Origin of the sequence: Pseudomonas sp. JV414, from assembly GCF_032424305.1 — a bacterium.
GTDB lineage: Bacteria > Pseudomonadota > Gammaproteobacteria > Pseudomonadales > Pseudomonadaceae > Aquipseudomonas > Aquipseudomonas lini.
In genome coordinates this window covers 227462-309229 of the sequence record NZ_VYKC01000013.1, presented here as the reverse complement: position 1 = coordinate 309229, position 81768 = coordinate 227462, and the positions used below count along the sequence as shown (strand labels likewise).

Sequence of the window (81768 nt, the reverse complement as noted above, 5' to 3'; positions counted from 1 at the left end):
CGGCTGGCCTTGGCCAGTTCCAGCATTGAGCCCGGGGGTTGGCCGGTGACCAGTGCCTGGCCGAAGTTGCGCACCGACGCGCCGAGTGGGGTTTCGCTGCGCTCGAAGACTTTGACCTTGAGGCCGCGTTTGGCAGCGGCATAGGCGTGGGACAGGCCGAGAATGCCGGCGCCTACGATCAGCATGTCGTTGTGGTGAGTCATGGAGATTTGTTCCTGAATTCGAGACCGCCATCGCGGGCAAGCCCGCTCCCACAAGGTCCGTGGCGCTCACAAAATCTGTGTCCGCCATAAATCCCTGTGGGAGCGGGCTTGCCCGCGATGGGGCCCTGTCAGCCAATAAAGAACTTACTTGGCAGCCACTTTCTCGGACTTGCCGTCATAACGCTTACGCCATTCGGTAAGGATCTGGTCGCGATTCTTAGAGGCCCAGGCAAAGTCGTTCTTGATCAAACGCTGCTCATAATCCGCCGGCAATTCAGTCTGCGGCTTGGCGATACCCGGTTGCGCGAGCACGGCGAAGTTCTCCTTATAAAGCTCCATCGCCGCCGGGCTTGCAGAGAAGTCAGCCAGCTTCTTCGCCGCGTCTTCGTGCGGTGTGCCTTTGATCACGGCCGTCGCTTCGATCTCCCAGCCCAGGCCTTCTTTCGGCAGGATGATGTCAAGCGGCGCGCCCTGGCGTTTCAGCTGAACGGCCGGGTATTCGAAGGAAATACCGATCGGGAACTCCCCGGCGGCGGCGAGTTTGCACGGTTTGGAACCAGAGTGAACGTACTGGCCGATGTTCTGGTGCAGGTCGTCCATGTACTGCCAGCCCTGCTTCTCGCCGAAGGTTTGCAGCCAGGCGCTGACGTCGAGGAAACCGGTGCCGGACGAGGCCGGGTTGGGCATGACGATCTTGCCTTTGTATTCAGGCTTGGTCAGGTCCTGCCAGCTCACGGGTTTACTCAGACCCTGCTTTTCAGCCTCGACTGTGTTGAAGCAAATGGTCGCCGCCCAGACGTCCATGCCGACCCAGGCTGGCGGGTTAGCGGCGTCGCGATAGTTACCGCCGATCTTGCCCAGATCCTTCGGTGCGTAGCTTTGCAGCATCCCTTGCTGATCGAGGATCGCCAGGCTCGAGGCTGCCAGGCCCCAGACCGCGTCAGCTTGTGGACGAGCTTTTTCGGCCAGGAGTTTGGCGGTGATGATGCCGGTGGAATCGCGCACCCACTTGATCTCGACGTCCGGGTTGGCCTTTTCAAAGGCCTCTTTGTAGGTCTTCAGTTGTTCGGCTTCGAGGGCGGTGTACACCGTCAACTCGGTTTTCGCCGCAAAGGCATTCAGGCTGAAAGCGGTGAGGACAGCAGCGGCCAGGGCCAAAGGCTTGAACATGATCTTTTCCTGTTTGAGTTGAGGTGTGGGGGCAAATCAATGACTGGGCGCGGTCTGCCGCCAGGCTTGGGAGCGACGCAACAAACCGCGCGAGGCCCAAGCCAGCAGCAGGGACACGCCCGCCGAGGTGAACAGAATCAGGGTCGACATCGCCGCCGCGCCGCCGACGTTGCCAGCGTCGTCCATGTTCAGCACCGCCACCGCCGCGAGGATGGTGTCGGGGCTGTAGAGGAAGATCGCCGCCGAGACGGTGGTCATGGCCGAGACGAACAGGTAGCGCACGATGTCCAGCAGCGCCGGCAGGCAGATCGGCACGGTCACCCGAAGGTAATGCCGATACAGCGGCGCCTTGAGCGACAGCGCGGCGGCTTCGAACTCGGCATCGAGTTGGCGCAGCGCGGTGGTGGCGGTCATTTGTGCAGTGGTCAAATAGTGAGCAATGGTGCAGACCACCAGCAGCGTCATGGTCCCGTAGAGCACATGCAGCGGGTTGCCGGTGAGGTTGAAGAAGAAGACGTAACCCAGGCCCAGCACCAGACCCGGCACCGCCATCGGTACGAAACTGAGCATGCGCAGTGTCAGATTCAGTCCGCGCTGACCCTTGGTTTTTTCCATCAGGTAAGCACCGGTGAAGATCAGCACACTGCCGATCAACGCCGTACACAAAGCCATTTTCACGCTGTTGCCGTAGGCCAGCCAGCCGCCGCCCGCCGTGTCGTTGAACTGGTAATGGTTGAGCGATAGCGACAGGTTGTACGGCCAGAATTTCACCAGCGACGAGTACACCGCCATGCCGAAGACCAGCAGCAACACCGCGCAGATCAACAGCACGATGGCCAGATAACAACCGTCGCGCAGCTTCGATGGTGCCGGTTGAAAAACTTGCGCCCGACCGCTCATGGAATCGCCATGGCGCCGACGCAGCCACGCATCGACGCCGAAGCTGAACAGCGCCGGCAGCAGCAACACCATGCCGATCAGCGCGCCGCGACCGAACTGTTGCTGACCGACCACGGCTTTGTAGGCTTCCAGCGCCAGCACTTGATAGTCGCCACCGACCACCACGGGCACGCCGAAGTCGGTGATGGTCAGGGTGAAGACGAGGCAGAACGCCGCGAACACCGCCTGACGGGTCGCCGGCCAGGTGATGCTGCGAAAGGCTTTCGCCGAGCTAGCGCCCATGCTGGAAGCAGCATCGAACAGTCGCGCATCCGCCAGTGACAGCGCCGACAGCAAAATCATCAGCGCGTGTGGGAAGGTGTAGATGACCTCGCCCAGAACAATGCCCCAGAAGCCGTAGATATTGTCCGAGAGCAAACCGCGCAGCATGCCCTGATTGCCGAACAGATAAACCAAAGCGATCCCCGGCAGCATCGACGGCGCCATCAGCGGCAACAACGACATGCCGCGCCAGATGCCTTTACCGGGAATCAATGTGCGTTGCAGGGCGTAGGCAAACAGGTAAGCCAGCGGTACGACAATCGCTGCGACGCTGAGGGAAACTTTCAAACTGTTGCCCAGCAACCAGTGGAAATTCGCACTGGTCAGCAGTTCACGGGCAGCCACCAGACCACCGCCCTGCCCGGCTTCAGAGCTGAAACCACGCCAGAAGATCGCCAGCAACGGCATCAACACCGCAACGCCGAGCAACACCAGCAGCAGGACCTTGCCGCCAACCACGAACATCCGGTCGCCGATTTCGGCACGGGAGGTCTGCCGGACCTGCTTGTGCGGTATCGGCAGCGCGACGTTCGCGCTCATCAGGCAAACACCTGCAGGCTGCGCGGCGGCAAGGCGACCATGATCTGCTGCGCGCCGAGACGCGGCATGGCTTCCGGCGCCAGTTCCGCCAGTAGCGCATGGCCCGGCAGTTGATCGAGTTCGAAGCTCATGCGGCAGCGGTTGCCGAGAAAAGTGATCTCGCGAACCTTGGCCGGGAACAGGTTTTCTTCATGCACCGGCGGGTTGACGTTGATGGCTTCGGGACGGCAGAACAAACGGCCCGAGGCAGTTTTAGCGCTGCCTTCAGCCAGACGCATGTTCATCCCGCCGACCTGGGCATGACTGTCGCTGCTACGGCGGAACGGCAGCCAGTTGCCCTGACCGACGAACTCGGCCACAAACGGTGTGGCCGGACGGTCGTAGATTTCCTGTGGCGTGGCGTACTGCTCGACCTTGCCGTTGTTCATCACGGCGATGCGGTCGGCCATCAGCATGGCTTCGTCCTGATTGTGGGTGACCATCAGGGTGGTGACACCGAGGTTGCGCTGCAATTGGCGCAGTTCGGTGCACAGATGCTCGCGGACCCGGGCGTCGAGCGCCGACATCGGTTCGTCCAGCAGCAGCAACGAAGGCGCCGGCGCCAGAGCCCGAGCCAGTGCGACGCGTTGCTGTTGGCCGCCGGACAATTGGCCGGGGTATTTTTTCTCACTGCCGATCAGGCCGACCAGTTCCAGCATCTGACCGACGCGCTGGCGCACTTCATCGCGACTGCTACCGGCGAGGCCGTAGGCGATGTTCGCCTCGACGGTGAGATTGGGAAACAGTGCGTAGGACTGAAAGAGAATGCCGTAGTCCCGTGCCTGAGGTGCCAGGTGGGAAACGTCGCGATCGCCGAGGTACAACTCGCCGCTGTCTTGTTTCTCAAGACCGGCGATGCAGCGCAGCAAGGTGGTTTTGCCACAGCCCGACGGCCCCAAGAGGCACACCAGCTCACCGGCCGCCACGTCGAGGGAGACGTTATCCAGCGCAGTGAACGCGCCGAAGCGTTTCTGCACGCCGCGCACTTTCATCGGCGCGCCGGGGTTGGTCAGGGTAGTTGCAGTCGAGTGGTTCATGGACAGACCTCATCAAGCAGATGAGGGCCATCCTAGGTTTGCAATGCGTCCGTCATGTGGCAACGAGGCAAAAACGGCCGATAGTGGTATTCGGGGATTTGGGTTGGATGCGGCGGCGTACCGACGGACGCCTTCGCGGGCAAGCCTCGCTCCTACAGGGGAATGCGATCAACCTGTAGGAGCGAGGCTTGCCCGCGAAGAGGCCATAAGCATCGCCACAAGTCTCAGGCTGGGGCCATTTCCTGCGCCAACCCCAGAAACGCCGCCGGCAGCCGCGCACCTTTTCGCTCCTTGAGGCAGTACAGGTACTCGGGAATCTGCGGCGCATTTTCGATAGTCAGCACCCGCAATTGCGGATCGTGCGGCACTTCCTGCCGAGCAATGATGCTGATGCCGATGTTGCGCAATACCGCCTCACGAATCGACTCCCGGCTGCCAATCTCCAGCAACGGTCCAAAACTCACCCCCGCGTTGGCCAGCAATTCTTCGGTCAAGCGCCGAGTGGTCGAGCCCGACTCCCGCATCAACAAGGTATGGCCTGCCAGCGCACTGAGCGGTACATGATCATGCACCGCCAGCGGATGATTGCGGTGCACCGCCAGCACCAGTGGATCGCTGCCGAGCACCCGGCGAATCAGCCGCGCATCGTCCAGCAACTGCGAGGACGCAGCGACATCGACCCGGTAATCCTCCAGCGCCTCCAATACCTGTTGGGAGTTGCCGATTTCCACCGACACCTCCACCTGCGGCAAGCGCTCGCGAAAGGTCTTCACCAGGTCGAGGATGTAATACGGCGCCGTGGCAGCAATGCGCAACGTGCCCTGGACCTGACCGCTGTTACGCAGGAAAAACTCGATGTCAGCTTCCTGTTGCAACAGCGCCTTGACCATCGGCAACAACCGCGCGCCTTCGTCACTGACGCTGAGGCGGCGGCCGCCACGATAGAACAGCTCAACCGAGTACTGGCTTTCCAGATGCCGAATCTGGGTCGTCACCGTCGGTTGGCTCAGGCCGAGCTTTTTCGCTGCCAGGGTAATGCTGCCCAATCGGGCAACCATGTAAAACGCCTTCAGCTCGGCACTCAGCACGCCCTTCCCTCATCGTCTATTTGCGCAACAGGCGCAAACCGTTGAACACTACCAACAGGCTCACGCCCATGTCGGCGAACACCGCCATCCACATGGTGGCGATCCCGGCGAAGGTTACCCCAAGAAAGATCGCTTTGATGACCAATGCGAGAGCAATGTTCTGTTTGAGGATATTCGAGGTCTGCCGCGACAGGCGAATGAAAGCAGGGATTTTGCGCAGATCGTCGTCCATCAGGGCGACATCAGCGGTTTCAATGGCGGTGTCGGTGCCGGCGGCTGCCATGGCGAAACCGATCTCGGCCCGCGCCAGTGCCGGAGCGTCGTTGATGCCGTCGCCGACCATCCCGACCCGATGGCCTTGGGCATACAGCGTTTCGATAGCTTGCAGCTTATCGGTCGGCAACAGATCGCCCTGCGCCTGATCGATGCCCACATGGGCGGCGATGGCCTGGGCGGTGTGAACGTTGTCGCCGGTCAGCATCAGGGTTTTGATGCCCAACTCATGCAGCTGCTGGATCGCTTCGCGACTGGACGCTTTCACTGTGTCCGCGACGGCAAACAGCGCCAAGGGACCCGACTTGTCGAGCAACAGCACCACGGATTTGCCCTGTTTCTCCAGAGCAAACAGTTTCTCTTCCAGCGCTGGCGAACACAGGCCCAAATCTTCCACCAGGCGATGGTTGCCCAAGTGGTAGAGCTCACCGTTGATCTCGCCGCGCACGCCACGACCGGCCAGGGCTTCGAAGTTATCCACAATCAGCGGCTTGAGTTGTTTATCAACAGCCGCATTGGCGATGGCCAGTGACACCGGGTGATCCGAACGACCGGCCAGTGCCGCCGCAATGGCCGGGGCTATTTCATCTGCGATTGGGTCGAGGGACAAATAGTCGGTCTGCACCGGTTTGCCGTGAGTGAGGGTGCCGGTCTTGTCGAGGGCCAGGTAATCGAGTTTGTGGCCGTGCTCAAGATAAACGCCGCCCTTGATCAGAATCCCTTTGCGCGCCGCTGCCGCGAGGCCACTGACGATGGTCACCGGGGTGGAAATCACCAATGCACATGGGCAGGCGACCACCAGCAACACCAACGCCCGGTAGATCCAGTCGAACCACAGCGCGTCCATGAACAGCGGCGGGATCACCGCCACGGCCAGGGCCAGGATGAACACCGCCGGGGTGTAGATTTTCGAGAAGGCGTCGACGAAACGCTGGGTCGGAGCGCGTGCACCCTGAGCCTGTTCCACGGCGTGGATAATCCGCGCCAGGGTCGAATTGTTCGCTGCGGCAGTCACGGTATATTCCAGCGAACCGGACTGGTTGATGGTGCCGGCGAACACCTTGTCGCCGATGGTTTTCTCCACCGGGAGGCTTTCACCGGTGATCGGCGCCTGATCGATGGTCGAGTTGCCGGACAGCACTTCACCGTCCAGACCGATCCGTTCGCCGGGACGCACCCGCACCCGCGCACCCAGTTCGATGTCTTTAACCGGTTGGGCGACCCAACTGCCGTCGGCCTGCTGCACCGTGGCCTGCTCGGGGGCCATCTGCATCAGCCCGCCGATGGCGTTGCGCGCCCGGTCCAGAGACCTGGCTTCGATCAACTCGGCCACGGTGAACAGGAACATCACCATCGCCGCTTCCGGCCATTGGCCGATCAGGATCGCACCGGTCACTGCGATGCTCATCAGCGCGTTGATGTTCAGGTTGAGGTTTTTCAGGGCGATCCAGCCCTTTTTGTAAGTGCTGAGGCCACCGCTGAGGATCGAGATCAGCGCGATAACTGCCACCACCCAGTTTGGCGCCGCATTGGTGAAGTGGATAAGCTCGGCGGCCAGCGCCCCGACGCCGGACAGGGCAAGCGGCCACCAGGGCTTTTTCGCAGGTTTAGGGCTCGACGCCGGCGCTTCAGCGCCCTGCTCCATCGGCTCGGCGTGCATGCCGAGGGACTTGATCGCGTCGATGATCGGCGCGGTACTTGGCAGGTCATGGGTCACGCCCAACACCCGGTTGATCAGGTTGAATTCCAGTTGCTGCACACCCGAAAGCTTGCCGAGTTTGTTCTGGATCAGCGTCTGCTCGGTCGGGCAGTCCATCGCCTCGATGCGGAAACTGCTCAGCCGCGCACTGGCGGTCGGCGTCTCGCTCAACACAATCCGCGAAGGTGCCGCCGCTTTGGAGGAACAGCAGGAATCCCCGTGGCCACCATGGTTGTGCTGCTGCACAGGCTGCAGCTTGTGACTGTGATCGTGCCCGGCCTTGGGTTTGTGGGTGTGAAGAGAATCGCTCATTGGTCGCGTCCATGAAGGTGCCTGTTGCCAAGTAAAGACCCTGTAGCCACTATAGGGTCAAGCATCCTTTTGGAGATTGTCGCGATGAAAATCGGAGAACTGGCGAAACTCACCGACTGCGCCGTGGAAACCATCCGCTACTACGAGCGCGAAAACCTGCTGCCGGAGCCGGCCCGCAGCGACGGCAATTACCGCGTCTACACCCAGGCCCACGCCGAGCGCCTGACTTTCATCCGCAACTGCCGCACCCTGGACATGACCCTCGAGGAAATCCGCAGCCTGCTGGCCCTGCGCGACAGCCCGCAAGATCAATGTGAAAACGTCAACGCGTTGATCGACGAACACATCCACCATGTGAAGGCACGAATCGACGGTTTGCTGGCCTTGCAGACACAACTGCTCGACCTGCGCCAACGCTGCAGCGAAGGGCCGGATATCGATCAGTGCGGGATTTTGCAGCGGTTGGAAGTGAGCGGCGGGGTGGTGGCGACGGAGGTTGAGCATTCCCATGTCGGGCGCAGTCACGGGCATTAGCAGCCCGTGATCGTTCCCACGCTCTGCGTGGGAATGCAGCCATGGACGCTCCGCGTCCACTGTGACGCAGAGCGTCACGGGATTCGTTCCCACGCAGAGCGTGGGAACGATCAGGAGAGACTAGACCGCCATTGGCGCGGTCATCGGCGCGTGGTGTTCATAGCCTTCCAACGAGAAATCACTCGGTTCGATCAACTCCAGCCATTCCGGCTGATAAACACCGGTCTTGGCAAACTCCGGCACGCGGTCGGAAATCACCAGTTTCGGCATCGGGAACGGCTCGCGCTTGAGCTGTTCGTTGAGCATGTCCAGGTGGTTTTCGTAGACGTGGGCGTCGCCGATGAAATAGGTGAACCAGCGCGGGGTGTAACCGGTCAAGCGACCGATCAGGCTCAGCAGCGCGGCGCCTTCGGTGAGGTTGAACGGCGTGCCCAGGCCCAGATCGTTCGAACGGATGTAGAGGGTCAAAGAAATCTCTTTGGTCTCGACGTTCGGGTGGAACTGGTACAGCAAGTGGCACGGTGGCAAAGCCATTTCATCAAGTTGCGCGACGTTCCAGCCGTGGAACAGGATGCGGCGGCTGCCCGGGTCCTTGATAATGGTGTCGACGCACTGGCGGATCTGGTCGATCGCCTTGTACAGCACCACGTAGGCCTGACCGTCTTCTTCGCCTTCGGCAATCTGACGATAACCCTGGCTCAACGTCTGCTCGATGGCGGCCTGGTTGCTGACCGGAATCTGCTTGTACGCCGGCCATTTGCGCCATTGCACGCCGTAGATCTCACCGAGGTCGTCTTCACCCTGACGGAACGGGTTGGCCAGCCACTGCGCATTTTCGTTGGCGTTCTGGTCCCAGACCTTGCAGCCCAGCGCACGGAATTCGGCGGCGTTGTTCACCCCACGCAGAAAACCGCACATCTCGCCGATGGCGGATTTGAAGGCCATCTTGCGGGTGGTGATCGCCGGGAAACCCTCCTGCAGATCGAAGCGCAGCATCGCGCCCGGAAAGCTGATGGTGTTCACGCCGGTGCGGTTGGCCTGTTTGGTCCCGTTCTTGATGACGTGGGCGACCAGTTCGAGATATTGCTTCATGAATTACCTGTGTCCTTGAACCCGGGGCCAAAGCCCGCGGGGTTCGAATTTATAGCGCCTGCTTCTTATACAGCAGCAGCGGGGGCCGCCGGGGCGCGTCGATAAGCCAGCCAGATCAGGAACAGCCCGCCGACGATCATCGGTACGCACAGCACCTGGCCCATGGTCAGCCAGTTCCAGGCCAGATAACCCAGTTGCGCGTCCGGCACGCGAACGAATTCGACGATGAAACGGAAGATGCCATAGAACAGCGCGAACATCCCGGACACCGCCATGGTCGGCCGCGGCTTGCGCGAGAACAGCCAGAGAATGGCGAACAGCGCCACGCCTTCGAGGGCGAACTGATACAGCTGCGACGGGTGACGCGCCAGTTGCGCCGGATCGGTCGGGAAGACCATCGCCCACGGCACATCGGTGGCCTTGCCCCACAACTCAGCATTGATGAAGTTGCCGATACGTCCGGCGCCCAGACCGATCGGCACCATCGGTGCGACGAAGTCCATCAGCTGGAAGAACGACTTGCCGTTCTTTTTACCGAACCACAACGCGGCCAACATCACACCGATGAACCCGCCGTGGAACGACATGCCGCCCTTCCACACTTCGAAAATCAGCAGCGGGTTGGCGATGTAGGCGCTCAGGTCGTAGAACAGCACATAACCTAAACGGCCGCCGACAATGACGCCCATCGACATCCAAAACACCATGTCGGAGAGTTTCTCTTTGCTCCAGGTCGGGTCGAAGCGGTTCAGCCGACGGGACGCCAGCAGCCACGCGCCGCCGATGCCGATCAGGTACATCAGGCCGTACCAGTGGATTTTCAGCGGGCCGATGGCCAGGGCCACCGGGTCGATCTGCGGGTAAGGCAGCATTGCGACTCCTCGTTAGAGTTGAAACCTTCAAATTCCCGGATGACGCTGTCACGCCAGGATTAAGCCAGGATTGCGCTGCGCGTCAGAGCAAGAAGCTCAAGCCGACGCAAAACAGCAAAGCGGCAAACAGTCTTTTCAGCAAGCGCGGCGACAGCGTGTGGGCCAGTCGCGCACCGAGGCGGGCGAAAACCATGCTGGTCAGGGCGATCCCCAGCAGCGCCGGCAAATAAACAAAACCGAGACTATGGGCCGGCAGCAGTGGATCGTGCCACCCCAGAATCATGAAACTTAATGCACTGGCCAAGGCGATAGGCAGGCCACAGGCCGACGAAGTGGCCACCGCCTGCTGCATCGGCACGCTGCGCCAGGTCAGGAACGGCACGGTCAACGAGCCGCCGCCGATCCCGAAAATCGCCGAGGCCCAGCCAATAATGCTGCCAGCCACGGTCAGACCGACTTTACCGGGGACCGTTCGGCTGGCCTTGGGCTTGAAGTCCAAAGCGAGTTGAACGGCGATGATCAGCGCAAATACACCTATGATCTTCTGCAAATTCGGCCCGGAAATCGCTTCGGCAGTCAGCGCACCGAAACCGGCACCGATCAGAATGCCCAGCGTCATCCAGGCAAAAATCGGCCAACGCACGGCCCCGCGGCGATGGTGCTCGCGAATCGCATTGACCGACGTAAAGATGATCGTCGCCAGCGAGGTGCCGACTGCCAGATGCGTCAGGATCGACGCATCAAATCCCTGCAAGGTGAAACTAAACACCAGCACCGGGACAATGATGATCCCGCCGCCTACTCCAAACAGCCCGGCCAGCACGCCCGCACAGGCGCCCAGCGCCAGATAGAGCAGAAATTCCATGTCCGCATCCCCAAGCATCCCGAATCAGGAGCGGCATGGTAACGGATGCATGGCCTCGGGCTCCACTGTGGATGGCGATGGATCGATGAGCGATGTCTGCGTAGAGTGAGCAAAAAACACACAAGGACCACCTTATGTGCCTGATTGTTTGTGCTTGGCGGCCGGGTCATGCCCAGCCGCTGATCGTGGCGGCGAACCGCGACGAATTCTACGCCCGGCCCAGCCTGCCCCTGGCGCAATGGCCGCAAGCTCCGCACGTGTATGCCGGTCGTGACCTTGAGGCTGGCGGTACGTGGCTCGGTGTCGGCGCCAACGGGCGCTTCGCCGCGCTGACCAACATCCGTGATCCCCTTCAACCACCAGCGCGCAAGTCGCGAGGCGAACTGGTGGCGCAGTTTCTCAGCGGGGACATGTCGATTGACGACTACTTAAGCGACGTTGTTGCACGTACGCTGGAATATGCCGGGTTTAACCTGCTGATCGGCAATGCCAATGAGCTATGGCACTTCAATGCCCGTGAGACAGAGGCAGTCATGCTCAAACCTGGGGTTTATGGCCTATCGAACGCGGGGCTGGATACGCCGTGGCCGAAAGTGCTCAAGGCCAAGGCAGCATTGAGCGAAGTGTTGGGCGATCCGCAGCCGCAGGCACTATTGGCCTTGCTGAGCGACCCGCAGACGGCGCCGCTTGCCGAATTGCCGGACACTGGCGTGGGGCAGGCTACCGAGACGTTGTTGTCGAGCGTGTTTATCAAGAGCCCGACTTACGGGACACGGGCGAGCACGGCGTTGATCGTTCAGGCGGATGGGGGGCGGCATATGGTCGAAAGGAGTTTCGGGCCGTATGGGGGGCATCTTGGAGAAGTGGAGATCAAAATCTAAAAGATCGCAGCCTTCGGCAGCTCCTACAGGGTTTTGCGTACACCTGTAGGAGCTGCCGAAGGCTGCGATCTTTTCGAGTCCACTCAGTCAGAGGGTCTTGACCGAAGCCGGATTAATCATCCGCGCCAACCCAAGGTTCTTCAGCGCCAACTGCAGCGAGCTGTGGATAACTTGCGGGTTGTCGATGGTCATCAGTTCCGCCAGCAATTCCTTGGCCTTGCTCAGGTTAATCTGACGCAGCATCCACTTCACTTTCGGCAAGTTGGTGGCGTTCATCGACAGGCTGTCGAAACCCATCGCCATCAACAACACCGCCGCCGCCGGGTCACCGGCCATTTCGCCGCAGATACTCACAGGCTTGCCTTCGGCATGAGCGTCACGCACCACGCTCTGAAGGGCTTGCAGCACCGCTGGGTGCAGGTAGTCGTAGAGATCGGCCACCCGCGGGTTGTTGCGGTCCACGGCCAGCAGATACTGGGTCAGGTCGTTGGAACCGACCGACAGGAAGTCCACTTGCCGGGCCAGTTCCTTGGTCTGATACACCGCCGCCGGAATCTCGATCATCACGCCAATCGGCGGCATAGGCACGTCGCAGCCTTCGTCGCGGACTTCGCCCCAGGCACGGTGGATCAGGTGCAGGGCTTCTTCCAGTTCATGGGTGCCGGAAATCATCGGCAGCAAAATGCGCAGGTTGTTCAGGCCTTCGCTGGCCTTGAGCATGGCGCGGGTCTGCACCAGGAAGATTTCCGGGTGGTCGAGCGTCACGCGAATGCCGCGCCAGCCAAGGAACGGGTTGTCTTCCTTGATCGGGAAGTACGACAGCGCCTTGTCGCCGCCGATGTCCAGGCTGCGCATGGTCACCGGTTGCGGATGGAACGCGGCGAGCTGCTCGCGATAGATCGCCAGCTGCTCTTTTTCGCTTGGGAAGCGCTGGTTGATCATGAACGGCACTTCAGTGCGGTACAGACCCACGCCCTCGGCACCGCGCTTCTGCGCCCGCGCCACGTCCGCCAGCAGGCCAGTGTTGACCCACAGCGGCATGCGGTGACCGTCGACCGTTATGCACGGCAGGTCCCGCAGCGCATCCAGACCGAGGGCCAGTTGCTTCTCTTCCTCGACCACCTCGGCGAACTGCTTGCGCAGCACGTCACTCGGGTTGGTATAGACCTCGCCGTGGTAGCCGTCGACGATCATCTGGATGCCGTCGACCTTGGAGTACGGCAAGTCGACCAGGCCCATCACCGTCGGAATACCCATGGCGCGCGCCAGGATCGCCACGTGGGAGTTGCCGGAACCGAGTACCGACACCAGTCCCACCAGCTTGCCTTCCGGCACTTCGCCGAGCATCGCCGGCGTCAGTTCTTCGCTGACCAGAATAGTGTTGTCGGGGTAGACCAGGGTCTGCTGCCGCTCTTCCTGCAGATAAGCCAGCAAGCGCCGACCGAGGTCTTTGACGTCCGAGGCGCGCTCACGCAGGTAGGCGTCGTCCATCAATTCGAAACGGTTGACGTGTTCGGTGACCACTTGACGCAACGCGCCCTGAGCCCACTGACCGGTCTTGATCACCGTGGTGATTTCGCTGCCGAGCGAGGCATCGTCGAGCATCATCAGGTAAACGTCGAACAGCGCCCGTTCTTCAGGCCGCAGCTGGGTCGCCAGCTTGGCGGACAAGGCACGCATGTCGGCGCGTACGCCCTCGATGGCGGTCTTGAACAGGCCAAGTTCCGCGTTGATGTCGGTGATGGTCTTGTCCGGCACCACGTCCAGATCGGCCGGCGGCAGCATGACGACCGCGGTTCCGACCGCCGCGCCCGGCGAACCCGGTACACCGACGAACTTTGCTTCCTGGATACCTTTGCCCTGACGGCCCAGGCCACGGATCGAACCGGTGGCCTCGGCGTGGGCGATAACGCCGGCGAGTTGCGCGCTCATGGTCACGAGGAAGGCTTCTTCACCTTCATCGAACTGGCGGCGTTCTTTTTGCTGAATGACCAACACACCGACAACGCGACGGTGGTGAATGATCGGCGCCCCGAGGAATGAGGCGTAGCGCTCTTCACCGGTCTCGGCGAAGTAACGGTAGCGCGGGTGATCCGCGGCGTTTTCGAGGTTCAGGGGTTCTTCACGCGTGCCGACCAGGCCGACCAGACCTTCGTTGGGTGCCATGCTGACTTTGCCGATCGAGCGCTTGTTCAAGCCCTCGGTGGCCATCAGCACGAAGCGGTTGGTCTCTGGGTCAAGCAGGTAGACCGAGCAGACCTGGCTGCCCATGGCCTCTTTGACGCGCAACACAATAATCCCCAACGCCGCCTTGAGATCCTTGGCGGAGTTAACTTCCTGGACGATCTTGCGCAGCGTATTGAGCATGGCTCGGGGTCGAACTCCGTCGTCAGTCGCGCGCTAAAAGGCGCGGGGCAAGCTCTTTGAGAGCGCGGCGATAAACCTCGCGCTTGAATGTCACCACCTGGCCCAACGGATACCAATAACTGACCCAGCGCCAGCCATCGAATTCCGGTTTACCGGTCAAATCCATCCGCACCCGCTGCTCGTTGGAGATCAGGCGCAGGAGAAACCATTTCTGCTTCTGGCCGATGCACAGCGGTTGGCTGTGCGTCCTGACCAGACGTTGCGGCAAACGATAGCGCAACCAGCCCCGGGTGCAGGCGAGTATTTCAACATCTTCGCGCTCCAGGCCCACTTCTTCGTTCAACTCGCGGTACAAGGCGTCTTCCGGCGTCTCCTGGGGGTTGATCCCTCCCTGTGGAAACTGCCAGGCATCTTGATTGATACGGCGAGCCCATAGCACCTGGCCGGCATCATTCGTCAGAATGATCCCGACATTGGGGCGGAAACCATCGGGGTCGATCACGGCAACAACCTCGCAAACGCATATCGGGGCATTGTTCCACAAAGGTTGTGAAAGCAGCAACGAGCCGACCTACCTTATGTGCACTCTTGTGAAAAGTCCGTATTCTGGACACCTTTCTACAGACTTTTCAGCGAGTAACTGCAATGCGGCTGGCTTTATTCGACTTGGACAACACGCTTCTGGGCGGTGACAGTGACCACGCCTGGGGCGATTATCTGTGCGAACGCGGTTTCCTCGACGCCGTTGCCTACAAGGCACGCAACGACGAGTTCTATCAGGATTACCTGGCCGGCAAGCTGGATAACGACGCGTACCTGAACTTCTGCCTGGAAGTTCTCGGCCGCACCGAGATGGCCACACTGGAGCAATGGCATCTGGACTACATGCGCGACTGCATCGAACCGATCGTGCTGCCCAAGGGCATCGAACTGCTGGCCAAACACCGTGAAGCCGGCGACAAGCTGGTGATCATCACCGCCACCAACCGCTTTGTGACCGGGCCGATTGCAGCACGTTTAGGCGTCGAAACCCTGATCGCCACCGAATGCGAAATGATCGACGGTCGTTACAGCGGGCGCAGCACCGATATCCCGTGCTTTCGTGAAGGCAAGGTGACCCGATTGATTCGTTGGCTGGAAGAGACTGGCCACACTCTGGAAGACAGCTATTTCTACAGCGATTCGATGAATGACTTGCCGTTGCTGGAGCAGGTGGCGAATCCGATTGCTGTTGATCCGGACGTGAATCTGCGGGCCGAGGCTGAAAAGCGTGGTTGGCCGGTAATTTCGTTGCGCGATTGAACATCAAAAGATCGCAGCCTTCGGCAGCTCCTACAGGTGTACGCCAAACTCTGTAGGAGCTGCCGAAGGCTGCGATCTTTTCGGGGCATCTCTGGTTTCAAGCCTTAAACCGGCTTGGCCCCCATCAATCCCGCAATGGCGACAAAGCAGACAAAGCTGAACAACGCCAACGCAAACGTAAACTTCCCATTTCCCCCCGCGGGCGCCTTACGCAGCCGATTCAGTCGCACCACCAACCAGAACCACCCCAACGCCGCCAAGGTATACAGCACACTGGAAGCCAACAGCCAGGTCTGCCCCAACGGCCAGCCCACCAGATGCACCATCCACCAACCAGTGAACGGCATGCTCAGCAGCGCCAGGCCCATCAACAGCCAGATGAACACCTGCGGTCGTTGCAAGGTACGAGTGTGAGCCGTCGCGTCGCCGTTACGGCGTGTGCGCCAGACCCAGATCGCCAGTCCCAGCGCGCTGATCAACAGCAACACCGTCGCTACGCCATGAGCGATTTTGAGGGCGGTTAACGTTTCCATTGTTCGATTTCCTTATGACTTGCTCGTCAGCGTAGCCGCTCAGCCGAGAAACAGCTGATAGGCCGGGTTGTCGCTTTCGTCCCAGTACGGGTAACCGATTTCTTCCAGCGCGGCCGGTACCAGATGACGCTCGTCGTGCGGCACTTGCAGGCCTGCGACCACACGACCATCGGCCGCGCCGTGGTTGCGGTAGTGGAACATCGAAATGTTCCAGCGCCCGCCGAGTTTGTTAAGGAAGTTGAACAAAGCACCCGGACGCTCCGGGAACTCGAAACGCAGCACCACTTCATCGACAACCTGGGCGGCACGCCCGCCAACCATATGACGAATGTGCAACTTGGCCAGTTCGTTGTCGGTCAGGTCAAGCACCGGGAAACCCTGCTCGGTGAGACTGGCGAGCAGCGCACTGCGAGGGTCGTTGTCTGGATGCGTCTGCACGCCGACAAAAATGTGCGCTTCGCTGCCGGTGTTGTAGCGGTAATTGAATTCGGTGATCTGGCGCTTGCCGATGGCTTCGCAGAACGCCTTGAAGCTGCCCGGTTTCTCGGGGATGGTCACGGCAATGATGGCTTCGCGGCCCTCGCCCAGTTCAGCGCGCTCAGCCACATGGCGCAAGCGGTCGAAGTTGACGTTGGCACCGGAGTCGATGGCCACGAAGGTGTGACCCGTGATGCCGCGTTGCTCGACATACTTCTTGATCCCGGCCACGCCCAAGGCGCCGGCAGGTTCAGTGATCGACCGGGTATCGTCGTAGATATCCTTGATTGCTGCGCAGATCTCGTCGGTGCTGACGGTGATAACTTCGTCTACGTAATCTTTGCAGATATCGAAAGTGTGCTGGCCGATCTGCGCCACCGCGACGCCATCGGCGAAGAGACCCACAGTTGGCAAAACCACGCGCTCGCCGGCCGCCATGGCGGCTTGCAGGCAGTTGGAGTCATCGGGTTCGACGCCGATGATTTTGATGTCCGGGCGCAGGTATTTCACGTACGCCGCGATCCCGGCGATCAGCCCGCCGCCGCCCACCGGAACGAAGATCGCATCCAGACGCCCCGGGTGCTGGCGCAGAATCTCCATGGCCACCGTGCCCTGCCCGGCAATGGTGTGGGGATCATCGTAAGGGTGAATGTAGACGTAGCCTTTCTCATCGACCAGTTTCAGCGAGTAGGCCAGGGCTTCCGGGAACGAATCCCCGTGCAACACCACTTTGCCGCCGCGCGAACGCACGCCTTCGACCTTGATCTCCGGGGTGGTCTTGGGCATCACAATGGTCGCTTTCACGCCCAGTACCTTGGCCGCCAGGGCCAGGCCTTGCGCATGGTTGCCCGCCGACGCGGTGACCACGCCGCGAGCACGCTCTTCATCGCTCAGTTGCGTCAGCTTGTTATAGGCGCCGCGAATCTTGAACGAGAACACCGGCTGCAAGTCTTCACGCTTGAGCCAGATATCGTTGCCCAGCCGCTCGGAGAGCTGGCGGGCAGTCTGCAATGGGGTTTCTACGGCAACGTCATAAACGCGCGAGGTGAGGATCTTTTTGACGTACTGTTCGAGCATCGGAAAGCATCACTGAGCGGGTTGGGCAGGGCCAAGGAGTCTAACCCGGCTTTTGGGCGGGCGACCACACGAATCATGAGGTTTCAGGCTTCGCAGACACCGCGGATCCATTGTGGCGAGGGGGCTTGCCCCCGTTCGGCTGCGAAGCAGTCGTAAAATCTGTTTATGCGGTATGTCTGAAAGAATGCCAGGGGAGCGCTGCGCACTCCAACGGGGGCAAGCCCCCTCGCCACAGGAGTGTTTCCCCCTGCACTATCGCGAGGCCTATAATGCCGGCCTTTCGTTCCCCTTTCGGCACTTCGGAGCCCGCATGACCCAGGATCAACTCAAACAGGCCGTAGCCCAGGCCGCCGTCGACTTCATCCTTCCAAAACTCGACGACAAGAGCATCGTCGGGGTCGGCACCGGCTCCACCGCCAACTGCTTCATCGATGCCCTGGCCAAGCACAAAGGCGCGTTCGATGGCGCGGTCGCCAGTTCCGAAGCCACCGCCGCACGCCTCAAGGGCCACGGCATTCCGGTGTATGAGCTCAATACCGTCAGCGACCTGGAGTTCTACGTCGACGGCGCCGATGAAAGCGACGAGCACCTGAACCTGATCAAGGGCGGCGGCGCGGCCCTGACCCGCGAGAAGATTGTCGCGGCCGTGGCCAAGACCTTCATCTGCATCGCCGACGCCAGCAAACTGGTGCCAGTCCTCGGTGCGTTCCCGCTGCCGGTGGAAGTGATCCCGATGGCCCGCAGCCACGTGGCCCGCCAACTGGTGAAGCTCGGCGGCGACCCGGTTTACCGTGAAGGCGTGCTGACCGACAACGGCAACATCATCCTCGATGTGTTCAACATGCAGATCACCAACCCGGTGGAGCTGGAAACACAGATCAATGCGATCGTCGGCGTGGTCACCAACGGCTTGTTCGCAGCCCGCCCGGCTGATTTGCTGCTGCTGGGGACGAGTGAAGGCGTGAAAACCCTGCGCGCCCAATAAGGCAAACACCCAACAGTGTGGGAGCGGGCTTGCTCGCGAAGAGGGAGTGTCAGTCGACATCAATGTTGCTGACACACCGCTTTCGCGAGCAAGCCCGCTCCCACATTTGTTTTGGGGTGTTTATCAGTTTTGCGGTGGTTTTTTGAATACGTAGAAAAGATTCGGCTCGCTGACGAGGTACAAGGTGCCGTCGTCGTCCATGGCGATGCCTTCCGCTTGCGGCACAGTTTTCTGTAATCCCTGACGCCCCTTGCTCAGTGAAAGGGTGGTCAGCGGTCGCCCATCGACATCCAGTTCCAGAATCAGTCGCGACTCATCCGACAGCGCCAGCAAATGGCCGCTGCGCTCGTCGTATTGCAGGCTCGACAGATCCCGTACGAACATCCCGGCATCACGCTTGGGGTTGTTTACCACATGCACCGCGTAGGACTTCTCCGGGTTGTAGTGCGGAAAGCCCTGCACTTCGTAAATCAGCATCGGATCGCGCTCTTTGGCGACAAACAAGCGCTTGCCCACCGAGTCATAGGCCAACCCTTCGAAACCCTTGTTGCCACTCATATGCACGCCGAGGGTTATCTGCTCGGCGTCCGCGGCATCGAGGAACGTCGTGTCCTTCTCCAGATGAATCTTGATTAGCCGCTGCTGGCGCTCGTCGGTGATCACGTAAGTGTCAGCGCTGATGAATTCCACCGCCTCCGGGTCGCCAAACCCGACCAACGCCACACGCCGCAGGATTTTGCCCTCCAGGGACATCTCAATCAGCTCGGCATTTTTGTTGGTGACGGTGAACAGGCTTTTGCGCACGGGATCGAAGGTGAGGGCTGAAACATCGTCGTCCAGACCGTCAATGACTCGCGCCTCGATCACTACCTGATACTGATCCAGGCCAATCGACTGAGCATTCATCGGTTGCCATAGCGTCTGCACATTGAACCAGGTGCGCTCGAACAGACGCAGGTACTGGCCGACGGCAATCAGCACGATCAGCGCAATGACCGACAAGATCAGCATCAGGGGTTTGGGACGGGCAAGTCGGCGCATTCAGGCGAGCTCGGAAACAAGACGGGTGGATGAAATACCACGGCAGTATGAATTCAAGCTTAATGGCCACTGGCCTTCGACCACAATTACCGAAATTCGGCAGCCCCTACCGTTGTTTTTCGAAGCGATAGAACAGGTTCGGCTCACTCACCATGTACAGCGTGCCCGCTTCGTCCATGGTCACGCCTTCGGCACGGGGAATGGTTTTTTTCAGACCATTGAAACCACCCAGCAAAGTCATGAAGCTGACCTGCTCGCCTTTCTCGTCCAATTCCAGCAACAAGTGAGAGTCGGCGGACAGCACCAGGGTATGGCCAGTGCGCGAATCGATGGCCAGGGCTGACAGATTGCGAATATCCAGTTCATCGCTGGACAGCTTTTGCTTGTCGCCCTGGAGGATTGGGCTGCCGTCGCTTTTCCAGCTGAACAACACCGGTGGACGCTCTTCACCCAGCAACAGTTGCTGGTTGCGTGCATCCCAAACGATCGCTTCGAAGGCTTTATTCTGGTTTTTCGACGGACCCAGGTCATATTTCGGGAAACTGGCGATATTCAGTTCGCGAGTATCGGCATCGACCTTGACGATGGAGAGCAGGTGCGAGCGCTCATCGGTGATCGCCAACAAACCATTGCCCATGACCGCCACCCCTTCCGGATTGCTCCAACCCACCAGCGGCATTTTGCGCAATACATCGCCCTGCAACGTCAGCTCGACCAGGAACGGGTTCTTGCCCATCACCGCAAACAGGGTTTTGGTCTGCGGGTCATAAGACACGTCTGACGCTTCATCCTTCTCCATGCCCGGCAGCTGCTGGGCGTCGATCACCGCCCGGTAATCCGGCAACCAGATACTCTCTTTTTTCTCAGCCGGGCTTTCGAAGCGCTCCATCACCCAGAGCAAGCCGCGATCATCCCAATGCATCGCAAACACGAGGCCATAGACGGCAGCCGCCACCAGCAAAAGCCAGGAATACCAACGCATGACAAAGCGCGAGCGGCGGGCAGTTTTCAGCTTGGGCAGCGGTTGGGTGGCCATGCAGGGATGCGTTCCAGAAATTCAGGCTATGGGTAATAGCACATTGGGACAGGCTCAGACGCCAGAAGCCCCGGAATTATCCAGACAAGATGTGAAAAAAACAGGAAATGGCGGGATTGCCCTGTGTGGACAGAAATTTGCGACCACTAGAAACCATTGTGGGAGCGGGCTTGCCCGCGATGAGGCCATAACATTCAACATTGATGTTGAATGTCAGACCGCCATCGCGGGCAAGCCCGCTCCCACAGGGTTTTGTGTTGGGTCAGCGGACGCTGCTGGTGAAGCGGCTGGCACCCGGCAGTTCGAGCACCAGTTCGTCACCGACATTCAGCGGGCCAACACCCACCGGCGTACCGGTAAGGATCACGTCACCGGCCTGCAGCGAGAAGCAGCCGGCCATGTACTGGATCATCGGCACGATCGGATTCAGCATGTCCTTGCTGTTGCCATCCTGGCGCACTTCGCCATTGATGGTCAGGCGGATGCCAATGTCGGTCAGGTCGGCGAAGGTACTGCTCGCCACGAACGGCGCAATTACCGCCGCGCCATCGAAGGATTTGGCGATTTCCCACGGCAGGCCCTTGGCTTTCAGTTCGGCCTGTTTGTCGCGCAGGGTCAGGTCAAGGGCCGGGGCGATGCCGGAGATGGCATCCAGCACTTCTTCACGACTCGGTTTGGTCGACAACGGCTTGCCGATCAACACAGCGATTTCCGCTTCGTAATGCACCGAGCCACGCTCGGTCGGAATGCTGAAACCGCCTTCCAGCGGCACCACGCAACTGCCCGGCTTGATGAACAGCAGTGGTTCAGTAGGCACCGGATTATCCAGTTCCTTGGCGTGTTCGGCGTAGTTACGGCCGATGCATACCACTTTCCCCAACGGGAAATGAATACGCGTACCGTCGACATACTGGTGCTGATAGCTCATTGACCGACTCCTGCTTCGTGCTCTTAAAGTTCGAAGAATCAAACAGCGAAAATCTTGCCCGGGTTCATGATGCCGTTCGGGTCGAACACCGCTTTGACGGCTTTCATGTACTCGATCTCAACCGGCGAGCGACTGTAGGTCAAGTAGTCACGCTTGGTCATGCCCACGCCGTGTTCGGCGGAAATCGAACCGTTGTACTTTTCGACGGTTTCGAACACCCACTTGTTGACGCTCGCGCACTTGGCGAAGAACTCGTCCTTGCTCAGGTTATCCGGCTTGAGGATGTTCAAGTGCAGGTTGCCGTCGCCGATGTGGCCGAACCAGACGATTTCGAAATCCGGGTAGTGTTCGCCGACGATCGCATCGATTTCCTTCAGAAACCCCGGGACTTTCGACACAGTGACCGAAATGTCGTTCTTGTAGGGCGTCCAGTGGGAAATGGTTTCGGAGATGTACTCGCGCAGCTTCCAGAGGTTCTGCAACTGGGTTTCGCTCTGGCTCATCACGCCGTCCAGCACCCAGCCCTGCTCGACGCAGTGCTCGAAGGTTTCCAGGGCGTGGTTGGCCACTTCTTCAGTGGTGGCTTCGAATTCCAGCAGCGCGTAGAACGGGCAATCGGATTCGAACGGAGCCGGCACATCACCGCGCGCCATGACCTTGGCCAGGGCTTTGTCGGAGAAGAATTCGAAGGCGGTCAGGTCAAGTTTGTTCTGGAACGCGTGCAATACCGGCATGATCGAATCGAAATCGGCGGTGCCGAGGACCATCGCGGTGAGGTTTTTCGGCGCACGGTCCAGACGCATGGTGGCCTCGACCACAAAACCCAGCGTGCCTTCGGCGCCGATAAACAGCTGACGCAGGTCGTAGCCAGTGGCGTTCTTGATCAGGTCCTTGTTCAGCTCCAGCAGATCGCCCTTGCCGGTGACGACTTTCATGCCGGCTACCCAATTGCGGGTCATGCCGTAGCGAATCACCTTGATCCCGCCGGCATTGGTGCCGATATTGCCGCCAATCTGACTGGAACCGGCCGACGCGAAGTCCACCGGGTAGTACAGACCGTGCTCTTCGGCCTTGTTCTGCAATTGCTCGGTAACCACGCCCGGCTGACAAACGGCCGTGCGGTCGGTCAGGTTCACGTCGAGGATCTGGTTCATGTAGTCGAAGGACACGACCACTTCGCCATTGGCCGCCACCGCCGCAGCCGAAAGCCCGGTACGACCGCCGGACGGCACCAACGCAACCTTGTGCTCATTGGCCCAACGGACAATGGCCTGGACCTGCTCGGTAGTCTTGGGGAACACAATGGCCGTCGGGGCCGGGGCGAAATGTTTGGTCCAATCCTTACCGTAAGCATTCAGGGAGTCGGCGTCGGTCAGCACCTTGCCAGGCTCAACCAGGGTCTTCAGCTCATCAATCAGCGCAGGATTGGTCATCGACAGAACTCTCGAACAATTCATGGTCATCCTGAAGACGCTTCACGTCGCAGGAATGAGTGTTTAGCGGGGTGCATATGCTAGCATACCGACCCCGCAGGATAGTGCCCAAAGGCTGTTCTGCGGCGACGGCTGTCATGCCGCTCGGGTCAGCGTCTGCTGGCTACTTCCCTGCCAATTTTCTCCGGGATACAGGTTTACGCAGATGAGCAAGACTTCTCTCGATAAGAGCAAGATCAAGTTCCTTCTTCTCGAAGGCGTCCACCAATCGGCTGTCGACGTCCTCAAGGCGGCGGGCTACACCAGCATCGAGTACCTCACAGGTTCTCTGCCGGAAGCCCAGCTGAAGGAAAAGATCGCTGATGCTCACTTCATCGGCATTCGCTCCCGCACTCAACTGACCGAAGAGATCTTCGATCATGCGAAGAAACTGGTAGCTGTCGGCTGTTTCTGCATCGGCACCAACCAGGTCGACCTCAACGCGGCTCGCGAACGCGGCATTGCGGTATTCAACGCGCCGTACTCCAACACTCGCTCCGTAGCCGAACTGGTATTGGCCGAAGCGATCCTGTTGCTGCGCGGCATTCCTGAGAAGAACGCTTCCTGCCACCGTGGCGGCTGGATCAAGAGCGCAGCCAACTCCTTCGAAATCCGTGGCAAGAAGCTGGGTATCGTCGGTTACGGCTCGATCGGTACACAATTGTCGGTCCTGGCTGAAGGCCTGGGCATGCAGGTGTACTTCTACGACACCGTGACCAAGCTGCCACTGGGTAACGCCACCCAGGTCGGTAACCTGCACGAGCTGCTGGGCATGTCCGACATCGTCACCCTGCACGTTCCGGAAACCGCAGCCACCCAGTGGATGATCGGCGAGAAAGAAATCCGCGCCATCAAGAAGGGCGGCATTCTGATTAACGCTGCTCGCGGCACCGTGGTTGAGTTGGACGCCTTGGCGGACGCGATCAAGGACAAGCACCTGATCGGCGCGGCCATCGACGTATTCCCGGTGGAGCCGCGCTCCAACGAAGAAGAGTTCGAAAGCCCGCTGCGCGGCCTGGACAACGTGATCCTGACCCCGCACATCGGTGGTTCCACCGCGGAAGCGCAGGCCAACATCGGTCTGGAAGTGGCGGAAAAACTGGTCAAGTACAGCGACAACGGTACGTCGGTATCGTCCGTGAACTTCCCGGAAGTGGCTCTGCCGGCTCACCCTGGCAAGCACCGTCTGCTGCACATCCACGAGAACATTCCGGGTGTGATGAGCGAGATCAACAAGGTCTTCGCCGAAAACGGCATCAACATTTCCGGTCAGTTCCTGCAGACCAACGAGAAAGTCGGCTATGTCGTAATCGACGTCGATGCCGAATACTCGGAAATGGCGCAAGAGAAGCTGCAGCACATCAACGGCACCATTCGTTGCCGCGTGTTGTTCTGATCGCTGCTTGAGCGACAAAAAAGGGAGACCATCTGGTCTCCCTTTTTCATGCCTGTGGAAAAGTTACTTCACAGTCACGGTGATTTTCTTCGAAACGATCGGCGGATCGAACGGCATGTGACCGCTGTCGCCCAGTTCGAGCTGCAAGGTGTGCTTGCCCGGTGCCAGTTTGATGGTGGCCTCGGTTTGCGCCTTGCCGAAGTGCATGTGGTTGGCATCTGTCGGAATCGGTGCGCCTTCGGCAGGTAGCTTGTCGACATCGATCAGCAAGTGATGGTGACCCGTGTTTTTGGTGACATCACCGGCCGGGGCAAGTGAGATGTCCTTCACGCCAAACTTGACCTTGAACTCCTGCCCCACCGTCGCACCGTCTTCCGGGGAAACGATGAACGCTTGAGCACCTTTGGGAGCAGGTGTGGCAGCCGTTGCCAGCATCGATGCACCCAGCAACAGGCCAGCCAACGCTGCACGTGACATAAAGCTTTTCATTCTCTTCTCCAGTTTTTCCGTAAAATTCGCTCGACCGTGACAACTTCACGGCCATTCGTTGTCGAAGGCACACGACAACCATAGCAAAGCGAGCCTGAACAGCGCGTCGCGATAAATGAATTCAAGGAGTGACCATGCGCTTTTTGCCTGGCCTGATCTGCCTGCTACCCCTTTTGAGCCCTTTGGCTCATGCCGAACTGATTGACGATGTAAACGACCGCGGCGAATTGCGCATTGCCCTTGAGGCTAATACCCCGCCCTTCAATTTCAAGGATGAGGACAAACTGACCGGGTTTGAGGTCGAGCTGGGGCAGTTGCTGGCCAACGAACTGGATGTCCGCGCCGACTTTGTCGTTACCGATTCCAACGATCTGCTGACCGGTGTCGAAAGCGGCAAGTACGACATCGCCATCAACCACATCACAGAGACCCCGGCGCTCACGGAACGTTTCGACTTCAGCCAACCTTACATTCAAACCAATGCGCAATTGATCGCGCAGAAAGAAGAGCCGCGCTCAATATTGCTGGTGCAGTCGCTGACGGAGGAAAAGCCGAAAGCCGACCAGACCGTGAGCCTGGCGATTCCGTTTCAGAAGGGTAACCCGGCATTTCATGCCAGCCTGGAAAACGCGCTGCAGCGGATCAAGGCGGATGGTCGGCTGGAAGCGCTGTCACAGAAGTGGTTGGGTGCTGATACGAGTGTGGCGCCGAAACCCTGATTCGAGGTTGACGAATAACCCTGTGGGAGCGGGCTTGCCCGCGATGGCGGTTTAACATTCAACATCGATGTTGAATGTTATGGCCTCATCGCGGGCAAGCCCGCTCCCACAGGATTTTGGGCAGGTCGTTAGTCGAGGGCTGCCAGAGACTGCGCCGCTTCGACCAACTCCAGCTCGCTGAAGACTTGAACGCCATTACGCTTGAGCAATGCCGCGGTGACACCCTCACCAATGACCTTCACGCCACTGAACGTCCCGTCATAGGTCAACAGATTCCCGCAAGACGGGCTGTTGGCCTTGAGCACGGCAATGCGGATGCCATGCTTTTCCACGAGCGCCAGCGCCTGATAAGCCCCCGAAAGAAACGCGGCACTGACGTTCTCGCCCTCGGTGGTGATGACCGATGCAAGGCCATCAAGCACTTCACCGCCCTGCCCGCCCGGAATCTCTGCCGCGGCTCTTGGCGTCGGCAAACCGCCGGCGACTTCCGGGCACAACGGCACCACCCGGCCTTCGGCAATCCACTGTTCCAACAGATTGAATGGCCCACTGGCGCCACCGTCGTAACGGACGCGGTGACCGAGCAAACAGCGGCTTACCAGAATCTTTTGCATGATCAGAACGGCTCGTTGCCACGACGGCGGAACCAGCCCGTCAACGACAGGCGATCTCGGGTCGCGGGCAGGACTTCGTGGGGGACTTCGCCCGACAGGAACACCACCAGGCATCCGCCAGTGGGGACCACATCATGTTCGACACCTTCGTCCAGGTACATGCGCAACTGACCGCCATGCTCGGGCAGCCAGGCGTCATTGAGGTAGATCACCGCCGAGACCATGCGTCGGTCGTCGTCGCGGAACCGGTCGACATGCTTGAGGTAGAAAGCGCCAGGCGGGTACAGGGCGAAATGGCTCTCGAAATCTTCCAGGCCCAGAAACAAACTGCGATTCATCGCCTCACGCAGGCTGTCCATCAACCCCAGATAGCTGTCGCAGGCCTCGACCTGACCGGGTTCGAGCCATTGGATATGGTCACCGCGAATGCCCTCGCGGATCTCCGAAAACGGCCCGCGCCCCACAGCAGCAGGGGAGAGTTCGCCCTCGGCGGCACGTTTGCGGCACTCGGCCGCCAGTGCCCGGGTCAGATCCAGAGGCAGGAAAATATTCTGCTGCGACCAGCCACGCTCAGCCAGGTCGTCGACGATACGTAACAGCAGCGGATGATCAGAGGATATTTGCATGGCGCGCATAGTATTCCTGTGCCCGCAAATCCGACAGAGCCGCGCAGCGGAGGATTGGTCGGATAAGGCACGCAACCTGATACGAATTCTCGACAAGTACGAATGCCGCACGGAGAATAGTCGCCTGCTGACAGGAGTCCCTATGCGCCGTTTGCTTTTTTCACTGCTGATGTTCTGTGTTTTGCCCGCCTGGGCAGACGGCCACGACCAGTTGTACAAGGTCGCCGGTTGGCCAGAACAACGCGCGCATTTCAATGATGCTCTCTCGGCCGCCCAGCAGCGTTACCAGAACAGCCTGCCGCCGGCGGTGTTTCAGGCCCTGGTCAACAACAGCAATCAACGCTTTGCGCCCAAAGCCATGGATCAGCGTGCCGAAGCGCAACTGCGCAAGAAGCTTGCCGATCCGAAACCTGCGCTGACTTTCTTTCAATCGCCCCTGGGCAAGAAAATTGTCGCCGCCGAACTGCTGGCCACCCGTCGCGATCAATTGGCGAAAAACGCCAAGGGCTTGCCGAAAATGCAGGCCAGCGATACCCGCCAGCTGATCATCGGCCACCTCGCCCAGGCCCTGCCCGCTCGCGAGGCCGGTGCTGAAGTCAGCCTGGCGATTGCGGGTGTGGCGGCCGACAGCCTGAGCTCGATGATCCCCGGCCTGCTCGGTGGCGGTCAGGCTCAAGGCATGTTGAATGGTCAGCGCCAGCGCCTGATGGAGCAGATCGGCGCTGATCTGAACAACACGCTGCTGTATGTCTATCGCGACCTGTCGGATGAAGAGCTGGAAGAGTTCGCGACCTTTGCCGAATCCATTGAAGGCAAGGCTTACTACCAAGCGGCATTGGCGGCGATTCGGGCGGGGTTGGCGGTGGGGCAGAGTACGTCGAGCCTCAGTCAATAATATTCAGCGTCTGGAAGATCGCTTTCGCGAGCAAGCCCGCTCCCACACTTGATCTGTGGCGTACATAAATTCTGTATCCGCTGGAGATCTAATGTGGGAGCGGGCTTGCCCGCGATGAGGCCCTGACTACCACTAAAGATTCCGCCCCTTCATCCGCCGGGTCAAAAACCCGAAATACTCCTCCCGCAACCCCGGCGTCTCATTTGCCAGATGATGCCGCGCCTCAGGCAACATCAGCACCTGAGGCCGATCGAACTTGCCGCGCAATACATCAAGGTTGTGCTTCCAGTCCACGGTCATGTCCGCCTGCCCCTGCACGATCAGCGGCTGCCGCGGGCTCTTCGGTGCCGCTTCGATGCGCTTGATCCACCGTCCCAGCGCACCGACCCAAGCCGTGGGCAGACGCAGCGGTTGCAGCGGATCGGCTTGCAGGAACGTCAGGAAGTCAGGGTCGTTGGAGTTCTCGCTAAAACGCCGGGCGATGCCTTTGACGAACGGCTTGAGCAGGTAATAACTGAGCTGCGACCAGCCCCAGGCTCGCGGCCGCACCAGTGGCGACAGCAGAATCACTTGCCCCTGGGCCGGACTGTTCGCGCCCTGATTGAGCACATGATCGATCACGATCGCCCCGCCGGTGCTTTGCCCGCACAAGTGCCAGGGCTGCGGAAGGTCCAGCGATTGCCCCTCGGCCAACAGCCCTTGCAGGGTGCTCTGATACTCGGCGAAATCCTTGATGCTCGCCCGTTCGCCACTGGACAAGCCATGCCCCGGCAGGTCACAGGCGATCACCACAAAACCCTGGTCCAGCGCCCACTCGATCACATGCCGATAGAGCCCGGTGTGATCGTAGAAGCCGTGAAACAAAAACAGCGTCGCCTTCGCCCGTTCGGGCCACCAGAGCTGGCTGACCACTTCATAGCCATCGACCTCGAAACGCCCCAGGCCACTGCGCAGGTTGCGTTGCGGAAAATCCAGCCCATAAAAATGCTGATAAGCCATGGCCTCCGTCGACAGCGGCTGCCACTCGGCCAATGGCCGCAGGCTGGCACGCAAATGATCGGGGTCGAAAGTGGCAGGCATGGGCTATTCCAGAGCGCGAAATGGACTTTATGGGCCTGCGATATTCATCTGTCGCGGCAAGCATGGCAAGCTAGCCGACCTTCGAGGATTGAAACCCATGCGTCCGGCCTACCGCACCACACTGCTTGCCAGCCTGCTCGCCCTAGTGTGTGCCGGCGTGCTGTGGGCCGCCTATGACTGGTTTCAGGGGCGCTACTTGCGCGCCTTCAGTTCGCACACTGCGGTGTTCTCCGGCGACCCGTTGCGCCTGCCGGACGAACTTGCCGGCCCCGGCGCCATTCGCCTGGTGCACTTCTGGGACCCAGCCTGCCCGTGCAATGTCGGCAACCAACAACACCTGACCGAACTGGTTGAGCAGTATGTACCGCAGGGCGTCGAGTTCTATGCGGTCCAAAAGCCCGGCAGCCATGGTCAATTGCCCAGCACGTTGAGTCGCCTCAAAACCATCTCTGTCCTGCCAGGTTCTGAACAGATCCCTGCCAGCCCGGCGGTGGCGATCTGGGACCGCAGTGGCAGGCTGGCGTATTTCGGTCCGTACAGCGAAGGCCTGACCTGCAATTCGAGCAACAGCTTTATCGAGCCCATTCTGCAAGCGCTGAATGAAGGCCGGGCGGTGAACGCCACCCACACGCTGGCGGTAGGTTGCTACTGCCCGTGGCCTGCTGAGGTGGTGAAGTAAGGCATTCCTGACTTTTCCAGGACCGCGATGCCCGGCACAGGAGGTCTGTGCTACACGTTTGCAGCCCACACGGGCGGCAATCCCGAAAGAACAAGGAGTCACCATGAAACGCGTCCTGACCGTACTTGCCTTGCTGATCGTCGTACTCGTCGCCGGGGGCGGCTGGTATGTGTACAGCAAGCAACCGACGCGCCAGGGCCAGGTGGAGTTGCAGCACCTGCAAGGTTCGGTGACCGTGCGCTACGACGTGCGCGGCGTGCCGCATATCCGTGCCGAAAACGAAACCGACCTCTACCGCGCCCTCGGCTACGTGCATGCCCAGGACCGACTGTTCCAGATGGAAGCCATGCGGCGCCTGGCCCGTGGAGAGCTGGCCGAAGTCCTCGGCCCGAAGCTGATCGACACCGACAAACTGTTTCGCAGCCTGCGTATCCGCGAACGGGCTGAAAGCTACGTGGCCGCGCTGGATCGTCAGTCTCCGGCGTGGAAAGCGCTGCAAGCCTATCTGGACGGCATCAATCAATATCAGGACAGCCACGCTGCGCCGGTAGAGTTCGATGTACTGGGGATCCCCAAGCGCCCTTTCACCGCCGAAGACAGCATCAGCATCGCTGGCTACATGGCCTATAGCTTTGCCGCGGCGTTTCGCACCGAACCGTTGCTGACTTACGTGCGTGACCAACTGGGCGCCGAGTACCTGAACATCTTCGATCTCGACTGGCAGCCCAAGGGCGTGCTGGCCAAAAGGCGCACCAACCCTGCACCGGCCCTCACTGCCAATGACTGGACGGATCTGAACGCCCTCGCCCGTTTGAGTGAGCAGGCGCTGGCCGACAATGGCCTGCCGCAATTCGAAGGCAGCAATGCCTGGGTGATTTCCGGCAACCGCAGCAAAAGCGGTAAACCACTGCTGGCCGGTGACCCGCACATTCGCTTCTCGGTGCCGTCGGTGTGGTACGAAGCGCATCTGTCGGCGCCGGGTTTCGAGCTGTATGGCTACCATCAAGCACTGGTGCCGTTTGCGTTTCTCGGCCATAACCTGGACTTCGGCTGGAGCCTGACAATGTTCCAGAACGACGATCTGGACCTGATCGCAGAGAAGGTCAACCCGGACAACCCGAACCAGGTCTGGTATCGCGGCCAGTGGGTCGACATGGTCAACACCGAACAACAGATCGCGGTCAAAGGCCAGTCACCGGTCACGCTGACCCTGCGCCAGTCGCCCCACGGCCCGATCATCAACGATGCACTCGGCACCGCCGCCGGCAAGACGCCGGTCGCCATGTGGTGGGCCTTCCTCGAGACGCCGAATCCGATCCTCGATGGCTTCTACCAGCTCAACCGCGCCGACACCCTGGCCAAGGCCCGTGCCGCGTCGGCCAAGGTTCAGGCTCCGGGGCTGAACATCGTCTACGCCAACGCCAAGGGCGACATCGGTTGGTGGGCCTCGGCGTTGCTGCCCAAGCGCCCGACCGGGGTGAAGCCCGGTTTCATCCTCGACGGCAGCACCCCTCAGGCGGACAAGGAAGGTTTCTACCCGTTCAGCGCCAACCCACAGGAAGAGAACCCGGCGCGGGGCTATATCGTCTCGGCCAACTTCCAGCCGGTGTCGCCGACCGGCATGGAAATTCCCGGTTACTACAACCTCGCCGATCGCGGTCAGCAGCTCAATCGTCAGCTCAGCGACAAGAACGTGAAGTGGGACAACGACTCCAACCAGAAGCTGCAACTGGGCACCACCACCGACTACGGTCCGCGTTTGCTGGCGCCGTTGCTACCGGTACTGCGTGAAGTGGTGAGCGATCCCGCCGAGCTAAAACTGGTCGAGCAACTGGCACAGTGGAGCGGCGATTACCCGCTGGACTCCATCAGCGCCACGCTGTTCAACCAGTTTTTGTTCAACCTTACCGACGCGGCGATGCGCGATGAACTGGGCAATGACTTCTTCGAAACGCTGCTCCCGACCCGAGTGATCGATGCCGCACTGCCGCGTCTGGCAGCCTCCGCCGACTCACCGTGGTGGGACAACCGCAACACCCCCGGCAAGGAAACCCGCGCCGATACGGTCAAGGTCGCCTGGCAAGCGAGCATGGCTCACCTCAAGACCACCCTGGGCGCCGATTCCACACAATGGCAGTGGGGCAAGGCGCACACCTTGACTCACGGCCATCCGCTGGGGACGCAGAAACCGCTGGAGCGGATCTTCAACGTCGGGCCGTTCGCGGCGCCCGGCACCCACGAAGTGCCGAACAACCTCTCGGCCAAGATCGGCCCGGCGCCGTGGCCTGTGACTTACGGCCCGTCGACGCGACGGCTGATCGACTTCGCCGACCCGGCCCACAGCCTGACCATCAACCCGGTCGGCCAGAGCGGCGTGCCGTTCGACAGCCACTATGCCGACCAGGCCGAAGCGTATATCGAAGGGGTTTATTACCAGGCGCATTTCAATGAGGAAGAAGTGACGGCCAATACCCGTAGTACGTTGAAGCTGTTGCCAGCGCGTTCGGGGCAATAGATTTTTTGTTGGCCCGGCTGACGCCTTCGCGAGCAAGCCCGCTCCCACATTAGACCGTGCCTGTCTGAACAACTCGGTCAACTGTGGGAGCGGGCTTGCTCGCGAAGGGGCCATGACAAGCAACACAATATGCCGCTAAACCATCACCGCAAAATTCAACCTGAACTGCTGCGGTGTCACTCCCAGCCTGCGGTTGAACACACTGCGCATGTGCTGGGCATCGCGAAACCCGCACTGGTACGCCACGGTTTTCAGCGGCGCATGGGTGCTTTCGAGCATCACCCGTGCCGCGTCCACCCTCGCCCGTTCGACAAATTCCGCCGGGGTGATTTTCGCCTCCTTGGCAAACACCCGGGAAAAGTTGCGCGTGCTCATGTTGGCGGCGTTGGCCAGATCAGCAATGGTCAGGTCGCCATTGAGGTTGGCCAACACATAGAGCTGGACCAACGCCACCGCCGAAGTCGGTTCGGCATGGGGCGTGAGGAACGGGCTGAACTGCGATTGCCCGCCCGAGCGCTGAGTGAACACCACCAGCCGCTTGGCCACGCTGAGTGCCACGTCCGGCCCGTGATCCCGGGCCAGCAGATACAGCGACAAATCGATCCCCGCCGTAACCCCGGCCGAGGTGTAAAGCTCGCCGTCCTGCACGTACAAACGATCAGCCTCGACCTGAGTCGACGGGCACAACTGCGCCAGCGCCGCGGCATCACCCCAATGGGTGGTGACTGTTCGCCCATCGAGCAGTCCGGCCCGGGCGAGCATGAAGGCGCCGTTGCAGATCGAGCCAAAACGTTGCGCCCGCGCGCAGGCATCGCGCAACCAGGTATCGAACGCCGCGCCAAAATTCATGAACGGCAACTGCGGCCCGCCCGCCACCAACAGCAAGTCATAAGCCTCCAGCGCTTCACTGAAATGCCGGTGGGCGTTGAGCGACAAACCGTTGGAGCACGCCATCACGCCATGCTCGACACCGATCACCTCCAGCCGATAGTGATCCTCCGGGGCCAGGAAACGATTGGCTTCGGAAAACACATCCATGGGACCGGTGACGTCCAGTGACTGAACGCCTGGGAACACCACGATGGCAACGGTTTTGTGCATGGTTCAAGTTCACCTTCAAATTGAAAAGATCGCAGCCTTCGGCAGCGCCTACAGGTGTACGCAATCCCATGTAGGAGCTGCCGAAGGCTGCGATCTTTTCTGGCTGGTCACCCTCAACCCTAGCCAATCCAAGCCCAACAAGCGAGGTTGGCGCGATAGGCAGGTTCATTGGCCGGGATCGCAGCCATGGATCGATTGTCCGGTTTCGGCTGCGCGAACAGACTGACCCCATCAGCGCCGCCACGGCGTTCCCCATGAGGAAAGCACCATGAGCAGCATCATCGCCGGTATCAAAATCCCCGACAGCGCGTTGGCCAGGGCCACCACTGAATACATTCGCGACATCGAGTCCGACCTGCTGTTTCACCACTCACGCCGGGTGTTTCTGTTTGGTGCCTTGAGCGGTGAGCGCAAGCAGTTGGCCTACGACCCGGAGCTGCTGTACGTCGGCGCGATGTTCCATGATTTGGGCCTGGTGGAAGGTTATCGCAGCGATGACGAACGCTTCGAAGTCGACAGTGCCAACGCAGCCAAAGCATTCCTCAAACCCTACGGTTTGTCCGACGACGATATCGAACAGGTGTGGTTGTCGATTGCCCTGCACACCACACCGGGCGTGCCGCAACACCTGCGTCCCAACGTGGCGCTGGTGACTGCCGGCGTCGAGATGGATGTGCTGGGCATCGACTATGCGGCGTTTTCCACCGTGCAGCGTGAAGCAGTGGTGCATGCGCATCCACGGGGTGAAGGGTTCAAGGAGTGCATCCTGTGTGCGTTCACCAATGGCTTCAAACATAAGCCGGACAGCACTTTTGGCACCGTGAACGCGGATGTGCTGGTGGACAGCGAGCCGGGCTTCAAGCCGATGAACTTCGTTGAGATCATCCGCAAATCACCTTGGGTGGCATAAACCAATGTGGGAGCGGGCTTGCTCGCGAAGGCGGTGTGTCAGTCAACATGGATGTTGAATGTCAGTCCGTCTTCGCGAGCAAGCCCGCTCCCACAGTGGATTTGGGTTGGCCACACATGCGTGGTCAACCCGGCATCAAGCTCAAGCCGCTTCCGGCGCCTGCGCCCGGCGCACGTCCGGTTGTTTCCAGGAATCGGCGGCGCCTTCTTCGATGGCCTGCTGGATCGCACGCTTGCGAATCTCTTCGGCACGACGGCTGAAGTACCAGACCAGGAACGTCACCAGCGACACCGCCAGCAGAATCAGGCTGGCCACGGCGTTGATCTCGGGCTTCACGCCCAGGCGCACCGCCGAGAACACTTCCATCGGCAAGGTCGTGGAACCCGGACCGGACACGAAGCTCGCCAGCACCAGGTCATCCAGCGACAAGGCAAACGACATCATGCCCCCCGCCGCCAGCGATGGTGCGATCATCGGGATGGTGATCAGGAAGAACACCTTCCACGGCCGCGCGCCCAGGTCCATGGCCGCCTCTTCGATGGACAGGTCCAGCTCACGCAAACGCGCCGAGACCACCACCGCCACATACGCTGCACAGAACGTGGTGTGGGCGATCCAGATGGTGACGATGCCGCGCTCCTGTGGCCAACCGATCATCTGCGCCATGGCCACGAACAGCAGCAACAGCGACAGACCGGTGATCACTTCCGGCATCACCAGCGGTGCGGTGACCAGACCACCGAACAGCGTGCGGCCCTTGAAGTGGGTGATACGCGTCAGCACGAAGGCCGCCAGCGTCCCCAGTGCCACCGCTGCAATCGCCGTGTAGCAGGCGATTTCCAGCGAACGCACCACCGAGCCCATCAGTTGGGTGTTGTCCATCAACCCCACGTACCACTTGATCGACCAGCCGCCCCACACCGTCACCAGTTTCGAGGCGTTGAACGAGTAGATCACCAGGATCAGCATCGGCGCGTAGATGAACAGCAAACCCGCTACCAGCATGAAACTTGAGAAACGGAAGCGCTTCATTCCTTGCCCTCCATTTCTTTGGCCTGACTACGGTTGAACAGGATAATCGGCACAATCAGGATCGCCAGCATCACCACCGCAAGCGCTGACGCCACCGGCCAGTCACGGTTGTTGAAGAACTCTTGCCAGAGCACTTTACCGATCATCAGGGTTTCCGGACCGCCGAGCAGTTCCGGGATCACGAACTCACCCACCACCGGAATGAACACCAGCATGCAGCCGGCGATGATGCCGTTCTTGGACAACGGAATGGTGATTTTCCAGAAGCTGTTGAAGGTGCTCGAACCCAGGTCGGACGCGGCTTCCAGCAGGCTGTTGTCGTGTTTAACCAGGTTGGCGTAGAGCGGCAGGATCATGAACGGCAGATAGGAATAAACGACCCCGATATAGACCGCGAGGTTGGTGTTGAGGATCTGCAGCGGCTCGTCGATCCAGCCCATGCTCATCAAGAAGCCGTTAAGCAGCCCGTTGTTACTGAGAATGCCCATCCACGCATAAACGCGGATCAGGATCGCGGTCCAGGTCGGCATCATGATCAGCAGCACCAGCACCGTTTGCAGCTCTTTGCGGGCGCTGGCAATGGCGTAGGCCATCGGGTAGCCGATCAGCAAACAGAGGACGGTGCTGATCAGCGCCATCTTCAATGAGCCGAGGTAAGCGGCGATGTACAACTCGTCATCGCCCAGCATCGCGTAGTTGCTCAGGTTAAGCAGCACCTGGAGCTTCTGGTCGATGAAGCTATAGATCTCGGTGTACGGCGGAATGGCCACGTCGGCTTCGGCGAAGCTGATCTTCAATACGATGAAGAACGGCAGCATGAAGAACAGGAACAGCCAGATGAAGGGAACCCCGATGACCAGCTGACGGCCACCGGGAATTATTCGATTGAGCCGGCGTTTGAATTTGCGCATGTTCATGAGCGAAGTACCACGCCGCTGTCGTCTTCCCAGTACACGTAAACCTGGTCACCCCAGGTTGGGCGCTGGCCGCGGCGCTCGGCGTTGGCGACGAAGGACTGCACCAGTTTGCCGCTCGGCAATTCGACGTAGAACACCGAGTGGCCGCCGAGGTAGGCAATGTCATGCACTTTGCCGCTGGACCAGTTGTGTTCGCAGGTCGGCATGTCGGCCGTCACCAGCAGTTTTTCCGGACGGATCGCGTAGGTCACGGACTTGTCCTGCACCGAGGTGCTGATGCCGTGACCCACATAGATACTGCGGTCCAGATCCTTGCAGGTGATCAGCGCATGGCCCTCGGCGTCGTCCACCACTTCGCCTTCGAATATGTTGACGTTGCCGATGAATTCGCAGACCAGACGGCTGGTCGGGGTTTCGTAGATGTCGATCGGGCTGCCGATCTGGGCGATCCAGCCCAGGTGCATGATCGCGATGCGCTCGGCCATGGTCATGGCTTCTTCCTGGTCGTGGGTCACCATCACGCAGGTCACGCCGACCCGCTCGATGATCTCGACCAATTCCAGCTGCATTTGCGAGCGCAGTTTCTTGTCCAGCGCGCCCATCGGTTCGTCTAGCAGCAACAGCTTCGGCCGCTTGGCCAACGAACGCGCCAGCGCCACACGCTGACGCTGACCGCCGGACAACTGATGGGGTTTGCGCTTGGCGTACTGGCTCATCTGCACCAGCTTGAGCATCTCGGCCACGCGAGCGTCGACTTCAGCCCCCGGAATCTTGTCCTGCTTGAGGCCGAAGGCGATGTTCTGCGCCACGGTCATGTGCGGGAACAAGGCATAGGACTGGAACATCATGTTGATCGGCCGCTCGTACGGCGGCATGTCAGTGATGTCTACGCCATCAAGAAAAATGCGCCCCTCCGTGGGCCGTTCGAAACCTGCCAGCATCCGCAGCAAGGTGGATTTGCCCGAACCCGAGCCGCCGAGCAAGGCGAAGATTTCGCCTTTCTTGATTTCCAGGGACACGTCGTCCACGGCAATCGTCTCGTCGAACTTTTTTGTGACCCGGTCGATTTTGACCAGCACCTGTTTAGGTGTCTGGTCGCCCTCGAGGGCTTTCTTATAGGCGCCGGAGGCAACTGCCATTTACGAAACTCCCAACAGAATTTGCAGTTCGCTCAACGTGGCGAACCTGGATAGTTTGAAGCTATTTGCCCGACTTGACCTTGGTCCAGCTGCGCGTCATCAAACGTTGAATGTTCGGTGGCAACTCGGTGGAGACGTATGTCTTGTCGAGGACCGCTTGCGGTGGATATACCGATGCGTCGGTGCGTATAGACTGTTCCATCAGTTTGTCCGACCCGGGATTCGGGTTGGCGTAGCCAACGGAATTGCTGACCTGGGCAATCACCTCGGGTTTCAGCAAATAGTTGATGAAGGCATGGGCTTCTTTGGCGTTGGCGGCATCCTTGGGGATCGCCAGCATGTCGAACCAGAGCGCGCCGCCTTCTTTCGGAATCGAGTAGGCGATGTTCATGCCTTTACCGGCTTCATCTGCGCGGGCCTTGGCCTGGAACATGTCGCCGGAGAAACCGATCGCCACGCAGATGTCACCGTTGGCCAGGTCTGCGATGTATTTGGACGAATGGAAGTACGTCACGTAAGGCCGCACCGCCAGCAACTTGGCTTCAGCCTTTTTGTAGTCTTCAGGGTTGGTGCTGTTGGCGTTCAGGCCCATGTAGTTAAGGACCGTGGGCATCATTTCATCGGCGGAGTCGAGGAACGCCACGCCACAGCTGTGCAGCTTCTTGATGTTCTGCGGTTCGAACACCACATCCCAGGAATCGATCTTGTCGAGGCCCAGCACTGCCTTGACCTTGTCGACGTTGTAACCGATGCCGTTGGTGCCCCACAGATACGGTACAGCGTACTGATTGCCCGGATCGTTCTGTTCCAGGCGCTTGAGCAGTACCGGGTCGAGGTTGGAGTAGTTGGTTAGCTTCGATTTGTCGAGCTTCTGAAAAGCCCCGGCCTTGATCTGCTTGCCAAGGAAATGGTTGGACGGCACGACCACGTCATAACCGGTACGCCCGGCCAGTAACTTGCCTTCCAGGGTTTCGTTGGAATCGAATACGTCATACACCGGCTTGATGCCGGTTTCTTTCTGGAAGTCGGCCAGGGTGGTTTCACCGATGTAGTCCGACCAGTTATAAATATGCACTGTGCCAGCGGCCTGAACACTGACAGCCAGTGTCAGCCCGGCGCCGACCAGCAGGGCATTACGCAACAAAGAAAAAATAGGCACGTGGAGGTCCTCTAAAATTAGTTGGGCCCAAGTTGCCCCGCGTTACATGACAGCCATGGCTGCCTGGCAACAAAACCGGCGCGCAACTTACCCTCGAAAAACCGTTCCAGCAAAACTTTCTGTCATTTAATTATTCCTGTTGCCGCCGGCGCGTAGACGACGGCAACAGGTAGTTACCTCAAACCGGCTTACTTACCGGATTTGATCTTGGTCCAGCTGCGAGTCAGGATCCGCTGGGTCGCGGCCGGCAAGTCGGCAATCGCGTACAGCTTGGCCAGTACTTCCGCTGGCGGGTAGATGCCTGGATCGCTGGTGATTTCTTTATCAACCAGTGCGGTAGACGCCGCGTTACCGTTCGGGAAACGTACGGCGTTGGTGATTTCAGCCATGATTTCCGGCTTCTGCAGGAAGGTCATGAACTTGTAGGCGCCTTCGACGTTTTCGGCATCTTTAGGGATGGCGACCATGTCGTAGAAGCTGCCGGCACCTTCTTTCGGAATGTTGTAGCTGACTTTCACCTTGTCACCGGCCTCAGCGGCGCGAGCCTTGGCCTGGTAGATGTCACCCGAGTAACCCACGGCGACGCAGATGTTGCCGTTGGCCAGGTCGGAGATGTACTTGGACGAGTGGAAGTAGCCCACCGAAGGACGAATCTTCAGGAACAGCGCTTCGGCTTCAGCCAGTTGTTTCTTGTCCTGGCTGTCGGTTGGATAGCCCAGGTAATGCAACGCCACCGGAATCATCTCGGTTGGCGAATCGAGGAAGCTGATACCGCACGACTTCAACTTGGCAGCGTTTTCAGGTTTGAACAGCAAGTCCCAGGAGTTGGTTGGCGCATCGGCACCCAGTGCAGCCTTGACCTTCTCGGCGTTGAAACCGATACCGATCGAACCCCACATGTAAGGGAATGCGTGCTCGTTACCCGGGTCGCTTACCGATACCGCTTTAAGCAGGTCCGTGTTCAGGTTTTTCCAGTTAGGCAGCTTGGACTTGTCCAGCTTCTGGTAAACGCCGGCCTTGATCTGTTTGGCCAGGAAGTTGTTCGACGGCACGACGATGTCGTAGCCGGACTTGCCCGCCAGCAGCTTGGCTTCAAGGGTTTCGTTACTGTCGAACACGTCGTAGACGACTTTGATGCCCGACTCGGCCTCGAACTTCTTGACGGTATCCGGTGCGATGTAATCGGACCAGTTGTACACGTGCAGCACCTTGTCGTCAGCCTGAACGGCACCCGCCATCACGCCCATCAGGGACATGGCGAGGAGGGTCTTGCCAGCTATCTTCATACCTAATGCCTTCATGGGTAATGCTCCAATTTTTCTTTTTAACCACGTGCTCAGCGGCCTGTTACTGGGCATCCGAACAACCGGTAGTCTGGCAAGATCCAAGGCAGGCTTTCAAGGAAAGACCCATCCTTTGTTTGCACTGAGCGAAGTGCAATCTTCACACCTCGCTCAGAGCCTAGCACTTAGCCCTGCAACGCACTCAGGGTCAGGTCCAGGCACTTGCGCGCCTTGGTCACCAACTCGTCGATTTCAGCCGGTGTAATCACCAGTGGCGGAGCAATGATCATGGTGTCACCGACGGCGCGCATGATCAGGCCGTTTTCGAAGCAGAACGTGCGGCAGATCATGCCGACGCCCTTGCCTTCGTAACGTTTGCGGGTGGCTTTGTCCTGAACCAGTTCGATGGCCCCCAACAGACCGACCCCACGCACTTCCCCCACCAACGGGTGATCGCTCAGTTCCCGTAGACGCTTTTGCAAATAAGGTGCCGTTTCTGTACGCACGCGCTCGACAATTTTCTCGTCGCGCAGGATACGAATGTTTTCCAGCGCTACTGCAGCGGCCACCGGGTGCCCGGAATAAGTGAAACCGTGGTTGAAATCGCCACCTTCGTTGAGCACCTCGACCACGTCGTCATGCACGATCAGGCCACCCATGGGGATGTAGCCGGACGTCAGGCCTTTGGCGATGGTCATCATGTGAGGCTTGAGGTCGTAGAAATCGGTACCGAACCACTCACCGGTACGGCCGAAACCGCAGATCACTTCGTCGGCCACGAACAGAATGTCGTACTTGGCGAGGATTTCCTTGATGCGCGGCCAGTAGCTGTCTGGCGGAATGATCACGCCACCAGCGCCCTGGATCGGCTCGGCAATAAAGGCACCGACGTTGTCGACGCCGACTTCCAGAATCTTCTCTTCCAGCTGATTGGCCGCCCAGATACCGAACTCGTTCGACGTCATGTCGCCGCCTTCGCCGAACCAGTACGGCTGGGCAATGTGGACGATGCCCGGGATCGGCAAGTCGCCCTGTTCGTGCATGTACGTCATGCCACCCAGGCTCGCGCCGGCCACGGTAGAACCGTGATAGCCGTTCTTGCGACTGATGATGACTTTCTTCTTCGGCTGGCCCTTGATCGCCCAGTAGTGGCGAACCATCCGCAGCATGGTGTCGTTGCCTTCGGACCCGGAACCGGTGAAGAACACGTGATTCATGCCTTCAGGCGCGACGTCGGCGATGACCTTGGCCAGCTCCAGCACCGGCGGGTGAGCCGTCTGGAAGAACAGGTTGTAATAAGGCAGTTCGCGCATCTGCTTGCTGGCGGCATCGGCCAGCTCATCGCGACCGTAGCCGATCGCCACACACCACAGGCCGGCCATGCCATCGAGGATCTTGTTGCCTTCGCTGTCCCAGAGGTAAACGCCCTTGGCGCTGGTGATGATCCGCGGGCCTTTCTCTTTCAGCTGCTTGAAGTCGCTGAACGGGGCCAGGTGGTGATCGTTGCTCAGGGCTTGCCATTCACGGGTTTGCGGGTTGTTGCTGGTCATGCGAATTCTCCTAAGATTCGAGTGGAGGGCGCCGCCAAGCGCAGCGGCGCCCGGCGCATCAGACGGCGAAGAGCAGGAACTCCCGCTCCCACGAACTGATCACGCGCTTGAAGTTTTCATGCTCGGCCCGCTTGACCGCGATGTAGCCCGTGATGAATTTCTTGCCCAGGTACTTTTCGATGGTCTTGCTGTTTTCCATGCGTTCCAGGGCGTCTTCAATAGTCAGTGGCAGGCGCAGGTTGCGCCGCTCGTAACCACGACCCACAACCGGAGCACTCGGGTTATGCCCTTCGACCATGCCGATAAAGCCGCACAACAGGCTGGCGGCGATGGCCAGGTAAGGGTTGGCATCGGCACCCGGCAGACGGTTTTCCACCCGACGGTTCTGCGGCCCGGCATCCGGAACCCGCAGGCCCACGGTGCGGTTCTCTTCACCCCACTCCACGTTCACCGGTGCCGAGGTATCCGGCAGGAAGCGGCGGAAGGAATTGACGTTGGGTGCGAACAACGGCAGCAACTCAGGAATGAATTTCTGCAAGCCGCCGATGTGGTTGAGAAACAGCTGACTCATGGTCCCGTCTTCATTGGAGAAAACGTTTTTGCCGGTCTCGATGCTGATGATGCTCTGGTGCAAGTGCATGGCGCTGCCCGGCTCGCCGGTCATGGGCTTAGCCATGAAGGTCGCCGCCACGTTGTGCTTGAGTGCGGCTTCACGCATGGTGCGTTTGAACACGAGAATCTGGTCGGCCAGGGACAGTGCATCGCCATGACGGAAGTTGATTTCCATCTGTGCGGTGCCGTCCTCGTGGATCAGCGTGTCGAGGTCCAGCTCCTGCAGCTCGCACCAGTCGTAGACGTCTTCAAACAACGGATCGAATTCGTTCGCGGCTTCAATCGAAAAAGACTGACGACCGGTTTCCGGACGACCGGAGCGGCCAACCGGCGGTTGCAACGGGTAATCCGGGTCATCGCTGCGCTTGGTGAGATAGAACTCCATTTCCGGCGCCACGATCGGCTGCCAGCCGTGGTCGGCGTAGAGTTTCAGCACCTTCTTGAGCACGTTGCGCGGCGACAGTTCGATCGGATTGCCCTGCTTGTCGTAGGTGTCGTGGATCACCTGGGCGGTGGGCTCGATGGCCCAGGGCACCAGAAACACCGCGTTCTGGTCGGGGCGGCAAATCATGTCGATGTCGGCCGGGTCGAGCAGTTCGTAATAAATGTCGTCTTCGACGTAGTCGCCGGTCACGGTCTGCAACAGAACGCTTTCGGGCAGGCGCATGCCTTTCTCGGCAATGAACTTGTTGGTCGGCGAGATCTTGCCCCGGGTGATGCCGGTCAGGTCGCCAATCATGCATTCGACTTCTGTGATCTTGTGGTCTTTCAACCAATCGGTGAGCTGGTCGAGGTTGTTACTCATAAATGCCTCTTAGGCTGAGTTTCCTGACTCTTATAAGTCAGGCGTTGTTTGACGCATCGGCGTCGCGTTGTAGAGCATGCTTGCGGCAGGCATCGCCAAATGCCTGGAAAATCGCAAGGTAGTCAGGATTAAAGCTTACCTGCCATTCGGGATGCCATTGCACACCTAAAGCAAAAGCCTTGCCTTCAATAATAGAGACGGCTTCGATCAACCCGTCGGGCGCCACGGCTTCCACACGAAGGCCCGGCGCCAGACGCTCAATACCCTGACCATGAATCGAATTGACTTGAATCTCGCTCGCCAGGCCCAGCCCGGCCAGTACACCGCCCGGCTGGACGTGCACCGGGTGACTTGGCGCGTATTGCCCTTCCAGCGGCAGGCTGTCGTCTTCACGGTGATCCATGAACGAACCGGCCTCGTGAACCTTCTGATGCAGACTGCCGCCGAACGCCACATTCATTTCCTGGAAGCCGCGGCAAATGCCGAGCACGGGAACACCGGCCTCGACAGCGGCGCGAATCAGCGGGAGAGTGGTGGCATCGCGTGCAGAATCATGAGCAGTACCTGGCGCACTGGCCGGGCCGTTATAGTGAAACGGTTCTATATTAGAAGGAGAGCCTGTAAAGAGAATGCCGTCCAGAGCGTCCAGAATATCGGACGACGTCTGTAGATCCGCCAGGGATGGAAGAATCAACGGCAGGCCCTTGGCAGCTGATGCCACGGCGCGTACGTATTTGTCGCCACTGATGTGATAAGCATGCAGACCGATCTGCTTTGAGCAGGCGGTGACGCCGATTAACGGCAGGCGAGACATGAAGCACCCCGGTATTATTGCTGTTATGGGTTTAAATCGAGCTTAGCCTTGTTCATTTTTTTACACAACACCCCCGTAAAAAATACAACACGGCCGGCTCAAGCTCGCGGGCGCCAAGACCGCTAAAGTCAAAAAAACGCCCCAAAGTGCCTCAAAAAAGCCTCACGAGTGCTTTTTTAGGGCAGAAAAGGCCTCGCTTGACTTCGGCATGCCGTTCGGGTTGACTGGAATCCGAAGAGATCAATGATTGATATTTTTAACAACAAAGGTGTTGCATCATGTCGGTACCCCCGCGTGCCGTTCAGCTTAACGAAGCGAACGCGTTCCTTAAGGAACATCCTGAGGTTCTGTACGTTGACCTTCTGATTGCGGATATGAATGGTGTGGTGCGCGGCAAGCGCATTGAACGCACCAGTCTCCACAAGGTTTACGAGAAAGGCATCAACCTGCCGGCCTCTCTATTTGCTCTGGATATCAATGGCTCGACGGTGGAAAGCACCGGCCTGGGCCTGGACATCGGCGATGCTGACCGAATCTGCTATCCAATCCCCGACACCCTGTGCAATGAGCCCTGGCAGAAGCGCCCGACCGCGCAACTGTTAATGACCATGCACGAACTCGAAGGTCAGCCATTCTTTGCCGACCCACGTGAAGTGCTGGCCAATGTGGTGCGCAAGTTTGACGAAATGGGCCTGACCATCTGCGCCGCGTTCGAGCTGGAGTTCTACCTGATCGACCAGGAGAACGTGAACGGTCGCCCGCAACCACCTCGCTCGCCGGTTTCCGGCAAACGCCCGCACTCGACACAGGTCTACCTGATCGACGACCTCGACGAATACGTCGATTGCCTCCAGGACATTCTGGAAGGTGCGAAAGAGCAAGGCATCCCTGCCGACGCGATCGTCAAGGAAAGTGCCCCGGCACAGTTCGAAGTGAACCTGCACCACGTGGCCGACCCGATCAAGGCCTGCGACTATGCGGTCCTGCTCAAGCGTCTGATCAAAAACATCGCCTACGACCATGAAATGGACACCACCTTCATGGCCAAGCCTTATCCGGGCCAGGCGGGTAACGGTCTGCACGTCCACATCTCGATTCTTGATAAAGATGGCAAAAACATTTTTGCCAGCGAGGATCCCGAGCAGAACGCCGCACTGCGTCACGCGATCGGCGGTGTGCTCGAGACCCTGCCGGCGCAGATGGCTTTCCTCTGCCCGAACGTCAACTCCTACCGTCGTTTCGGCGCACAGTTCTACGTGCCGAACTCGCCGTGCTGGGGCCTGGACAACCGCACCGTGGCCATCCGTGTACCGACCGGTTCCTCCGATGCCGTGCGCATCGAGCATCGTGTAGCCGGCGCCGACGCCAACCCGTATCTGTTGATGGCTTCGGTTTTGGCAGGCGTGCACCACGGCCTGACCAACAAGATCGAGCCGGGCGCACCCGTGGAAGGCAACTCCTACGAGCAGAACGAGCAAAGCCTGCCAAACAACTTGCGTGACGCACTGCGCGAGCTGGATGACAGCGAAGTCATGGCCAAGTACATCGATCCGAAATACATCGATGTTTTTGTCGCCTGTAAAGAGAGCGAGCTGGAGGAGTTCGAACACTCCATCTCCGACCTTGAATACAACTGGTACCTGCATACCGTGTAAGCGGTTGCAGTAAAAACAACGCCGCCGGCTTCACAGCTTGCGGCGTTTTTTTATGGGGTTTATTCAGTTAAACCGAGGTGCCTGCATCGCGGGCAAGCCCGCTCCCACAGTGTCGTGTGATGCACATAGATATTGCGTCCACAGCAGTTCCCTGTGGGAGCGGGCTTGCCCGCGATGGCGGTCGAGAAGACAACACACAACTCGACTCGTACAATGCCCGCTGCCCCGCAGGAGACTTCAATGACGCGCACCGCCACCATTCGCAAACCCCGCGCCCGCAGTCAGGCGCGGATCGATTCGATACTCGATGCCGCCCGTACGCTGCTGGCCGCCGAGGGCGTGGCCAGCCTGTCGATTTACAGCGTCGCCGAACGCGCGGAGATTCCGCCCTCCTCCGTCTACCACTTTTTCGCCAGCGTCCCGGCCCTGCTTGAAGCCCTGACCGCCGACGTCCACGCCGCGTTCCGCGCCTGCCTGCAAGCGCCCATCGACCACCATGCCCTCAACGGCTGGCGCGACCTGTCGCGACTGGTGGAACAACGCATGCTCGCCATCTACGACGAAGACGCCGCCGCCCGCCAACTGATCCTCGCCCAGCATGGCCTGACCGAAGTCACCCAGGCCGACCGCCAGCACGACATCGAACTCGGCGACCTGATGCACAAGCTGTTCGACCACCACTTCGAACTGCCGACACTGCCAAGTGATGTCGATGTATTTGCACTGGCCATGGAGCTGGGGGATCGGGTGTATGCACGCTCGGTGCAGCAGCATGGGCAGATCACGCCGCGAATGGCTGAAGAAGGGATGCGGGTGTTTGATGCTTATCTGGGGTTGTATCTGCCGCCGTACCTACCGAAGCGCGCCGCGCTTTAAAAAGATCGCAGCCTTCGGCAGCTCCTACAGGGGTACGCATTCTTCCGTAGGAGCTGCCGAAGGCTGCGATCTTGGCGACTTAAAACACACCATCACTACAACTGCCCCCACAAAAAACCCCGAAGGGCTCACACCCTCCGGGATTGTAGTTGGCGCACGCGCTTACAACTTGGCGATCGACACCTCGGTGGATTTCACAAACGCAATCACTTCACTGCCGACCACCAGTTCCAGCTCTTTCACCGAACGAGTGGTAATCACCGAAGTGACGATGCCGGAGGCAGTCTGCACGTCGATTTCCGACAGCACGTCACCCAGCACGATTTCCTTGATCGAGCCTTTGAACTGGTTACGAACGTTGATGGCTTTGATAGTCATGATGTTGATTCCTGTCGTTGGATGAATCTTTAAGTTATTGAGCCCAACGCAATTGCGTAGGCAGTGGTGAAACAGGTTCCGGTTCCGGCGGTTGGCCAGGCAGGGACAGCACGCGGTTGAGTACTTCGGTTTCCAGCGCTGCCAGCCGATGGGAGCCACGGACCCGAGGACGCGGCAGTTCCACATGCAGGTCGAGGCCGACTTCGCCCTCTTCAATCAGAATCACCCGATCGGCAATCGCCACCGCTTCGCTGACGTCGTGGGTCACCAGCAACACGGTGAAGCCATGCTGTTGCCAGAGCCGTTCGATCAGTTGCTGCATTTCGATTCGGGTCAGGGCATCCAATGCGCCCAGCGGTTCGTCGAGCAACAGCAAGCGCGGTTGATGGATCAACGCGCGAGCCAAGGCCACACGCTGCTTTTGCCCGCCGGACAAGGCGGCCGGCCATTCATTGGCGCGATCGGCCAGACCGACCGAGTCCAACGCTTCCAGTGCTTGCGGCCGCCAGTTGCCCTTGAGCCCGAGACCGACGTTGTCGATGACCTTTTTCCAAGGCAGCAAACGCGCGTCCTGGAACATCAATCGAGTGTCTTCCCGCGCCTCACTCAGCGGTGCGGAACCGGCCAGCAGTTCACCGCCCGTGGGTTTGTCGAGACCGGCGAGCAAACGCAGCAAGGTACTTTTGCCGCAACCGCTACGACCGACCACGGCGACAAACTGACCGGCCGGGATGTGCAGATCGATCTCACGCAGCACTTGCCGCGAGCCAAAGGTTTTTTGCAGCTTGCGCACCGCCAGCGGAATTCCGCGCAGCAGGCGTGGAGGTTGTTGAGCCGTCATGCGGCACCTCCCTTGGCAACCTGATAGGCCGGATGCCAGCGCAGCCACACGCGTTCAAGCCCGCGGGCCGCGAGGTCGGCCAGCTTGCCGAGCACTGCGTACAAAAGAATCGCCAGTACCACCACGTCGGTCTGCAAGAACTCCCGGGCATTCATCGCCAGGTAGCCGATGCCGGAGCTGGCGGAAATGGTTTCGGCGACGATCAATGTCAGCCACATGAAGCCCAGCGCAAACCGTACACCGACCAGAATCGAAGGCAGCGCCCCCGGCAGAATCACCTGGCGGAACAGACTGAAGCCGGACAAGCCATAACTGCGGGCCATCTCCACCAGCGCCGGATCGACGTTGCGGATGCCGTGATACGTGTTGAGGTAGATTGGGAACAACGTGCCCAACGCCACCAGAAAAATCTTCGCCGACTCGTCGATCCCGAACCACAGGATCACCAGCGGAATCAGCGCCAGGTGCGGCACGTTGCGGATCATCTGCACCGAACTGTCGAGCAGGCGTTCGCCCCATTTCGACAAGCCGGTGATGAAGCCCAAGGCCAGACCGATGCCGCCGCCAATGGCGAAACCGAGCGCCGCGCGCCAGCCGCTGATGGCCAGGTGGGTCCAGATTTCACCGCTGCTGACCAGGCTCACACCGGCTTCGATCACCGCGATCGGCGCCGGCAGAATTCGCGTCGACAACCAGCCCGCCGACACCGACAACTGCCATACCACCAGCAACAAGACCGGTAACGCCCAAGGCGCGAGGTTGTGGATGATTTTCTTCATGGCGAATTACTGCACTTTGGCCACGGCGGCGGGTGGCGTCCAGATCACGTCTTTGATGCTCAAGGGTTTGGGAATCAGCTTGAGCTGGTAGAAGCTGTCGGCGATTTTTTGCTGGGCAGCGACGACTTCCGGCGTGAGGAACAGGGCGCCGTAGCCCTGGCGTTTCACCGAGGTCAGGGTGATGTCCGCTGGCAGGCCGAGCAGTGGCGAAACTTGCTGGGTCACGTCCTCGGGATTGGCCTTGGACCATTCGCCAACCGCGCGCACTTCTTCCACCAGAGCCTTGATCACTTCTGGATTTTTCTGCGCGTAAGGTTTGGTCGCCAGGTAGAACTGGTGGTTGTCGACGAGGCCTTTGCCATCGCGCAGAGTGCGTGCTTGCAGTTGCTGTTCGGCGGCGGCCTGGTACGGGTCCCAGATCACCCAGGCATCGACACTGCCGCGCTCGAACGCGGCGCGGGCATCGGCTGGCGGCAGGAACACGGTCTGGATGTCGGTGTATTTGAGGCCGGCGTCTTCAAGCGCACGCACCAGCAGGTAGTGCACGTTGGAGCCTTTGTTGAGCACGACTTTCTTACCCTTGAGGTCCTGCACCGATTTGATCGGCGAGTCCTTCGGCACCAAAATCGCTTCGCTGTGTGGCGCTGGTGGTTCATAGGCGACATAGAGCAGATCGGCGCCGGCCGCCTGAGCAAACACGGGCGGCGTTTCACCAGTGACGCCAAAGTCGATGGAGCCGACGTTCAGGCCTTCGAGCAGTTGCGGGCCACCGGGGAATTCAGTCCATTGCACGTCCACGCCTTGGGCGGCGAGGCGTTTTTCGAGTGTGCCTTTGGCTTTGAGCAGCACCAGGGTGCCGTATTTTTGATAGCCGATCCGAAGGCTCTCAGCTTGGGCTTGAGTGATGGCGCCGAAGGTTACAGCCGCAGCAAACAGAGCGACCAGACCACGACGCAAAATGACAGTGCGCATAGCGCTCTCCTTTTTGCAGTTGGGTTTTGGCTGCACCTGCTTGGCCGTTAGCGGCTGAGTAAGGTGAGTACTTCAAATTCAGGTGTGGCTTGAGTGCTGGCCTAAATGCTCCAGCGAGCACTCAGCAAACGTTCATTCAACAGGTTCGGATCGAGCGGCCTGGGCCGACGAGCCATGGCGCTGAAAAACTGCTCCAGCGCTTCAAACAATCGTTGCGCAAGCTCCGGCGCCAACTGTGCCTGAGCACTGCCTTCGCCGTAAGCGATCTGGCTGTCCACGGCGAAAATCCCCTGCAGCATTTCCTGGGCTTTCAACGCTGACAGCACCGGCTTGAGCGCATAATCCACCGCCAGCATATGGGCGATGCTGCCGCCGGTAGCCATCGGCAAAACCACCTTGTGGCTCAGGGCACGTTCGGGCAGCAGATCGAGTAAGGTTTTCAGCGCACCGGAGAACGACGCTTTGTAAACCGGCGTGGCGATCAGCAAGCCATCGGCGTTTTCAATCTGTTGCAGCAGGTCGATCACCTTCGGGCTGTCGAAGCGGGCATGCAGCAAATCTTCGGCCGGGAAGTCCCGTACCTGATAACTCACCACTTCCACCCCTTGCTCCTGCAACCAGCATCGCGAGCGCTCCAGCAAAACTCCGGAACGGGAGCGTGGGCTGGGACTGCCACCGAGTGAGACGACCAGCATTCAGACAATTCCTTGAGCGGTGTTGGCGATTCGCGGCTCGCGATCTCGCGTCGATGGAATGACCTTAACAGTTGATTTATATATCCATAAATCATATTTATTCATTTGGTTATTCTTTATAGAAATATAAAGAATGCCTTTTTCAGGCGAAAAAAAAGGCCGTCGAAACGGCCTGAAAACCCCTGCTTTGTGGTGATCGTTCCCACGCTCCGCGTGGTAATGCCTCAAGGGACGCTGCGCGTCCAGTGACGCGGAGCGTCACGGGCTGCATTCCCACGCAGAGCGTGGGAACGAGAGTTAGCTGAGTTACCTGTTCGGTTGAGGTGTCAGACGCAGGTATGGCTTCACTGCGCGATAGCCTTTGGGAAAGCGTCGCTTGATTTCGTCTTCGTCCTTGAGCGACGGCACGATCACCACTTCATCACCGTCCTGCCAGTTGGCCGGGGTGGCCACCTTGTAGTTGTCAGTGAGCTGCAGCGAATCGATCACCCGCAAGATTTCATTGAAGTTACGACCAGTACTCGCCGGGTAAGTAATCGTCAGCCGAATCTTCTTGTTCGGATCGATCACGAACAGAGAACGTACGGTCAGGGTGTCGTTGGCATTCGGATGGATCAGGTCATACAGGTCGGACACTTTACGGTCCGCATCGGCGAGGATCGGGAAGTTGACGATGGCGTTCTGGGTTTCGTTGATGTCCTCGATCCACTTGTGATGCGAGTCCACCGGGTCTACCGACAGAGCAATGGCTTTGACGCCGCGCTGGGCGAATTCATCCTTGAGCCTGGCGGTGAAGCCCAGTTCGGTGGTGCACACCGGCGTAAAATCCGCCGGATGGGAAAACAACACGCCCCAGCTATCGCCCAGCCATTCATGGAAACGAATAGTGCCGGCGCTGGAATCCTGTTCGAAATCGGGGGCGATATCGCCAAGTCTGAGGCTCATGGTGCGGCTCCTTGTGAGTGCTTGTTGAGCCCAACTGTGCCTGTGTTCCTTAGAGATTAAAAAGAATAAATATCGATTTATTTAGATCATAAGAGAATATTAAATATCTGTTCACTGGACCTGAATGCACATGAGGACGAACATCGCCGACAAGGTTCGAGAAGGCCTTGAGTTGCTGCAAAAGAGGGGAATTTCAAGGAGGGTTTACGGGGGTGAGCCGCCTTGAAAACGCAAAAGCCCCGCCCGGCGTGATGCCGGGCGGGGCTTTTTTTACGTCGATTACGCGAGTGCTGTTACAACAGCGGGATCGAGTAGCTGACGATCAGACGGTTTTCGTCCTGGTTACGCTGAGAGGCAACATCGGAGCGCAGGGTAGCGTTTTTCCACGCCAGGCCCAGACCTTTAAAGGTGCCTTGCTGTACTACGTAGCCGAGGGAGAAGTCGCGTTCCCACTCACCTTTGTCGCCAGTAGAGGTAGCGACGTTGTCACCCTTGAGATAGATCACGGAAGTGGTCAGACCTGGCAAGCCAACGGTGGCAAAATCATAAGCATATTGAGCCAGCCAGGTGCGCTCACCGGCACGCTGGAACTTGCCGATCTGCGAGTCGGTGATCAGATAGGCAGACGCACCATCTCCCTGGTTCAGGAACGGGAAGTCGCTGGTGCCATTCACACGCTGGTAGCCGGCACTGAGCGCGTGGCCTTGCAGGCTATAGGTGAATTTCGCACTCCAGGTGCGGTTATCTACTTCACCACTGTTCTGGAAGCCAGAGGAGCGATAACCCGCCAGACGACCTTCCTGGCTAGAGTTCTTGCCATCGGAGTCACTGTTGAAGTAACGCAGGTCGGATTTCAGGCTACCCACTGGCAACGCTAGATTGTGGGTCAGCCCCAGGAAGTGCTGCGTGTAGAAATCTTCCAGGTTGCCGTAGTAGTACTGAGCGACCAGATCCTTGGTGATCTTGTAGTCGCCACCGGCATAGTAGAACTCGTTGCTGCGCTTGTTGGAGGTGGCAGTGGTCGTCGCCCCGTTGGAGCCAGCAATGGTCAGCGAATCGTTATTGGTCGAGTTACGACCTTTGGCATGTTCCAACTTACCGCCAACCAGAGTCAGGTTGTCGATGTCGTTGGACATGATCTGGCCACCTTCGAAGGTCTGCGGCAGCAGACGCCCGTCGTTGGAAGTTACCACCGGCAGTTTTGGCTGCAGGGTGCCCAGACGCAGTTCAGTCTTGGAGATTTTGGCCTTGGCGGTCAGGCCCAGGCTACCGAAATCGTCTACCGCACGACCGTCGCTGTCGCTTGGGAAAACGGTACCGCCCTTGTTCGCGCTACCGGCGTTGTAGGCAGTGCCTTTACCGGAATCCAGCTTGACGCCCAATAGACCGATCGCATCAACACCAAAACCAACAGTGCCTTGGGTATAACCGGAGGTAAAGTTGAAGATGAAGCCTTGGCCCCACTCTTCCTGCTTGGACGGATTGGCAGTGCCATCACGGTTATCCGTGTTGATGTAGAAGTTACGCAGCCCCAATGTAGCCTTGCTGTCTTCAATGAAACCGGCGGCGCCTGCCTGCTGCGCCAAAACCCCTACGGCCACAGCCAGGGCCAAGGTGGACTTCTTCATTGTTTCGCTCCTCTCGTTCTAATTTTTGTGTTCTTTGGTCTTGGGTCTAACGCCCTAGATCCAAAGATGCGCGATTAGCGCCAGACCGTGACAGACAAGTCAATCGTAACCATGTGTGTCTACGACCAAGGTCTAACCGCAGTGATTTGGTCCCTGCAGGGTAATGATTTCCTCATAAACCCAAAAAGAATTATTTCATTCTTTTTAATGCCATTTAGGAATATAGCTTTTCGCCAGTGATCCGAACCGGGACACAGGCTATCGGCTCATAAGCTAATTCCTAAATGGTATTTATTGGACTTTTTTTAGATCGTTTAGCGTTGGCGTATTCCCCATACGTCAATCACTTTCGAAAAGGCGACGCCATCATGGCCAAACGCGCACTATCTAGTCAATTTGTTACAGTTTGTGTGTCGCTTATATTTTCTTTTTCCGCCCAGGCGGCGACTCTCACCGTCGGTTATCAAACCGGTATCGACCCCAGCAAAGTCCCTCAGGCCGATGGCATTTATGAGAAAACCATTGGCCAGAAAATCGATTGGCGACGTTTCAACAGTGGCCCGGAAGTGGTCACCGCCATTGCGTCCGGCGATGTGCAGATTGGCAACCTCGGCTCAAGCCCACTGGCGGCAGCCGCTTCGCGCAATCTGCCGATTGTCGCGTTCATTGTTTCGGCTCAGATCAACGCTGCCGAAGCACTTGTGGTGCGCAACGGCAGCGGCATCGATAAACCGGAAGATCTGATCGGCAAAACCATCGCCACGCCCTTCGTTTCAACCTCCCATTACAGCCTGCTCGGCGCGCTGAAGCATTGGGGCCTGGACGCCTCGAAAGTCAAAGTGGTGAACCTGCAACCGGCGGAAATCGCCGCAGCCTGGAAACGTGGCGACATCGATGGCGCGTTTGTCTGGTCGCCGGCGCTGGGGGAAATTCGCAAGACTGGCAAGACGTTGACCGACGCCGCACAGGTCGGCCAATGGGGTGCGCCGACCTTCGAGGTGTGGGTCGCTCGCAAGGATTACGCCGAAAAACATCCTGAAGTGGTGGCCCGATTTGCCAAGGTCACTCTGGATTCATTCGCCGACTATGCAGCCCATAAAGACAGCTGGACCGCCGATTCGGTACCGGTGCAGAAAATCGCCAAATTGACCGGTGCCAATCCCGCCGATGTGCCGGAGCTGCTGGCCGGTTCCGCATTCCCGGATGCCAAGGCACAACAGACCACCGCGCTACTGGACGGGGGTACAGCCAAGGCGATTGGCGAGACGGCGAAGTTTTTGAAGGAGCAAGGGAAGGTCGAGACGGTGCTGCCGGATTATTCGCCGTATGTCAGCACGAAATACGTCACCGAATAACACCCCGCCCCTGTAGGAGCGAGGCTTGCCCGCGAAGCAGACGACTCGATTTATCGGTTGTCCTTGGTGACGTCTTCGCGGGCAAGCCTCGCTCCTACAGGGTTCGGGTAGCCCGGAGGTCAGAGGGTTTTTTCGAAGATCTTCGAATTACGCTGGTAGTTGTAAAGCGACGCCCGCGCCGACGGCAGGCGTTCGACGCTGCTTGGCACGAAGCCCCGCTCACGAAACCAGTGGGCGGTCCGGGTAGTCAGCACGAACAAGGTTTTCAGCCCCTGAGCCCGGGCGCGGGTTTCGATGCGCTCCAGCAGTTCATCGCCGCGACCGCCATGACGGTACTCCGGATTCACCGCCAGACACGCCAACTCCCCGGCATCCGAATCGGCAATCTGATACAGCGCCGCGCAGGCGATGATCATGCCTTCGCGTTCGACCACGCTGAACTGCTCGATCTCACGCTCCAGCACCTCGCGGGAACGGCGTACCAGAATCCCCTGCTCTTCCAGCGGGCTGATCAAGTCCAGCAAACCGCCGACGTCCTCGATGGCCGCCTCACGCACAACCTCGAATTGCTCCTGGGCCACCAGCGTACCGCCACCGTCACGGGTGAACAGTTCGGTCAGCAGCGCGCCATCTTCGGCGTAGCTGACGATGTGACTGCGCGCCACCCCGCCCCGGCACGCTTCAGCCGCCGCGTCCAGCAGCTCGGCTTGATAGTTGCTGCCCAGACGCTGCAAATGCGCCGGCACTTGTTGCGGGCGCAATTCGCGGACCAGCCGGCCATTTTCATCGATCAAGCCCAAATCGGCACCGAACAACAGCAGCTTGTCCGCCCCCAGATCGATAGCCGCTCGGGTGGCCACATCTTCGCAAGCGAGGTTGAAGATCTCACCGGTCGGCGAGTAACCCAATGGCGACAACAGCACGATGGAGCGTTCGTCCAGCAGGCGATTGATGCCCTTGCGATCGACCCGGCGCACTTCGCCGGTGTGGTGATAGTCGACACCTTCAAGTACGCCGATCGGCCGTGCAGTGACCAGATTGCCGCTGGCCACCCGCAAGCGCGAACCCTGCATTGGCGATGAGGCCATGTCCATGGACAGCCGCGCTTCGATGGCGATGCGCAGTTGGCCGACCGCATCGATCACGCATTCAAGCGTCGCCGCATCGGTGATGCGCATGCCGTGGTGGTAATGCGGGGTCAGGCCGCGAGCAGCGAGGCGCGTTTCAATTTGTGGACGCGAACCGTGAACCAGCACCAGTCGCACGCCCAGGCTGTGCAGCAGCACCAGGTCGTGGACGATATTGCCGAAGTTCGGGTGCTCCACGCCATCGCCGGGCAGCATGACGACGAAGGTGCAATCGCGGTGGGCGTTGATGTAAGGCGAAGCGTGACGAAGCCAATTGACGTATTCGGGCATGAACCTGGGCCTGTAATAAATAGCAGCCGAAAAAAGGGTAAAGCAGTAAACGCACAGCGGGCTGATGGTTATCGTCGGAACAGGCTTGGCGACACGCGCGCTCTCCTCATGAATACGGGTTGGGACATCGGCAATTTATACGCGCTCCCTGTAGGAGTTGCCGAAGGCTGCGATTTTTTGATCTTTGAATTTTAAAAGCAAGATCACAAGATCGCAGCCTTCGGCAGCTCCTACAGCATCGCTGTTTTGGCCGGCGTCAGGCAGTAATGTTCAATCAGTTGTCGTAATAGATGCACGGTAGGCTGCAAACGTGACATTTCGAGGTATTCCCCCGGTTGGTGCGCGCAGGCGATATCACCCGGCCCCAATACCAATGTTTCACAGCCAAGTCGCTGAAGATAAGGCGCTTCTGTGCCGAATGCCACTGCTTCGGCGCGATGGCCGGTGAGCTTCTCAGCGATCCTCACCAATTCCGAGTCCTCGGCCTGCTCGAAGGGTGGCACTTCGGGGAACAGCGGCGCGTAATCGATCTTCACCTGATGCCGTTCGGCAATCGGGTTGAGCTTCTGCAAAATCGCCGCGCGCAAGGCTTTGGGGTCCATGCCTGGCAACGGACGCAAGTCGAACTCCAGCGAGCACTGGCCACAGATGCGGTTGGGGTTATCGCCGCCGTGAATGCAGCCGAAATTCATCGTCGGTTGCGGCACGCTGAACTGCAGGTTACGGAATTCGCGCTGCCACGCCAGGCGCAAGCCGCGCAGTTCGCCGATGGCGTCGTGCATGGCCTCAAGGGCACTGTGGCCCAGGCGCGGGTCCGAGGAATGGCCGCTCTGACCGAGAATGTCGATGCGCTCCATCATGATGCCTTTGTGCATCCGGACCGGCTTCAGCCCGGTCGGCTCACCGATCACCGCCGCGCGACCTAATGGCCGCCCGGCTTCGGCCAGAGCGCGAGCGCCAGACATCGAGCTTTCTTCATCGCAGGTGGCGAGGATCAGCAAGGGTTGCTTGAACGGTTGGTCGAGCAAGGGTTTGACGGCTTCGATGGCCAAGGCGAAAAAGCCCTTCATGTCGCAACTGCCCAAGCCAACCCAGCGACCGTCCACTTCCGTCAGTTTCAGCGGGTCGGTCTGCCACAACGCCTCGTCGTACGGCACCGTATCGCTGTGACCGGCCAGCACCAGGCCGCCGGGGCCGGAACCAAAACTGGCCAGAAGATTGAATTTGCCGGGGCTGACCTGCTGGATATCGCAGGCAAAACCCAAGTCCCCGAGCCATGTCGCCAACAAGTCGATGACCGGCCGATTGGTTTGATCCAGGCTGGGTTGGGTACAGCTGACGGACGGCGCGGCGATCAGCGCAGCGAACTGATCTTTCATGGACGGCAAAGGCATCGCTGACTCCCAACTCCCGAATTGAAGTCCATCATAGAACCATCCGGCGACAGGAATAAACCGTTGCGGAGCCTATCTCGAACGAGTCCTGTACACTGCACGACCTTGGCAGCCACACATTCCCCCGGCTGCGCTCCCGATCCTGGATTTTCCGGCCATGCAGAAAGAAACCGAAATCAAACTCCGCGTCAGCCGCGAAACCCTCGCCGCCCTGCGCGAGCACCCGTTACTGAAAAAACGCAACAAAAGTGGCTGGGAACGCCGTGAGTTGATGAACCAGTACTTCGACACGCCTGAGCGCGACCTGGCCCGCGCCAAGGTTGCCCTGCGCCTGCGCCGCGATGGCGAAGAAGTGATTCAGACCCTCAAGACCCGTGGCCAGAGTGTCGCCGGTCTGTCCGAGCGTCACGAGTACGACTGGTCCCTGCCCAAAGCCAAACTCGACGTGAAGAAACTCGACGGTGAATGCTGGCCCGAAGAGCTGGCCGAGCTGGACAAGAAAACCCTGAAAGCCATCTTCACCACCGATTTCGTTCGCGAACGCGCGGAAATCGCTTGGGGCCGTGGCAAGACCAAAGTGGTCATCGAAGCCGCGCTGGACCTGGGCCACGTGGTGGTCGGCAAGCAGAAAGAAGAAATCTGCGAGCTGGAGTTGGAGCTGCGCGAAGGCGAGCCGGCCGCGTTGCTGGAACTGGCCGCCGAATTGGCTGCAACCCTGGCGCTGATGCCCTGTGACATCAGCAAGGCCGAGCGCGGTTATCGCTTGTTCGACGCCAACAGCTACTCGCTGAGCTTGCCGGCGCCGCAGATCACCGCCGAAATGCCGCTGGACGATGCGTTCGCCGCGTTGAGCTGGCACTTGCTGAGCAGCAGCCAGCGTCTGGCCGAGCAATATCGCTTCAATGGCCACTGGCGCCTGTTGCAGGACTGGGTCGAGAACCTCGCTGAAATGCGCGCGCTGATCAGTAGCCTCGGTCAGGCCGCACCGCGTCAGTCGACTCACGATCTGCGGGTCGCGCTGGATGCCCTGCTGGAAGACTGGCGCCCGCTGGTACAAGCCGGCCTGGACGACGAAGACGTGCGCAAAGCCGCGCCGGAGCAATTCCTCGAAGAACTGGAAGACGTGCGCTGGGGCCTGTTCTCACTGAACACTTCGCGCTGGTTGCTGGCCCGCACCTGGGCCGCCGATCGCAACACCCGCGGCAATCGCCAGGGTGCTGCACAACTGGGTAGCTGGCTGCCGCGCATGCTGGGCGAAGAAGCCAACTCGCTGCAATTGCAGCGTTACCAGCAACAGCCGGAAGACTTGGCCGAGCAGCTGCCGCGTATCGAGCGCATCCAGTCCTGGTTGCATCATGCCCGTGGCGTGTTGGATATCCCGGAAATGGATCGCCTGTACGGTGAGCTGAACAAACTGACGCAACTGGCCAACGAGCCGATCACCGATGAATCGCTGGATGCGCGTAAGCACCAGGCGATTGCGGTGTATCAGAATCGCGCCTGGAAGATGCTCCTGCGTATGTAAGACCGCCATCGCGGGCAAGCCTCGCTCCTACAGGATTTGGTTGACCGCCCAATTGGGTTCGACCCAGATCCTGTAGGAGCGAGGCTTGCTCGCGAAGAGGCCCGCACAAACGCTGAAATCTCTAACCCCGCAACACCGGCAAACTCGTCGTGGATTTGATTTCAGATAAAGCCACGATCGAGTTGACCTCCTGAATCCCCGGCACCATCGACAGCTTCTCGAAAAAGAAGCGCTCATAAGCTTCGATGTCCGCCGTGACGATCCGCAGCAAGAAATCCACCGACCCCATCAGCACATAACACTCCAGCACTTCGGGAAAACCGCGAATCGCCTCGGTAAACTCAGTGAAGTTCGAGCGTCCGTGGGCGTTGAGTTTGATCTCGGCGAAGATCTGCGTGTTAAGGCCGATTTTCTTCCGGTCAAGCAACGTCACCTGACCGCGAATGATCCCCTCTTCCTTCATCCGCTGAATCCGTCGCCAGCACGGCGACTGCGAGAGCCCTACCTTTTCGGCGATCTGCGCGCTGGAGAGCGAAGCGTCCTCTTGCAGCAACGCGAGAATCTTGCGGTCGTAGCCATCCAGCTCGCTGTGCATAGAAAAACCTGTAGTGGGTACTAAATCGAATTGATCGATTCGATAAATGGTCAATAAGCCCAATCATAGATAAGAAATGCCCCGCACCGAATGTAAAAATTCCTCCAGTGATTTTGGAGACCGACCATGCCGCATTTAGAAGCCGTGAACACCCCGCCCGCCCGTGCCGATGTCTGGAACGTCAGCAACACCCACTGCCGCGTTCACTATCAATTACTGGCCGAGGCCGAGCCGGATCTGCTGTGCCGGGCGCTCAACTTGTTCGCCTTGCAGTTTCTGACGCCGCAGCAGGTCAATGTGCAGCGCATGGACGATCTGCTGTCAGTCGACATCGTCATGGACGGCCTGAGCTGGCACCGTGCTCAAGTGATAGCGGAAAAATTACGTAACCTGATCAGCGTCTGCTCGGTGAACCTGCAAGCGGCTGATTCTGCGTGGGGAGAGCCGTCTCAGGCAGCTGGTTAAAAAAACCCAGACAAAACCCGACACGTCTTGGTCGGGTAGTGGCCCAACGGTCTGCGGGTGCGCGGCTATCCTTTGCGAACGGTTGTTCATAAGGAGCCCGCATGTCCGTTCAACTCGCCACTCAGGACCGCTGGCTGGACCTCAATGATTTGCTGCGTGAATTGGTCGCCCAAGGCTTTATCAGTCAGGATTCGGCCGAACACGCACTCAACGCCCGCCGCCGTCACGCCATAAATGGTCAGCAGCACCCGCTGGAATTCATCGCCAGCCAACACCTGGACGACCTCAGCCGTCCCGGCAAACACCTCGATCTGGAAAGCCTGACGCTCTGGCTGTCTCAGCAGGCCGGTCAGCCTTACTTGCGCATCGACCCGCTGAAAATCAACGTCGCAGCCATTACGCCGCTGATGTCCTATGCCTTCGCCCAACGCCACAAGATTCTGGCGGTGTCCATCGACCGCGACGCCGTCACCGTGGCCAGCGCCCAGCCCTTCGTCAGCAGCTGGGAAGCCGACCTGACCCACGTGCTGAAGCTGCCGATCAAGCGCGTGGTGGCCAACCCGGTGGACATCCAGCGCTTCAGCGTGGAGTTTTTCCGCCTGGCCAAATCGGTCACCGGCGCCACCAACGCTGATCAACAAATAAGCACCCTGGGCAACTTCGAACAGTTGCTCAACCTCGGCGCCAGCGACCAGGAGCCGGACGCCAACGATGCGCACATCGTCAACATCGTCGATTGGCTGTTCCAGTACGCGTTCCAGCAACGGGCCAGCGATATCCACATCGAACCCCGGCGCGAGCAAGGCACGGTGCGCTTTCGCATCGACGGCGTGCTGCACAACGTCTATCAATTCCCGCCACAGGTGACCATGGCCATCGTCAGTCGCCTGAAAAGCCTGGGGCGGATGAACGTTGCGGAAAAGCGCAAACCCCAAGACGGCCGAGTCAAAACCAAAACCCCGGACGGCGGCGAAGTCGAGCTGCGGCTGTCGACATTACCGACGGCGTTCGGCGAGAAGATGGTCATGCGGATCTTCGACCCGGAAGTGCTACTCAAGGACTTCGACCAGCTGGGTTTTTCCGCCGATGACCTGCGTCGCTGGCAAGACATGACCCGCCAGCCCAATGGCATCATTCTGGTGACCGGGCCGACCGGGTCAGGCAAGACCACCACGCTGTACACCACCCTGAAGAAACTGGCGACGCCGGAGGTCAACCTCTGCACCATTGAAGACCCGATCGAAATGGTCGAGCCGGCGTTCAATCAGATGCAGGTCCAGCACAACATCGACCTGACCTTTGCCGCCGGTGTGCGCGCACTGATGCGGCAAGACCCGGACATCATCATGATCGGCGAGATCCGCGACCTCGAAACCGCCGAAATGGCGATTCAAGCCGCACTCACCGGCCACTTGGTGCTGTCGACGTTACACACCAACGACGCCCCGAGCGCCATCAGCCGCCTGCTGGAACTCGGCGTGCCGCATTACCTGATCAAGGCCACGGTGCTCGGGGTCATGGCTCAGCGTCTGGTCCGGACCCTCTGCCCGCATTGCAAGGCACCATTAACTTTGGGCGAGGACGACTGGCAAACCCTGACCCGGCCTTGGCAAGCGCCACTACCAGGTAACGCACAACGCGCCATCGGTTGCCTGGAATGCCGCGAAACCGGCTATCGCGGCCGCGCCGGGGTGTACGAAATCATGCAGCTGACTGACGGCATTAAAGCGCTGATCAACCCTGATACCGATTTGCTGGCGGTCCGCCGTCAGGCTTTCAAGGAAGGCATGCGCAGTTTGCGGCTGTCGGGGGCGCAGAAGGTGGCGGCGGGTTTGACCACGATCGAAGAGGTGTTGCGAGTGACGCCGCAGAGTGAGCAGAAGTAAGTCTGATACCGGTAGGAGCTGCCGCAGGCTGCGATCCTTTGATCTTGTTTTTAAAAGCGAAAATCAAAAGATCGCAGCCTGCGGCGAGCCGACTAACGTCACGGAACTCGATTGGGTTATCGGCAATCAAAGCCCGCAGTTAATCCACTGGAGTCACCTTTTATGCGTCTCAAACTTGCTGTCGCTACCTTCGCCGTGTTGTCCCTTCAAGTCGGTTCGGCGATGGCTGATGACAGCTTTTTGCGTAACGTCCTTACGTCCGGTGCCACCACCGGTACGTCCTACCTGACCTCAAGGGATCACAAGCTGGTCGTCGCCGCCCAGGACGACGCCGGCAGCTTTGTCGCCAGTGACGGCGCTATTCGCGGGCCGTACCTGGAAGCCGCCATACAGAAAGTCCGCGCCGACAACCCTGGCCTGCAAGCCACAGACATGGAACTGGCGAACGCAATCCTGGCGAAGAATGCCATCGCCTCGAAATAAGGTTCGTTGCTCAACAAAATGCCGCTCACATGAGCGGTATTTTTTTGCCTGACGCAAAACCCTGTAGGAGCGAGGCTTGCCCGCGAAGCTTTTGGCATTCTTGAGGACGCCTTCGCGGGCAAGCCTCGCTCCTACAGGGCCTGGTACTTCAACGGTATTCGTCCACCGGCACACATGCGCAAAACAGATTGCGGTCACCGTAGACATTGTCCACACGGTTCACCACCGGCCAATACTTATGGGCCTTGGTGTGAGCATCCGGCGTCACCGCCTGCTCGATGCTGTACGGGCGCTCCCAAACCCCGGTGATGTCCGCCAAGGTATGCGGTGAGCGTTTCAGCGGGTTGTCCTCCGCCGGCCAGTTGCCGTTCTGCACCTCGGTGATTTCCGCGCGGATACTCAGCATCGCGCTGATAAAACGGTCCAGCTCCGCCTTCGACTCACTTTCGGTCGGTTCGACCATCAACGTCCCCGGTACCGGAAACGACATGGTCGGCGCATGGAAGCCGTAGTCCATCAGGCGCTTGGCAACGTCCTCTTCACTGATTCCGGTCTGTGCCTTGAGCGGTCGCAAGTCGAGAATGCATTCGTGAGCTACTCGCTCATTGCGCCCGGTGTAGAGCACTGGAAATGCGCCGGCCAAATGCTGCGCCAGGTAATTCGCGGCGAGAATCGCCACCTCGCTCGCATCCGCCAGTTGCGGCCCCATCATGGCGATGTACATCCAGCTGATAGGCAGAATGCTTGCGCTGCCCCAAGGTGCCGCGCTCACCGCGCCGTTCTCCGGCAGCGGACCTTCGATTGGCACCACCGGGTGATTGGCGACGAACGGCGCCAAGTGCGCCCGAACGCCGATCGGACCCATTCCCGGTCCGCCACCGCCATGGGGAATGCAGAAGGTTTTGTGCAGGTTCATGTGCGACACGTCGGCACCGATGTCGGCCGGCCGAGCCAATCCAACCTGCGCATTAAGGTTGGCGCCATCCATGTACACCTGACCGCCATGGCTGTGTATAACTTCACAGATCTCGCTGATGCCTTCCTCATAGACCCCATGCGTTGAAGGATAAGTCGCCATCAGGCAGGCGAGTTTATCCCCCGCCCCCGTGGCCTTTTCCTTCAGATCATTCAGATCGACATTACCCCCCTCGTCGCACTCGACGATCACTACTCGCATCCCGGCCATCTGCGCCGAAGCCGGGTTGGTGCCGTGGGCCGAGGACGGGATCAGGCAAATATCCCGCGCGCCCTGATGGCGGCTCTCGTGATATTTGCGAATCGCTAGCAACCCGGCGTACTCACCCTGAGCGCCCGAGTTGGGTTGCATGCAGATCGCATCGAAACCGGTGATCGCGCAGAGCCAGCGCTCCAATTCCTCGATCATCAAGGAATAACCCACCACCTGCTCTTTCGGCACGAACGGATGCAAGTTGGCGAACTGCGGCCAGGTGATGGGGATCATCTCGCTGGTGGCATTGAGCTTCATGGTGCAAGAGCCCAGCGGAATCATCGATTGGTTGAGCGCCAAGTCTTTGTTTTCCAGCTGCTTGAGATAACGCAGCATTTCGGTTTCGCTGTGATGAGCGTTGAACACCGGATGACGCAGATACGGCGTACTGCGCTGCAACCCGGCAGGAATGCCGGATGCTAGCGCTTCAGCGTCCAGTTCGTCGATGTTGAGCCCATGATCGGCACCGAGAAACACATCGAACAGCTTCGCCACGGTGGTTTCGTCACAGGTTTCGTCGAGGCTCAGGGCGAGCTGTCCACGGCCGAGAATACGCAAGTTGATCTGCGCCGCCTGGGCACTTTCGATGATCGCAGTCTGAGTGCCACCGACCTCCAGGGTCAGGGTGTCGAAGAAATGCTGATTGAGACGGGTGATCCCATGACGCTCCAGTCCGGCGGCGAGGATGCAGGTTAGTCGATGAACGCGTTGGGCAATCCGTTTGAGCCCTTCCGGGCCATGGTAGACCGCGTAGAAACTGGCGATATTGGCCAGTAGCACCTGAGCGGTGCAGATGTTGGAGTTGGCTTTCTCCCGGCGGATATGTTGCTCACGGGTTTGCAGGGCCATGCGCAGGGCGACGTTGCCGCGAGCATCTTTCGACACACCGATGATCCGCCCGGGAATCGCCCGTTTGTATTCGTCGCGACTGGCAAAAAACGCCGCGTGCGGGCCGCCGTAACCCATGGGCACGCCGAATCGCTGGGACGAACCGAACACCACGTCGGCGCCCAACTCCCCCGGCGGGGTCAGCAACAGCAGGCTTAGCAGATCGGTCGCCACACAGGCCAAGGCTTGCTGGGCATGCAAATGATCGATCAATGGACGCAGATCGCGCACTTCACCGTGGGTGTCGGGATATTGCAGCAGCGCGCCGAACACCTGGTGCTGTTTCAAGTTATCCACAGTGTCGACGATCAGCTCGAAACCGAACCCTTCGGCCCGGGTCCGCACCACGGAAATGGTTTGCGAGTGACAATTCTCATCGACGAAAAACAGGTTACTTCTGGATTTGGCCACGCGCTTGGCCAGAGCCATGGCCTCGGCCGCCGCCGTGGCTTCATCCAGCAGCGAGGCGTTGGCCAGTTCCAGGCCGGTCAGGTCGATGGTCAGCTGCTGGAAATTCAGCAACGCTTCGAGCCGGCCTTGGGCTATTTCTGGTTGATAGGGGGTATAGGCGGTGTACCAACCGGGATTTTCCAGCACGTTGCGCAGGATGACGGCCGGCGTGAGGGTGCCGTGGTATCCCATGCCGATCAGGCTGGTCCAGACCTGATTCTGCTCGGCGTAGCCCCGCAGCTTGGCCAGCGCGGCTTCTTCGTCGAGGGCCGGCGGCAAATCCAGTGGCCGGTTGAGGCGGATTCCCGGCGGCACCGTCTGCTCGATCAGTTCGACCCGGCTGCCAAGACCAAGGCTGTCGAGCATCGCCTGCTGCTCGGCGGCATCGGGGCCCAAGTGGCGGCGCAGGAAGGTATTGGGGTCGCGTAACTGGCTCAAGGACGGCAACTGGGACATGACGGGCTCTCTCTTGACTGGCGCTCGGCGTCGATGCAATGCGGTCAAACCAGCATAGCAGCCGCTGTCACAGTGCCTTAAAGAAGGAGTCGTATGTAAACGATGTAGGAGCTGCCGAAGGCTGCGATCTTTTGACTTTGATTCTTAAAACAAGATCAAAAGATCGCAGCCTTCGGCAGCTCCTACGGGGCGAGCATTACTCGCCGATGGCAGCCTTGTAGGCTACCGGGTCGAGCAGGTTGTTCAGTTCAGAGGTATCGCTTGGCTCGAGTTTGAAGAACCAGCTGTCATAAGGCGCGCTGTTGACCAGTTCCGGGTTGTTGGCCAACTCTTCGTTAACGGCAATGACTTTGCCGGAGACTGGCGAGTAGATATCGGACGCAGCCTTGACCGATTCCACTACACCCGCAGCCTCACCGGCAGCGAACACTTTGCCGATTTCCGGCAGTTCAACGAACACTACGTCACCCAAGGCTTCCTGAGCATGGTCTGAAATACCCACTTTCACGCCGCCATCATGGTCTAGACGGGCCCATTCGTGACTTTCGGCAAAACGCAGGTCGACAGGGATTTCGCTCATGTTCTGTGTCCTCAAGAAAAATGTCAGCGGTCATTGCCCGCCAAAAAAAGTTAGATCAAGGTTTTGCCGTGGCGTACGAAGGTCGGTTTGACCACTCGAACCGGGTACCACTTGCCACGGATTTCCACTTCAGCGCGGTCGGCGGTGGCCACCGGCACGCGCGCCAGTGCAATCGACTTGCTAAGCGTAGGAGAGAAACTACCACTGGTGATCTCCCCTTCGCCAACATCGGCGATGCGAACCACTTGATGCGCCCGTAACACTCCACGTTCTTCCAGGACCAGACCCACCAGTTTGTGCTGCACGCCATCGGCCTGTTCGGCTTCCAGGGCAGTGCGGCCGATGAACTGGCGCGTGGCCGGTTCCCAGGCAATGCTCCAGGCCATGTTGGAGGCCAATGGCGAAACTTCTTGATGAATGTCCTGACCGTAGAGGTTCATGCCGGCTTCGACACGCAAGGTATCGCGGGCGCCGAGGCCGATAGGGGAAATACCCGCGCCCACCAGATCGTTGAAGAAGCCCGGTGCCTGATCGGCCGGCAGCACGATTTCCAGACCATCCTCACCGGTGTAACCGGTGCGCGCGATGAACCAGTCACCGTCGGTCTGACCTTCGAAATATTTGAGCTGCTGAATCAGCGTGCCACGGGACTGAGTCACCAGTTCGGCAATCTTGTGCCGGGCGTGAGGCCCTTGAATGGCCAGCATCGCCAACTCGGAGCGCTCGTTGAGCTGCACCTCGAAGTCACCGAGATGCGCCTGCATCCAGGCCAAATCCTGATTGCGGGTGGAGGCGTTGACCACCAGGCGATAACCGTCCTCGAGACGGTAGACGATCATGTCGTCGACGATGCCGCCCTGCTCGTTGAGCATGGCGCTGTACAGGGCACGGCCGGGGCTGTGCAGGCGTTCGACGTCATTGGCCAGTAAATACTGAAGCCAGGCCTTGGCCTGGGGGCCGTCAACATCGATCACGGTCATGTGGGATACATCGAAAACCCCGCAATCGCGGCGCACCTGATGGTGTTCCTCGACCTGCGAGCCGTAATGCAGAGGCATATCCCAACCGCCAAAATCGACCATCTTCGCGCCGAGGGCGAGATGAAGGTCATACAGAGGCGTACGCTGTCCCATGGGTTTCTCCTTCCGGGCGTGGCGAAGGTGCGGACAGGCGCTGTACGGGGTGAAATGCCTTGAAATAAAAGGCTTTCAGCCGTTTCAGCGACCCGGTCTGAAAGACGGACCGCACCGAATGCCGCGCATTGTAGCCGCAAGGTGTAGGACTGACACCTACGTGTTTCGATGCGCTGAACGTCGGATCAATCCGATGACCGGTAACAGCCCGACCAAAACCAGCGTCAGTGCTGGCAACGAGGCCCTCGCCCACTCCCCCTCGCTGGTCATTTCAAAGATCCGCACCGCCAGCGTGTCCCAGCCAAACGGGCGCATCAGCAGGGTTGCGGGCATTTCCTTGAGCACATCGACGAACACCAGCAACGCCGCGCTCAACGTGCCCGGCAGCAGCAGCGGCAGATACACTTTGAAAAACAGTCGTGGCCCACTGACGCCAAGGCTACGTGCTGCTTCGGGCAAAGATGGCCGTATTCGCGCCAGGCTGCTTTCAAGCGGTCCATAGGCCACCGCGATAAAACGCACCAGATAGGCCAGCAGCAACGCCGACAGACTGCCCAGCAGCAACGGTTTGCCCGCGCCGCCAAGCCATCCCGACAGCGGGATCACCAGCTCGCGATCCAGGTAACTGAACGCCAGCATGATCGACACCGCCAGCACCGAGCCCGGCAAGGCGTAGCCAAGGTTGGCCAGACTGATGCCGGAACGGATCGCCCGGGTCGGCGCCAATCGACGGGCAAAGGCCAGTACCAGAGCGACACTGACGGTGATCAACGCCGCCATGCCGCCCAGGTACAAGGTATGGATGATCAATCCGGTATAACGCTCATCCAAATCGAAGCGCCCGCGTTGCCAAAACCACACCATCAGTTGCAGCACAGGAATGACGAAGGCGCAGGCGAATACCAGACCGCACCAGCTCATGGCCGCCAGCGCCTTGACCCCGCGCAGGTGATACAACGCCTTGACCCGTGGCCGTTCGTTGCTCGCCCGGTGGGCCCCGCGGGCACGGCGCTCGCCATACAGCACGACCATCACCACCAACAGCAACAGGCTGGCCAGTTGCGCGGCCGTGGAAAGACTGAAAAAGCCGTACCAGGTTTTGTAGATGGCGGTGGTGAATGTATCGAAGTTGAACACCGACACCGCACCGAAATCCGCCAGGGTTTCCATCAGCGCCAACGCCACTCCCGCGCCGATGGCCGGACGTGCCATCGGTAACGCCACTCGCCAGAATGCCTGCCATGGGGATTGCCCAAGGACTCGCGCTGCTTCCATCAAGCCTTTGCCCTGAGCCAGGAATGCGCTACGCGCCAACAGGTAAACGTACGGATAGAAAACCAGCACCAGCACCAGAATCACACCGCCGGTGGAGCGCACTCGCGGCAGCCTCAGGCCGCTGCCGAACCATTCGCGCAGCAAGGTTTGCACGGGGCCGGCGAAATCCAGCAGGCCGACGAAAACAAATGCCAGCACGTAAGCAGGAATCGCAAAGGGCAGCATCAACGCCCAGTCCAGCCAACGCCGCCCGGGGAATTCACAGAGGCTGGTGAGCCAGGCCAGGCTGACGCCCAGCAGCGTTACGCCGAAACCGACGCCGAGGACCAGCGTGAGGGTATTGCCCAGCAGCCGGGGCATCTGGGTTTCCCACAGGTGGGACCAGATCTGCTGATCGATGGTTTGCCAGGAAAGAAGCAGGACACTCAGGGGCAGCAGGACCAGCGCAGCAATGGCGAAGACCAAGGGATACCAGCGGCGTTGGGCGGGGTGGGCCAAAGAAAGCTCTCGTTTAAATGATTGTGCCCACGCTCTGCGTGGGCACACATCTTGTGACGCTCTGCGTCACGCCTCGACGCGGTGCGTCGGTGGATGCATTCCCACGCAGAGCGTGGGAACGATCAGGCCGGCTGGAACGCCGCCGACTTGATACTGTGGCGCAGTATATCGACAGACTCAGTTCCAGCCAGCCCGATCCATCATCCGGATCGCTTCAGCCTGACGCTTGCCAGCCACTTCCACCGGCAGGGTATCGGCAACGAACTTGCCCCAGGCCGCGACTTCTTCCGAAGGAGCCACTGCCGGGTTGGCCGGGAATTCCTGGTTCACGTCAGCGAAAATCTTCTGCGCTTCAGGCGTGGTCATCCATTCCACCAGCGCCTTGGCGGCTTCCGGGTGTGGAGCGTGTTTGGTCAGGCCGATGCCCGACAGGTTGACGTGCACGCCACGGTCGCCCTGATTCGGCCAGAACAGTTTCACCGGCAGGTCAGGCTTCTGTTTGTGCAGGCGACCGTAGTAGTAAGTGTTGACGATGCCGACGTCACACTGACCGGCGTTGATTGCCTCCAGCACGGCGACGTCGTCGGAGAACACGTCGGTGGACAGGTTATTGACCCAACCCTTGAGGATCTTCTCGGTTTTCTCGGCGCCATGGACTTCGATCATGGTGGCGGTCAGGGACTGGTTGTAGACCTTCTTCGCCGTGCGCAGGCACAGGCGGCCTTCCCACTGCTTGTCGGCCAGCGCTTCGTAGGTGGTCAGCTCACCCGGTTTCACCCGGTCGGTGGAGTAGGCGATGGTCCGCGCCCGCAGGCTCAGGCCGGTCCAGGCATGGGAGGAAGCGCGGTATTGCAATGGGATGTTGGCGTCGATCACCTTGGAAGTGAACGGCTGGAGGATGCCCATCTGCTCGGCCTGCCAGAGGTTGCCAGCATCGACGGTCAGCAGCAGGTCGGCAGTGGCGTTTTCGCCCTCGGCCTTGATCCGCTGCATCAGCGGCGCTTCCTTGTCGGTGATGAACTTCACCTGCACGCCGGTTTTCTGGGTGTAGGCATCGAAGACTGGCTTGATCAGCTCATCGATACGCGAGGAGTAAACCACCACCTCGTCGGCGGCCTGGGCGGCGGTGCTGCCAATCAGGGTCAGGGCCAGTGCAGTCAGTAGACGCTTGGGTGCCAACATGGAAGCGGTCTCTCGAATGGGGAAGTGAGGCCAAATGATAAGGACTCACATTTCGCTTCTCAATCGAACAGTGGATTGAGGCGTTACCAGATGTTGCACAGCTGGGATTGGTGGTGGATGTACCGACGCCTTCGCGGGCAAGCCTTAATGCCAGTCAGTTAAGCCCTCCGGTCTTCTTTTTGGGGTATTTGACTGGCCTGGGCTTCACCACCCTTGGGTAACTTCGCGGCCGCCTGGCAGGAAGCATAAAGTGCTGAGCCTGGACTCTCAGGTCTGCCAGTCGTTTAGGGATCGTGCCTGGCGTTTCCAGCGGACAAAAGCGCAGCGCATTGGTGACCGCTTGAGCCAACCAGAGAAAACTCAAGCGTTGCGGCGCCACCTTCATTTCTTCAGCCATCAAGCGCATTTCCTGACGGATCAGGTTGTAGGCAAGTAGGGTGCCCCACAGCTCTTGGCGCACCAGATCAGGTTGTTTGCTGCGTAACTGCTCTCCTTTGAGCAGGTTTTGCTTGATCTCGCGGTAACCCAATTCGATTTCCCAGCGTTCGTTGTAGTGCCCCGCCACCTGATTGGCAGGGTAACGTTCGGCATCGGTCAACGAGGTTAGATAGCGGCGCGGTTTGTCGTCTATTGAGTACTCAATCAGTCGTGCATGCCAATAAGCGGGAAGGTCTGGACGTTGCTTGAGAGCGTCTCGGGAAACGGTCAGTCGCACGAGCCAATCATCCGGGCCCAACTCTTCGATCACCTCGTATTTAAGCGGTTTGCGTGCCCGCATGAGCCAATGCCGTTCAGTCCCGCTTTGTTGCCAGTCGAGCAAGAGGGCTGCGGAGTAGTAAGCTCGATCAAAAATCGTCACCGAGTGATCGCTTACCGCTTTTTCCAACCCCTTCGCATGACGAAGCTCGCCGACAGCAAACTCGCCAAAACAGGCGGCTCGAATCAAGTGACTATAGGTATCCATCAGGCAAACGCCGCGCACTTGCGGCCAGGCCCCATCTCCCGAGTGAGTCCGCCCGCCACCAAAGGTCTGGCGGTTTTCCGGTGTGTCGGGGGTGGACCAAACCACGCCGTCCACCGCAAAACTACGCAACCCCAAAAAGCTGGCCGAAGCCGGCTGCTCAGCACTGCCCCATGCTTCGGCCAATTGCTTGAACAGTGCAGCCAGCGGTGCTTCTCCAAGCCGTTGCCGGGCCTGGACTGCGGCACTGGGTGCAGGCACTTTCGCTTCGCCCAAAGCTAATCCCAGTTGTTGCACGATGAGCCAAATCGGTTCGTTCTTGAACAAGGCCAACCCAACCACCAGCCACACAATACGCTCGGCCGGCAGACGTCTGCGGCGAATAGAGACCGTACCGGTCGACGCCAGCGCCTGTTCAATCCACACAGGATCAATCAGCTGTGCAAAGCGTTCGAAGGAGATCGGATTAAGTTTGGTAACTTCTTGAAGGTCGTTTTGGAGGGGCATGAAGCGAGCTCATAAAAACATAAGCCCGTTTCTATTATTGCTTGGCGGGCAAGTCAATTCCTTAACTGACTGGCATTAGGGCAAGCCTCGCTCCTACAGGTTTTGTGTCGTTCGCCAATGTCGCGATTGACTCAATACCTGTAGGAGCGAGGCTTGCCCGCGAAGAGGCCATCAGCCCCAACGAAGATCTCAAGCCTTGGCCAACGCCGGCAGATCCCCGATCAACCCAAGCGCTTCGCGCACGAACAACGCCTTGGCCTCGGGCATCTGATCGACCATCTTCAACCCGGTATTGCGCAACCAACGCACCGGCAACGGATCGGCCTGGAACAACCGCTCGAACCCTTCCATCGCCGCCATCAACGCCAGGTTGTGGGGCATGCGCCGACGCTCATAACGACTGAGCACTTTCACATCCGCCAACCGCTCGCCACGCGCGGCCGCTTGCAGCAGCACTTCGGCCAGCACCGCGGCATCGAGGAAACCGAGGTTCACGCCCTGCCCGGCCAGCGGATGGATGGTGTGGGCCGCATCGCCGATCAGCGCCAGGCCTTCAGCCACATACCGCTTGGCATGACGCTGACGCAGCGGCACGCACAAACGCGGGTCAGCGCTGAGCACTGTGCCGAGGCAGCCTTCGAAGGCCCGCTCCAGCTCCTTGCAGAAGCCTTCGTCGTCCAGCGCCATCAGGCGTTCGGCTTCGCTGGGCGTGGTCGACCAGACGATCGAGCACCAATCCCCTTGACCGTCCCGTTCCAGCGGCAGAAACGCCAGCGGGCCATTGTCGGTGAATCGCTGCCACGCGGTCATTTGATGAGGTTTTGAGCTGCGCACACTGGTAACGATCGCGTGGTGCATGTAATCCCACTCGCGAGTCGCAACGCCGGTCAGGCGCCGAACGGCCGAATTGGCGCCATCCGCCGCAATTACCAAAGGCGCTCGCAAGGTTCGACCGTCGGCCAGGGTCAGCAGCCAGTCGTCACCGGAGCGGCGCATCTGCTCCAAACGCGCATTGGCCAGCATCCCGAGATCGCAGTCGTGCAGTCGATCGAGCAAAGCGTCCTGAACCACGCGGTTCTCGACGATATGCCCGAGCACTTCGGCATGGACACTGGTCGCCGAGAAATGGATCTGCCCGGTGCCGCTGCCATCCCAGACGTGCATGTCGGTGTACGGACTACTGCGCCGGCTGACAACGCCATCCCAGACGCCCAGGCGTTCAAGTATTCGCTGGCTGGCCGCCGACAAGGCACTCACTCGAGGTTCGAACGGAGCCTGCCCATCGAAGGGTTTGACGCTCAGGGGGCTACCGTCCAGCAGCAGGACTTCGAGCCCACTGTTTTGTAACGCCAGCGCCAGGGCACTGCCGACCATTCCGGCCCCGACAATCAGCAGATCTGCGCGCATTTCCATGCTTTAAGCCTGTCTCGCTTGCGGCTTGAGCCGCACGTAAAGGGTTTTTCCGACCCGCGTCACCAAAGTGCCGGTGCCGTCGTGAATATCGACTTGCAGATACGCCCTCTTAAACATCGGGACGCGTACCCAGGCCCATGGCCTGTCGAGCGAACCAGCGCTTGGCCGGCGGCAACAGATCGAGGCCGAGCAGCCCAATGTTGCGGCCCAGGGAAACCAGTGGCTGGGTGCTGCCGAACAAGCGGGTGACCTGATCGGAAAAACCCACGGTCAGGCTCTGGTCCAGACGCTGACGCTCGCGATAGGCCTGCAAGGTGGCGAAATCGCCGGGCGATGTCTCGCTGCCCAATAAACTGTCGGCCAGCGCCTGGGCGTCACGCAACGACAGGTTGAACCCTTGCCCGGCAATCGGATGCAGGCTATGAGCAGCGTTGCCGAGAATCGCCAGATGCGGGCGGACTTGTTCCTCGGCTTCGATCAGCGACAGCGGATACAAATGCCGTGCGCCGACCTGTTTCAGCGTGCCGAGGCGATAACCGAAGATGCCCTGCAACTCGCCGAGAAAGCTGCGGTCATCAAGGGCTGCAAGCCGTTGCGCATCCATACCCAGACGGGTCCAGACCAACGCGCAGCGATTGTCCGGCAACGGCAGCAAGGCCATCGGGCCATCGTCGGTGAAACGCTCGAAGGCCATGCCGTTGTGCGCTTCGCTGGGGGTGATGTTGGCGATCAGCGCGCTCTGGTTGTACGGGCGTTTCTTGATGCCGATCCCCAGTTGCTCACGCAAGCCGGAACGGCCGCCATCAGCGAGCACCGCAAGGTCGCATTCCAGCAGGGTTTCATCGTCGAGCGTCAGGCGATAGCCGTCGGTCAGGGGCTCCATGCCGGTGACTTCCGCCGGGCACCGCCAACCGACCACGTCCTTGTCCAGACCTTGCCAAAGGCATTGGCCGAGCCAGGCGTTTTCCACCACATAACCCAGCGCCGGAACGCCCTCTTCCATCGCCGACAGTCGCGCGGTGGAGAAACGTCCACGGTCGGAGACATGAATCTGCTTGATCGGCTCGGCGCGGCGGGAGATTTCCTGCCACACACCCAACCGTTGATAAATCTGCCGGGCGCCGAAGGACAACGCCGAAGAACGGGCGTCATAGCTCGGCTGGTAGGTGTGACCGGGGGCAAACGGTTCGATCAGCACGATCTTCCAGCCACGGGCCTTGGCCCCTGCCTGTAATGCCAACGCCAGGCTGGCGCCGACCAAACCACCACCGATGATTGCCAGATTGACTCGACTCATGCCGCTTGTGTCCGTGCTGTGGCCATCAAGGCCTCGATTTCGGCGACCGTTTTCGGCACGCCGTTAGTCAGGATTTCACAACCGGTTTTGGTGACCACTACGTCGTCCTCGATGCGTACGCCAATGCCGCGCCATTTCTTCGCTACGTTCTGGTTGTTCGGAGCAATGTAAATGCCCGGCTCGACCGTCAGCGCCATGCCGATTTCCAGCACGCGCCATTCGCCGCCGACCTTGTATTCGCCGACATCGTGCACATCCATGCCCAGCCAGTGGCCGGCGCGGTGCATGTAAAACGCTTTGTAGGCTTCGCTGGCGATCAATTCGTCAACGTCGCCCTGCAACAGGCCCAACTTCACCAGACCGGCGGTAATCACCCGGACCGTGGCTTCGTGCGCCTGATTCCAGTGTTTGTTCGGCGCGATTTCGGCAAATGCTGCTTCCTGGGAAGCCAGCACCAACTCGTAAATCGCCTTCTGCTCCGGTGAATACTTGCCGTTGACCGGCCAGGTGCGGGTGATGTCGCTGGCGTAGCAGTCGATCTCGCAACCGGCGTCGATCAGCACCAGATCGCCGTCCTTGAGCACCGCGTCATTCTGCTGGTAGTGCAGGATGCAGCTGTTGCGCCCCGCCGCGACGATCGACCCGTACGCCGGCATCTTCGCCCCGCCCTTGCGGAACTCGTAATCGAGCTCGGCTTCAAGGCTGAACTCATGCAAACCGGCACGGCTGGCCTGCATCGCACGAATATGTGCCTGGGCGGAAATCCGCGCAGCTTCGCGCATCACCTTCACTTCTGCCGCCGATTTATACAGGCGCATGTCGTGAAGCAGATGATCCAGGGCAACGAATTCGTTCGGCGGCTGGGCGCCGAGGTGCGCTTTAGAGCGGATCACGTTGATCCAGTCCATCAGGTGCCGATCGAATTCGGGGTTACTGCCCATGGCCGAGTACACCCGGTCGCGGCCTTCGATCAAGCCCGGCAGAATGTCGTCAATGTCGGTGATGGGGAATGCGTCGTCGGCGCCGAAGTCACGGATCGCGCCTTCCTGGCCGGCGCGCAGGCCGTCCCACAATTCCCGTTCGGCATTACGTTCCCGGCAAAACAGCACGTATTCGCCGTGCTCACGGCCGGGCATCAAGACGATGACGGCTTGAGGCTCGGGGAAACCGCTGAGGTACTGGAAGTCGCTGTCCTGACGGTAGACGTGCTCGACATCGCGGTTGCGGATGGCCACCGCGGCGGCGGGCAGGATGGCGATGCTGTTGGGTTCCATCTGCGCCATCAGCGCCTTGCGGCGACGGCTGTATTCCGATTTCGGGATATGAATCATGGGCAGATGGCTTTCCCTGGCACGCGATTAATGCAACGACGGTTTGGCAGCCGCTTCGTCGGTTTTCTTGGTTTCGGTGAACAGCAGCAACGGAGCGACGCGCAGGTACTCCATCACTTCCATGTAGTCGCTTTCGCCGTCGTCGGACTCTTCCAGCGCGTCTTGCACCTGGGCAATGGCGGCCAGATCCTGCAGCACTTCGGTGGCTTCAGTGCTCAAGGCATATTCGCGGCGGGTCAGACCGAAGCCGGTAAGGAAGCCCTGGCACCACTGGCCCAGTGCAGCCGCACGCTCGGTGAGCGGCGCGTCGTCAGTCGGCAGCAGCAGAACAACGGTCATGTCGTCGCTGGTAAGCTCGCCCTTGACCATCTCTTGCAGGCCGATCAAGGCGTTGCGAACGTTGTCTTGCGGCTCGCCTTCGAGCAGCTCGGCGGCATCGGCCAACCAGCTGTCGGCTTCGAAGCCGGCACCGGCGCAACTGCGACCGAGCAACAGGCCGTGCAGTTCGGCAGGCGAGACGGGATGGCCGCTGGTGCTCAGCAGGGTGGCAAAGGCTTGGTACGGAGAATTCTGAATGGGCATGGGCAGCTAGGCGCCAGACGGCGCTATGTCTAGAATGAAGGCCTTGTATCCTACATCGACAGACTCGCCAAGACTATTAAAGGCTGTCCGCCAGCCAGGCCTGTACGAAAACTCGCCGAGCGGCGATCAGGCAAGGCAAAAACAGGCGAGCAAGCGGAGTGTAGGGCCCTACATGAGCATTGCGAGCCTGTTTTTAACGCAGCATGATCGACGCGCAGGCAGTTTTGTACAGAGCCTGCCACCCATCAGACACAACCAGTGGACACAATGGAAGACACCGACCTGCAAGCGCTGATGGCCAGACTCGAACTGCTAATTACTCGAGTCGAGCAACTAAAGAGTCAGAATGGACTCCTATTAGCTCAGGAAAAGAGCTGGCGCGAGGAACGCGCGCACCTCATTGAAAAAAATGAAATCGCCCGGCGTAAGGTCGAATCGATGATTTCGCGCCTCAAGGCCCTGGAGCAAGACTCATGAGTTCAAGCAATAGCGTTACCGTGCAGATCCTCGACAAAGAATATTCGATCATCTGCCCCCAGGAAGAGCGCAGCAACCTGGTGAGCGCTGCCCGTTACCTGGACGGCAAGATGCGCGAAATCCGCAGCAGCGGCAAAGTCATCGGCGCCGACCGCATCGCCGTGATGGCCGCGCTGAACATTACGCACGATCTTCTGCACAAGGAAGAACGCCCGGATGTACAGGCCAGCGGCTCGACCCGAGAGCAGGTTCGCGACCTGCTGGACCGCGTCGATCTGGTGCTGTCGACCGATCCGGATGTCACCAAGGGCTGATTCGCGTGACCGCTTGGGGTATACTCGCATCACTCCCTGGGGTGCTTGCCAGTTGACGACGTCCCTGAGCCGATTCGCACTACCCTGGAGGTTGCACGTTGGGCTGGTGTGCATGTCCGCTAGACGGAAAGCCTTAAAGCCTACTGCATCTTCCACCTTGAACTTTCGGGTTCAAGGGCTAAGTCGACAGCGGTTCATCCGGGGAGCCTGATTCCAGTCCGATGCCGGTTTAATTACCGGCATCGGCTTTTTTACGGGTACGCTTTAGTACTCGCACTTCCGAAGCATGAATCCATGACCGAACCTGCGCTGCTGCCCCGCCCGCAACTTCGACGCATGCTGCGCAAGGCCCGCCGCGCACTGACCCCCAGTCAGCAGCGCGAGGCCTCTCGCGGGCTGTATAAGCAATTGGCCCAGCACCCGCTGTTCCGCCGCGCAAAACACATCTCTCTGTACCTGCCCAACGACGGTGAAATCGATCCGCGCCTGCTGATGCGTGCCGCGCAACGTCGGGGCAAGGCGATTTATCTGCCGGTGCTCAGTGCCTGGCCGCGAACCAAAATGGTGTTCCAGCGGATTCGTCCCGGCGAAAAGTTCAAACCCAACCGCTTTCGCATCCCCGAACCTCGGCACAATATCGCCCGACAACGCAAAGTCTGGGCGCTGGACCTAGTGTTGTTGCCGCTGGTGGGGTTTGACGATGTTGGCGGACGCCTGGGAATGGGCGGTGGTTTCTACGACCGGAGCCTGGCGTACCTGGCGCGTCGCAAAAACTGGCGCAAGCCGACGCTGCTGGGCTTGGCCCATGAATGTCAGAAGGTTCAACGATTGGCTCAGGCGAGCTGGGATGTGCCGCTGCAGGGAACGGTCACGGACAAGGCGTGGTATTTCGCGGACTAGACGCCACTGAAATCAGCGGCGCCCAAAAGACAGGTTCAGCGCTTGAAGGCCGACGGCTGTTGCTGTGCGATCTCGATGGGAGCATCGGGTTTGTTGTTCCACAGGCTTTGGGCATAGCCGGTGGTCACGACACCAAGGCCGAATAAAATTACCAAAATCCATAGTAAATCCGGTTTGCGTTTCATCGATTGCCCCCCAAAGGCACATCAACACGATGACAGCAGCGGTTTCCGTTGTAGGTGTAGGCCGTGCAGCAGCGTCAAGCTTAGAAGGCCGGCATTTTGCGACAACGTGAACCGACACGCAAACGCTGGCGTCAACCGACCGTCGGTTTGTCATAAAATTGCCCGACCGCTTGCCCACTCACCTCGCAAGGAGCAAAACCATGGCCTATTGGCTGATGAAATCCGAGCCCGACGAACTCTCGATCAAAGACCTGCAGAAGCTTGGCCGAGCGCGCTGGGACGGGGTTCGCAACTACCAGGCGCGTAATTTCCTGCGGGCCATGGCAGTGGGTGACGAGTTTTTCTTCTATCACTCCAGCTGCCCGGAGCCGGGAATTGCCGGGATCGGCAAGATTGTCGAAGCCGCGTACCCGGACCCGACGGCGCTGGAGTCTGAGAGTCATTACTTCGACCCGAAGGCCACTGCCGAGAAAAACGCCTGGAGCGCGATTGATGTTGCGCATATCGAGACGTTTCCCAAGGTGCTGAAGCTCGATTATCTGAAGCAGCAAACGGCGCTGGCCGAGATGCCACTGGTGCAGAAGGGTTCGCGGCTGTCGGTGATGCCAGTGACGGCCGAGCAGTGGGCGGCGGTGATTGCACTCAAGCCGTAAAATCTCCAGCGCTATTTCGAATGTCATCGCGGGCAAGCCCGCTCCCACAGGGATCTGGGGTGGATGCAAAGGCTGCATTCACTGGAGATCATTGTGGGAGCGGGCTTGCCCGCGATGAGGCCTGCCCGGACAGCAAAAGACTTATTGAATGATCAGGTTGTTGAACAACAAATCCTCAACCACCGGCTTGCCGGTCTCGTCGTTCATCACCTGCTGGGTCTGCTTCAAGGCTTCCTGACGCAGCTTTTCCTTGGCTTCGACGTTATTCATGGTTTCAGTGGTCTGCTGCGCAAACAACGCCACCAACTGATTGCGGATCAATGGCTCATTGGCCTTCACCGCTTTGGTCGCTTCTTCACCGGTCACCCGCAACGCCACATCGGCCTTATAGACCTTGAGCTTCGGCGTACCGTCCAGCCCATAGTTGCCCACGAATGGAGGGCTCAGGGTGATGTAGTTGACCTTCGGGGCTTCACCTTCTTTGGCTTCTTCGGCCATCGCTGCCACAGGCAGAGACAGGGCCAGCAACAACATGATCCACGCTTTCACAATTCGCTCCTTATCCGGTTTGCGGCCAAGCATAACGACCCGCCGCTCAAGCACAAGCTTATGGCTGACTATCAGGGTCGGGCATGCTCGTTGACCCAATGACTCACACACCTACACTTATCGGCCATCACTCCCAAAGGAATAGCCCTGATGAAAGCCGTGCTGTGCAAAGCCTTCGGCCCTGCCGAATCGCTGGTGCTGGAAGACGTCGCCAGTCCTGTCGCGAAGAAGAATGAAATCCTGCTGGACGTGCACGCGGCCGGGGTGAATTTCCCGGACACGTTGATCATCGAGGGTAAATACCAGTTCAAACCGCCCTTCCCGTTTTCTCCGGGTGGCGAAGCGGCCGGCGTGGTCAGCGCCGTGGGCGAGAAGGTCAGCCACCTCAAGGTTGGCGACCGGGTCATGGCCCTGACTGGTTGGGGCAGCTTCGCCGAGCAAGTCGCGGTGCCGGGCTACAACGTGTTGCCGATCCCGCCATCGATGGACTTCAACACCGCCGCTGCATTCAGCATGACCTACGGCACTTCGATGCACGCTCTCAAGCAACGGGGCAACCTGCAACCCGGCGAAACGTTGCTGGTGCTCGGCGCTTCCGGTGGTGTCGGCCTCGCAGCGGTGGAAATCGGCAAAGCCATGGGCGCCCGCGTTATAGCCGCCGCCAGCAGCGCGGAAAAACTCGCGGTGGCCAAGGCCGCCGGCGCCGATGAGTTGATCAACTACAGCGAAACCAACCTCAAGGACGAGATCAAACGCCTGACCGACGGCCAGGGCGCCGACGTGATCTACGATCCGGTGGGCGGCGATCTGTTCGATCAGGCGATCCGCGCCATCGCCTGGAACGGCCGTCTTTTGGTAGTCGGTTTCGCCAGCGGACGAATCCCTGAGCTGCCGGTGAATCTGGCGCTACTCAAAGGCGCAGCGGTGGTCGGCGTGTTCTGGGGCTCCTTCGCCCAACGCCAGCCACAGGACAACGCGGCGAACTTCCAGCAACTGTTTGGCTGGTTTGCCGAGGGCAAGTTGAAACCGCTGGTGTCGCAGGTGTATCCGCTGAGCAATGCGGCGCAAGCCATCAATGATCTTGGCCAGCGCAAGGCGGTCGGGAAAGTGGTGGTTCAGGTTCGCTGATTGCTTACCTGACCTGCTTGACCCAAACCGGGTCGCAGACCTGCGACCCGGCTCCGCCATTCCCATACCGCCCTGCATTTATATCTGAGCGACATGTTCATAAAAGAACATGCGATCTCCAACATTTCCGCTGTTTGGCCGATGTTAACCGGTGCTATTTTCGGTAACGAAACTGTAACATTCGCATCCGCAGTCAAAACAAGAAATCTGGAGCTCTTGAATGTTTGCTTTCTTTCGTCCTGCCGCACATCAGGCTCCATTGCCTGAAGAAAAAATAGACAGCACCTACCGACGCCTTCGCTGGCAGATCTTCGCCGGGATTTTCATCGGCTATGCGGGTTACTACCTGCTGCGCAAGAACTTCTCCCTGGCCATGCCGTACCTGATCGACGAGGGCTACACCCGTGGCCAACTGGGCCTGGCAATGTCGGCGATTGCGATTTCCTACGGCCTGTCGAAGTTCCTCATGGGCCTGGTGTCTGACCGCTCCAACCCGCGCTACTTCCTGCCGTTTGGCCTGTTGGTGTCGGCCGGCGTGATGTTCGTTTTCGGCTTCGCGCCTTGGGCAACGTCCAGCGTGACCATGATGTTCATCCTGCTGTTCATCAACGGCTGGGCCCAGGGCATGGGCTGGCCGCCGAGTGGCCGAACCATGGTGCACTGGTGGTCACAGAAGGAGCGCGGTGGCGTGGTGTCTGTGTGGAACGTGGCACACAACGTCGGCGGCGGCCTGATCGGCCCGCTGTTCCTGCTCGGCATGGGCCTGTTCAACGATTGGCACGCCGCGTTCTACGTACCGGCGGCGGTGGCTCTGGCAGTGGCGGTGTTTGCCTTCATGACCATGCGCGACACGCCACAGTCGGTGGGCCTGCCGCCAATCGAGAAGTACAAGAACGACTACCCGGAAGGTTACGACGCCAGCCACGAAGAGGAATTCAGCGCCAAGGAAATCTTCGTCAAGTACGTGCTGCGCAACAAAATGCTCTGGTACATCGCCATGGCCAACGTCTTCGTCTACCTGCTGCGTTACGGCGTGCTGGACTGGGCACCGACCTACCTCAAGGAAGCCAAAGGCTTCACCGTGGACAAAACCTCGTGGGCGTATTTTTTCTACGAGTGGGCGGGGATCCCGGGCACGCTGCTGTGCGGCTGGATGTCGGACAAGATCTTCCGTGGCAACCGTGGCCTGACCGGCATGGTGTTCATGGCGCTGGTGACCGTGGCGACATTGGTTTACTGGCTTAACCCGGCCGGCAACCCGACCGTCGACATGATCGCGCTCGTCTCGATCGGCTTCCTGATCTACGGCCCGGTGATGCTGATCGGTCTGCAAGCGCTGGAACTGGCGCCGAAGAAAGCCGCCGGGACTGCAGCAGGCTTCACGGGGTTGTTCGGTTATCTGGGTGGTTCAGTCGCGGCCAGTGCAGCGATGGGCTACACCGTGGACCACTTCGGCTGGGACGGCGGTTTCGTCTTGCTGATCGGCGCATGCCTGCTGGCGATGGCCTTCCTTGCGCCAACGCTGTGGCACAAGCAAGTCGCCAGTCAGAGCCGCGAAGCGATCGCCTGATCGGCCTTTGATTTGCAGCGCTTGAGCCGCGCCTCCAGATTACGGTCTGGCATGGCGTGGCTACGCAGGGCGTGAGCGGTCTGCTCGACATACTCGCGAGTGGTGCCGTAACGCCCGCAAGCGCTTTCGAACACCTGGCTCAGCACATGATCCGGCAAGTTGCCGGCATAGCTGGGCAGGTGCCGCTCCAAAACGAATCCCAATGCCTGAACCTGACTTCCGTCTTCGAGACGGCAGTTAAGCCAATGTGGGCGATAGGACGGAAATGGCATTTCACGCTGCCAGAGTGCATAAAGCGAAGCTTCGAGTTGTTCTTCGGGCAAGCGATAGGCAAACCCGCTGCATGAGCCACCGCGATCCAGGCCAAACACCAGCCCGGGCACTTCCGGCGTACCGCGATGTTCGTGGGACCACAGGTATAAACCGCGATGGTAGCCATGCACACGCCCGCGCACTCGCTCAACCGCCGCACATTCAGGGCGCCAGATCAGCGAGCCGTAAGCGAACAGCCAGACCGGCCCACCCTTGTGGCGCGCCATGGTCGCCTGCATTGAGCCGAGTAATTGTTCGTGCGTGAGCTGCGGCCCCAGATCGAGCCGCGGAGGGTAAGCCAGATTCAAAAAAGCAGATTCAATGGCGCTCATGGCGAATAGCGTTCAGCTCCCCGCGGGTAAAGAATTACTTAATAGAACGCACCGCTGTAACAATAAGGCACATATGTCTTAAGGCAATTTAAGTGCCATGGCGGAGTTCAAAACGTATTGCCTGAATGAGATATAACCTACCGGCATTTATATAATCCTATAAATACCGATCGGCTATATGTGGTGTTATAACGATTTACAGGATCAAGATCGCGGCGCGTAAGCGAAAACATCCGCGCGCATTTGATGGGCATCCATCCCCGCTTCGACCAGCGCATCCAGCGTGCCATAGACCATG

The 81768-nt window shown here is 59.5% G+C and carries 77 protein-coding genes, 1 other RNA gene and 1 pseudogene (1 of these 79 running past the window's edge); 24 read left to right on the top strand and 55 right to left on the bottom strand.

What is annotated here, in order from left to right:
- From F6R97_RS16335 to F6R97_RS16310, 6 genes are all read right to left on the bottom strand, one after another.
- Nucleotides 1-203 (bottom strand): FAD-dependent oxidoreductase (locus tag F6R97_RS16335; RefSeq protein WP_315866814.1); only part of this gene is annotated, 203 nt, incomplete at its 3' end.
- A 144-nt stretch (nucleotides 204-347) separates the two neighbouring features.
- Entirely contained in the window at nucleotides 348-1373 is a 1026-nt protein-coding gene (locus F6R97_RS16330; RefSeq protein WP_038980913.1) for a putative 2-aminoethylphosphonate ABC transporter substrate-binding protein, read from the bottom strand.
- 36 nt (nucleotides 1374-1409) lie between these two features.
- Nucleotides 1410-3134 (bottom strand): putative 2-aminoethylphosphonate ABC transporter permease subunit, encoded by a 1725-nt coding sequence (locus F6R97_RS16325; RefSeq protein ID WP_315866813.1) that lies wholly within the window; start codon nucleotides 3132-3134, stop codon nucleotides 1410-1412.
- Nucleotides 3134-4210: a putative 2-aminoethylphosphonate ABC transporter ATP-binding protein gene (locus F6R97_RS16320; RefSeq protein WP_315866812.1), complete on the bottom strand. Its 1077-nt coding sequence runs from the start codon at nucleotides 4208-4210 to the stop codon at nucleotides 3134-3136. The genes F6R97_RS16325 and F6R97_RS16320 overlap by 1 nt, the downstream gene beginning before the upstream one ends.
- A gap of 224 nt (nucleotides 4211-4434) precedes the next feature.
- A complete protein-coding gene (locus F6R97_RS16315) occupies nucleotides 4435-5298 on the bottom strand; it encodes a LysR family transcriptional regulator (protein ID WP_038980910.1) in 864 nt (287 codons plus the stop codon).
- A gap of 16 nt (nucleotides 5299-5314) precedes the next feature.
- Nucleotides 5315-7582 carry a heavy metal translocating P-type ATPase gene (locus tag F6R97_RS16310; protein WP_038980909.1) on the bottom strand — a complete coding sequence of 756 codons (2268 nt, stop codon included), beginning with the start codon at nucleotides 7580-7582 and terminating at the stop codon, nucleotides 5315-5317.
- 84 nt (nucleotides 7583-7666) lie between these two features.
- Here F6R97_RS16310 and cadR point away from each other — a divergent pair, with 84 nt between their 5' ends.
- A complete protein-coding gene (cadR, locus tag F6R97_RS16305; protein ID WP_007897786.1) occupies nucleotides 7667-8116 on the top strand; it encodes a Cd(II)/Pb(II)-responsive transcriptional regulator in 450 nt (149 codons plus the stop codon).
- A gap of 120 nt (nucleotides 8117-8236) precedes the next feature.
- Here cadR and F6R97_RS16300 read toward each other — a convergent pair whose 3' ends face one another.
- From F6R97_RS16300 to F6R97_RS16290, 3 genes are all read right to left on the bottom strand, one after another.
- Nucleotides 8237-9208 (bottom strand): thymidylate synthase, encoded by a 972-nt coding sequence (locus tag F6R97_RS16300; RefSeq protein ID WP_008068024.1) that lies wholly within the window; start codon nucleotides 9206-9208, stop codon nucleotides 8237-8239.
- 65 nt (nucleotides 9209-9273) lie between these two features.
- Nucleotides 9274-10080 carry a prolipoprotein diacylglyceryl transferase gene (gene lgt, locus F6R97_RS16295; RefSeq protein WP_038980908.1) on the bottom strand — a complete coding sequence of 269 codons (807 nt, stop codon included), beginning with the start codon at nucleotides 10078-10080 and terminating at the stop codon, nucleotides 9274-9276.
- An 82-nt stretch (nucleotides 10081-10162) separates the two neighbouring features.
- Nucleotides 10163-10945 carry a sulfite exporter TauE/SafE family protein gene (locus tag F6R97_RS16290; protein ID WP_038980907.1) on the bottom strand — a complete coding sequence of 261 codons (783 nt, stop codon included), beginning with the start codon at nucleotides 10943-10945 and terminating at the stop codon, nucleotides 10163-10165.
- A gap of 134 nt (nucleotides 10946-11079) precedes the next feature.
- Here F6R97_RS16290 and F6R97_RS16285 point away from each other — a divergent pair, with 134 nt between their 5' ends.
- Nucleotides 11080-11826, top strand: coding sequence for an NRDE family protein (locus F6R97_RS16285; RefSeq protein ID WP_315866811.1), 747 nt, complete (start codon nucleotides 11080-11082; stop codon nucleotides 11824-11826).
- Nucleotides 11827-11913: 87 nt separating this feature from the next.
- Here the strand turns inward: F6R97_RS16285 and ptsP are convergent, their stop codons facing one another.
- Nucleotides 11914-14193, bottom strand: a complete 2280-nt coding sequence (gene ptsP, locus F6R97_RS16280; RefSeq protein ID WP_038980905.1) for a phosphoenolpyruvate--protein phosphotransferase — start codon at nucleotides 14191-14193, stop codon at nucleotides 11914-11916.
- Between the two features lie 22 nt (nucleotides 14194-14215).
- Nucleotides 14216-14695 carry an RNA pyrophosphohydrolase gene (locus F6R97_RS16275; protein WP_007897732.1) on the bottom strand — a complete coding sequence of 160 codons (480 nt, stop codon included), beginning with the start codon at nucleotides 14693-14695 and terminating at the stop codon, nucleotides 14216-14218.
- A 143-nt stretch (nucleotides 14696-14838) separates the two neighbouring features.
- On the opposite strand from F6R97_RS16275, the gene F6R97_RS16270 reads away from it, so the two are divergent.
- The gene (locus tag F6R97_RS16270; protein ID WP_315866810.1) at nucleotides 14839-15495 is read left to right on the top strand and encodes an HAD family hydrolase; all 657 of its coding nucleotides are present in this window, start codon (nucleotides 14839-14841) and stop codon (nucleotides 15493-15495) included.
- 104 nt (nucleotides 15496-15599) lie between these two features.
- Here the strand turns inward: F6R97_RS16270 and F6R97_RS16265 are convergent, their stop codons facing one another.
- Nucleotides 15600-16028, bottom strand: a complete 429-nt coding sequence (locus F6R97_RS16265; protein ID WP_038980903.1) for a DUF2269 domain-containing protein — start codon at nucleotides 16026-16028, stop codon at nucleotides 15600-15602.
- A gap of 39 nt (nucleotides 16029-16067) precedes the next feature.
- On the bottom strand, nucleotides 16068-17582 hold the full coding sequence (gene ilvA / locus F6R97_RS16260) for a threonine ammonia-lyase, biosynthetic (protein WP_315866809.1): 1515 nt from the start codon (nucleotides 17580-17582) through the stop codon (nucleotides 16068-16070).
- Between the two features lie 310 nt (nucleotides 17583-17892).
- Here ilvA and rpiA point away from each other — a divergent pair, with 310 nt between their 5' ends.
- The gene (gene rpiA, locus F6R97_RS16255) at nucleotides 17893-18567 is read left to right on the top strand and encodes a ribose-5-phosphate isomerase RpiA (RefSeq protein ID WP_007897721.1); all 675 of its coding nucleotides are present in this window, start codon (nucleotides 17893-17895) and stop codon (nucleotides 18565-18567) included.
- A gap of 123 nt (nucleotides 18568-18690) precedes the next feature.
- Here rpiA and F6R97_RS16250 read toward each other — a convergent pair whose 3' ends face one another.
- The 4 genes from F6R97_RS16250 to F6R97_RS16235 all read right to left on the bottom strand — a co-directional run bounded on the left by F6R97_RS16250 (nucleotide 18691) and on the right by F6R97_RS16235 (nucleotide 23005).
- A complete protein-coding gene (locus F6R97_RS16250; protein WP_038980901.1) occupies nucleotides 18691-19608 on the bottom strand; it encodes an SdiA-regulated domain-containing protein in 918 nt (305 codons plus the stop codon).
- A 106-nt stretch (nucleotides 19609-19714) separates the two neighbouring features.
- Complete coding sequence (locus F6R97_RS16245) at nucleotides 19715-20644, bottom strand: SdiA-regulated domain-containing protein (RefSeq protein ID WP_315866808.1); 930 nt, start codon at nucleotides 20642-20644, stop codon at nucleotides 19715-19717.
- Nucleotides 20645-20906: 262 nt separating this feature from the next.
- Complete coding sequence (locus tag F6R97_RS16240; RefSeq protein ID WP_038980899.1) at nucleotides 20907-21572, bottom strand: fumarylacetoacetate hydrolase family protein; 666 nt, start codon at nucleotides 21570-21572, stop codon at nucleotides 20907-20909.
- A gap of 38 nt (nucleotides 21573-21610) precedes the next feature.
- Nucleotides 21611-23005 (bottom strand): FAD-binding oxidoreductase, encoded by a 1395-nt coding sequence (locus F6R97_RS16235; protein WP_315866817.1) that lies wholly within the window; start codon nucleotides 23003-23005, stop codon nucleotides 21611-21613.
- A 205-nt stretch (nucleotides 23006-23210) separates the two neighbouring features.
- On the opposite strand from F6R97_RS16235, the gene serA reads away from it, so the two are divergent.
- Nucleotides 23211-24440: a phosphoglycerate dehydrogenase gene (gene serA / locus F6R97_RS16230; protein ID WP_007897715.1), complete on the top strand. Its 1230-nt coding sequence runs from the start codon at nucleotides 23211-23213 to the stop codon at nucleotides 24438-24440.
- 63 nt (nucleotides 24441-24503) lie between these two features.
- On the opposite strand, the gene F6R97_RS16225 is transcribed toward serA, so the two are convergent.
- The gene (locus F6R97_RS16225; RefSeq protein ID WP_038980897.1) at nucleotides 24504-24929 is read right to left on the bottom strand and encodes a DUF4399 domain-containing protein; all 426 of its coding nucleotides are present in this window, start codon (nucleotides 24927-24929) and stop codon (nucleotides 24504-24506) included.
- 134 nt (nucleotides 24930-25063) lie between these two features.
- On the opposite strand from F6R97_RS16225, the gene F6R97_RS16220 reads away from it, so the two are divergent.
- Nucleotides 25064-25648, top strand: a complete 585-nt coding sequence (locus tag F6R97_RS16220; RefSeq protein WP_038980896.1) for a transporter substrate-binding domain-containing protein — start codon at nucleotides 25064-25066, stop codon at nucleotides 25646-25648.
- 128 nt (nucleotides 25649-25776) lie between these two features.
- Here the strand turns inward: F6R97_RS16220 and F6R97_RS16215 are convergent, their stop codons facing one another.
- On the bottom strand, nucleotides 25777-26262 hold the full coding sequence (locus F6R97_RS16215; protein WP_315866807.1) for a DUF523 domain-containing protein: 486 nt from the start codon (nucleotides 26260-26262) through the stop codon (nucleotides 25777-25779).
- A gap of 2 nt (nucleotides 26263-26264) precedes the next feature.
- Nucleotides 26265-26897: a 2OG-Fe(II) oxygenase gene (locus tag F6R97_RS16210; RefSeq protein WP_038980894.1), complete on the bottom strand. Its 633-nt coding sequence runs from the start codon at nucleotides 26895-26897 to the stop codon at nucleotides 26265-26267.
- A gap of 133 nt (nucleotides 26898-27030) precedes the next feature.
- Here F6R97_RS16210 and F6R97_RS16205 point away from each other — a divergent pair, with 133 nt between their 5' ends.
- Complete coding sequence (locus F6R97_RS16205; RefSeq protein WP_038980893.1) at nucleotides 27031-27783, top strand: DUF2059 domain-containing protein; 753 nt, start codon at nucleotides 27031-27033, stop codon at nucleotides 27781-27783.
- 132 nt (nucleotides 27784-27915) lie between these two features.
- Here F6R97_RS16205 and F6R97_RS16200 read toward each other — a convergent pair whose 3' ends face one another.
- On the bottom strand, nucleotides 27916-28863 hold the full coding sequence (locus tag F6R97_RS16200) for an alpha/beta hydrolase (RefSeq protein WP_315866806.1): 948 nt from the start codon (nucleotides 28861-28863) through the stop codon (nucleotides 27916-27918).
- Nucleotides 28864-28960: 97 nt separating this feature from the next.
- On the opposite strand from F6R97_RS16200, the gene F6R97_RS16195 reads away from it, so the two are divergent.
- The gene (locus F6R97_RS16195; RefSeq protein ID WP_048396318.1) at nucleotides 28961-29542 is read left to right on the top strand and encodes a DUF6436 domain-containing protein; all 582 of its coding nucleotides are present in this window, start codon (nucleotides 28961-28963) and stop codon (nucleotides 29540-29542) included.
- A 103-nt stretch (nucleotides 29543-29645) separates the two neighbouring features.
- Nucleotides 29646-32057 (top strand): penicillin acylase family protein, encoded by a 2412-nt coding sequence (locus F6R97_RS16190; RefSeq protein WP_315866805.1) that lies wholly within the window; start codon nucleotides 29646-29648, stop codon nucleotides 32055-32057.
- Between the two features lie 135 nt (nucleotides 32058-32192).
- Here F6R97_RS16190 and F6R97_RS16185 read toward each other — a convergent pair whose 3' ends face one another.
- Entirely contained in the window at nucleotides 32193-33158 is a 966-nt protein-coding gene (locus F6R97_RS16185; RefSeq protein ID WP_315866804.1) for a GlxA family transcriptional regulator, read from the bottom strand.
- A 268-nt stretch (nucleotides 33159-33426) separates the two neighbouring features.
- Between F6R97_RS16185 and F6R97_RS16180 the strand changes: the two genes are divergently transcribed.
- Nucleotides 33427-34068, top strand: coding sequence for an HD domain-containing protein (locus tag F6R97_RS16180; RefSeq protein ID WP_315866803.1), 642 nt, complete (start codon nucleotides 33427-33429; stop codon nucleotides 34066-34068).
- A 141-nt stretch (nucleotides 34069-34209) separates the two neighbouring features.
- Here the strand turns inward: F6R97_RS16180 and F6R97_RS16175 are convergent, their stop codons facing one another.
- The 8 genes from F6R97_RS16175 to F6R97_RS16140 form a co-directional block, all read right to left on the bottom strand.
- Nucleotides 34210-35100, bottom strand: a complete 891-nt coding sequence (locus F6R97_RS16175) for an ABC transporter permease subunit (RefSeq protein WP_007897694.1) — start codon at nucleotides 35098-35100, stop codon at nucleotides 34210-34212.
- The gene (locus F6R97_RS16170; protein WP_173667537.1) at nucleotides 35097-35978 is read right to left on the bottom strand and encodes an ABC transporter permease subunit; all 882 of its coding nucleotides are present in this window, start codon (nucleotides 35976-35978) and stop codon (nucleotides 35097-35099) included. Before F6R97_RS16170 ends, F6R97_RS16175 begins: the two co-directional genes overlap by 4 nt.
- A gap of 35 nt (nucleotides 35979-36013) precedes the next feature.
- Nucleotides 36014-37156: an ABC transporter ATP-binding protein gene (locus F6R97_RS16165; protein ID WP_038980881.1), complete on the bottom strand. Its 1143-nt coding sequence runs from the start codon at nucleotides 37154-37156 to the stop codon at nucleotides 36014-36016.
- 61 nt (nucleotides 37157-37217) lie between these two features.
- Nucleotides 37218-38315: a polyamine ABC transporter substrate-binding protein gene (locus F6R97_RS16160; protein WP_048396313.1), complete on the bottom strand. Its 1098-nt coding sequence runs from the start codon at nucleotides 38313-38315 to the stop codon at nucleotides 37218-37220.
- Between the two features lie 188 nt (nucleotides 38316-38503).
- On the bottom strand, nucleotides 38504-39601 hold the full coding sequence (locus tag F6R97_RS16155) for a polyamine ABC transporter substrate-binding protein (protein ID WP_217857542.1): 1098 nt from the start codon (nucleotides 39599-39601) through the stop codon (nucleotides 38504-38506).
- Between the two features lie 182 nt (nucleotides 39602-39783).
- A complete protein-coding gene (locus tag F6R97_RS16150; RefSeq protein ID WP_048396312.1) occupies nucleotides 39784-41148 on the bottom strand; it encodes an aspartate aminotransferase family protein in 1365 nt (454 codons plus the stop codon).
- 58 nt (nucleotides 41149-41206) lie between these two features.
- Nucleotides 41207-42565: a glutamine synthetase family protein gene (locus F6R97_RS16145; protein ID WP_038980876.1), complete on the bottom strand. Its 1359-nt coding sequence runs from the start codon at nucleotides 42563-42565 to the stop codon at nucleotides 41207-41209.
- Between the two features lie 37 nt (nucleotides 42566-42602).
- Nucleotides 42603-43379 carry a gamma-glutamyl-gamma-aminobutyrate hydrolase family protein gene (locus F6R97_RS16140; RefSeq protein WP_038980874.1) on the bottom strand — a complete coding sequence of 259 codons (777 nt, stop codon included), beginning with the start codon at nucleotides 43377-43379 and terminating at the stop codon, nucleotides 42603-42605.
- 278 nt (nucleotides 43380-43657) lie between these two features.
- On the opposite strand from F6R97_RS16140, the gene F6R97_RS16135 reads away from it, so the two are divergent.
- Both F6R97_RS16135 and F6R97_RS16130 read left to right on the top strand, forming a co-directional pair.
- Nucleotides 43658-45034, top strand: a complete 1377-nt coding sequence (locus tag F6R97_RS16135) for a glutamine synthetase family protein (RefSeq protein WP_048396310.1) — start codon at nucleotides 43658-43660, stop codon at nucleotides 45032-45034.
- Between the two features lie 240 nt (nucleotides 45035-45274).
- Nucleotides 45275-45910: a TetR/AcrR family transcriptional regulator gene (locus F6R97_RS16130; RefSeq protein WP_048396309.1), complete on the top strand. Its 636-nt coding sequence runs from the start codon at nucleotides 45275-45277 to the stop codon at nucleotides 45908-45910.
- A 162-nt stretch (nucleotides 45911-46072) separates the two neighbouring features.
- Here the strand turns inward: F6R97_RS16130 and F6R97_RS16125 are convergent, their stop codons facing one another.
- The 7 genes from F6R97_RS16125 to F6R97_RS16095 form a co-directional block, all read right to left on the bottom strand.
- Nucleotides 46073-46288, bottom strand: coding sequence for a molybdopterin-binding protein (locus tag F6R97_RS16125; RefSeq protein ID WP_003229256.1), 216 nt, complete (start codon nucleotides 46286-46288; stop codon nucleotides 46073-46075).
- 34 nt (nucleotides 46289-46322) lie between these two features.
- On the bottom strand, nucleotides 46323-47129 hold the full coding sequence (ssuB, locus tag F6R97_RS16120) for an aliphatic sulfonates ABC transporter ATP-binding protein (RefSeq protein ID WP_038980870.1): 807 nt from the start codon (nucleotides 47127-47129) through the stop codon (nucleotides 46323-46325).
- Nucleotides 47126-47908, bottom strand: a complete 783-nt coding sequence (gene ssuC, locus F6R97_RS16115) for an aliphatic sulfonate ABC transporter permease SsuC (RefSeq protein ID WP_038980869.1) — start codon at nucleotides 47906-47908, stop codon at nucleotides 47126-47128. Before ssuC ends, ssuB begins: the two co-directional genes overlap by 4 nt.
- 6 nt (nucleotides 47909-47914) lie before the next feature.
- Complete coding sequence (locus F6R97_RS16110) at nucleotides 47915-48880, bottom strand: sulfonate ABC transporter substrate-binding protein (RefSeq protein ID WP_038980868.1); 966 nt, start codon at nucleotides 48878-48880, stop codon at nucleotides 47915-47917.
- Between the two features lie 101 nt (nucleotides 48881-48981).
- Entirely contained in the window at nucleotides 48982-49575 is a 594-nt protein-coding gene (ssuE, locus tag F6R97_RS16105; protein ID WP_050682231.1) for an NADPH-dependent FMN reductase, read from the bottom strand.
- Between the two features lie 306 nt (nucleotides 49576-49881).
- Nucleotides 49882-50520 (bottom strand): peroxiredoxin, encoded by a 639-nt coding sequence (locus F6R97_RS16100; protein ID WP_050682230.1) that lies wholly within the window; start codon nucleotides 50518-50520, stop codon nucleotides 49882-49884.
- A gap of 293 nt (nucleotides 50521-50813) precedes the next feature.
- A complete protein-coding gene (locus tag F6R97_RS16095; RefSeq protein ID WP_038980865.1) occupies nucleotides 50814-52148 on the bottom strand; it encodes an OprD family porin in 1335 nt (444 codons plus the stop codon).
- A 368-nt stretch (nucleotides 52149-52516) separates the two neighbouring features.
- Between F6R97_RS16095 and tauA the strand changes: the two genes are divergently transcribed.
- Nucleotides 52517-53503 (top strand): taurine ABC transporter substrate-binding protein, encoded by a 987-nt coding sequence (tauA, locus tag F6R97_RS16090; protein WP_038980863.1) that lies wholly within the window; start codon nucleotides 52517-52519, stop codon nucleotides 53501-53503.
- Nucleotides 53504-53622: 119 nt separating this feature from the next.
- On the opposite strand, the gene argA is transcribed toward tauA, so the two are convergent.
- Both argA and argE read right to left on the bottom strand, forming a co-directional pair.
- Nucleotides 53623-54921, bottom strand: coding sequence for an amino-acid N-acetyltransferase (gene argA / locus F6R97_RS16085; RefSeq protein WP_008026003.1), 1299 nt, complete (start codon nucleotides 54919-54921; stop codon nucleotides 53623-53625).
- Nucleotides 54922-55151: 230 nt separating this feature from the next.
- On the bottom strand, nucleotides 55152-56315 hold the full coding sequence (gene argE, locus F6R97_RS16080) for an acetylornithine deacetylase (protein ID WP_038980860.1): 1164 nt from the start codon (nucleotides 56313-56315) through the stop codon (nucleotides 55152-55154).
- A gap of 157 nt (nucleotides 56316-56472) precedes the next feature.
- On the opposite strand from argE, the gene F6R97_RS16075 reads away from it, so the two are divergent.
- Nucleotides 56473-57840, top strand: a complete 1368-nt coding sequence (locus F6R97_RS16075; RefSeq protein WP_050682228.1) for an inorganic triphosphatase — start codon at nucleotides 56473-56475, stop codon at nucleotides 57838-57840.
- A 121-nt stretch (nucleotides 57841-57961) separates the two neighbouring features.
- Here F6R97_RS16075 and F6R97_RS16070 read toward each other — a convergent pair whose 3' ends face one another.
- Complete coding sequence (locus F6R97_RS16070; RefSeq protein WP_050682227.1) at nucleotides 57962-58435, bottom strand: Lrp/AsnC family transcriptional regulator; 474 nt, start codon at nucleotides 58433-58435, stop codon at nucleotides 57962-57964.
- Nucleotides 58436-58561: 126 nt separating this feature from the next.
- On the opposite strand from F6R97_RS16070, the gene F6R97_RS16065 reads away from it, so the two are divergent.
- The 3 genes from F6R97_RS16065 to F6R97_RS16055 all read left to right on the top strand — a co-directional run bounded on the left by F6R97_RS16065 (nucleotide 58562) and on the right by F6R97_RS16055 (nucleotide 61269).
- Nucleotides 58562-58900: a hypothetical protein gene (locus F6R97_RS16065; RefSeq protein WP_050682226.1), complete on the top strand. Its 339-nt coding sequence runs from the start codon at nucleotides 58562-58564 to the stop codon at nucleotides 58898-58900.
- Nucleotides 58901-59001: 101 nt separating this feature from the next.
- The gene (locus F6R97_RS16060) at nucleotides 59002-60786 is read left to right on the top strand and encodes a GspE/PulE family protein (RefSeq protein ID WP_008012563.1); all 1785 of its coding nucleotides are present in this window, start codon (nucleotides 59002-59004) and stop codon (nucleotides 60784-60786) included.
- A 162-nt stretch (nucleotides 60787-60948) separates the two neighbouring features.
- Nucleotides 60949-61269, top strand: a complete 321-nt coding sequence (locus F6R97_RS16055; protein WP_008076034.1) for a DUF2388 domain-containing protein — start codon at nucleotides 60949-60951, stop codon at nucleotides 61267-61269.
- Between the two features lie 148 nt (nucleotides 61270-61417).
- Here F6R97_RS16055 and gcvP read toward each other — a convergent pair whose 3' ends face one another.
- From gcvP to F6R97_RS16000, 11 genes and pseudogenes are all read right to left on the bottom strand, one after another.
- Nucleotides 61418-64291 carry an aminomethyl-transferring glycine dehydrogenase gene (gene gcvP / locus F6R97_RS16050; RefSeq protein ID WP_315866802.1) on the bottom strand — a complete coding sequence of 958 codons (2874 nt, stop codon included), beginning with the start codon at nucleotides 64289-64291 and terminating at the stop codon, nucleotides 61418-61420.
- A gap of 196 nt (nucleotides 64292-64487) precedes the next feature.
- Nucleotides 64488-64871: a glycine cleavage system protein GcvH gene (gcvH, locus tag F6R97_RS16045; RefSeq protein WP_315866801.1), complete on the bottom strand. Its 384-nt coding sequence runs from the start codon at nucleotides 64869-64871 to the stop codon at nucleotides 64488-64490.
- 50 nt (nucleotides 64872-64921) lie between these two features.
- Nucleotides 64922-66004, bottom strand: a complete 1083-nt coding sequence (gene gcvT / locus F6R97_RS16040; protein ID WP_038980850.1) for a glycine cleavage system aminomethyltransferase GcvT — start codon at nucleotides 66002-66004, stop codon at nucleotides 64922-64924.
- A 156-nt stretch (nucleotides 66005-66160) separates the two neighbouring features.
- A complete protein-coding gene (locus F6R97_RS16035) occupies nucleotides 66161-67777 on the bottom strand; it encodes an ABC transporter permease (RefSeq protein WP_038980848.1) in 1617 nt (538 codons plus the stop codon).
- 177 nt (nucleotides 67778-67954) lie between these two features.
- A complete protein-coding gene (locus F6R97_RS16030) occupies nucleotides 67955-68959 on the bottom strand; it encodes an extracellular solute-binding protein (RefSeq protein ID WP_050682224.1) in 1005 nt (334 codons plus the stop codon).
- Nucleotides 68960-69113: 154 nt separating this feature from the next.
- Nucleotides 69114-70427: an IS4 family transposase gene (locus tag F6R97_RS16025; RefSeq protein WP_038981915.1), complete on the bottom strand. Its 1314-nt coding sequence runs from the start codon at nucleotides 70425-70427 to the stop codon at nucleotides 69114-69116.
- A gap of 189 nt (nucleotides 70428-70616) precedes the next feature.
- Nucleotides 70617-71834, bottom strand: a complete 1218-nt coding sequence (locus F6R97_RS16020) for a 2-octaprenyl-3-methyl-6-methoxy-1,4-benzoquinol hydroxylase (protein WP_315866816.1) — start codon at nucleotides 71832-71834, stop codon at nucleotides 70617-70619.
- A 9-nt stretch (nucleotides 71835-71843) separates the two neighbouring features.
- Nucleotides 71844-71939 (bottom strand): annotated as a pseudogene (locus tag F6R97_RS16015) (tetrameric acyl-CoA thioesterase); the annotation flags it as partial.
- A gap of 10 nt (nucleotides 71940-71949) precedes the next feature.
- A complete protein-coding gene (ubiH, locus tag F6R97_RS16010) occupies nucleotides 71950-73137 on the bottom strand; it encodes a 2-octaprenyl-6-methoxyphenyl hydroxylase (protein ID WP_038980844.1) in 1188 nt (395 codons plus the stop codon).
- The gene (gene pepP / locus F6R97_RS16005) at nucleotides 73134-74468 is read right to left on the bottom strand and encodes a Xaa-Pro aminopeptidase (RefSeq protein WP_315866800.1); all 1335 of its coding nucleotides are present in this window, start codon (nucleotides 74466-74468) and stop codon (nucleotides 73134-73136) included. The genes ubiH and pepP overlap by 4 nt, the downstream gene beginning before the upstream one ends.
- A 27-nt stretch (nucleotides 74469-74495) precedes the next feature.
- Nucleotides 74496-75050, bottom strand: coding sequence for a YecA family protein (locus tag F6R97_RS16000; RefSeq protein WP_008012538.1), 555 nt, complete (start codon nucleotides 75048-75050; stop codon nucleotides 74496-74498).
- Nucleotides 75051-75317: 267 nt separating this feature from the next.
- Here F6R97_RS16000 and F6R97_RS15995 point away from each other — a divergent pair, with 267 nt between their 5' ends.
- From F6R97_RS15995 to F6R97_RS15980, 4 genes are all read left to right on the top strand, one after another.
- On the top strand, nucleotides 75318-75527 hold the full coding sequence (locus F6R97_RS15995) for a TIGR02449 family protein (RefSeq protein ID WP_007899405.1): 210 nt from the start codon (nucleotides 75318-75320) through the stop codon (nucleotides 75525-75527).
- Nucleotides 75524-75841, top strand: coding sequence for a cell division protein ZapA (locus F6R97_RS15990; protein WP_007899404.1), 318 nt, complete (start codon nucleotides 75524-75526; stop codon nucleotides 75839-75841). The genes F6R97_RS15995 and F6R97_RS15990 overlap by 4 nt, the downstream gene beginning before the upstream one ends.
- Before the next feature lie 30 nt (nucleotides 75842-75871).
- A non-coding RNA gene (gene ssrS, locus F6R97_RS15985) (6S RNA) lies at nucleotides 75872-76050 on the top strand.
- Nucleotides 76051-76135: 85 nt separating this feature from the next.
- Nucleotides 76136-76741 (top strand): 5-formyltetrahydrofolate cyclo-ligase, encoded by a 606-nt coding sequence (locus F6R97_RS15980; protein WP_048396298.1) that lies wholly within the window; start codon nucleotides 76136-76138, stop codon nucleotides 76739-76741.
- A gap of 35 nt (nucleotides 76742-76776) precedes the next feature.
- On the opposite strand, the gene F6R97_RS15975 is transcribed toward F6R97_RS15980, so the two are convergent.
- Entirely contained in the window at nucleotides 76777-76926 is a 150-nt protein-coding gene (locus tag F6R97_RS15975; RefSeq protein WP_088500339.1) for a hypothetical protein, read from the bottom strand.
- A 200-nt stretch (nucleotides 76927-77126) separates the two neighbouring features.
- On the opposite strand from F6R97_RS15975, the gene F6R97_RS15970 reads away from it, so the two are divergent.
- Nucleotides 77127-77579 carry an EVE domain-containing protein gene (locus F6R97_RS15970; RefSeq protein WP_315866799.1) on the top strand — a complete coding sequence of 151 codons (453 nt, stop codon included), beginning with the start codon at nucleotides 77127-77129 and terminating at the stop codon, nucleotides 77577-77579.
- Nucleotides 77580-77720: 141 nt separating this feature from the next.
- Here F6R97_RS15970 and F6R97_RS15965 read toward each other — a convergent pair whose 3' ends face one another.
- Entirely contained in the window at nucleotides 77721-78128 is a 408-nt protein-coding gene (locus F6R97_RS15965; protein ID WP_123720281.1) for a flagellar basal body-associated protein FliL, read from the bottom strand.
- Between the two features lie 150 nt (nucleotides 78129-78278).
- Between F6R97_RS15965 and F6R97_RS15960 the strand changes: the two genes are divergently transcribed.
- Entirely contained in the window at nucleotides 78279-79256 is a 978-nt protein-coding gene (locus F6R97_RS15960; RefSeq protein WP_315866798.1) for an NADPH:quinone oxidoreductase family protein, read from the top strand.
- 220 nt (nucleotides 79257-79476) lie between these two features.
- Nucleotides 79477-80826, top strand: a complete 1350-nt coding sequence (glpT, locus tag F6R97_RS15955) for a glycerol-3-phosphate transporter (protein ID WP_007899392.1) — start codon at nucleotides 79477-79479, stop codon at nucleotides 80824-80826.
- Here glpT and F6R97_RS15950 read toward each other — a convergent pair.
- Nucleotides 80802-81470, bottom strand: coding sequence for a gamma-glutamylcyclotransferase (locus F6R97_RS15950; RefSeq protein WP_038980835.1), 669 nt, complete (start codon nucleotides 81468-81470; stop codon nucleotides 80802-80804). The genes glpT and F6R97_RS15950 overlap by 25 nt on opposite strands.
- Nucleotides 81471-81674: 204 nt before the next feature.
- Nucleotides 81675-81768 carry the 3' end of a CDP-6-deoxy-delta-3,4-glucoseen reductase gene (locus F6R97_RS15945; protein WP_050682218.1) on the bottom strand. The gene runs 875 nt beyond the window's last position, so 94 of the gene's 969 nt are visible here — the last part of the coding sequence; its start codon lies beyond the right edge, outside the window; its stop codon occupies nucleotides 81675-81677.

Bases quoted from the DNA above. Each gene is read 5' to 3' on its own strand.
- ptsP (WP_038980905.1), bottom strand. From the start codon at position 14,193: ATGCTCAATACGCTGCGCAAGATCGTCCAGGAAGTTAACTCCGCCAAG.
- F6R97_RS16210 (WP_038980894.1), bottom strand. From the start codon at position 26,897: ATGCGCGCCATGCAAATATCCTCTGATCATCCGCTGCTGTTACGTATC.
- F6R97_RS16060 (WP_008012563.1), top strand. From the start codon at position 59,002: ATGTCCGTTCAACTCGCCACTCAGGACCGCTGGCTGGACCTCAATGAT.
- F6R97_RS16065 (WP_050682226.1), top strand. From the start codon at position 58,562: ATGCCGCATTTAGAAGCCGTGAACACCCCGCCCGCCCGTGCCGATGTC.
- F6R97_RS16110 (WP_038980868.1), bottom strand. From the start codon at position 48,880: ATGCGCACTGTCATTTTGCGTCGTGGTCTGGTCGCTCTGTTTGCTGCG.
- F6R97_RS16205 (WP_038980893.1), top strand. From the start codon at position 27,031: ATGCGCCGTTTGCTTTTTTCACTGCTGATGTTCTGTGTTTTGCCCGCC.
- ssuC (WP_038980869.1), bottom strand. From the start codon at position 47,908: ATGAAGAAAATCATCCACAACCTCGCGCCTTGGGCGTTACCGGTCTTG.
- F6R97_RS16100 (WP_050682230.1), bottom strand. From the start codon at position 50,520: ATGAGCCTCAGACTTGGCGATATCGCCCCCGATTTCGAACAGGATTCC.
- gcvP (WP_315866802.1), bottom strand. From the start codon at position 64,291: ATGTCCCAGTTGCCGTCCTTGAGCCAGTTACGCGACCCCAATACCTTC.
- F6R97_RS16285 (WP_315866811.1), top strand. From the start codon at position 11,080: ATGTGCCTGATTGTTTGTGCTTGGCGGCCGGGTCATGCCCAGCCGCTG.
- F6R97_RS16245 (WP_315866808.1), bottom strand. From the start codon at position 20,644: ATGGCCACCCAACCGCTGCCCAAGCTGAAAACTGCCCGCCGCTCGCGC.
- F6R97_RS16145 (WP_038980876.1), bottom strand. From the start codon at position 42,565: ATGAGTAACAACCTCGACCAGCTCACCGATTGGTTGAAAGACCACAAG.
- F6R97_RS16320 (WP_315866812.1), bottom strand. From the start codon at position 4,210: ATGAACCACTCGACTGCAACTACCCTGACCAACCCCGGCGCGCCGATG.
- F6R97_RS16185 (WP_315866804.1), bottom strand. From the start codon at position 33,158: ATGCACAAAACCGTTGCCATCGTGGTGTTCCCAGGCGTTCAGTCACTG.
- argE (WP_038980860.1), bottom strand. From the start codon at position 56,315: ATGCCTTTGCCGTCCATGAAAGATCAGTTCGCTGCGCTGATCGCCGCG.
- F6R97_RS16330 (WP_038980913.1), bottom strand. From the start codon at position 1,373: ATGTTCAAGCCTTTGGCCCTGGCCGCTGCTGTCCTCACCGCTTTCAGC.
- lgt (WP_038980908.1), bottom strand. From the start codon at position 10,080: ATGCTGCCTTACCCGCAGATCGACCCGGTGGCCCTGGCCATCGGCCCG.
- F6R97_RS16265 (WP_038980903.1), bottom strand. From the start codon at position 16,028: ATGGAAACGTTAACCGCCCTCAAAATCGCTCATGGCGTAGCGACGGTG.
- F6R97_RS16075 (WP_050682228.1), top strand. From the start codon at position 56,473: ATGCAGAAAGAAACCGAAATCAAACTCCGCGTCAGCCGCGAAACCCTC.
- F6R97_RS16250 (WP_038980901.1), bottom strand. From the start codon at position 19,608: ATGCGCCGACTTGCCCGTCCCAAACCCCTGATGCTGATCTTGTCGGTC.
- F6R97_RS16150 (WP_048396312.1), bottom strand. From the start codon at position 41,148: ATGACCAGCAACAACCCGCAAACCCGTGAATGGCAAGCCCTGAGCAAC.
- gcvT (WP_038980850.1), bottom strand. From the start codon at position 66,004: ATGGGACAGCGTACGCCTCTGTATGACCTTCATCTCGCCCTCGGCGCG.
- F6R97_RS16220 (WP_038980896.1), top strand. From the start codon at position 25,064: ATGCGCTTTTTGCCTGGCCTGATCTGCCTGCTACCCCTTTTGAGCCCT.
- F6R97_RS16095 (WP_038980865.1), bottom strand. From the start codon at position 52,148: ATGAAGAAGTCCACCTTGGCCCTGGCTGTGGCCGTAGGGGTTTTGGCG.
- serA (WP_007897715.1), top strand. From the start codon at position 23,211: ATGAGCAAGACTTCTCTCGATAAGAGCAAGATCAAGTTCCTTCTTCTC.
- F6R97_RS16175 (WP_007897694.1), bottom strand. From the start codon at position 35,100: ATGAAGCGCTTCCGTTTCTCAAGTTTCATGCTGGTAGCGGGTTTGCTG.
- F6R97_RS16165 (WP_038980881.1), bottom strand. From the start codon at position 37,156: ATGGCAGTTGCCTCCGGCGCCTATAAGAAAGCCCTCGAGGGCGACCAG.
- F6R97_RS16195 (WP_048396318.1), top strand. From the start codon at position 28,961: ATGCGTCCGGCCTACCGCACCACACTGCTTGCCAGCCTGCTCGCCCTA.
- F6R97_RS16155 (WP_217857542.1), bottom strand. From the start codon at position 39,601: ATGAAGATAGCTGGCAAGACCCTCCTCGCCATGTCCCTGATGGGCGTG.
- F6R97_RS16000 (WP_008012538.1), bottom strand. From the start codon at position 75,050: ATGCCCATTCAGAATTCTCCGTACCAAGCCTTTGCCACCCTGCTGAGC.
- F6R97_RS16055 (WP_008076034.1), top strand. From the start codon at position 60,949: ATGCGTCTCAAACTTGCTGTCGCTACCTTCGCCGTGTTGTCCCTTCAA.
- F6R97_RS16270 (WP_315866810.1), top strand. From the start codon at position 14,839: ATGCGGCTGGCTTTATTCGACTTGGACAACACGCTTCTGGGCGGTGAC.
- pepP (WP_315866800.1), bottom strand. From the start codon at position 74,468: ATGATTCATATCCCGAAATCGGAATACAGCCGTCGCCGCAAGGCGCTG.
- F6R97_RS15970 (WP_315866799.1), top strand. From the start codon at position 77,127: ATGGCCTATTGGCTGATGAAATCCGAGCCCGACGAACTCTCGATCAAA.
- F6R97_RS16225 (WP_038980897.1), bottom strand. From the start codon at position 24,929: ATGAAAAGCTTTATGTCACGTGCAGCGTTGGCTGGCCTGTTGCTGGGT.
- F6R97_RS16135 (WP_048396310.1), top strand. From the start codon at position 43,658: ATGTCGGTACCCCCGCGTGCCGTTCAGCTTAACGAAGCGAACGCGTTC.
- ilvA (WP_315866809.1), bottom strand. From the start codon at position 17,582: ATGCTCGAACAGTACGTCAAAAAGATCCTCACCTCGCGCGTTTATGAC.
- F6R97_RS16215 (WP_315866807.1), bottom strand. From the start codon at position 26,262: ATGCAAAAGATTCTGGTAAGCCGCTGTTTGCTCGGTCACCGCGTCCGT.
- cadR (WP_007897786.1), top strand. From the start codon at position 7,667: ATGAAAATCGGAGAACTGGCGAAACTCACCGACTGCGCCGTGGAAACC.
- F6R97_RS16190 (WP_315866805.1), top strand. From the start codon at position 29,646: ATGAAACGCGTCCTGACCGTACTTGCCTTGCTGATCGTCGTACTCGTC.
- F6R97_RS16310 (WP_038980909.1), bottom strand. From the start codon at position 7,582: ATGAGCGATTCTCTTCACACCCACAAACCCAAGGCCGGGCACGATCAC.
- F6R97_RS15990 (WP_007899404.1), top strand. From the start codon at position 75,524: ATGAGTTCAAGCAATAGCGTTACCGTGCAGATCCTCGACAAAGAATAT.
- F6R97_RS16030 (WP_050682224.1), bottom strand. From the start codon at position 68,959: ATGTTGGCACCCAAGCGTCTACTGACTGCACTGGCCCTGACCCTGATT.
- ssuB (WP_038980870.1), bottom strand. From the start codon at position 47,129: ATGACGGCTCAACAACCTCCACGCCTGCTGCGCGGAATTCCGCTGGCG.
- F6R97_RS16025 (WP_038981915.1), bottom strand. From the start codon at position 70,427: ATGCCCCTCCAAAACGACCTTCAAGAAGTTACCAAACTTAATCCGATC.
- F6R97_RS16130 (WP_048396309.1), top strand. From the start codon at position 45,275: ATGACGCGCACCGCCACCATTCGCAAACCCCGCGCCCGCAGTCAGGCG.
- F6R97_RS16140 (WP_038980874.1), bottom strand. From the start codon at position 43,379: ATGTCTCGCCTGCCGTTAATCGGCGTCACCGCCTGCTCAAAGCAGATC.
- ubiH (WP_038980844.1), bottom strand. From the start codon at position 73,137: ATGAGTCGAGTCAATCTGGCAATCATCGGTGGTGGTTTGGTCGGCGCC.
- tauA (WP_038980863.1), top strand. From the start codon at position 52,517: ATGGCCAAACGCGCACTATCTAGTCAATTTGTTACAGTTTGTGTGTCG.
- F6R97_RS16200 (WP_315866806.1), bottom strand. From the start codon at position 28,863: ATGCCTGCCACTTTCGACCCCGATCATTTGCGTGCCAGCCTGCGGCCA.
- F6R97_RS16300 (WP_008068024.1), bottom strand. From the start codon at position 9,208: ATGAAGCAATATCTCGAACTGGTCGCCCACGTCATCAAGAACGGGACC.
- F6R97_RS15995 (WP_007899405.1), top strand. From the start codon at position 75,318: ATGGAAGACACCGACCTGCAAGCGCTGATGGCCAGACTCGAACTGCTA.
- argA (WP_008026003.1), bottom strand. From the start codon at position 54,921: ATGCCCGAATACGTCAATTGGCTTCGTCACGCTTCGCCTTACATCAAC.
- gcvH (WP_315866801.1), bottom strand. From the start codon at position 64,871: ATGAGCGAAATCCCTGTCGACCTGCGTTTTGCCGAAAGTCACGAATGG.
- F6R97_RS15950 (WP_038980835.1), bottom strand. From the start codon at position 81,470: ATGAGCGCCATTGAATCTGCTTTTTTGAATCTGGCTTACCCTCCGCGG.
- F6R97_RS16070 (WP_050682227.1), bottom strand. From the start codon at position 58,435: ATGCACAGCGAGCTGGATGGCTACGACCGCAAGATTCTCGCGTTGCTG.
- F6R97_RS16235 (WP_315866817.1), bottom strand. From the start codon at position 23,005: ATGACCAATCCTGCGCTGATTGATGAGCTGAAGACCCTGGTTGAGCCT.
- F6R97_RS16325 (WP_315866813.1), bottom strand. From the start codon at position 3,134: ATGAGCGCGAACGTCGCGCTGCCGATACCGCACAAGCAGGTCCGGCAG.
- F6R97_RS16240 (WP_038980899.1), bottom strand. From the start codon at position 21,572: ATGAGCTATCAGCACCAGTATGTCGACGGTACGCGTATTCATTTCCCG.
- glpT (WP_007899392.1), top strand. From the start codon at position 79,477: ATGTTTGCTTTCTTTCGTCCTGCCGCACATCAGGCTCCATTGCCTGAA.
- F6R97_RS16290 (WP_038980907.1), bottom strand. From the start codon at position 10,945: ATGGAATTTCTGCTCTATCTGGCGCTGGGCGCCTGTGCGGGCGTGCTG.
- F6R97_RS16125 (WP_003229256.1), bottom strand. From the start codon at position 46,288: ATGACTATCAAAGCCATCAACGTTCGTAACCAGTTCAAAGGCTCGATC.
- ssuE (WP_050682231.1), bottom strand. From the start codon at position 49,575: ATGCTGGTCGTCTCACTCGGTGGCAGTCCCAGCCCACGCTCCCGTTCC.
- F6R97_RS16180 (WP_315866803.1), top strand. From the start codon at position 33,427: ATGAGCAGCATCATCGCCGGTATCAAAATCCCCGACAGCGCGTTGGCC.
- rpiA (WP_007897721.1), top strand. From the start codon at position 17,893: ATGACCCAGGATCAACTCAAACAGGCCGTAGCCCAGGCCGCCGTCGAC.
- F6R97_RS15980 (WP_048396298.1), top strand. From the start codon at position 76,136: ATGACCGAACCTGCGCTGCTGCCCCGCCCGCAACTTCGACGCATGCTG.
- F6R97_RS15975 (WP_088500339.1), bottom strand. From the start codon at position 76,926: ATGAAACGCAAACCGGATTTACTATGGATTTTGGTAATTTTATTCGGC.
- F6R97_RS16020 (WP_315866816.1), bottom strand. From the start codon at position 71,834: ATGCGCGCAGATCTGCTGATTGTCGGGGCCGGAATGGTCGGCAGTGCC.
- F6R97_RS15960 (WP_315866798.1), top strand. From the start codon at position 78,279: ATGAAAGCCGTGCTGTGCAAAGCCTTCGGCCCTGCCGAATCGCTGGTG.